The sequence below is a fragment of the Sporomusa sp. GT1 genome, assembly GCF_014634905.1.
Lineage (GTDB): Bacteria > Bacillota > Negativicutes > Sporomusales > Sporomusaceae > Sporomusa > Sporomusa sphaeroides.
On the sequence record NZ_BMBX01000006.1, the window covers coordinates 1 to 115,343 of the forward strand.

At 45.8% G+C, this 115,343-nt stretch carries 94 protein-coding genes, 2 tRNA genes and 1 pseudogene (1 of these 97 running past the window's edge); 19 read left to right on the forward strand and 78 right to left on the reverse strand.

The genetic code is table 11. The annotated features are described in order from the left end of the window. From GT1_RS09560 to GT1_RS09585, 6 genes and pseudogenes are all read right to left on the reverse strand, one after another. Window positions 1-1,052, reverse strand: a 1,052-nt coding sequence (locus GT1_RS09560; RefSeq protein WP_188398517.1) for a glycine/sarcosine/betaine reductase component B subunit, incomplete at its 3' end; no start/stop codon positions are given. A gap of 29 nt (window positions 1,053-1,081) precedes the next feature. Then, a complete protein-coding gene (locus GT1_RS09565) occupies window positions 1,082-1,450 on the reverse strand; it encodes a GrdX family protein (RefSeq protein ID WP_188398518.1) in 369 nt (122 codons plus the stop codon). A gap of 582 nt (window positions 1,451-2,032) precedes the next feature. Continuing rightward, entirely contained in the window at window positions 2,033-2,830 is a 798-nt protein-coding gene (locus tag GT1_RS09570; protein ID WP_075753598.1) for a methyltetrahydrofolate cobalamin methyltransferase, read from the reverse strand. A 108-nt stretch (window positions 2,831-2,938) separates the two neighbouring features. Next, window positions 2,939-3,586: a B12-binding domain-containing protein gene (locus GT1_RS09575; RefSeq protein ID WP_075753596.1), complete on the reverse strand. Its 648-nt coding sequence runs from the start codon at window positions 3,584-3,586 to the stop codon at window positions 2,939-2,941. 72 nt (window positions 3,587-3,658) lie between these two features. Further along, window positions 3,659-5,104, reverse strand: a pseudogene (locus GT1_RS09580) (trimethylamine methyltransferase family protein); the annotation flags it as partial. A gap of 36 nt (window positions 5,105-5,140) precedes the next feature. Next, the gene (locus tag GT1_RS09585; protein WP_188398520.1) at window positions 5,141-6,061 is read right to left on the reverse strand and encodes a tetrahydromethanopterin S-methyltransferase subunit H; all 921 of its coding nucleotides are present in this window, start codon (window positions 6,059-6,061) and stop codon (window positions 5,141-5,143) included. Window positions 6,062-6,501: 440 nt separating this feature from the next. Between GT1_RS09585 and GT1_RS09590 the strand changes: the two genes are divergently transcribed. The 4 genes from GT1_RS09590 to GT1_RS09605 all read left to right on the forward strand — a co-directional run bounded on the left by GT1_RS09590 (window position 6,502) and on the right by GT1_RS09605 (window position 12,587). Continuing rightward, entirely contained in the window at window positions 6,502-7,962 is a 1,461-nt protein-coding gene (locus tag GT1_RS09590; protein WP_188398521.1) for a sigma-54-dependent Fis family transcriptional regulator, read from the forward strand. Window positions 7,963-8,212: 250 nt separating this feature from the next. Beyond that, the gene (locus GT1_RS09595) at window positions 8,213-8,893 is read left to right on the forward strand and encodes a DUF1638 domain-containing protein (protein ID WP_223226147.1); all 681 of its coding nucleotides are present in this window, start codon (window positions 8,213-8,215) and stop codon (window positions 8,891-8,893) included. Window positions 8,894-9,072: 179 nt separating this feature from the next. Continuing rightward, window positions 9,073-10,878, forward strand: coding sequence for a sigma-54-dependent Fis family transcriptional regulator (locus GT1_RS09600; protein ID WP_075753586.1), 1,806 nt, complete (start codon window positions 9,073-9,075; stop codon window positions 10,876-10,878). Between the two features lie 218 nt (window positions 10,879-11,096). Then, on the forward strand, window positions 11,097-12,587 hold the full coding sequence (locus GT1_RS09605; protein WP_075753584.1) for a BCCT family transporter: 1,491 nt from the start codon (window positions 11,097-11,099) through the stop codon (window positions 12,585-12,587). 68 nt (window positions 12,588-12,655) lie between these two features. On the opposite strand, the gene GT1_RS09610 is transcribed toward GT1_RS09605, so the two are convergent. From GT1_RS09610 to GT1_RS09640, 7 genes are all read right to left on the reverse strand, one after another. Then, complete coding sequence (locus GT1_RS09610) at window positions 12,656-14,167, reverse strand: methylenetetrahydrofolate reductase C-terminal domain-containing protein (RefSeq protein ID WP_188398522.1); 1,512 nt, start codon at window positions 14,165-14,167, stop codon at window positions 12,656-12,658. A gap of 303 nt (window positions 14,168-14,470) precedes the next feature. After that, window positions 14,471-14,677, reverse strand: a complete 207-nt coding sequence (locus tag GT1_RS09615; RefSeq protein ID WP_075753580.1) for a sulfurtransferase TusA family protein — start codon at window positions 14,675-14,677, stop codon at window positions 14,471-14,473. Between the two features lie 4 nt (window positions 14,678-14,681). Next, window positions 14,682-15,752, reverse strand: coding sequence for a YedE family putative selenium transporter (yedE, locus tag GT1_RS09620; protein ID WP_188398523.1), 1,071 nt, complete (start codon window positions 15,750-15,752; stop codon window positions 14,682-14,684). Between the two features lie 53 nt (window positions 15,753-15,805). Next, window positions 15,806-16,669: a radical SAM protein gene (locus GT1_RS09625; protein ID WP_223226148.1), complete on the reverse strand. Its 864-nt coding sequence runs from the start codon at window positions 16,667-16,669 to the stop codon at window positions 15,806-15,808. Beyond that, window positions 16,629-17,438 carry a 4Fe-4S binding protein gene (locus tag GT1_RS09630; protein ID WP_223226149.1) on the reverse strand — a complete coding sequence of 270 codons (810 nt, stop codon included), beginning with the start codon at window positions 17,436-17,438 and terminating at the stop codon, window positions 16,629-16,631. Before GT1_RS09630 ends, GT1_RS09625 begins: the two co-directional genes overlap by 41 nt. Further along, window positions 17,431-18,294 carry a substrate-binding domain-containing protein gene (locus tag GT1_RS09635; protein ID WP_188398524.1) on the reverse strand — a complete coding sequence of 288 codons (864 nt, stop codon included), beginning with the start codon at window positions 18,292-18,294 and terminating at the stop codon, window positions 17,431-17,433. The genes GT1_RS09630 and GT1_RS09635 overlap by 8 nt, the downstream gene beginning before the upstream one ends. A 345-nt stretch (window positions 18,295-18,639) precedes the next feature. Further along, complete coding sequence (locus tag GT1_RS09640; protein ID WP_188398525.1) at window positions 18,640-19,305, reverse strand: corrinoid protein; 666 nt, start codon at window positions 19,303-19,305, stop codon at window positions 18,640-18,642. Between the two features lie 174 nt (window positions 19,306-19,479). Here GT1_RS09640 and GT1_RS09645 point away from each other — a divergent pair, with 174 nt between their 5' ends. Continuing rightward, window positions 19,480-20,550, forward strand: coding sequence for a uroporphyrinogen decarboxylase family protein (locus GT1_RS09645; protein ID WP_188398526.1), 1,071 nt, complete (start codon window positions 19,480-19,482; stop codon window positions 20,548-20,550). A gap of 103 nt (window positions 20,551-20,653) precedes the next feature. Here GT1_RS09645 and GT1_RS09650 read toward each other — a convergent pair whose 3' ends face one another. Together GT1_RS09650 and GT1_RS09655 are read right to left on the reverse strand one after the other, a co-directional pair. Beyond that, the gene (locus GT1_RS09650) at window positions 20,654-21,358 is read right to left on the reverse strand and encodes a DUF5714 domain-containing protein (RefSeq protein ID WP_188398527.1); all 705 of its coding nucleotides are present in this window, start codon (window positions 21,356-21,358) and stop codon (window positions 20,654-20,656) included. Window positions 21,359-21,425: 67 nt separating this feature from the next. Continuing rightward, entirely contained in the window at window positions 21,426-22,046 is a 621-nt protein-coding gene (locus tag GT1_RS09655) for a PHP domain-containing protein (RefSeq protein WP_188398528.1), read from the reverse strand. Window positions 22,047-22,232: 186 nt separating this feature from the next. Between GT1_RS09655 and GT1_RS09660 the strand changes: the two genes are divergently transcribed. Next, entirely contained in the window at window positions 22,233-23,021 is a 789-nt protein-coding gene (locus GT1_RS09660) for a hypothetical protein (protein WP_188398529.1), read from the forward strand. Beyond that, window positions 23,018-24,274 (forward strand): alkaline phosphatase family protein, encoded by a 1,257-nt coding sequence (locus tag GT1_RS09665; protein WP_188398530.1) that lies wholly within the window; start codon window positions 23,018-23,020, stop codon window positions 24,272-24,274. The genes GT1_RS09660 and GT1_RS09665 overlap by 4 nt, the downstream gene beginning before the upstream one ends. 82 nt (window positions 24,275-24,356) lie before the next feature. Here the strand turns inward: GT1_RS09665 and GT1_RS09670 are convergent, their stop codons facing one another. The 34 genes from GT1_RS09670 to GT1_RS09835 form a co-directional block, all read right to left on the reverse strand. After that, window positions 24,357-25,535, reverse strand: a complete 1,179-nt coding sequence (locus GT1_RS09670) for a MalY/PatB family protein (RefSeq protein ID WP_188398531.1) — start codon at window positions 25,533-25,535, stop codon at window positions 24,357-24,359. A 99-nt stretch (window positions 25,536-25,634) separates the two neighbouring features. Continuing rightward, on the reverse strand, window positions 25,635-26,393 hold the full coding sequence (locus GT1_RS09675) for an ABC transporter permease (protein ID WP_188398532.1): 759 nt from the start codon (window positions 26,391-26,393) through the stop codon (window positions 25,635-25,637). An 18-nt stretch (window positions 26,394-26,411) separates the two neighbouring features. Then, window positions 26,412-27,509 carry an ABC transporter substrate-binding protein gene (locus tag GT1_RS09680; RefSeq protein ID WP_188398533.1) on the reverse strand — a complete coding sequence of 366 codons (1,098 nt, stop codon included), beginning with the start codon at window positions 27,507-27,509 and terminating at the stop codon, window positions 26,412-26,414. 39 nt (window positions 27,510-27,548) lie between these two features. Next, window positions 27,549-28,343: an ABC transporter ATP-binding protein gene (locus GT1_RS09685; RefSeq protein WP_223226150.1), complete on the reverse strand. Its 795-nt coding sequence runs from the start codon at window positions 28,341-28,343 to the stop codon at window positions 27,549-27,551. A gap of 97 nt (window positions 28,344-28,440) precedes the next feature. Next, window positions 28,441-29,328, reverse strand: coding sequence for a hypothetical protein (locus tag GT1_RS09690; RefSeq protein WP_075753554.1), 888 nt, complete (start codon window positions 29,326-29,328; stop codon window positions 28,441-28,443). A 146-nt stretch (window positions 29,329-29,474) separates the two neighbouring features. After that, entirely contained in the window at window positions 29,475-30,119 is a 645-nt protein-coding gene (locus GT1_RS09695; protein WP_188398534.1) for a corrinoid protein, read from the reverse strand. Between the two features lie 31 nt (window positions 30,120-30,150). Next, window positions 30,151-31,230 (reverse strand): uroporphyrinogen decarboxylase family protein, encoded by a 1,080-nt coding sequence (locus tag GT1_RS09700; RefSeq protein WP_188398535.1) that lies wholly within the window; start codon window positions 31,228-31,230, stop codon window positions 30,151-30,153. Window positions 31,231-31,247: 17 nt separating this feature from the next. Beyond that, the gene (locus tag GT1_RS09705; protein ID WP_188398536.1) at window positions 31,248-32,006 is read right to left on the reverse strand and encodes an ABC transporter permease; all 759 of its coding nucleotides are present in this window, start codon (window positions 32,004-32,006) and stop codon (window positions 31,248-31,250) included. A gap of 178 nt (window positions 32,007-32,184) precedes the next feature. Continuing rightward, window positions 32,185-33,261, reverse strand: a complete 1,077-nt coding sequence (locus tag GT1_RS09710) for an ABC transporter substrate-binding protein (RefSeq protein ID WP_188398537.1) — start codon at window positions 33,259-33,261, stop codon at window positions 32,185-32,187. Beyond that, the gene (locus tag GT1_RS09715; protein WP_188398538.1) at window positions 33,261-34,115 is read right to left on the reverse strand and encodes an ABC transporter ATP-binding protein; all 855 of its coding nucleotides are present in this window, start codon (window positions 34,113-34,115) and stop codon (window positions 33,261-33,263) included. Before GT1_RS09715 ends, GT1_RS09710 begins: the two co-directional genes overlap by 1 nt. Before the next feature lie 317 nt (window positions 34,116-34,432). Next, the gene (locus GT1_RS09720) at window positions 34,433-35,437 is read right to left on the reverse strand and encodes an ABC transporter substrate-binding protein (protein WP_188398539.1); all 1,005 of its coding nucleotides are present in this window, start codon (window positions 35,435-35,437) and stop codon (window positions 34,433-34,435) included. A gap of 26 nt (window positions 35,438-35,463) precedes the next feature. After that, window positions 35,464-36,210, reverse strand: a complete 747-nt coding sequence (locus GT1_RS09725; RefSeq protein ID WP_188398540.1) for an ABC transporter ATP-binding protein — start codon at window positions 36,208-36,210, stop codon at window positions 35,464-35,466. Further along, a complete protein-coding gene (locus GT1_RS09730; RefSeq protein WP_223226151.1) occupies window positions 36,204-37,172 on the reverse strand; it encodes an ABC transporter permease in 969 nt (322 codons plus the stop codon). The genes GT1_RS09725 and GT1_RS09730 overlap by 7 nt, the downstream gene beginning before the upstream one ends. A gap of 327 nt (window positions 37,173-37,499) precedes the next feature. Then, window positions 37,500-38,276 carry an acyl-CoA dehydratase activase gene (locus GT1_RS09735; RefSeq protein WP_188398541.1) on the reverse strand — a complete coding sequence of 259 codons (777 nt, stop codon included), beginning with the start codon at window positions 38,274-38,276 and terminating at the stop codon, window positions 37,500-37,502. A gap of 3 nt (window positions 38,277-38,279) precedes the next feature. Next, a complete protein-coding gene (locus tag GT1_RS09740) occupies window positions 38,280-39,437 on the reverse strand; it encodes a double-cubane-cluster-containing anaerobic reductase (protein ID WP_188398542.1) in 1,158 nt (385 codons plus the stop codon). Window positions 39,438-39,478: 41 nt separating this feature from the next. Further along, window positions 39,479-40,321, reverse strand: a complete 843-nt coding sequence (phnE, locus tag GT1_RS09745; protein WP_255430424.1) for a phosphonate ABC transporter, permease protein PhnE — start codon at window positions 40,319-40,321, stop codon at window positions 39,479-39,481. Between the two features lie 16 nt (window positions 40,322-40,337). Then, complete coding sequence (locus GT1_RS09750) at window positions 40,338-41,105, reverse strand: phosphonate ABC transporter ATP-binding protein (protein ID WP_188398544.1); 768 nt, start codon at window positions 41,103-41,105, stop codon at window positions 40,338-40,340. Window positions 41,106-41,176: 71 nt separating this feature from the next. Beyond that, complete coding sequence (gene phnD, locus GT1_RS09755; RefSeq protein WP_075753530.1) at window positions 41,177-42,067, reverse strand: phosphate/phosphite/phosphonate ABC transporter substrate-binding protein; 891 nt, start codon at window positions 42,065-42,067, stop codon at window positions 41,177-41,179. A gap of 47 nt (window positions 42,068-42,114) precedes the next feature. Beyond that, window positions 42,115-45,165, reverse strand: a complete 3,051-nt coding sequence (locus GT1_RS09760; RefSeq protein WP_188398545.1) for a molybdopterin-dependent oxidoreductase — start codon at window positions 45,163-45,165, stop codon at window positions 42,115-42,117. A gap of 9 nt (window positions 45,166-45,174) precedes the next feature. After that, window positions 45,175-45,825 (reverse strand): 4Fe-4S dicluster domain-containing protein, encoded by a 651-nt coding sequence (locus tag GT1_RS09765; protein WP_188398546.1) that lies wholly within the window; start codon window positions 45,823-45,825, stop codon window positions 45,175-45,177. Between the two features lie 15 nt (window positions 45,826-45,840). Further along, window positions 45,841-46,077, reverse strand: a complete 237-nt coding sequence (locus GT1_RS09770) for a DUF3343 domain-containing protein (RefSeq protein WP_075753524.1) — start codon at window positions 46,075-46,077, stop codon at window positions 45,841-45,843. Then, the gene (locus GT1_RS09775; protein ID WP_223226152.1) at window positions 46,078-47,226 is read right to left on the reverse strand and encodes an aminotransferase class V-fold PLP-dependent enzyme; all 1,149 of its coding nucleotides are present in this window, start codon (window positions 47,224-47,226) and stop codon (window positions 46,078-46,080) included. It lies immediately after the preceding gene. Further along, a complete protein-coding gene (gene yedF, locus GT1_RS09780) occupies window positions 47,226-47,816 on the reverse strand; it encodes a sulfurtransferase-like selenium metabolism protein YedF (RefSeq protein WP_188398547.1) in 591 nt (196 codons plus the stop codon). Before yedF ends, GT1_RS09775 begins: the two co-directional genes overlap by 1 nt. Window positions 47,817-48,389: 573 nt before the next feature. Continuing rightward, window positions 48,390-50,525, reverse strand: coding sequence for an acetyl-CoA decarbonylase/synthase complex subunit alpha/beta (gene acsB, locus GT1_RS09785; RefSeq protein ID WP_188398548.1), 2,136 nt, complete (start codon window positions 50,523-50,525; stop codon window positions 48,390-48,392). Between the two features lie 153 nt (window positions 50,526-50,678). Continuing rightward, window positions 50,679-51,182, reverse strand: a complete 504-nt coding sequence (locus GT1_RS09790; protein WP_075753518.1) for a DUF6803 family protein — start codon at window positions 51,180-51,182, stop codon at window positions 50,679-50,681. Window positions 51,183-51,288: 106 nt separating this feature from the next. Continuing rightward, window positions 51,289-53,016, reverse strand: coding sequence for a sulfate adenylyltransferase subunit 1 (locus GT1_RS09795; protein ID WP_188398549.1), 1,728 nt, complete (start codon window positions 53,014-53,016; stop codon window positions 51,289-51,291). 36 nt (window positions 53,017-53,052) lie between these two features. Then, the gene (gene cysD / locus GT1_RS09800; protein WP_075753514.1) at window positions 53,053-53,853 is read right to left on the reverse strand and encodes a sulfate adenylyltransferase subunit CysD; all 801 of its coding nucleotides are present in this window, start codon (window positions 53,851-53,853) and stop codon (window positions 53,053-53,055) included. 15 nt (window positions 53,854-53,868) lie between these two features. Beyond that, entirely contained in the window at window positions 53,869-54,183 is a 315-nt protein-coding gene (locus GT1_RS09805) for a ferredoxin family protein (protein WP_075753512.1), read from the reverse strand. Beyond that, a complete protein-coding gene (locus GT1_RS09810) occupies window positions 54,167-55,852 on the reverse strand; it encodes an adenylyl-sulfate reductase subunit alpha (protein ID WP_188398623.1) in 1,686 nt (561 codons plus the stop codon). The genes GT1_RS09805 and GT1_RS09810 overlap by 17 nt, the downstream gene beginning before the upstream one ends. A gap of 68 nt (window positions 55,853-55,920) precedes the next feature. Then, entirely contained in the window at window positions 55,921-56,994 is a 1,074-nt protein-coding gene (locus GT1_RS09815) for a sulfate/molybdate ABC transporter ATP-binding protein (protein WP_075753510.1), read from the reverse strand. 21 nt (window positions 56,995-57,015) lie between these two features. Further along, window positions 57,016-57,894: a sulfate ABC transporter permease subunit CysW gene (cysW, locus tag GT1_RS09820; RefSeq protein ID WP_188398550.1), complete on the reverse strand. Its 879-nt coding sequence runs from the start codon at window positions 57,892-57,894 to the stop codon at window positions 57,016-57,018. Between the two features lie 24 nt (window positions 57,895-57,918). After that, entirely contained in the window at window positions 57,919-58,758 is an 840-nt protein-coding gene (gene cysT, locus GT1_RS09825; protein ID WP_075753508.1) for a sulfate ABC transporter permease subunit CysT, read from the reverse strand. A 17-nt stretch (window positions 58,759-58,775) separates the two neighbouring features. Further along, complete coding sequence (locus GT1_RS09830; RefSeq protein WP_223226154.1) at window positions 58,776-59,819, reverse strand: sulfate ABC transporter substrate-binding protein; 1,044 nt, start codon at window positions 59,817-59,819, stop codon at window positions 58,776-58,778. Between the two features lie 210 nt (window positions 59,820-60,029). Then, window positions 60,030-60,218, reverse strand: coding sequence for a hypothetical protein (locus GT1_RS09835; RefSeq protein WP_075753504.1), 189 nt, complete (start codon window positions 60,216-60,218; stop codon window positions 60,030-60,032). Between the two features lie 194 nt (window positions 60,219-60,412). Here GT1_RS09835 and GT1_RS09840 point away from each other — a divergent pair, with 194 nt between their 5' ends. From GT1_RS09840 to ygiD, 3 genes are all read left to right on the forward strand, one after another. Continuing rightward, entirely contained in the window at window positions 60,413-60,628 is a 216-nt protein-coding gene (locus GT1_RS09840; protein ID WP_075753502.1) for a hypothetical protein, read from the forward strand. 173 nt (window positions 60,629-60,801) lie between these two features. Continuing rightward, window positions 60,802-61,683 (forward strand): DMT family transporter, encoded by an 882-nt coding sequence (locus GT1_RS09845; RefSeq protein WP_188398551.1) that lies wholly within the window; start codon window positions 60,802-60,804, stop codon window positions 61,681-61,683. Between the two features lie 290 nt (window positions 61,684-61,973). Next, window positions 61,974-62,750 carry a 4,5-DOPA dioxygenase extradiol gene (ygiD, locus tag GT1_RS09850; RefSeq protein ID WP_188398552.1) on the forward strand — a complete coding sequence of 259 codons (777 nt, stop codon included), beginning with the start codon at window positions 61,974-61,976 and terminating at the stop codon, window positions 62,748-62,750. Window positions 62,751-62,964: 214 nt separating this feature from the next. Here the strand turns inward: ygiD and glyA are convergent, their stop codons facing one another. Next, window positions 62,965-64,221, reverse strand: coding sequence for a serine hydroxymethyltransferase (gene glyA, locus GT1_RS09855; RefSeq protein WP_188398553.1), 1,257 nt, complete (start codon window positions 64,219-64,221; stop codon window positions 62,965-62,967). Window positions 64,222-64,621: 400 nt separating this feature from the next. Between glyA and GT1_RS09860 the strand changes: the two genes are divergently transcribed. The 8 genes from GT1_RS09860 to GT1_RS09895 all read left to right on the forward strand — a co-directional run bounded on the left by GT1_RS09860 (window position 64,622) and on the right by GT1_RS09895 (window position 74,315). After that, on the forward strand, window positions 64,622-66,463 hold the full coding sequence (locus tag GT1_RS09860) for a sigma-54-dependent Fis family transcriptional regulator (RefSeq protein WP_188398554.1): 1,842 nt from the start codon (window positions 64,622-64,624) through the stop codon (window positions 66,461-66,463). 481 nt (window positions 66,464-66,944) lie between these two features. Further along, complete coding sequence (gene alr / locus GT1_RS09865) at window positions 66,945-68,075, forward strand: alanine racemase (protein ID WP_223226155.1); 1,131 nt, start codon at window positions 66,945-66,947, stop codon at window positions 68,073-68,075. A gap of 85 nt (window positions 68,076-68,160) precedes the next feature. Continuing rightward, a complete protein-coding gene (gene ald / locus GT1_RS09870; protein ID WP_188398555.1) occupies window positions 68,161-69,276 on the forward strand; it encodes an alanine dehydrogenase in 1,116 nt (371 codons plus the stop codon). Between the two features lie 545 nt (window positions 69,277-69,821). Then, complete coding sequence (locus tag GT1_RS09875; protein WP_223226156.1) at window positions 69,822-70,628, forward strand: DUF3100 domain-containing protein; 807 nt, start codon at window positions 69,822-69,824, stop codon at window positions 70,626-70,628. Continuing rightward, window positions 70,625-71,071 (forward strand): hypothetical protein, encoded by a 447-nt coding sequence (locus GT1_RS09880; protein WP_188398556.1) that lies wholly within the window; start codon window positions 70,625-70,627, stop codon window positions 71,069-71,071. Before GT1_RS09875 ends, GT1_RS09880 begins: the two co-directional genes overlap by 4 nt. Before the next feature lie 63 nt (window positions 71,072-71,134). Further along, window positions 71,135-72,316, forward strand: a complete 1,182-nt coding sequence (locus tag GT1_RS09885) for a M20 family metallopeptidase (RefSeq protein ID WP_188398557.1) — start codon at window positions 71,135-71,137, stop codon at window positions 72,314-72,316. A 110-nt stretch (window positions 72,317-72,426) separates the two neighbouring features. Beyond that, window positions 72,427-73,269 (forward strand): methyl-accepting chemotaxis protein, encoded by an 843-nt coding sequence (locus GT1_RS22650; RefSeq protein WP_188398558.1) that lies wholly within the window; start codon window positions 72,427-72,429, stop codon window positions 73,267-73,269. A gap of 89 nt (window positions 73,270-73,358) precedes the next feature. Continuing rightward, window positions 73,359-74,315 (forward strand): alpha/beta fold hydrolase, encoded by a 957-nt coding sequence (locus tag GT1_RS09895; RefSeq protein ID WP_188398559.1) that lies wholly within the window; start codon window positions 73,359-73,361, stop codon window positions 74,313-74,315. A 408-nt stretch (window positions 74,316-74,723) separates the two neighbouring features. Here GT1_RS09895 and GT1_RS09900 read toward each other — a convergent pair whose 3' ends face one another. The 20 genes from GT1_RS09900 to GT1_RS09995 form a co-directional block, all read right to left on the reverse strand. Then, a complete protein-coding gene (locus tag GT1_RS09900; protein ID WP_223226157.1) occupies window positions 74,724-75,149 on the reverse strand; it encodes a CBS domain-containing protein in 426 nt (141 codons plus the stop codon). 43 nt (window positions 75,150-75,192) lie between these two features. Beyond that, complete coding sequence (kdpC, locus tag GT1_RS09905) at window positions 75,193-75,783, reverse strand: potassium-transporting ATPase subunit KdpC (RefSeq protein ID WP_188398561.1); 591 nt, start codon at window positions 75,781-75,783, stop codon at window positions 75,193-75,195. A gap of 59 nt (window positions 75,784-75,842) precedes the next feature. Continuing rightward, window positions 75,843-77,882, reverse strand: coding sequence for a potassium-transporting ATPase subunit KdpB (gene kdpB / locus GT1_RS09910; RefSeq protein ID WP_376742003.1), 2,040 nt, complete (start codon window positions 77,880-77,882; stop codon window positions 75,843-75,845). A 9-nt stretch (window positions 77,883-77,891) separates the two neighbouring features. Continuing rightward, window positions 77,892-79,598, reverse strand: a complete 1,707-nt coding sequence (gene kdpA / locus GT1_RS09915) for a potassium-transporting ATPase subunit KdpA (RefSeq protein ID WP_188398563.1) — start codon at window positions 79,596-79,598, stop codon at window positions 77,892-77,894. A gap of 1 nt (window position 79,599) precedes the next feature. Continuing rightward, window positions 79,600-79,686: a K(+)-transporting ATPase subunit F gene (gene kdpF, locus GT1_RS22740; RefSeq protein WP_188398627.1), complete on the reverse strand. Its 87-nt coding sequence runs from the start codon at window positions 79,684-79,686 to the stop codon at window positions 79,600-79,602. Window positions 79,687-79,870: 184 nt separating this feature from the next. Continuing rightward, window positions 79,871-80,560, reverse strand: coding sequence for a response regulator (locus tag GT1_RS09925; protein ID WP_075753485.1), 690 nt, complete (start codon window positions 80,558-80,560; stop codon window positions 79,871-79,873). Continuing rightward, window positions 80,526-83,285 (reverse strand): sensor histidine kinase KdpD, encoded by a 2,760-nt coding sequence (locus GT1_RS09930; RefSeq protein WP_188398564.1) that lies wholly within the window; start codon window positions 83,283-83,285, stop codon window positions 80,526-80,528. Before GT1_RS09930 ends, GT1_RS09925 begins: the two co-directional genes overlap by 35 nt. A gap of 515 nt (window positions 83,286-83,800) precedes the next feature. After that, complete coding sequence (locus GT1_RS09935; RefSeq protein WP_308507631.1) at window positions 83,801-84,364, reverse strand: lytic transglycosylase domain-containing protein; 564 nt, start codon at window positions 84,362-84,364, stop codon at window positions 83,801-83,803. Between the two features lie 377 nt (window positions 84,365-84,741). Continuing rightward, window positions 84,742-84,817 (reverse strand) — tRNA-Lys (locus tag GT1_RS09940). Between the two features lie 6 nt (window positions 84,818-84,823). Further along, window positions 84,824-84,899 (reverse strand) — tRNA-Gln (locus GT1_RS09945). A gap of 460 nt (window positions 84,900-85,359) precedes the next feature. After that, the gene (gene larE / locus GT1_RS09950; RefSeq protein ID WP_188398565.1) at window positions 85,360-86,184 is read right to left on the reverse strand and encodes an ATP-dependent sacrificial sulfur transferase LarE; all 825 of its coding nucleotides are present in this window, start codon (window positions 86,182-86,184) and stop codon (window positions 85,360-85,362) included. 26 nt (window positions 86,185-86,210) lie between these two features. Then, window positions 86,211-86,987 (reverse strand): ABC transporter ATP-binding protein, encoded by a 777-nt coding sequence (locus GT1_RS09955; protein ID WP_223226158.1) that lies wholly within the window; start codon window positions 86,985-86,987, stop codon window positions 86,211-86,213. A 16-nt stretch (window positions 86,988-87,003) separates the two neighbouring features. Continuing rightward, on the reverse strand, window positions 87,004-87,765 hold the full coding sequence (locus GT1_RS09960) for an ABC transporter permease (protein WP_188398566.1): 762 nt from the start codon (window positions 87,763-87,765) through the stop codon (window positions 87,004-87,006). A gap of 7 nt (window positions 87,766-87,772) precedes the next feature. Continuing rightward, window positions 87,773-88,777, reverse strand: a complete 1,005-nt coding sequence (locus tag GT1_RS09965) for an ABC transporter substrate-binding protein (RefSeq protein WP_188398567.1) — start codon at window positions 88,775-88,777, stop codon at window positions 87,773-87,775. 62 nt (window positions 88,778-88,839) lie between these two features. Beyond that, window positions 88,840-90,771 carry an anaerobic carbon-monoxide dehydrogenase catalytic subunit gene (cooS, locus tag GT1_RS09970; protein ID WP_188398568.1) on the reverse strand — a complete coding sequence of 644 codons (1,932 nt, stop codon included), beginning with the start codon at window positions 90,769-90,771 and terminating at the stop codon, window positions 88,840-88,842. A 254-nt stretch (window positions 90,772-91,025) separates the two neighbouring features. Further along, window positions 91,026-92,327: an ankyrin repeat domain-containing protein gene (locus GT1_RS09975; RefSeq protein WP_188398569.1), complete on the reverse strand. Its 1,302-nt coding sequence runs from the start codon at window positions 92,325-92,327 to the stop codon at window positions 91,026-91,028. 173 nt (window positions 92,328-92,500) lie between these two features. After that, a complete protein-coding gene (locus tag GT1_RS09980) occupies window positions 92,501-93,103 on the reverse strand; it encodes a hypothetical protein (protein ID WP_188398570.1) in 603 nt (200 codons plus the stop codon). Between the two features lie 280 nt (window positions 93,104-93,383). Further along, window positions 93,384-96,524, reverse strand: coding sequence for an efflux RND transporter permease subunit (locus tag GT1_RS09985; protein WP_188398571.1), 3,141 nt, complete (start codon window positions 96,522-96,524; stop codon window positions 93,384-93,386). Between the two features lie 17 nt (window positions 96,525-96,541). Then, window positions 96,542-97,696, reverse strand: a complete 1,155-nt coding sequence (locus GT1_RS09990) for an efflux RND transporter periplasmic adaptor subunit (protein WP_188398572.1) — start codon at window positions 97,694-97,696, stop codon at window positions 96,542-96,544. A gap of 120 nt (window positions 97,697-97,816) precedes the next feature. Further along, window positions 97,817-98,020 carry a hypothetical protein gene (locus GT1_RS09995; RefSeq protein ID WP_075753463.1) on the reverse strand — a complete coding sequence of 68 codons (204 nt, stop codon included), beginning with the start codon at window positions 98,018-98,020 and terminating at the stop codon, window positions 97,817-97,819. A gap of 161 nt (window positions 98,021-98,181) precedes the next feature. Here GT1_RS09995 and GT1_RS10000 point away from each other — a divergent pair, with 161 nt between their 5' ends. After that, a complete protein-coding gene (locus tag GT1_RS10000) occupies window positions 98,182-99,027 on the forward strand; it encodes a MerR family transcriptional regulator (protein WP_223226159.1) in 846 nt (281 codons plus the stop codon). Window positions 99,028-99,442: 415 nt separating this feature from the next. Here the strand turns inward: GT1_RS10000 and aroF are convergent, their stop codons facing one another. From aroF to GT1_RS10040, 8 genes are all read right to left on the reverse strand, one after another. Beyond that, the gene (aroF, locus tag GT1_RS10005; protein WP_188398631.1) at window positions 99,443-100,399 is read right to left on the reverse strand and encodes a 3-deoxy-7-phosphoheptulonate synthase; all 957 of its coding nucleotides are present in this window, start codon (window positions 100,397-100,399) and stop codon (window positions 99,443-99,445) included. Window positions 100,400-100,441: 42 nt separating this feature from the next. Continuing rightward, the gene (locus tag GT1_RS10010; RefSeq protein WP_188398573.1) at window positions 100,442-101,887 is read right to left on the reverse strand and encodes a salicylate synthase; all 1,446 of its coding nucleotides are present in this window, start codon (window positions 101,885-101,887) and stop codon (window positions 100,442-100,444) included. Window positions 101,888-101,969: 82 nt separating this feature from the next. After that, a complete protein-coding gene (locus tag GT1_RS10015; protein WP_188398574.1) occupies window positions 101,970-102,758 on the reverse strand; it encodes an energy-coupling factor transporter transmembrane protein EcfT in 789 nt (262 codons plus the stop codon). A gap of 49 nt (window positions 102,759-102,807) precedes the next feature. Then, the gene (locus GT1_RS10020; protein WP_188398575.1) at window positions 102,808-103,410 is read right to left on the reverse strand and encodes an MptD family putative ECF transporter S component; all 603 of its coding nucleotides are present in this window, start codon (window positions 103,408-103,410) and stop codon (window positions 102,808-102,810) included. A gap of 25 nt (window positions 103,411-103,435) precedes the next feature. Then, window positions 103,436-104,503: a Gfo/Idh/MocA family oxidoreductase gene (locus GT1_RS10025; protein ID WP_188398576.1), complete on the reverse strand. Its 1,068-nt coding sequence runs from the start codon at window positions 104,501-104,503 to the stop codon at window positions 103,436-103,438. 34 nt (window positions 104,504-104,537) lie between these two features. Continuing rightward, window positions 104,538-106,484: a condensation domain-containing protein gene (locus GT1_RS10030; RefSeq protein WP_188398577.1), complete on the reverse strand. Its 1,947-nt coding sequence runs from the start codon at window positions 106,482-106,484 to the stop codon at window positions 104,538-104,540. Beyond that, entirely contained in the window at window positions 106,481-114,271 is a 7,791-nt protein-coding gene (locus GT1_RS10035) for a non-ribosomal peptide synthetase (RefSeq protein WP_188398578.1), read from the reverse strand. The genes GT1_RS10030 and GT1_RS10035 overlap by 4 nt, the downstream gene beginning before the upstream one ends. A gap of 26 nt (window positions 114,272-114,297) precedes the next feature. After that, on the reverse strand, window positions 114,298-115,343 hold the 3' portion of the coding sequence (locus GT1_RS10040; protein WP_188398579.1) for a (2,3-dihydroxybenzoyl)adenylate synthase. It continues 562 nt past the right edge of the window; the window shows 1,046 of its 1,608 coding nt (coding positions 563-1,608); its start codon lies beyond the right edge, outside the window; it ends in the stop codon at window positions 114,298-114,300.

The following is a 115,343-nucleotide window of genomic DNA, read 5'->3' on the forward strand; positions in this document are numbered from 1 at the left end:
AAAGGTTGTGACATACCGTCTCTGCCTGCACATTCATCAGTGATTAAAACGGTTTTAATACCGGATTTCTCACACTTCTTACAAATCATTAAGAGGTCGGAGTCAGGATTGCCATAGCCTTCTTCTGATACAATCACGGCATCGGCACCCAGCATGGTTGCCAGTTTTACCGTATAATCGGAGGCACGCACCTTCCCGGCCAGGGTCGTGTGTTCAGGTACCATAATGACTCCTAAGAAATTAATTTCCTTGCCATGCTGGGCATACAGGTCATAGATCACGGAATTATTTTGGTGCTGGTATGTCGTAATCTTATCGCAAGCAGCAACACAGTTGCCGCTGACTACCGCGCCATCCAATTCCTCATTGGGATGAAGCAGGGTCGGCAGGATATTGGCCTGGTTGACACCATAAATATAGGTGTCGTGTAAGAGTCCCTGGGTAATATTCATTTGCGCGTAAACCACCCTGGGCAAATTAGGATATTTGGCGGTTTCTGCAAAAATACTGCCAAGTTCGAAGGTAAGTATCTCATCCGGGGTTACATTCCCGGCCAGGCCCACAAACTCTGCTGCCCTAAGCCCGGCAACCCTGACGGTTTCTTCATGAATATGAGGCTGCAGGCCTTCTGCCACCTGAATATCCACTGTTAAATTATAGGTTTTGGAAAAGGGCGTCCACCTGGCCCCCTCGCCCCACATATCAATGACACCTTCCTGAAAACCAACAATATCACCCACGGTTACAATTGCGGCACCATATAAAACATGGGTTCTGCCGTCGCCGCACTGCGCCTGCTTGGCCGTAATCCCCGGAAAGCCGTTAATACCGCCTTGCACCTTTACCCTAGGCTCAATTACGTCTTTTACCGGGATGATTCTTACTTTTTCACCTGGCTTGGCTACATCAAGCCTGATATCTTTAATTCTTTCGTCTTGCTTCAGAAAGGCGATCAATCCCTCTTTATCGACGCATAACACTCCGTCTTTTACAGAAGTCTCACTGCCTAACTGAATGTCCTTAATATGAATCCGGCCAATTTCCAACTTCAAAACATTCACCCCCTATTGTTTTTCCAAAGTCACCAAAGGTTGGGCGACTCATCTAACGCCGCTTCCAAAAGTATCAGATCCATCATTTTGTAATCTTCATCATGCGCAGAGTCAGGTTTGCGAAATTCCATATGCCGCTGGTATTTACTAATGCTGTCCTCAATAATTACGGCAGAGACATCATCCACCCTTGCCAGCTTCTTCCCTAAGATTACAGAACGAAACGGCGAAAACAACATCCGTAAGCTGGCAGCCAGCGGGTGGCTGATTAGTTCATAGCCTTCGTGGACTAAATCCCGTACCTTAATCAAAGTCTCCGCTGCGGAGCCTTCCACAAATACCATATTAGCTTTGCTTGCCGTTACTGCGGGATTGTTAGTGACGATCAGGTAGTTCATTACAGGCACTCCCTCTTTCAGTAAATTTTAACGCCCGCTGCCGGAGGAGTTTTACCGGGAATTACTATTTAAACATATTTAATGCAATTACTGTGCCAAGACCATTTAGGGCAGGTATAACACTGTTTTGTCTTAAAATTATGAATTTTTCGTCTTGTTTTCGGACAAATTTTTCCAGTCCAAAGACTGGAACCTTCCTTTCAGCCTGCTACCATTGCTATATTCAGCCTGTCTTATTTTAGGACGAATTAGGAAAGCTGCTGGTTTTTGCTGCGCCTTTGCCCTCGCGCTTCAACTGAAAAAGCACCCAATTTGCTTGCTCTTTCAAAGTAAAGATAACTGTCTCATTTTTGGATATCACTATAAAACATGCTCGCCTGACCCCGATTAACTCCTCCACATTGCCTAACTCCGTCCCGCAAGTAATCACAAAGGGGTACGTTTTTAGCGTCTCTTCCATGTTTTCCCGCAGCAGGCCATCCCCTTTCCCCAATGTCCCTATTTTCAGTGCCAGTGACTTACTTCGCCCCCGGATATGATAGTAGCTACCTGCTCTTTTTGCAGGTAGCTACTATCATACTTTTAGCCTTCTAATTTACCTGCCCGGTAGGCGGTTAAATAATTGGCACAATAACTATCGCGTCCGGCAATGGTCTCAGCGGCGATTATATTGGCCATCATCTGCTTGTCTAAAGGATTTATGATTAAGCCGTCTAAGCCCCGGTCAATCGCCATTACGGCAAACGACTGGTTCAAGAGCTTCCTCAGGGGCAAACCATAAGAAATATTCGACAAGCCGCACATGGTGTGAACCCCTTTATAAGTTGTCATAATCCTTGCAACGGCTTCTAAAAATTCAATGCCAAATTCATCTTTCGTAGACACCGGCTGTACCAGCGGGTCAACATAAATATTGTCAAGAGGGATATTGTTTTTTACTAAACTATTGATAAGCTTATCTGCTACAGCAAGCCTGGCATCTGACGATTCAGGCATCCCTTCATCACTCATGCACAAAGCCACTATCTTGTGCTTGGTGCCGGCAATCAATGGTAAAATGCCGTCATAGCGCTCTTTCTCCAAAGAGATGGAGTTTATCATGGCGACTCCTTTATGGGCGGCCAGTGCTATTTCAATAGCTTTTGGATCCGGGCTGTCGATACAGCAGGGAGCGTCTGCAGCCTCTTGTACAATTTCCACAAGCCATTTTAAATACTCGGCTTCTTTATGCACAAAAATTCCGGCATTAACATCAATATAATTGGCGCCTGCTTCAAACTGATCTACAGCTACTTTTTTAATCGCCGCCGCGTCTTGGGCTTCAATTGCGGCTTTAATAGGTTTACGGCTCGCATTGATCAATTCTCCAACTATGAACATTTTCAATCACTCCTTTATAATATTGACACATACCATTTAATTGCAAGAATTATGCCAGCAAAAAAATGACCTGCCAATTATTTGTATTGACAGGTCATTTTTATGGTATTAGCCGGCAATAAGCTTATCACACAAAGTTACAGCTTCGTCGGCAGTCTCCGCCCAGGCATCGGCACCAATCTCATCAGCAAATGCCTGGCTGGTCGGGCCGCCGCCAATCATGACAGTATATTTTTCACGGACATTCTGGGACCGGAGATAATCAACAATCGCCTTTTGCGCGGCCATAGTAGTGGTTAGGAGAGCCCCGGCGGCGATCATGTCGGCGCCTACTTCCTCAGCTTTGGCCAGGAAACTTTCTGCCGGCTGGTCAATACCGATATCATACACTTTATACCCGGCAGCCGTCATCATGGCGCCAACGATGTTTTTGCCGATATCGTGAATATCGCCGGCGACTTGACCAAGAACAATTTTTCCTTTGGCTTCGCCGCCGGTGGCACCCGATTCGGCAACAACAGGTTCCAGCATGTCAAGCCCGGCTTTAAGGGCATCTGCTCCCATCATGACATCAGGCAAAAAGGCTTCCCCGGCTTTCCACCTTATGCCAAGTTCTTCAATTCCCTTGATCAGACCGTTTTGAATGGCTGCCACCGGATCAAGCTTGTCATCAATAACTTTCTGTACATTTTCAGCTACCATCTCTTCATCACCATCAAGAATAGCCTGCCTTAAATTTTCAAAAATTTCACTCATAATAATATCCCATTCCTTTCGCTGTGCTCATGGCACAAATTAAAGTTTCTATTTTTGTAAATTAAACTTACATCAGCTTTGCAAATACTCGGCTGTCTTTTTCTTCATGAACTCATTAAGCGCCTGGCTAATCTGGCTGTCAAGCGCCGGTGCCTGGTATTCGTCCAGCATGGTTTTCCATTTGCGCTCCGCCCGCTTGTTGGTGTCAAGCCCTTCTCTCGCCCAGCCGTCATAAGACAGCCGGTCGCTGAGCTGGGTGCGTCTAAGCTCTTTAGCGTGGTTTTGTTTGGTATGTTTTTGGGTAAGGAAATGTCCTCCCGGGCCGACTTTGGCAATAACATCAAAGGCAAACTTGTCCTCGGTAAACTCGATGCCTTTCAAATACCTGAGAACCATACCGGCAATTTCGCTGTCGATGATGAATTTTTCATAAGACATGGCCATAAAATACTGCAATATCCCGGCTGTGTGCAGAACGAAATTAATCCCTGTCGTACTGGCAGCCATCAGTGTCATCATTGACTCGTAACCGGCCTGGGCATCAACAATTTTAGCATCACTCAAACCGCCGCCACCCCGACTGGGAACCCTGTAGCATCTTGCCATCTGGGCGCTGGCTGAAGTAAACAGCGCTCCTTCAGGGTTACCGATAGAAAGTGAACCTGTCTGCATATCGGTGATAGCTGAAGTCGAGCCGTAAACGACAGGCGTACCCGGGTTAATGCTCTGGGCCAAGGTGATGCCTGCCAATACTTCGGCATTCTGCAAAGCCAGTGAACCCGCCATAGTTGCCGGTCCTGTTGACCCGGCCATGACCAACGAAGCAATTACCACTGCCTGGCCTGCTTCCGCATAGGCAAACAAAGCACCCAGCATGCGGTCATCATATTTTAACGGGGTAACTGAATTCACAAGGCATATTAACGCCGGCTTTTCTTTAATTACCTCTCTGCCGCCAAATAACAGGGCTGCCATCTCGATACTGTCACTGGCCTTGTCATAACCGGAAGCACTTCCCATAAAGCATTTATCAGAATGAATTATGGAACTGTACACCATCTTCAAATGTCTGATTTCATCAGGAATTTCGGTAGGCTCGGCGGCATTGCCGCCAGTCATGTGCATAGCAGGACTCATATGGGCCAGCTTTACGAAATTGTCAAAATCATCCAGGCAAGAACTGCGCTTTGTGCCGTCAGCCTCGTGGATAAACGGCGCACCGTAGCCGGGCATATAAATGATATGTTCGCCGCCAACCACCAGGTTATTTTCGGGGTTGCGCGCATGCAGAGTAAACTCGGCTGGGGCTTTTGCCACCTGCTCTTCGACAAATTGCCGGCGGAAATATACCCGCTGCCCTTCTACCCGTTGCCCTTTAGCCTGCAAAGCATCAAGCGCGGGCTGGTATTCAAACACTACCCCAACCTCACTTAAGATTCTCATACTCTGCTCATGTACCTGATTTACCTGTTCAGGTGTCAATACATTAAATTTTGGTAACATGGTAAGCACCTCTTTATATTTTTTATAAAACCTGCCGGGTTCCCTATTGGGTTAGAATAATTTTAATAACGGATGCTCTGCAGTGCCTAGCTTGGTGCCGGCAACCTTGGTCGCATAACCCATCATTGCATCAGTTGTGGCAATGCCGCGATATACCCACGGAGCATTCATAATTGGGCCATAAAGCAGGAAATCGGCCCCCTGGGTTATCGGATAGGTAAATACTGCAGTGCCTGCCGCTTCAAAATAAGGCGAACCTTTGGACCGCATTTTTTTCCACAGGTATAACGCATTTGAGGGAGCGCAGCCGCCAGGATATCCCATCTGTTCTTTTACATCATAGATGGCCTTGGTGGTCCAGCTGTTGCTGGCGACATCAAGCACACCGGGATCAACCAGAAACTGTTCAATACCGGCGCGTTTAGCGGCGGCAATCAAGCCCTCGTGTTTGTCGTCCCCCTGCAGCAGCTTTAGCCGGCTGCTAGGCTTAAGATGCTTTTTGCTAAAAGCCAGGATTACGGCAGTCTTTATCCCGAATTCCTTAATAACGCTAAGCTCGTCCTCGGTGTAGTTTTCTTCGATGGAATTGTAAATAAGGCGGTTAATAATGGCCGGGTCTTTACCTAACAACTTTAATGCCCCTGTCCGGATTTCCGGACTTACGCTGTCAAGCAGCAACGGGGATGCGGTATGTTTGAGAATGAACTCCACATGGCGGGCCAGGGCCTCGGGAGTATCTCCCAGCACATCGATTATCCGGGGATTGCCGGTCTCGGCACTTAGTTCGGCTTCCTGGTCAAGTAACGCTTTGGCTGCGGCTTCATCAAAGATACCTTTGGCTGAGTCCTGAACAATTTTGTGACCCCGGTAAAAAATACTGCCAATAAGCACGGTGGGAAATTCGCCCGGTTGTCCTCCAATCTTCACCCCATTGATGTCATACACCTGTTGTTCTGCGGTAAACTTGAACAATTGCCTCACGCTCCTAAATAATTTGTAGTATACTTAAATAATCGGTTGACTTAATGTGATGGCTAGCTAAACCTCGAACTGCTGTGTCTAGATAATATCCGGCAAAAAAATCCACCGAAAAACTCTAGACTAGCCATACACCTGTTAGTAATGCAATTACCATGCCAAAATGGCGATTATAGTGAAATGTTTTCTTGAAAATATGAGACCCTTGAGAAAAGTCATAATATTTTCGCAGAACTGTGTTTTCTGGTTAATTCTGAATTTTTTATCTAGTGAAAAAATTTTTGTCATTTATTTTGCCAAAAAAGTATGGCGAAAGGGATATATCAACAGTTAGACACTAAGTGAAAAATTTTTTTTCATTGAAAAAATTTTAAACTGCATGTAATGTGGTATATATCCCATATATATCCTGCAGAGCAAAAGGGAGGCACGATATGACCGATAATGCGAAAAAAAGTCTGGAAGAGCTGCGTAGGGAAAACCGCTTATTGCATGAAATTATTGACGCGATATCGGAAGGAGTTTATGCCGCAGACAAAGATGGTACGATCCTGATTTATAACCGTGCTTTTGAGAGGATTGAGGCTACTGAGCGCCAGAGTATGTTAGGCAGAAAAGATACGGAGGTATATTCATTACCGCCGATGTCAAACCTCCAGCGCCGGGCCGTGCTGCAAAGCAAAGCTCCATTATTGGGGCAATGTATGACATATCAGTTATATACCGGAAAAAAAGTTGATATTGTTTACAACTCCTATCCCTTTTTGGAAAATGGGGAAATTACGGCAATTTACTCGATTAACCGGGATCTCCCGTCCATAAACGAATTATTAATAAGTGTTGTGAATAGCTTTGACCGCAGCAAATCTAAAAACCGGTTAAACGGTACTAGTTTTACGCTTGACGACATCATTGGTGTCAGTCAAAGCATCAGGCAGTCGGTCAAACAAGCCAGAAAAATAGCACCAACTCCATCAACGGTGATGATTTATGGGGAAACCGGTACAGGCAAAGAACTTTTCGCCCAGGGCATCCATAATGCAAGCAGCTATAGCGCACGTCCCTTTGTTGCCGTCAACTGCGCTGCTATACCTGAAACCCTGATGGAAAGCCTGCTTCTGGGAACAGTAAAGGGAGCCTTCACCGGTGCTATTGATACGCCGGGCCTGTTTGAACAGGCTGAGAACGGTACATTGTTTCTGGATGAAATCAATTCATTAAGCCTGCCGCTGCAGGCCAAGCTGCTCAGATTATTACAGGATAAGAGGGTGCGGCGCCTCGGCGATAAAAAAGAACGTAAGATCAACTGCCGGATAATCAGCGCAACTAACCAAAGTCTCTATGAAATGGCAAGCAAAGGCTCGTTCCGTGAAGATCTGCTTTACCGTTTAACACCGGTAATCCTGCACATTACTCCCCTGCGGGAGCGCCCGGAAGATATACCGGTTCTAGCCTTTGAGTTCATTTCCCGCTTTAATAAGCAGTTGAATTTACATATTAAGACACTGAGCCCGGAGTTGTTAGAGTTATTTTCCCAGTACAACTGGCCGGGCAATATCCGCGAACTAGAGCACGCCATCGAAAGCGCTATGAGCATTGTTGAAAATACGGCTGCAGAATTAATGGTTGAAGATTTGCCTTCCTTTTTGCTTAAACGAATGTTTGGAAATTTTGCAAGCAATGTAAATAATTCCACAGAAGTTGAAAGAACAGCGGCTATACAGCTAACAGAGTACTTGCGCCAGTGTGAAACCGATTTGATCAAAGGGATTCTAAGGTTTAACAATGGCAATGTGAGTGACAGTGCCAAGCAACTGGGCATATCCAGACAAGACCTGCATTACCGGCTGCGCAAGCTGGGAATTAAGTCGGCCACATATAAGCCAAGCCTATAAAGAAAACACGACTTTCACTAAGCCGCTTTTAACTCTTTTCACCTTTCTCCTGAGGCTGCAGGCAGAAGCCGGGAGTTTTAAGCGGCTCAGTCATCAGTTAGCCTTTTTATGCAGTTTTTCCCGTTACAACATTTGGCACGATATTTGCATTATTATAATGTGCATTATGCAAAAAATTTGAAACAGGGATGCTCGCTTCCGCCGGTTGAGAACAGGCTGTAGCTGTATAAAAACTCATTAGGAGGTAACTATGATGCAAACGGTAATTTTGGCTTGCCAAACCATGAAAGACGAGTTGGAACTTGTCATGCGGGAGTCGGGAATAGAATATCCGGTAGTATATTTGGAATCAGGCCTGCACAACTCTCCGGAAATGCTGCGCGGGAAAGTTCAAGAGTGTATCGACGCACTGGCGGCCGATATCATTCTTATGTTGTTCGGCTGCTGCGGCAACGGCCTGGTAGGAATAAAATCCGCCAAAGCCACACTTGTAATCCCCCGGATTGACGACTGCATTACCATGCTGCTTGGCTCCACAGAAACCCGCCGAAGCATTCCCGGCGAAACGAGTACCTACTTTTTAACCAAAGGCTGGCTAGACCCTGAGGGCAATATAATGTGGTCTTATACAGAATGGGTCGAGCGTTACGGCGAGCAAAAGGCCCTGCGGTTAGTCAAAAAAATGCTGAATCATTATACCCGGTTTATGATCATCGATACCGGTGCTTATAATCTGGAAGATATACTGCCCAAGATTAAAGACTCCTGTGAAAAATTCGCTATGCGCTATGACATTATGCCGGGTTCGCTGCGATTAATACACCTGCTGCTGACAGGCCCCTGGTCCTCGGAATTTATCGTCCTCAAGCCTGGGCAACAAACCTGCCTAAGCCATTTTTACCCAACATTGGCCCCAACTGCTGCTGATTAGCTGCAGGACTCCTCCGGTCACCGGCAACAACGACTATGCCGGGAGGACATCGCTATTTACATGTATTTGAAATTTTACCGCGAAATGGCTTATACCGGGCAGGAAAAATCTTATGAGATGTTGAAGATTGGAAGCGGGCTGCGTCTATTAATATGGATCTCCGGAATAAAGGAGGTAATATGTTGAAGAAGTATGGCTCAGACATAATTGATCTTAAATCGATTCAGGATTATATCCAACGGGTAGCCGATGCCTTTGCGGCCGTACTTGATTATGAGGTTGCTGTTGTAGGAGAGTACCTGGAGGTCTTAGCAGGGACGGGAAAGTATAAAGATCAAATTGGAACCGTCTATGGTTCAGGCACCATCAATTATCAATTACGCCGCACGCAGAAGAGTTTTTTATTATATGACCCCCTGAAATGCAGGCTATGCCAGAATTGTAGTCTTCGGAAGAACTGCAAGGTATTGGCAGGCTTGTTATACCCGATTAAACTTGGCACTAAATTTGCCGGTTCAATCTCCTTATACGCCTTCGATGACACGCAAAAAGAGAATTTGTTAAAGGACTCTGCCAAGCTTGAAACATTTTTACAGCATTTAGTAGAGCTAATTTCTGGAAAACTCAATGAACGGGCATTATATAAGCAATCAAAGAAAACGGTTGAACAATTCGATACCTTGATTAATTCTATCCGGGAAGGAATTGTGGCGGTCGATTATCATGGAAAAATAACGCATGTCAATCGCTCTGCCACCGATCTTCTTATGGTACCGGCTAATCTGCTCAATGGCTATATGATTGAAGAGGTTTTTGCAGGAATATCTATGGGCAGGCTCCTAAAAATGACTAAGCCCTATATTGAACAAGATATATTTTATAAATATGGCCAGCAAACCTTGCATTTCATGAGTACCATTACGGAAGTAAAGTATGGAGAAGCTATTAACGGCTTTGTTTTTTCCTTTCGCTCCATCGGGGAAATGCGTAAGCTGGCCGGACGTTTTATCCATGCGGAACGCAAGTATACCTTTGACGGCATTCTTGGCCAAAGTGAGGAAATCTCCAGTATTAAAAAGAAAATGTGCAGAGTCGCGGCAACCGATTCAACGGTTCTGATCACCGGTGAAAGCGGCACCGGCAAGGAGCTTTTTGCCCGTGCGATTCATCATGAAAGTTTACGCAAGAAAGGGCCTTTTATTGCTGTAAATTGCGGGGCTATTCCTGAGAACTTACTGGAAAGCGAGTTGTTTGGCTATGAGGAAGGGGCTTTTACCGGGGCACGGCGCAGCGGCAAACCAGGCAAATTTGAATTAGCCAATGGTGGAACCATATTCCTTGATGAGATCGGTGATATGCCCTTGCACTTACAAGTCAAACTCTTGCGGGTATTGCAAGAATATACGATTGAACGGGTAGGCGGGACTAAGCCGCTAGTTATCGATGCCCGGATCATTGCCGCTACCAACAGGAATCTGGAAGAAATGATACAAACTAATCAATTCCGCAGTGATCTATATTATCGTTTGAGTGTTATACCTTTCCGCATTCCTCCTTTGCGAGAAAGAATGGAGGATTTGGAGCTGCTTATTCATTGTTTTATTCAAAAATACAATTTGATTTTGGGGAAAAGAATTAAAGGCTATACCAAGGATGCTCTGGCAAGAATGTTTGAATACTCCTGGCCGGGTAATGTGCGGGAGTTGGAAAATGCCATCGAATATTCTGCTAATGTTTGCCCAGATTCCTTGATTAATGCAAACTATCTTCCGGATCGAATTATTAAGCATATTACAGCCTTACAACCGTCCCAGCCCCAGGAAAGTGTACAATCTATCGCAGATTTAGAGAAAAAGGCAATAGTAGAGGCATTAAAAAGATATGGTACAAGCAATCATGCCAAAGAAAATATTGCGAAATATTTAGGTATGAGCCGTTCAACGCTTTATCGGAAAATTAAAGAGATGGGTATAAATATACAGTAGAATTCACCATTTTTTACGAAAACCGCGTTAGCGGTTTTTTTTATTGGCACAGTTCTTGCTACTTATTATTTCCATATCGGTAAAGGAGGGATTGATAGTGCCTATAATACGCAAATGTCACTTTATGTGGATTGCATCGAAAAAAGAGCTGTGGTGGTGAAACAGGGCAAAAGGTGTTTGAGGTATAGTGCACGTTTTAGGAAGGGAAGAGATAATTTGTGGAAAACGAACAAGGATCAAAAAGCAATATTGTTTTGTACGTTTCAGCCGCTATAGCCTTACTGTTTATAGCATTTAGCATATTCATGACCGAGCAAATGGGGAAAGCGGCTAATGCCGTATTAAGCTTTTTAACTACCAATTTTGGCTGGTTATATCTATTGTCAGTAGGAATCTTTATATTGACCTGCCTTGGTGTTGCTTTCAGCCGTTTTGGCAAAATCAAGCTGGGGCAGGATGACGAGAAACCGGAATTTACCGATTTTCAGTGGTTTACTATGCTTTTTGGCGGCGGCATGGGTATCAGCCTGATCTTTTGGTCGATTGCAGAACCCATGGTGCACTATATGTCCCCGCCTGTCGGTCAGGGAGGAACCCCGGAGGCCATGCTCCTGGCCATGCAGTTAGTATTTAATGATTTTGGTCTCCATGTCTGGTTTATTTATACCATTTGCGGTTTGGCGCTGGCCTATTTCCAATTTCGGAAAGGCCTGCCATGCTTAATCAGTTCGGCTTTTTACCCGCTCTTAGGTGAACGCATTCACGGGCCTATCGGCAAATCCATTGATATTCTGGCAGTATTTGCCACCATATTTGGCGTGGCTACCAGCTTAGGCCTGGGTTCCAGCCAGATTGCCGCCGGTTTGCAGTATGTTTGGGGAATTCCGGCAACACCGGCGATGACGGCTGTCGTCATCGCAATCATGACGGTAATTTTCACGTTAGCCACTGTCTCCGGCTTGCATAAGGCTATGCAGATGGTTGCCGACATCAAGATCTGGCTGTCGATTGCTTCCATGGTATTTATCTTCCTGTTCGGCGGTGCGGTTTTCCAATTGAATTTGTTTACCCATACACTGGGTATGTATATGCAAAACTTTGTCGGCCAGACGCTGTGGATGGCCAACATTGAGTGGACTACCGCGTGGCCGATCTTCTACCGGGCCTGGTATATTGCCTGGGCGGCCTTTGTCGGCCAGTATATTGCCCGGATCTCCAGAGGTCGTACTATTCGCGAATTCATTTTGACCGCAACCTTTCTCCCTGTCGGTTTTAGCTTTGTATGGCTGGCAATATACGGCGGGGCAGCTTTCCAGCTGGATGTATTATCAGGTGGTGCCATTCAGGCAGCTGTTAAAAACGATTATACAACAGCCCTGTACGTAACACTTCAACAACTGCCGTTTTATATGATTACCGCCCCCTTGGCAATGCTCCTGATTATAGCCTCCTTTGCCGGCTCCGCCAACTCGGCTACCTTTGTACTGAGCATGCTGACCTCAGGCGGGGACATGAACCCCAGTAAAAAACTGCGTGGGTTCTGGGGCATTGCCCAGGGTTCTGTCACGATCATGCTGATTCTGGTCGGTGGCACTGCGGCCATCAAGACCCTGCAGACAGCCTCCATCGCCGCGGCTTTTCCGTTCATGCTGATTATGCTGGCTATGTGTTACAGCATATATAAAGCGCTTTCTGAGGAAAAGGTGTAAGGCCAACACGGTGTAAAAGGACAAAGCCAACCACATTTTTAGTGGTCGGCTTTGTCCTTTTTGGGTTATTACTCTTTATTAGTATTGTAATCCCTGTCGTTGAAATAATTTAGCCAGGAGGATGTCCGGTGCAGATCCCAATTGCAGGGCGGCATGTATTTATCCTTCATCCGTTCTTCTTTACCGTGCCCTTTAAAGCCTTCATACATTGTTACATAAATGCACTTTTGCTTGCCGGGATAGACCTCACACCAGCCGTCGCGGCTGCCGCCACAGGCTCCATTACGCTGCTGCTTGGGACATTGAGACATTGGGCAGATAAACCCCAGCTCATGCATGGCGCAATCGCCACAGAACCGGCATTGGTTCGTCATTGTTTTGGTAGTGTATTCGGCTATGGTAAACGGTTGTTTCAGCCAGGATTTATCGATATATTTCGCAATAGCTTTGTTCATGGGATACAGGGGCGCCTTATGATCAAACGCCGTCTCATGCACCATATCCATCAGCTTCAGTCTTAGCGAGGAATTGCTCGAACCTGTCCGGGTGCGGTCAACAGGCTGACAGGTGTTCAGCTGGGTTGACTCATCCTGTTCAAAGAAATAGAAGCCGCCGTCCTGAGGATGATTAAATTCAGTCCTCGCGATATCCTGCCAGTCAGCGCTTAATTCCTCACCTTTTTCCATAATATACTGTATATCGGCATAACCCATACCATGGCCGCCGATATTGACGCCATCATATTGTAAGCCCTTTAATACCGCATATTGCTTGGCGGCCCGCAGCAATTGCAGCTCTTTTTTATTGCTTTGCGTAGCTTCTTCCTCCAGCCTGGCCACCAGGGAATCGGTCACCACACAGCCGGGAATCAAATTTTTATTCATCATCTTGGCTACCGGCAGTGACAGTACAAAGATATTGCCGATTAACGGCACCGCCAGGTTGTGCATGTCGACATATTTTTTCAGTTCATCAAATTTTCTGGCATCATAGCCCAATTGAGTGATAATAAACTTTGCGCCATTGGCGATTTTTTTATGAAGTTTATAATATTGTGCCATGGTTTCGGCTTCTGTTGATTTGAAGGGGGAAACAACAGCTCCGGCAAAAAAATGAGTAGGCGGCAGCTTGGTATAGGCACCGGCATTCATTTTAGTAATCATCCGGAGTGCATGCACCGCATCAAAATCGAAAACCGGTTTAGCATTGCCGGCATACCCCTGGATGGGATAGTCGCCGGTCATCACCAACAAATTTTCAATATCAGCCCTGTCCAGGGCATACAGTTCACTTTCCAGGGCATTTCTGTTTTTATCTTTAGTAGTATAATGGACAATTGGCTCAATCCCCAGCCGCTTGGCTTCCACAGCCATAGCATAGGCCGCAATGGCTGACTTTCCCCCAGGGTTGTCCGTAATAGTGACGGCATTAATCCTGGCGTCTTTAGCCGCCAGCTCAGCCATTTTCACAAGATGCTCCTGCGCCTTTTCCCGCGCGCCGCGCCCTGGAACCAATTCCCAGGTTACCGATAGTTGCGCCGAATCAGCCAACGCTTCACGTAAAGAAGGTTTAGTTGTCATACTTGTCCCTCCGTCATATTTATCTTGCCTCTCGTCAAATGTCAACTACGCACAGGTACTGATTGTTTTTTGAGGTAAGTATATATATTTTAACGTATTAATCATAACATTTTCATAAAGTTCACAATACTATTATTACAAAATAATTACAAATATAAAAGCGGCAGGGCAATTTTTGCGCTTTTTTCTATCTAAATTTTGAGGGGCGTGTCGCAAAGCAATACGTCTTTTCGCGTAAAAAAGAGAAAAATCGACTGGAGAAGGGAAAAGAAAACTCCAGCCGATTTATGTATGAACAAGCTGTTATTTACGGATTATCAGGGTATACTCGCCGCCATTGCTGGTGCATTCCACCTGATAATTTTTGGACTTAGCAAATTTAATAAGGTTCTCTTTAGCAGCAGGTTCGTCGACAATGGCGGTCACCGCCGCCACTTCCGCCAACGCTTTTTGCGTCTCCATCAGCGGCATCGGGCAGCTCAGGCCCCTGAGGTCCAGCTTCTTTTCCATATTATCATCCCTCCACAGTTGTAGTCAGTTTTTCTCTAAAGGCAAAACCGATACCGGCAGTGATGATGATTCCGACCACTACCGCAAGCTGTCCGTTCAAAGCCACGCCTGCCGCACTGCCGGCAATGTTGAAGCTGTGAGCAATACCGGCTCCGGCCAGCATGCCCAGCACGCAAACAAAAGCATCAGTATTGCCTTCACCGGCCATAATAAGCTGTCTTAAAGGGCAGCCGCCGGCCAAAACAGCCGCCAGACCGGTGAGGAACAAGCCAAAGAAGTTCCACAAGTGCATGGTATGCGCAAGCGGCTGACCGGTATAACCCAGCTTGAAAAAGCCGAAATAGTGGTTGCCGGCAAGAGCGGCGAGAAAAATAACAAGGTATATCTTGAGCAGATAGGTATCCCGGACTAAAATATAGTCGCGAATACCGCCGCTCAGGCACATCCGGGACCGCCACGCCAGCGCACCGGCTATTAACCCTGCTATCAGACTGACGATAACCGGGGCATGGAGCGAGCCGGGTCCACTAACACTAAATTTCAAGAATGCCGCATGGGTAGCCACACTTACTAACAGAACAATTGCCACTACAGCCGCCAGATAACCGGTGGAGCTTTTCCCGCCGGTATAAGCGTGGGCCCGGCCCAGGTTATACCCATTCTTCAGAAAAACAATCCCGGCGACAACGCCGGCAGCAAAGCCGGCCAGACCTGTCAGGCCGTTCAGGTCGCCCCCGGCCAGCCGCAGGATACCCCGCAGCGGACAACCCAAAAATACCAGCGCTCCGATCATCATCGTCGCGCCGAGAACAAACCGGATCGCCGGGTTTGAACCGCCGCGCGGCCGGAACTCACCGCGGATTTTTGCCATACTGAAAGAAGCCAGAACAAATCCTAAAATTTCCGGCCTGACGTATTGTAATACCGCTGCCTGGTGAATCCCCAGCGCTCCGGCAATATCCCGCAAATGACAGGCGGCACAAAAGCCATAATTGCCTGGATTGCCTGCTTTCACCAGTAGGACTGCCCCCAGCCCAAACACAATTCCGGTCGCAATAATGAGCATCCAATACATAATAACCCTCCTAAAAAATAATATTTAAATATTTATAAGAATGCAAGAAGCTATCAAAAAGAAGCGCACCCTGCCGCGTCATCAGCGCCAAGCAGACCTGCCGCATCTGCCCGGCAGCGGCGGCAATGATAAATCTGCGGCAGATAAGAGGATACCGATTTTCGTATGCAGGCCATTTCCGCTTCTGTGGGAGCCGCAAGCCCTGCAAAAGGAGTATCGTGGACAGGAATCAGGGGTATGCAGTTCATCTTGTCTGCTCCCCAGGCGGACACCTTGGCAGCAATGGAAGAAATATGACCGGTATTAATACCGGGAAGCACCACCGAATTTATCTTGACCATCAGACCTCTTTGCTTCAGGCCAATAATGCCCTCTTCCTGCCGGCCGAGAAGAATTTGGGCGGCTTCAAGGCCCTGATAGGTCCGGTGATTCACAGTAACTGAACCATATATCTGCTGACCGATATAAGGATCAACAGCATTGACCGTTACGGTGACATGGGTTACCCCGGCGGCAACCAGTTCGTCAATATGGCCGGGCAGATTCAGCCCATTGGTAGATACACAGATTAACAGTTCGGGATGAGCGGCATGAACAGCGCGCAGCGTTTCCAGGGTTCGGTCCGGGTCGCAAAGCGGGTCTCCCGGACCGGCAATTCCTACCACGGAGATATCTGTTCTTTGCTGCAGAAAGCTGTTCAAAACTATCAGCGCTTCCACCGGTTTAAGAACATGCCGGGTCACTCCCGGGCGGCTTTCGTTAACGCAAGCATAAAGTCGGTTGCAAAAGTTGCACTGAATGTTGCAATCAGGCGCTACCGGCAGATGAATCCGCCCCCAGCGAGCACTGGCCTTTCCGTGAAAACAAGGGTGCTGATCAAAAGACCTTCGTTCGCGCATCGGGCGCATGTTGTTCATTCGAATTTCCTCTTTTTCCAAATTTTATAGCATCAACAGGGCAAGACTGCAGACAATCGCCGCAATTGGTACAGTTTGTTTCATCAGGCCGGGTTCCCATCTCGCACACCCGTAGACAGGCGTCGCAGTCATTACAGGCACTGGTTTTGAAAACACGGAAAATGGCCATACCTTTGAACAACTCAAGTAAACCGCCGGTGGGACAAACAAAGCGGCACCACAGGTTGGCTACCAGCAAGCCTGCCGCTGCCAGCCCTAAAATAATAAAAGTGCGAACCAGCCAGGCAAAGGAAGCATGCTCAAAAGAAAGCCGGACTGAATCTAAAACATCGCCGCCTGTCCGGATCGGTACCATCATCCGGGGATTATCCATCCCAAACCAGATAATTGCTACCGCCGCCAGAGCAATGGCCATCCCTGCCGGGGCAAACCGCACAAACCGGTTGCGCTTGCGCAGCTTTAGCAGCGAAAACTTGCCGATAAGCTGATTGACAAACCCGCCGGGGCAGAGCCAGCCGCAGAAAGCCCGTCCGGCAAGCAAAACCGATACCGGCAAGAGCAGCCAAAAGCCCCAAAAATAACTAGTAATCCTGCCCCAGCAGGTAATGACCGGGCAGGTCTCGCAACTCACAAAGGGAATCAGATACGGACAGCGGAAAACACCATAATAGGCCCATTGCCCCAACACCGCCAGCATCGCCAGCTGAACTCCTGTCCGAAGCTTCGTTAAGGCAATTCCCGCTGATTGTGTCATTGTTTGATTAGACATCTTTTACCCCCAGCTTTTCAATAAGTGTCCGGCCTTTTTCAGAACTGGCGGGAATGAAGCCATGACGCCCGAAAATCGCCTGGGCCTCGTCGGAACAGATAAAATTCACGTAATCATCGGCCAAAACACGGTCCTTGGCATACTTCATCACCCCAATGGTAAAGGTCAGCGGACCAGGTGGAAAAAGCGCTTCCGGAATGGAGATCACTTCCACTTTTCCGGCAAACGCGGTGTGAGTGGTAAGACGGCGTTCCACAATCGAGGCCGCTGCTTCACCTTTTATGATTGACGGCATCATTTTAATGACACAGCTTTCCTTTTCAATCATATTCTTAAGAACGGCCTGGTCAATATTTGCTTTTTTGAGTATTCCCATGACGGCATCTCCGCCCGGCGGCGAGGCGCCAAGCGGCAAAATAACCTTGACTCCCGGCTTGGCAAGATCCTGAACCGATTGGATTCCCGCCGGATTTCCCCGCGGCGTAACCAGGACATATTCGGTAAAACACAGGGGCTTGAAATAAAGCATTTTATTGTCAGACCTCAGCGTCTTAGCCAGTTGCAGCACCCGCCCGGCAAAAATTTCCGTTACCGCTCCGCCGATGAGCGATTTGCCCAGGGCGGCAGCGAAGGCCCCCGTATAATTAATCTTGATACCGTTTCGCTGCTCATACAGACTATTGGCTTCCCCGAAGGCTTCAGCCAGCCCGCCACAGGACCATACCTGCAGCGAATCAGCCTGGAACTTCCCGGCTTTCATTATACCAGGCACCGCAGTGGCGGCGGCGGCAGCAAAAGAGGCAATGCCCACCTTGAGAAAGCTTCTTCGATTTATTCCCTCTTTTTTATCAACCATAATTTACTCCTTTTATTTTAATAGCAACCGATTATCTAACTTCATCCAGCATCGCGAGAATCTCTGAATATAACTGCCCGTATTTAGGTATTGCCCGGTCTCTCGGTCTGGGCATATCCACCTGGATTGTCTCCCAGACGCTTGGACATCACGATAATGATACCCCGGAAAACTCAAGTCCCAGTGCCACGTTATCAGCCATGCATCAACGCCTATTTTATCTACTAAAATAAGCTTTTCGTGTGTTATCCTAACATAGATAATTAAAATGCACTAATTGTGTTTTTCAATAAATAAACTCAATATCTATTGATAATTTCTATAATACTTAAATACTTAATTTTTTTAGCCTGCTTGGCGATTTCCCTCAGTTTCTCTGCGGTTCTTTAACTGCCGGACAGCCGCATTGGCATCTGACGCATACAGGTCAGCCCTGATTTCATTGGCAAAAGCCGGGGAAATGGGACCACCGCCGATAATCACGGTAACTTTATCACGAATACCGCGTTTCTCCAGGTCTGCGACGACGGTGCGCATCCCCTCCATGGTCGTACTCATCAGCGTAGCCATAGCCACAATGGTGGCGTCTACTTCCTCCGCCTTATCGGCAAAAGCCTGCAAGGGAACATTGCGGCCCAAATCATACACTTCAAAACCGGCAGTCTCCAGCATGATTTTGACCAGATTTTTACCAATATCATGCGTATCCCCTTCTACAACACCAATTACTACTTTTTCAGCGTCTTGGTTATAATTCTGGGGTAAGCAAGGCTTAAGAATATCCAGGCCGGCTATCATGGCGTCCGAACAAAGCAGCACCTCAGGAATAAAATATTCCTGTTCTTCATACTTTTCGCCAACAATACCCATCCCCTTGACCAAGCCTGCCGTAATTGCCTCATAGGCGTCAATACCGGCGGCAATTGCCGCTTTTGCCGCTTCCTGCGCCCCGTCTTCGTCCATTTCGACGACGGCATTGGCTAAATTGTCCAAAATATTCTGTTTACTCACAACTGCACTCTCCCTGAAAAAATTTATTAAAATTATATATTTTTTCTATTTCATTAAATTAAACTCCTGCTTTTTTAGCAGGAGTTTAATTTATTATAGATAATTGTTTATACATATATTTAATAATTCTTTAACCACTTACCTGGGTGATTAAAGAAGCGGGAGGATATATTCATGAAAACTACCTGGAAGGATCAAATGACCCCCAAAGAACGGATGAAAGCCTTCGCGGCAGGCGAGTCTATTGACCGGATACCCTGTATGCCCTTGGTCACCGATCAAGTCTATAGCCTGGCCGGCGGCCCCATGTCCCAATATTATCATTCGGCAAAACTCATGGCCCAGGCTCAGATTCATGCCTTCGAAACCTACGAGACCGACTCTGTTGGCTCCGGCCCAGGGCTGTTTGGAATAGCCGAGGCCATAGGCACCAAGTTAGCATTTCCCGAAAATGGCATTCCCTTTGTTGCAACTCCGGTGCTTGACAATTATCAAGACCTCGACAAAATGGAGTTAATCGATCCCTACCGCTCAGGACGGTTACCGCTCATCCTGGAAGCCCTCAAAATCGTCCAGGATGCCGTAAAAGAACGCGCCGCCGTAGGCTGCTCGGTCGGCGGCCCCCTTACTTCGGCAGCAGCCGTTCGCGGTACTGACAAATTTCTCCGGGATATCTGCCGCAATCCTGCTCAGGTACACCGTTTATTGCAATATGTGACTGACAACACCTTGCTGTTCATTGACGCGCTGTGCGATATGGGCATTAAACCAAGCATCGCCGAACCGACAGCCTCCGGCACATTGATTAGCGCTAAACATTTCCGGGAATTTGCCAAACCCTACCTGAAGCAATACTCTGACCGGATTAGCAAACGGTGGGGCAGCGGCCCTTTTCTCCATATTTGCGGTGATACCATACCAATCCTGGCAGACATGGTTGACACCGGGGCTACCGTACTTAGTTTAGATAACCAGGTGGACCTGGCGGAAGCCAAAAACAAAGCAGGACATAAAGCCTGCCTGGCGGGAAATGTAAAACCTTATACTCTGTGGAAGGGAACCCCCCAGCAAGTAATCACAGAGGTGAAAGACTGCCTGAACAAAGCCTGCGACAGTCCCAAAGGATTTATCTTATCCAGCGGCTGCGGTCTCTCGATAGGCACACCGGCACAAAATGTACTTGCTATGATGGACGCTGCCAGACAATACGGCAAATGGCCGATTGATCCCGAGCGGCTGGTTTAAAACTAACCTGCTAAAGAGAGATAACCCCGCAGCAAATGCCGCCAGGGTTATCTTTTTTATTTTCTGTGTCAGCTTGTGACGGTAACCGATTTGCGGAAATTTTTCACTCTCCGGCATAAAAAGAACACCGGGTTTGCAAACACTCATTATTTTGGCTGAAAAATTCGCAGGTAATAGCTTGTTTAACCGGCAGGGCTATGTTAAAGACATTATGAAGAAAGTCTGCTGCAGCAAGTATGGCTAAAAAGGAATCACGCTTGCAGCATCTGGGACCGCTAAAACCGGCAATAGACTGCAGTGCGCAGGCTGTGGCCAAATTGCTTTGGCTCCATGTAGTTTGAGCAAGCGGAGTTGACCCGGTTATCAGACTTACAAATATGCCGACTCCCACCCCGGCGCCGCAAGCCCCGTAAAAGCCGCAAAATCCTCCTAAGACATTGCGGGCCCGCTTTTCAGCTTCGGCAAGCTTAGCCGCCTTTTCTGACGGTTTTTGTTTATGGTTATAATAGGCGGCGAGTAAAACCGCCGGTACTAAAAAATGATGTTCGGGGCCATGCATTTTTATCTGAGGACTATGCATCAAATGTATGGCCATCGCCACAGGATCTGTTGCTTCTGCCGTTAGACAATAGGTTTTGATCAGCTCATTTGCGGACGAACTATGACAATTATCACAAATAAAATGCCCGGCAGGACAGCTGATATTTGCGGTAAAAGCTTGCCGGCAATAATTACAAATATGTTCGGCTGCAGTTTCTCGATATGATAAAGCCGCGCCACAGATTAGACAGTCCTTGCTAATATCCATACAAATCCCCCGATTGCATTAATCTGTTCCATGGGTTTAAATAAAGGCAGGGCATAAAGCCGTAAGCTTACGGTAAAACAAAACCTCCTGCCTTATTCATTACAGGATAATAATTAGCATGATTTATTGCTTCAACGAAATCCCTGTGATCTCTGATAGTATCTTCAAAGAAAGTGGCAAACCTGCCTACTCTGTCCTGTTTGTGAGCATCACTGCTGCCAATTACCGGCAGGTTAAGCTCCCTTGCCAGCCTATAAGACTCTAGGTTATGATCATCAAGTGTACTGCCGTTAAACGCCTCTACTGCCGATAAAAGCCCTGACAGTCTTCTGATGTTATTGCCTAATCCCCGATTATTGTTTCTAAATGGATGAGCTGCTATTGTTGCACCATTATTTCTTCTCACCAGAGTCAGCAGTTCCTCTGCACTGGTTTTTTCATTAGGCAGGTCCTGTAAACCAAAGACTAATATGTCCCCTTCATGGGTTAAAATTTCACTGCCTACTATGACAAGAACACCCTCTATCATCGCTGAATCGCCGATATCATTTCTAAGCTTATTATTATCATGATTTGTCATACAAATCGCATCAAGTCCTATTTCCTTAGCACGTTTTACGGCTTCAGGCAACGTCATATGACTATCACAGGAATATTTACTATCATGTAAATGACAGTCAATCAGCATACAATCACTCCCATCATAAATACTTTATATCATATTTTCCTGCTATTGTTACATGTATTAATATATTTTATAGTATAAGTATATGTTAATAGTAAATTTCCATAAAGTCCGACCTTATATATTTCTTCTGCATGCACCTATGGTATATTTTACATATTATTAATTTGCTGAAAGGAAATCAAAACTATGAAGCTTGTCGAAATATATAAAGCGATACTCACGTTTCCCCCAGATACTGTAATTGGTGAATTTGCAGGAAGAGACAGCGTAGCTGCCATCCTCAAGGCACTGGAGGATGACACTATCAGCCATATCCTGCCGATAGCTACTTTTGCCCCCACCGAATATGGCGATTTTCGAATATTAGAGTCAAACTTTAATAGGATGAGAAATAGAGTTCAGGAGATATATGGTGATAAGAAAAGTATATTCCCACTCGTTTATTATAATAATTTCGACATGTGGAGTGTAATCAACGGCAGGCTCACAGATTATTTACTGAAAAAATTCGGCTTTTATACTCCCTGTATCGGCTGCCATGCTTATTTTCACCTTGTCAGAATTCCTATTGCCTTAAAATTAGGGAAAAGGATAATTGCCGGTGAAAGAGAAAGTCATGACGGCAGGATAAAAATAAATCAATCGGCAGAAGCGCTTAATTCCTATAAAAAAACAGCTTCCTACTTTAATGTGGATTTACTTATGCCAATAAGGAACTGGGATAATGGAGATGATGTTGAACAGCTCATAGGCTGGGACTGGGAGGAAGGAGAGGCACATCAGACTTGTGCTTACAGCGGAAATTACTCCGCTCTAGACGGTACGGTACTATATGAAAAGGAAAAGATTACTACCTATCTAAATGATTTTTTATTCCCTGTATGTATTATCCTGGGGAACCTGCTTGTACATAACCCTGATGCCTCTAAAAAACAGATGCTGGATGAATTGAAGAGACGAGGTTGCTTGCTGTGAAAACTGTGCTTTTATTATTAGACGGTTTGGGAGATCGGCCCCACAAGGAATTGAACGGAAAAACACCGCTTGAGTATGCTAATACACCTAATTTTGACAGATTAGCAAACGCGGGCGAAACCGGCATAATGATTCCCTGGAAGCAAGGTACCCCCCTTGGTACAGAGGTAGCTCATTTTATCCTATTTGGTTACGATATGAAGGAGTTTCCCGGCAGGGGAATAATAAATGCATTATCCCGGGATGTGCCGATAGAAAAGAATTCCGTCTATCTATGCACCACTTGGTCCTGGGTGGAAGAAAATCATGGGTTATCCATCAGACAGCGATGGACAGAAGGCTTGTCTCCGGCTGAAATAAACGAGCTGCGTAACGCCCTCCCGCAAACGATAAACGGAATACGCTTTGAATGGGAACAATCTTATGACTGTCACGGAGTATTAAGGATTACAGGCGATACTATCAGCAGCCGGATTTCAGATAGCGACCCCTTCTATGATGACAGCTATGTAATGAAGGTCGAGCCGTATGAATCAGATACTATTGCTTCCATACGTACTGCTGATGCTGTTAATATCTATTTAAAAACCGTCTATGAAAGCCTCAGATCATCCCCTGTAAATGTAAAAAGAAAGCAAGACGGGAAGCCTCTGGCGAACTTCCTGCTTACTAAATGGGCAGGAGAAAAGCCTGATATACCTTCTTTTGAAGAAAAGCATGGCATGAAGTCCTGCATAGTTGGAAACGGTTTGTTGATGTATGGCATTGCCCAATTGCACGGGATGGATTTTATCAGATACAAGGACTTTAAAGACGGAGTCAAGTTAGCTTTAGACAATGAATATGACTTTGTTCATCTTCATACCAAAAAAACCGATGAAGCTGCTCACACTAAAATCCCGATGAATAAGGTAAAGGTAATTGAGGAAATTGACTCTGCGGTTGAAGACTTGGTAAACAGTGCCCTGCATGAGAAAATACTGCTTATCGTGACCGGTGATCACACCACTCCCAGCTCAGGCAGTCTTATTCATTCAGGTGAACCGGTTCCGATAATGTTTATCGGGAAAAATGTGCGGGTAGATGATGTAACTGCCTTTGGTGAAAGGAGCTGCACAAAAGGCTCCATTAGAATGTACGGGTCTGATTTAATGCAGATGATACTGAACTTGACTGACCGGGCACAATTCTATAATTTCAGAGCAGGTTCAAAGCGTCTTAATCATATCCCGAAGAGCATTAATAAGTTTTAAGCAGACAGGCCGCACCCATTGCCGGGTGCGGCCTGTCTGCTTACAGAAGGTGGCACTAAAATTTTCTTCATGTAATTCTCACTTACCCGCAATATGTATTGATCGCCTGCTCGATCCGTTTGAGTCCGTCTTCAAGCGTTGCCCTGGGGCAGGCAATATTTATCCGGGTAAACCCTTCGCCGCCGGGGCCAAACCAATTTCCTCCGTCTAAAGCAACTTTGGCCTGCGTGAGCAGAAATTGATTTAACTGCTCATCATTCATGCCTAGGCCGCGGCAGTCCAGCCAGACAAGATATGTCCCTTCCGGCTTCATCACTTTGATCTGCTTAATCCTGGTTTCACAATAGTCTACTAAGAACTCCATGTTGCCCTGCAGATAATCCAGAAGTTCCTCAAGCCACACACTTCCATACTTGTATGCGCTCTCAGTTGCCAAAGTGCCAAAAACATTGGGCCGTATCAGATGGACTTTTTTCATTTGTGCCGCAAATACTTCACCGAGTTTCGGATTTGGCACAATTACATTTGCCGTTTGTAATCCGGCAAGGTTAAACGTCTTACTGGGCGCAGTACATACAAGGGTATTCTGGGCGAAATCCTCCGAAATACTTGCGAATGGGATGTGGGTATGACCCCTAAATATCAAGTCGGCATGAATCTCGTCTGAGACGACCAGCACCTTATGCTCCAGGCATATCTGGCCAAGCTTCGTAAGTTCCTCTCTGGTCCAGACAGCACCGCCCGGGTTGTGGGGATGGCACAGAAGAAGAAGTTTTACGTTCGGATCCAGCTTCCTTTTTAGGTCGTCAAAATCCATTGTGTATCTGCCGTTTTCCATCTTTAGCGGGTTATAAACAACCTGGCGCCCGTTATTTTGGGTTGTGTTCATAAACGGATAATAAACAGGCGGCTGGACAACAACTTTATCGCCGGGCGAAGAAAATGCCTGGATAATAAAACTTATTGCCGGAACAACGCCTGGGGCAAAATAAATCCATTCCTTGCGAACTGACCAGTTGAACCTTTTGAGCATCCATTCGCTGACAGCCGCGAAATATGAATCAGGGCGCTCCGTGTAACCCAGGATTCCATGATCAATTCTTTGTCTGATTGCTTCAAGAACAGGCGCCGGAGCCATAAAATCCATATCCGCAACCCACATAGGCAGAACATCATCAACCCCAAAGGTTGACCTGACATTGTCCCATTTGAGGGAAGCAGTTTTGTAACGGTCGATTATACAGTCAAATTGCGTTTCCATGATAAATCACCTTTAACAAGTTTTCTGTGTGTTATCCTGACACAGATAATTAAAATACAATAATTGTGTGTTTCCCTAACCGAGATGGCGGCTCTGTTATCAAATCGTCCACTTAAGTATATACTTTTTCATCATTTCAAAAAGCTGCATCACAATAACCAGTATAATTACCATGAAGATAAACCCTACCCAGGTATGATCGTACAGGCCAAATTCCGAATACTTTTTCACAAAGAATCCCATGCCATACTGAGTGCCGTACATCTCTACATATACCAGCATCAAAAAAGTACCGCGCAGTGAACTGACGAAGCCTGCTAAAATAGAGGGACTGGCCGCCGGCAGAATAACTTTTGTCATCAATTTGATTCCACTGAGCTCTAGCGTGGCCGCTTTGTCCAGATAACGCTTATCAATGGTCATTATACCGGTTATTGTAGCAAAAAGGGTCGTCCAGACAGTGCCATAGGAAATCAGGAATATGGATGCTACCGTGAAATTGGGAGCTAACAACAGCGCGAAGGGAGACAGCAGGATTGACGGTATCACACTGAATGCGTAAATGATCGGATAAAGCGCATCTCTGAGCCATTCGGTTAACCCCAGGATTGTACCCAGGATGAGCGCAATGGCCAGGGATATTAGAATAGATGGAATCATCAGCTTGAAGGATGACACCATGTTGAGCAGCATAACCCCCTGATTGTTGGAAAAGGCAGCCCAAATCGCCTCCACCTCGGGAAATAGATACGGATTTGCCCGCCCGCTTTTTGTCGCATACACATACAGCAAAATTAATGCCACATATATGCAGACAGTAAGCCAGTATTTTTTAAAAAAATTCTTGAACCTGTCCATAGTACTCCTTATGGCTGATTAGGAGTTATTTTCCTGGTAAAAAGCCTGCAGCTTTTTATAGAATTCGGGGTCTTCACTTCCATATTGTGCGGTTACTTCATCCAAAGCAGCTTTGTACAGATCTGTATTGATATGGTCAGCAATGTTTATGTCCTTGGCTTTTTTGTTTAGGAAACCGGTCTTATCCAGAATCCCCCATGCACGGATAACCGAATTTTTGAGGGGATCCGGGCTCACTACATAGTTATCATTAAGCATATAGGCAGCCACATACTCATTAGAGGTTTTAATGTTTTCGGCCTGCAGGGTGATAGCCTCATTCTTATTAGCCTCATAATAGCGCTGGGCGCGAATCAAAGCCTTCATTATACCCTTGACGGTATTGGGATTGTTCTTTACAAACGATGTTGGGGCAACCAGACGGCAGCAGGAATAGTTTTTCATAACATCGCCCTGCCAGGCCACAATATCAATTTCTTTCATATTTTTCACAGCATAATTCTGGCCGGTACCCATGAGGGCATAATCCACCTCGCCACGCACCACAGCGGCCAAAGCATCATTATAATTGGTATAGGTAACCCATTCCACAGCCTTGAGAGGATCATTATACCCCAAATCCATAACAGCGCCGGTAAATGCGAAATAGGAGGGATTGCAGGCAAACTTCTTGCCTATCAGGTCTTGAACACCGTTCCATGTAGTACCCTTGCGTGCAACAATAGGCATACTGCCATCCACCATATGTCCGCCGAATATGGTCAAATCTACGCCGGAAGCAATCTGCTGCAAGGGGTTGCTGGTGCCGGCATTGGAAGCAACATCTGCCTTGCCGGTAGCCAAGAGTGCCATAGCATCAGCATTGGCAGTGGCAGGAACCATTTCAAGGGTTATACCCTCATCCTTGAAGTATCCCTTCTTTTCCGCAATGGTAACCATTACGTTGCCGCTGGTGCCATAGTTCCACCTGACCACACTGGTTTCAGGTGCTGCTTTCGCTGCGTCAGTAGATTTGGGAGTGCTGGCAGGGGTAGAATTGCTGCTGTTTCCACCGCAACCCGCCATGGTAATCATAACCGTCAGTGCCAAAATCGATAAACCAATTCTTACTTTCATGTGTACTCTCCTTTTAAATTATTTGAGTAATAATACCGCTTAAGAAATGCGGGATACCACATCCTTATTGATTTGGAAGATCAACGTATTGCGCAGTTCCAGAAGCTCCGGATTATCAAACTGGGTTTCCCGGGTGGGTCGCTGGTCTGCCGGAATGGAGCATTCGTAGATTATGTTGCTGGGAGACTGTCCGAAAACAATGATTCGGTTAGCCAGGAGCAGTGCCTCATCTACATCGTGGGTAACGAAAAACACAGTCTTTTGGGGATTCTCCTGAGACCACAGCTTCAGCACCAAATCCTGCAGCCGCGCACGGGTCACTGCATCTAACGCTCCAAATGGCTCGTCCATTAACAAGATCGGAGGATCAATACCGAACGCCTGGGCAATGGCACATCGCTGTTTCATACCGCCGGACAGCTCTTTAGGCAGCTTACGATATACCGACTCATCCAGACCTACTGCATGTAATGTGTCAAGCGCCAACTGTTTCAGTTTCTTTTTGTCTTGCTGAGGAAAGCGCTGTTTTAAAGCCAGCATGATATTTTCTCCAGCTGTCATCCACGGAAATAGTCCATAGTCCTGAAAAACCATGCCTTTATCCAGACTGGCCCCGCTTACCGGCCGATCATCTAAAAGGATTGTTCCTGCAGTGGCAGTCTCCAAGCCGGCCAGAAGACGCAGGAAGGTACTTTTTCCACAGCCGGACTGCCCCAGCAACGCCACAAAGGTCCCGGCTTGCACATCGATGCTGATGTCTTTCAGAATTAATCTGTTATCGTTTTTATAGGCAAAAGAAAGCCCTTCAATTTTCACATCATGTATCGCACTCACCTCCCTTATGCATGTATATTCAAAATTAACAGACCATTCAACGCGACAGAAGTTCTTTCCATCCACAACACCACATTTTCAATATCAATCCCGTACATCATATATTTCTTTTCATCCTAGCCTGCATGGCCCGGCTGCCTGCACTGCAAAATGCCATACACCGTCCGCAGATGGTAGCGCCATAGCTGTCGACATCATGTTCACTGGCCCGCAGCCGCGCATCCCTTTTTTTCCATAAGGCGTTAAACTTTTCCTCAGCAGTCATCGGCACTGTTTTTTCTACATCAACATTGGGATTAAAAGGGGCATTCGGCCACGCCTTGGTCGTCAAGCCTCTGGCAACCCAGTAACAGCGGTCGCCGTCGACAACACCATAGGTCAATGGCCGTCCGCCTATGGTTTTCGTCCATTCTGTCTTTTGAATCGCACCTGCCGGGCAATTTTTGATACAGTCAAAGCACTTGGTGCATACCGAACCGGCAAAGGGCGGGTCAGTAATTAAAGCGGCATCGGTAAGAATGACTGTCAACCGCTGCCTTGAGCCAAACTCTGGCGTAAGAAAAAGTCCGCTCCAGCCAATTTCACCCAATCCTGCCGCAACGGCCGCATGCCGGAAGGAAAATGGTCCATAAAACTTTTTCTGCTCCCAATAATGGCTGCCCTTACCCGGTATCGGCAGAGCTTCATAGCCGCCCTTTTCCATATACCGGGTTACACGGTAAGTGAGAGCGTCTAATTCTTTATTCAGGTGGGTAAACCCGAAAATGCTGTAGGAATAATTGGTAACCTCCCTTTTCTGGGCCTCTATGGAACCGTCCGGAATGTGAAGTGCCATGACAATGATGGTTTTTACATTTGGCATAAGATCTTGCGGACGGTGGGGCGGAGTAAAGTACTCATCCAGATCAGCTGCTTTGGCGATCCCCACCAGATCAGCTCCCTGGGCTAAAGCGAACTCCTTTAGTTCCTGAGTAAATTGCTGCATGAATTTCACCTCCTTTAGCTTATATTCTCTATGCATAAACATGATTTTCAATTTTGTAAATTAAAACGCCGTTCCAATCTCCTGAGCATAATGAAGCATTAGGATATTCTTTTGTAAATCAGTAAGTGCTCACAACACATTTGTTGTTATCCGACTAATCTATCTGCCAGTTTCACGGCTTCCACGGCATTTACAGCATATCCGTCAGCACCTATCTTCTCGGCAAAAGCCGCTGAAATAGGGCCGCCGCCGACAATAACCTTTACACCTTCACGCAGGCCTGCTTGCTGCAGTAATTCAATGACTTTTTTCATATTACCGGTGCTGGTGGACATCAAGGTTGCAAGGGCAACCACACTTGCTCCCGTGTTTTTAACACACTCAATAAAAGCTGCAGCCGGAACATCACGGCCTAAGTCGATAATTTCATACCCGGCTGTTTCCAGCATAATTTTCACGATATTCTTCCCAATATCATGGGTGTCACCTTCGACAACGCCGATGACTACCTTGGCCTTTTTCTGAAACTCATGTTTACCCAGATGCGGGCTTAAAACATCCAAACCGTTATACATGGCATCAGAACAAATCAGCAGCTCAGGTATAAAATATTCTTCATTCTCGTATAAATCGGCAGCCTTATTCATTCCCTCCACCAAGCCATGCAAAATGCCTTCGGCGGCGGGATAACCGGCCTTTATATAGGCTTGTGCTGTTGGAATGATTTTTTCATCTTCCATTTCCACTACGCATGCCGCTAATAATTTTAATAATTCTTCCTTGCCTGTCATCGCAATCTAGTCCCTTCTTAAGCCAATTTGCCTATTGCTTACAGCCTTGAATCATTTCTATAACACGCTCAGGGCAAACAGGATAACCAACCTCGCGTACAGTATCCATCATCATTTGGATATTTTCCAATGGGGTTTCCACAGGCAGGCTGCACCCTGACATAACCACATAACCCTTAGGAGAATCATAAGCATCCAAAATCCCCTCCAGGGTTTTAAGGCGGACATCTTGCGGCGTTCCTGAGTACATAATCCCGCCGGGATCTACATTACCCATAATTTTGGTTTGGGAGCCAATGGCAAGCTTACACTCCTGTAAGCTTGCTACATTATCAATACTCATCCCGCCAATCCCAAGGTCTGCAACATCTTTCCAGATTTTTTTGGTCTGTCCGCAAATATGAATGACAGGGTTAGGCCCATAGCTTTTGATGAATTCTACGAGCTCTTTAAGATATGGCAGCGAAAACTCCCGAAAAACCTTGGGACTGACTACCGTACAAGACGACATGGGCTCTGATATGGTGGGATTCAAACCAATATCCAGTGCCGCTTGAGCATAAGCTTTACAGGTTTCAAGAGAAACCCGGCACAGCTTATGTACTGCTTGTGGATTTTTGTGGATAAGCTTCAGTGTTTCATTGGTACTGAACAGAAAAAATGCATTAGTAAATGCGCCGACAATACCGGCAGAGCAGGGTACTTCATCCTTGGCCAGCTCCTTTAAATATTTCATTGCTTCCAGTTGCACCGGCAGCCGTCCGTCCTTATAGGGATCAGCAGGACGAAGCTTATCAATATCCTGTACGCTGATAATTGCCGGTTTTAACAAATCAGCCGTATCATCCTCGGGATAGGAAACGGTTGCTCCCATTGCTTCCGCCCAGGGGAATAAATCAGTAAAAATCCGCAAGCTGTCGCCGCCGAACTTATGATATGCCGCCATTTGCGCCTGGGCAATAGCTTTAGGATTATGCTTAAACTCGGAAATTTTACAACCGTAAATCCTGGCAGTACCATTGGCAAGATTGGGGTTACAGGGCAATCTGTCTGCCAGAGAGCCCTTGGCGATAGCAGCCGCTCTTTGCGCCGGCGTCATTTGATCTTGCATGTCAATTCAATCCTTTATCAGTTATTGATCGTCCAATGTAAAATCCGGTGTTTGATTGTATCAAAGATGTACATAATTAAAACCAAAACCGCTGATGTAAACAAAAAACCGAGCATTACCACATCAAATTTTGCAAAGTCGGAATAGTATTGGACAAAATGAGCCATACCGGATCTTGCGCCAAACATTTCGGCAACAGCCAGCATCATAAACGATAAGGTTAATGCTATGGAACAGCCCACTAAAATACTGGGAGATGCTGCCGGCAGAATTATCGAAAAAAGCTTCTCGGCTTTAGACATTTCCAAGATTGCCGCGGTTTCCAAATACCGTTTGTCAATACTCATAACAGCACCAATGGTTGTCCCAAAAATAACCCAAAAGGCAGCAAGCCAAATCAAGAAGATGGAAGCTGCCTGGAAAGTCGGCAGTAAATTGATAGCATATGGCGTTAAGAGCGGTACCGGAATAGCGCTGAAGGCATAGATATAAGGTGTCACGTTTTTGCGCAGACCGCTTTTTAAGCCAATAATTGTGCCAAGTGTAATAGCAGTGATAACCGCCAAAACATAAGCGGTAACCAGCAAGAATAAAGAGCTTAACAAACCGGTCATCAGTTGGTCAATATATTGTGGAAATAGCTTTATGACTTTAAAGATACTGGGAAAAAGAAACGCGGATAAAACGCCTAGCACATCGGTCAGCAAGATATAGCCAAGCAACAAACACATACCTATGGCAATAATGCCGCCATACTCTTTTGCGAATTTAGCCATCAGTTAAAATACCCTCTTTTCCAACATGGCAGACCCGCTGCCATGTTATAATATCTTCACCCAAACAATGAACTCGTTTCAGCAAGCTGAAACAGCAGAGGTTCAGGCGGGGACTCTGCCCCACCTGAACTAACACCGCCTATAGAGGCGGGAATCTTAATTTGCCGTTCAATAGTAACTATGAGTTATTCTGATTGAATTGAACAAGCTTATCTTTGAAGAACTGGCTATTCGGATAGTCCTTAATCAAAGATTCTAACGCTTTTTTGTAAATGCTGGTATTGATATGCTCTGCAATTGGAATATTGTTTTCTTTGATATAACCGAATTTGATCATCCTGTCCCACATTTTGATTACACTGTTTTTAAACGGATCAGAGTCATATTTCATATGCTCGCTTTTAACAAAGCTTGTTACAGTGGGTTTATCAAGATCAAGTTTTTTTACAACCAAATCAACTACTTCATCCTTGTTGCCCTGCATGGCTTCTTCAGCCCGCAAATATGCGCGCAGCATACGATACAGCGCTTCTTGATTTTTTTCGTCCTTTATCCAGGCGCTGGTAGCAAGCATACGGCAGCAGGAATGGTTCGGCCAATATTCATCAGGCCACATCTTGACATCCAAGCCCAAGTCGGCAGCTTGCAATTGATGACCGGTTGCGGTACCGCCAAAGTCAACCTCGCCGGCTGCTATAGCCTGCAAGACCTCTTGATTTTTCTTATATTCAACAAAGGTTACATCATTAAGAAGGCCGGCCTCAGATAATATGCCTCTTATCACGGTATCAGCCGTTCCGCCACGGGTGATACCGATTTTTTTGCCGCGAAAGCTCTCTAGGTTTTTCCATTCCGTTTCACGTTTACCATAGATCGGTGTTTCACCGATAATCATATAGCCGCCGAAAATGGTGAAGTCTTGCCCATTGGCAATTTGAATTAAGGGACCGCCTGTGCCATATGTAGATAATACATCAACCTTGCCGCCGGACAGAGCGGTCAAAGCATCGGTCACGTTGTTGATATATACCATATTGACATCAATGCCTTCTTCCTGTAAGAAGCCGCGCGCCTCAGCCATATACTGGAAAACCTGCCCGGAATTGTTTTGGGCAGCAACGGAAATTTTTAAAACATCTTTGTTTGCTTTACCCTTGGTATCGGCAGTACCACTGGCAGGGGCATTTGTGCCGCATCCCACAAGGGCAAGCATCATAATCAAACAGAGTATAATTACCGGTAAGATTTTTTTCATTATATAGCCTTCTTTCTGTTAAAAATTGTTGTTTTATCTGAGCTCTTATCAGCAGCCTTTTGCTGCTTCAAGCGGAGTGCTTTTTCATTTATTTCATCATAAATGATTTGGGTAAGACGGTTGCGCAAATCCAATACCGCCGGATCGGTAAACAGAGTTTCCCGAGTAGGCTTTGTTGCTTCAGTAAATGAATGGGTATAAATAATTTTGCTGGGAGCTTGTCCTAAAACCAGAATGTCTGTCGCTAATAGTAATGCCTCATCAACACTGTGAGTTACAAAAAAAATAGTTTTACGCTTTTCCTTGCCGTTTTGCCACAGCTCTAGAACGGTGTCCTGCAGCAAGGCTTTAGTGACGGCATCCAAAGCCCCAAAAGGCTCATCCATCAAAAGCAGCGGAGCATCAATTGCAAAAGCACGGGCGGTTGCAAAGCGCTGCTTTTGCCCCCCGGAAAGGTTCATTGGGTATTTGTCAAACAGCTCCTCGTCCAAGCCCAGATTGCGCGTCCATTCCAAAGCTACCTCTTTAAGCTTAGGCTTGTCCCAGGTCTTATATTTCTGCTTTAATGCAATGCAGATGTTATCACCTGCTGTCATCCAGGGGAATAAGCCATAATCCTGGAACACCATAGTTCTGTCCAGGCTTGGCCCGTCAACAGGCTTGCCGCCAACCATCAGTTGTCCCGGATTTGACTTTTCCAGTCCTGCAATCAATCGCAACAGCGTACTTTTGCCGCAGCCAGACTGCCCCAAAAGACAAACAAAATCACCGGCTTTGGCATTATAGTTCAAGCCACTTAAAACCAACTCTTCACCATAGCCAAATTGTAAATTGTCCATTGATACTTCTAACATTTTGACCTCCACTTCGTCCCGTTGCTTCCAACTTTCGCAAAAGTTTAAATATAAACCAATCTTTACAGAGCGAATTTGGCAAAACTTTCTTGGTGTCATCCTAACATAGATAATTAGAATACACTAATTGCATTTTTCAATTATAAAATTCGACATCAATCGATAAATGCTATAAATACGTGAAAAAGATAACCCTGCAGCCAATGCTGTCAGGGTTATCTTTTTTCACTTAATTTCTCAGATATTTTCCTTAATGTAAAAATATAAACAATATCCGTAGAATTCAGCAATTATCACAATGCCTGCTCAAGATTACATTATTTATCAAATTCCAGATATACTTTCTTAATAACTTGCTCTAAATCCAAGTCCTTGCTGATTATTTTTAACCTTTGCAAATCTTCAAGGTTATTTTTGAACGATTGTTTCCCCTCCGGAACTGAAGGTATAAACTTGTAGGTTTTTAATATACCTGCATTAAACTCTGGATTGCCTAAGGCGACTATTTTTTTATCTACTTGCATTTTTGCAACTTCTTCCGGATGGTTTTGTACATATTCGCCTGCTTTTTTTATAACACCCACATATTTTTTGGCTATTTCCGGATGCTGTTTAACAAAGTCGGGTCTTAATACCAGTACGCAGCAATACTCATTCTTATATTCAGGATCTACAGCAGTATCCAATATTAATTTCGCACCTTCATCTGCTACAAATAAACTGGCTGCCGGGTCACTCATGCCGATAACATCCACTTGACCATTTTTAAGAGCTATGGGCAGTTCCGGCTGATTATAAACCACAAACTCCACTTCCATATTCTCAGGCGAAGCACCTATGCCTGCTGCCAATAACGCTCTTTGTGCAATTATCGCTTGCGAGCTTGCCAGTCCCGGCACACCAATTTTTTTGCCTTTGAGATCCTTGACACTATTGATCGGTGAATCCTTCTTGGTGATTAATTTCAGGCAGCCTGTATGTATGCCCATAGCGATATTTACATCTAAGCCATTATTAATTTGCTGGATCATGGCAGGCAGCATCTCAGAAAATGCATCTGCTTTGCCTGCTACCATCAGGTCAACCGTATTAGTCTCAATTTTGGTAATCTCATACTTGATTCCTGCTTCTTCAAACATTCCTTTGTCAAGAGCAACATGCAACGGCGCATTGCACAAGCCTCCGGAAACAGGTATTTTCACAACATAGTCATCTTTTTTAGCAGCAGCTGTTTCCTTAGCCGTATTACTGCAGCCTGCAAGCGTGGCAGCAATCATCATTAAAACTAAACATAAAGCCACATAACCCTTACTCTTTTTCACAATTAACCCCTCCGCCTGTTTCTTTACTATCCATTAATTACCCCTAATATTTTCCCTCTCAGCTTTAAAAATTTATTTGAATCACGCACCCTGGGATAGGGTAAGTTAATGTCAATTATTTCATCTATTTTTGCCGGTCTTGGTGTCATTACCACAACCCGGTTACTCATATATATAGCCTCTTCCACATCATGGGTGACCATGATCATGGTTGTTTTTCTTTCCTGCCATATTTTGATAATCTCATCCTGCATAGTAACCCTTGTCAGTGCGTCAAGTGCGCCTAGCGGCTCATCTAAGAGCAGAACCTTCGGATGATTGATCAGCGCCCTGGCCAGTGCCGCTCTTTGCGCCATCCCCCCTGATAGATGATGGGGATACACTTTTTCAAAACCTTTAAGCCCGACCATGTTGATAAATTCATTTACCTCGTGCTTTTTTTCTTTATATACATTCCTGGCCTTTAGTCCAAAGGCCACATTATCATAAATATTACTCCAGGGAAAAAGCTTGGGGTTTTGAAAAACCAAGCCTCTATCGCAGCCTGGTTCTGTAATTTCCTCTTCGTCCAGGGTTATGATTCCCTCTGTTGCCCGGTCAAGGCCTGTTATCAGTCTTAATAAAGTAGACTTTCCACACCCTGACGGCCCTACCAGGGATATAAATTCACCGGCATTAATGCTAAGGTCTAAGCCGTTAATGGCAACAACATTTTCTCCATCCGGACCTTTGAAGATTTTTTGGGCATTTTTTATCTCTATTTTTCCTACCACTTGATAACTCCTTGCTGCCAGATAAGAAGCTTATCCCTGGTTTTAAACAAAAGTGTCACCACCAGAAAACAGGTTATGCCGATAACGATGAGCCCTGCATATACATTAGCATAGGACATGGTTTCACGCTGCCAGTTTATATACCAGCCTATACCAAATTTGACCCCCACCATCTCAGCGGTCATAAGTGTTAAAAACGCTGAGGTTATGCCGTTAAAAAATCCGATAAACATCGAAGGAAGCGCTCCTGGCACCGCTATTTTCAAAACCTTATATACCGGACTAGCCCCCAGCGTGCTTGAAACCTCAAAATAGGCATTTTCTATGTTAGCAATGCCTGAGCTGGTAAGCACTGCTGTCGGGAACCAGACACTAAGACCAATAATAAATGCACTTGCACTGAAAGATGTCGAGAAAACAACTAAAGCTATCGGAATCCATACAATCGCCGGGATGGGCCCGATTAATTTTATAAAAGGATTAATCCAGTAGCTGGCGCGTTTACTGCACCCTACAGCGATTCCTGTCAAAACTCCGGTTATTCCGCCCCCTAACACGCCTAACCCCAGCAGCCCGAGGGAATGAGCCAAGCACTTTAGCATAAATAATCCATGGGTATAAAATACATGGATTATTTTATCTGGATAAGGAAAATACACGCCGGGAATCAACATGAATTTTAAAGTAATTACATTATAGATATTGATAAGTAAAATCATGCCGGCGATGAAAGCTGATTTATAGGCATAGGCAACTCTTACTCGCTCGCTATACAGGGACATGATTGCAAATACAGCACATACTGCCGATAATCCGGCTAACGAATAGGTAAAATAAGAAAAATCCTTTGCCAGTATATCGCTGTGCTTTGGTAAAAAAATGTGTAAGGCAAGTGCAAGTAAGGAAGAAACAAGCGGCAATAGCACTCGTTTGTCAAAAATTACTTTTCTTATAGATTCCACTGCGGAAAACCCCTTAAAAATTTATCGTTTGCCACTAGGTGCCTACTAGGACAGCAGGCGAATTTCCTGAGTGTTATCCTAACATAGATACTTAAAATGCACTAATCGTGTTTTTCAATTGGTAAATCCAACCACTATTGATATGTTCTATAATGCAGCATAAAAATGCAGGAGAAGCTGTTTACGGAAATACTTGAAAATATAAACTCAAGGCAGTAACAAGGGGCGCTCCGCCCCTGTTACTGCCCTGAACCTGCTTACAACTACTCTATTGAAATAATTAATAGGCCTTGTCAGGATTGTTACATTCTCTGCGCGGCCGACAGCCTATTTTCTTACTCTTTTTCGCCAATACGTCCTTGCCGCGCCAATCGCGCCGGCAAAGCGGGATAACCCGGCAGCAGCCACCGGATGGCCAAGCTGCTTGGCCAGCGCCAACCGCAGCCCCTCTATATCTGCCAAACCGCCTGTCAGCAGTATGGGCGGCGCAGCGTCCACCCTGGCGGCTAACGCAGCCGTGCGGTCGGCCACTAATTGAACAATACCGCCAGCCACTTCTTCACGGCTTTTTCCCGCTGCCAGTTGGGAGACGATTTCCGAATCGGCAAACACAGCGCACATGCTGCTTAACGAACAGCTTTTGCCGGTAGTAAGCAAATCGGCAAATTCCGCCAGATCAATCCCCATCCGGTTTGCCGACATTTCCAGAAACCGGCCGGTACCTGCAGCACATTTGGTATTCATCTGGAAAGCCAGGACCTGTCCGGCTTCCACGGCAATTACCTTGGAATCCTGACCGCCAATATCAATAACGGTGCGCACACCAGGCAGCAGGTAGTCGGCTCCCAGGGCATGGCAGGTGATTTCGGTTACAGTCCGGTGGGCAAAGTCAATGCTTACCCGGCCATAGCCTGTTGCAATAATCTGTACATTTTCTTGTGCAAGCCCTGTCTGAGACAAGAGCTGTTCCAAAACCGCCCGGGCAGTGTCCCGCGGGCTCCAGCTGGTGGGCTTAACGCAGGAAGCAAGGATGGCGTCCTCCTGAAGGAGGACGCCTTTGCATGCGGCAGAACCGCAGTCAATACCGATTGATGCTTTGATCATTATCTATAACATCTCCACAAAGGCACCGGCCCGGGTGGACAGCTGGCCAATATCGGCAGTGCCGTAGTCGGTTTCCAGTTGCAGGTAGGGAATGCCCTTTTTCTGCATGAACTCCTTAACCGAATGCGCCTCCACTGCGTAGGGATGACAGGCCTGCAGCGTCATCTCCACCACGCCGTCGACCTGAAACTGTTCACAGAGACGTTCCAACAACTCAAACCGGTTCTTGTCAGGTGTCATAATCGCACAGCCAATCTGCAGATAATGATCGGCGATGCTGGTCATCGGATCGCCTGCCTCCGGGCATTGCCGATCCAACTGCTTGGCACCGGTACAGTTTTCATAAGCAACAACGACGGCACCGGCTTCTTCGATGACTTTAACCACCTTTTCGGTAACACCGCCCATAGGACAGCCGGTAATGAGAATCCGGGGCGCGGTGTCTGCAACCGGGCGTTCCCCTGCTGCATAGGCTGCCTTGATGCTGTCAATGGCGTTCTGGATTTCCGCAACCTTCTCGTCCCAGTCAAATTTAAACTGAGAACCGAAAAGGATTTGCAGTTGCCTGAGGCCGGTAATGGGCGGCGGCGTCATGGTGCTCAGCTCATACAGTTCCTTCAGCAGCCGGCGCTCGATATTCCGCCGGCGAATAGCATCCCGCAAATTATCATCGGTAATGGTAACGCCGAAATCCTTTTCCACCCGTTCCTTCAGCCGCACCAGTTCCGCCAGCCAGAGAGCCTTGGCTTCCGGGGTATCCTGCCGCCGGGGCAGCTCCAGAATATGAACATTCTTGATTTCAGCTAAAAGTTCATACATTTTCACTTTACCATCACAGGTAGTCTCGCCCACCACCAAATCAGAAAAATACATGTACGGGCATTTGTCGGTGATGGCAAAGCCGTAGCTGGACTTAATCAGCGGACACAGGTTGCTGGGTAATACTTTCTCCGCCTCGGGAATGGTCTCGTCACTGGTGGAACACAGACCCACACTGACAAGGCCGGCAGCCATAAAAATCTCCAGCGGGGTATAGGTACAGAACTGGCCCACCACCCCTTTGCCACTATCCTTAATTTTCTTCATGGCGAGAAATCCATTCTGTCTTGCCTCGGCAAAGCTTTCAAATATTTGTGGTAACTCGGTCTTCCTCTCGATCATGTACATATCTCTCCCTTCGTTAATATAAAGCTACACGCATTTCACTCAGACAGTATCCGACAGGATTGCTTAACCTTCCCGGGATCGCCGAGGATATGGGTTCGTAAGTACTGGCCAATCATTTCTACGGCGACTACCAGTAGAAATATTGCCATGATGAGTGTTGAAACCTCCTGGTACATGAACAGCTTCATACTGATCATTAATTGTGTACCGATTCCGCCGGCACCAACAAAACCAAGCACCGTTGCCGAACGCATATTGCATTCCCAACGAAACAAAGTATAGGATAAAAATACCGGGAGGGTAACCGGTAAGCGGACATAAGCCAGTGTCTGCAATTCAGACGCACCGGTAGCCCGCGTCATTTCGACAAGGCGCAGGTCTACCGATTCAAAAATTTCAGCATATAATTTACCTAAAATACCGATACTGTGCGCCGTCAAAGCCAATACCCCCGGAAAAGGCCCCAGACCAACGGCAACAACGAACAAAAGCGCCCACATAAGTTCCGGAACACCACGAAACAGCGCTAATATTGCGCGGGCGGCATGATAACAAAACCAGCGCAGCAGCCATAGCGGCGTGCCAATGACCGTACGGGAATATTCTTCACCCCGCGGCCGCATGGCTGCCAACGCCATAGGAAAAGCCAGCACTATGGCCAGCGCGGTTGCAACTATGGAAATCTCCACGGTTTCAATGAGCAGCTTGCCGATGGCTGTCAGAAACGCAGCATCGGTTTCCGGCGGCCATAGGCCTGCGGCAAAGCGGCTCATTGCCTTGATATTGGATGGCTCGGCAAATGCGGTAGGCGAGAATTTTGTATCAAGCCCGCTTTGGATTATGGCAGCCATTAATACAAATGCCAATATAAAATTCATCCAATGCTTGCGCTGCTCATTCATCACATCCGGCTCCTATCCTTTTTCCATCACCAATAAGCAGGCTATAGGCCTCTGTCGCTTCAAACCCACCCGGCGGCCCGTCATATACGATACGGCCCTGCTGCAGGGTAATCAGCCGCGAACAGTAGCTTACCGCACTTGACACCTGGTGCAGGTTTAGGATTACGGTCTTCCCCTGCTGCTGCATTGTGCGAAATTGTTCCATAATGAGAGTGGCAGTAGCCGGATCTACAGAAGCAATCGGTTCATCTGCCAGTACTAGCGCCGCGTCACTGAATACCGCTCTGGCGATAGCCACCCGCTGCTGCTGGCCGCCGGACAGTTCCTGGCAGGGTGAGTACATTTTTTCGGCAATCCCCAGCTCGGCTAATAGCTCCATTATGGTCCGGCGGTCTTGATCTGCCAGCCAGAATAGACTGCGAGCCGAATTAAGCAGCGACCGCCGCCCCAATTGGCCCAGCATAACATTCCGGGCAACATCAAGACTGGGAACCACATTAAAGTTCTGATAAACAGTAGCGATACGCCGTCGCATATCCAGCAAATCCTTGCGTCTGGCAGCGGCCAGGTTACACCCAAGCACTTCCAGCCTGCCGCCGGTAGGAAAAATAGAACCGGCCAGGAGCCGCATCAATGTTGTTTTACCGGCACCGCTATGGCCTAAAACACCGACAAATTCTCCCGGTCGAATGGAAAAGCTCACCATTTTCAGTCCCTGGCCGCTGGCATATAATTTCTGAAGACCTTGTGCTGCTATCACTTGTACTCCTCTTATTTCCGGAAAAACAGGGGCTGTGCCCCTGTTTTCTCACCCTGTTGTGTTAATAATAATTATTTTTTCGGATTTACCAAACCCAGCCTGTGGGCTTCCCGGTCGGCTTCCACATAGTTTTCCGCAGACACTTTGGCAAAAGCCTTGGCCCGCATAAGGTCAAGCAGTACGGGATCCTTCATGCCAAGGAACGCCTGAACGATTTTACCTTCAAGATCTTTATCCAGTGCATCCCGTACTACCCAGGGATAGCCCTCAACCAGGTGTTTTTCCAACACTTTAATTTTACTTCCGTCGACAGTGCCTTTAGCAATCAGCTTTGCCAGTATTCTGCCTTCAATACCGCCTGCATCCACGGTGCCATTTTGAACAGCCTGTGCCGTTGCGTCATGGCCACCGGAATACACTACATTTTTCAGATCATCCGGCACTTTAATGCCTGCTTTGTCCAACATAAATCGCGGATAAAGCGATCCGGAGGTGGAACTGATATCACCAAACGCAAAAACCTTGCCTTTAATGTCTTTTACTTCTTTTAGCTCGCTGTCGCTGGGAGCAATAATCAGGCTGTAATACTCGGTTGTACCGGTTTCCTGATCAACTTCTGTGACAATGGGATGGATCTTGGCTTTTTGCTTGGCCTGCACATACGTTAATCCGCCAAAGTACGCCAGATCCAGCTTGTCATTGGCCATAGCCTCAACCACGCCGGCATAATCGGTCGCCACAAACAATTCCACAGGCATATTCAGTGTTTCCTGAAGATATTTGCGGAAAGGTTCGTATTGCGCTTTAATTTTATCAGGAGCCTGATTAGGAATAACACCTACCCGCAGAGTTGCCGGCTTGGAGTTTTCATTTGCCGCAGGTTTAGCAACCTCACTCTTGCCGCAGCCTGCGGCCACTACCATCAAAAACATGCATAACATCAGGATAACTAACTTTCTCATTACTGCCACTCCTTATTTTTTGTTTTGATAATTGCTGCATCGAAGATCTAGTCTGCCGTCCGGCTAACTACTTCAATTTTGACTTTGGTACTGCTGAAGTCCGGAATACCACCGACAGCATCGGTAAGCGGGGTATTATTAAGCCTCCGGTCAAGACGGCTGATGTTGTTGGCGTTGATTCCCCTGCCGATTGTCATATCAGGCTTTAATTTTTTCTTATCGGCAACTGCGTTGCCTCCGAAAAATACCTGGTTGGCGTTGGTAACGCTAAGGGGAGCCGCTCCCATCATGGTATGTCCATAATGATGGGCAATAGCCAGACAGCCTGTCCGGACCAGCTTGGTGACCTTTATCTTACCGGTAATACCTTGAGTGTTACTGCGGGAAATGAGGCGAACCTTGTTCCCGGTTGACAATTTCTCCCGGGCGGCATCCCGCTCGTTCATAAGTATATAGTTCTCGGGAAAAATTTCCATGGCCCATTTATGCCAGACGGTGCGGGCCTGGGCATGTACGTTCATTTTATAAGTAACCATATTATAGCCATATTCAGCATCTTCTTCGGCCAGTACCTCTCCTGTCGGAGTGGTCGCCACAGTATAAGCGGCTACACCGCTGCAATATTCGCCTGTGAGCGAGTTGCGCTGCGTTGCCAGTTCCTCGTTATAAAGAGCGACTTTTTTCACACCAAAGCGATGGTTCTCACCGGCAAAAACATCTTCATAGGACTGCTGAAATACACCGCCGCGGGCAAGCAGATAGCAGCATTTTGCCCATTCCTCCGGTTTAAGCAGATGCCTATACCGGGCAGTTGGATAATTGGCCTCCACAAAGGCAATTTCATCCTGGCTGGCAGCAGGCACCTTGGCATTTGCCGCCAAATTGGCAATTCCCCGCAAATAGTAATCCTCGCCGCTATCCAGCCCATAGGCAGCCTGCGCGCCAGGCACTGTGCCGGCGCCAAAGCCCGGCAGACCGGCCGCCTTGGCCAGGTCAATCAAAAAGGCTTCCAGAGAGTAAGCCTGCCCGTCAGCGGTTTTGGCCGTCAACGGCTCAACCGTGGGAACCCGGACGGCAGTAAAGCGGAGAGCCGGGGCATGCGGGGTCAAAAAGCCATAATGCCCCTCAGGATAAGTTAGATCAGGTACGATGTAATCAGCATACAAATTGCTCTCATTGACGGTAACATCAATGGAAACATGCAGGGGAACTTTTTTATGGTCAGCCAGCGTTGCTTCATAACGGTTGCCGCCGGGTATGGAATACACCGGATTGAAGAAATAGGTAAACAGTATCTTGCAAGGATAGGGGTACTGTTCATCAATGCCGCTCATGGCCTCAACGCAGAGCCCGCCGACAGTAAAGGGAAACCAGGGACGTTTGGACGGATAGCCATGCCGCTTAAATTCTGTGGTTTTTTCATAAGCAGCCTTCTCACGCGAGATCATGACCCCGGCAGGCTTACGCTTACCCGGGAAATCCGTCAAATCATAAAGGCCCTTGTTCCAGGCAGCCGCTCCGCCACCGCCCTTCAAATAGCCGCCCTTGCGATCCACACTGCCCACAAGTGCGTTCAGTACCGCAACAGCATAGGCAGCATGAGTACCGCCCAGATAGTTGCCCACGCCGTGGTATTGGGTAACAGCGGCGCGCGTTCCATGGGAAGTAAATTCTTTGGCAATATCAATGATTTGGCTGACAGGAACTCCCGCTAAGCCAGCATACTCCTCCAGGCTATGAAGCTGCGCGGCTTCGGCAAGCAGGCGGAAGGAAGTCTTGACTTTGATGGATGCCCCCGCCGCAGTGACCACTTCACCGGCAAAGTCCAGGAGAGCAGTGCCCGCCTTGTCGAAAGGCACCAGTCTGTTGCCGTCAACCAGCACCATAAAAGCATTCGCCTGATCTTGCGGCACACCGGGGTCGATGTCGGCAGCCCGCAATAGTTTGCGGTGATTGGGATGGCTGGGGTCAGTTATGACCAAATGGGTTGCGTTGGAGTGACAGGCATAACCCTGCGCGGCGGCGGAATTGGCATTAGGTGAAAGCAAAAACCCGCGGTTATAGCGTTCATTTTCTATTATCCAGCGAATCATGCCCATCGCCAGCGCACCGTCCTGCCCGGGCTTAATCGCTATCCAATTTTTTGCATGAACAGAAGCATTGGTGGCCCGGGGATCGACAACTACGAAACTGAGCTCTCCTTCGGAGTTTCGTCTCGCAACCATTGCGCCATAGGTATTGACTCCCGGCTGAGTTGCTTCGTAGATATTCGCGCCTAACACCAGCATGAATTCAGCATTCAGCGGGTCGGCCTTAAACTCAACCTCTTTTTTTTCTGTCAGCGCCCAATTTCCCATGCGGAATCCAATACCGCAAATATCGGTATGGCCGATCCGGTTAATGGAACCAAAGGCGTCACGCACAAACCGGTCGGCAAATTCTTTGCGGCCGGTTTGGTCCCGGCCGGATAGGAAAATAAAACCGTTCCGGACAGAGCCTAATTCCGGCGCATCGGGATTGATCGGCTGATCACTGTCCAGCGAGGCCAGACCGGGGTACTCGGTCATATCGCCAAGCCTGGCAAACAGCTTCCCGCCTTTGGCAACCTCGTCAATCAACTGTTCCCATTCAATGGGTTCAAACTTGCCGGACCCTCTTTTGCCGGAGCGCTTTAACGGCTTCAGCAGCCGATAGGGATTGTAAAGATAGTTGGCGCCTTCCTCGGCTTTGCCGCAGATGGTTCCCGTCGCGGCCAGGGATTCAGCCACCGGGGTATTATAGTCAATCGGCTGAAACTGAGTGTTATATGGGTGATAGGGATTTCCGGCATGTTTGACAAGCTTGCCGTCTTGAACTATGGCGCGTACGCCGCAGCGGGCATTGCAGCCCAAACATACAGAGTGAACAATATTACGATTTTTACTTTTTACGGTTGGTGCGATTTTTTTGAACCGCCGCGGACTTAACACCCCGGTCGCCTCAGCCGCTCCGGCGCCTGCCAGCGGGATACCTGCGGCGGCAATGGCCGCTGCCGACAATTTTAAAAACTCCCGCCGCTTTACTTTTTCATGTATTAATTGAGTCCAGTCTTTTTCCATAGCTCCTCCTTATCGCAGCGGAATATATTTTGTATTTGTTTCAATTGACTGTTCCGCACGGGAAGAACTCAGCGCGGGATGCTGAAGATATTTTGCAAATTCACCGTTGGCCTGCCGGCTGTTACCGAAAATCCGGGCCCGTGCCGGACAAGCCTCGACACAGGCAGGCTGCAATTCTGTTTCCAGCCGGTCTGCACAATAATCGCATTTGTCCGATTTGCCGGCAAAACGCGGATCAGCAATCCGAGCATGGAAGGGACAGGCATTACCGCAGGCATTATTACAGGCCTTCACGCCCCGGCATAAAGTCCAGTCGGTCACCACGATGCCGTTGTCCAGCTTGCTGATGGCTTTATACGGGCAAGCGGTAAGACACCGCGGACTCTCACACTGGTTACAGCCCACAGGTTTGAATACCTGCCTGACAACTGCTCCTTTTTTTTCTTCCCGGATCAGAACCCGGGTCAGGAATTGGCTGGGCGCAATATCATTCTGGGCTTTGCAGGCTAGAACACAGGTCTGACAACCCATGCAGCGGTTCTGATCAACAATCATTTGATACCGGACTGTGCTTTCTTGTCCGGCCATTGCCTTGATTGGCAGCATAGCGGCAGTTACCGCCATAATGCCTTGCTTCAATAAGTTTCTGCGACTTTGCAATACTTACCCTCCTTGTTAATATAGCGGAAGAACCCGTTTCTCCTGATAGACAATACTGTTTTCAGCCATCACCCGGAGCAGCCTATCCTCCAGTTGCGGCTCTGCGCACCAAGCCAGGCCGCAGCCGCCACTGATTTCCCGGGGAATAGGTATTAAGCGTCCTTGCCCGGCTGCGCAGGCAGCCTCCATTGCCATCGCGGCAGTGGTGGTGGGAAAGGTAATCACTAATTTGGGCTGTTTCTTTCTCTCCATTTATCCCTGCTCCTCCTCTGCGGCAATCGCCGCAATCGCTCGAATTCCTCTTTGGATTTCTTCTTCCGTATTGAACGAGGAGAAGCTAAAACGCACCGCACCTTGGCTCCGGGTTCCTAACGCCAAATGCGCCAGCGGAGCGCAATGGGCACCGCTCCGTACACAAATATCGTAAAGAGTTGCCAGACGGTCCCCTACCTCGCCTGAATCCAGGGAACCGATATTCAGCGTCACAAGGGGCGCGTGTGGCCTGGCCGGATCTCCGTAAATGCGAACCCCGGGAATTGCGGCAATCCCCTGGCGAAAGAGAGTTGCCAGCTCCAGTTCCCTGTCACGGATAGTATCCATACCTGTTGCCTGAATGTACTCAACGCCGGCCAGCAAGCCGGCGATGCCATGGGCGTTGGCCGTACCGGCTTCCAGGGCCTCTGGCAGATCTGCCGGATGGGTTTCACTATAGCTGTGAAGTCCGCTGCCGCCTACCTTAAGCGGCAATATATCAAGCCCTTGCCGGATGCAAAGCCCGCCGGTCCCCTGCGGTCCCAACAGTCCTTTGTGACCGGTAAAGCAGAGAACATCAATTCCCAATTTGTCTATGTCAAGGGGAAATACACCGGCGGTTTGCGCTGCATCCACAATCAGCAGCAGGCCGTTTTCCCGGCAGAAATCGGCCAGGAACGCCAAATCGGTAAGCGTACCGGTCAGGTTGGAGGCGTGGGTACAGACTACCGCTTTGCTATTGGGACGCAGCAAGCGGCGAAACCCGTCGTAATCCAGATTCCCTTGTTGGTCAATGTCAACAATCGATAACCCCATCCCCTGGGAGCGGAGCTTATATAACGGCCGCAGCACAGAATTATGCTCCAGGGCAGTGGTAATAACATGGTCTTCCCGGGTCAGCAAACCGGCAATGGCAATATTCAGACTGTCTGTCGCATTGGCGGTAAAAACCGTCCGGTCGGCAGCAGACCCCAATAACCCGGCTACTGCTTTGCGCGCCTGAAACAGGCAGCGGGAGGCCGCCAGGGCAGCAGGATGCCCGCCCCTTCCGGCCCCGCCAAAGGTATTTATAGCTGCCAGCACCGCCTGTCCCACCGCCGGCGGCTTGGGCAGGCTGGTTGCTGCATTGTCAAAATAAATCATAGACATCAGGGGCGCAGGATGCGTCCGGCCTCACGCATCTCTTCCACAATACGGTACATATTGGTTACTTCCCCTACGCCGAGCTGCTTTGCAATCCCCAAGTGATTGAGACAGGTGCCGCAGGTCAGGACGGCAGCCCCGGCCTTTTCCAGCGCAAGCAAATCCTCCAGGGAGCTTGAGCCCTGCACTGCCAGCTTTGCACCCGTGTTATAGAGCAGGATGGTATCAGGCAGGGTATCCAACTGGGTGAGAGCAAAAATAAAGCCTTTCATGAGGATACGCCCCAGCTCGTCGTCGCCGTTTCCCATAGTATCGGCAGACAGGACGACAACTGTTTTACCGGCCACTGCCGCACTGCGGGCGGCAGAACCATCCGGCTGGGCTGCTGTTTTTATCAGCGAAATATGAAAAATACCCTCTTGCTGCACTACGTCAAATTGACAGCCTGTTGCCTCAGCTAACCGGCGGATATTTTGGACAGCTATCTCATTATCCACCAGCACCACCAGTTGGCCGCTCTCGATGGCATCAAGACCTTTTTTGGTTTTGATAACAGGTAGTGGACAGGCATCCCCGATTGCATTAATCTGTCGCATTGCTTATCTCCTTTTTCTTTTGCTTCAAATTATAATTTAGCTGCTGCTGCCTGCAGGCAGAGAACCAACAGCCATTTTTTTCACAGCTTGGCTGCTATTTATTGATGAAAGATGAGTTTTTACTGTGTTATCCTAACACAGATAAGTAAAATGCTCTAATCGTGTTTTTCAATCACCAAACCCAATACCTATTGATAATTTCTATAATCATAATACATACCTGTGTGAAACACTTTCTCTAACACCCCGGCTGCCGCCTTTGGTCTTCTTGCACTGCTTTATTGAAATAATCTATAAAAATCGACACTCTCATTTCATTCATTGTAAAATAGTCTCTCCCCCCACCCGGATATGCAGGCAGGCCTGTGGTATCTGGACCGGCAGTGGCTGCGGCAAGCCTAATCGCGCCTGCACTATCGATACTTATAAAAAAAATTAATCTAACTAATCTATTTTTTCTATTTCAATAATCAAACTCCTGCTAAAATAAAGTTTAAATTATTGGTAAATAGCTCCAAAAAAAGATAACCCTGGCAACAATGCCCCAGGGTTATCTCTTTATTTGCTATACTGTTACATCAGCGGGTCCATTTTTAAGGCCGGGTGCTGCCGCTCTTCCAGGAAAGGCAATATCTCCTCTTCGGTTATGCCCACCGTCTCGTCGGCAATTTTATCAACAAAGTCGGCTCCCAAGCCGAGTTGAACAGCCCGTTCGGCCAGTTCGTCTTTTAAATACTCTTTTAATTCTTTCGGCATCCAGACAATCCTGCCCAAACCACCGTCTGCCGGAATAAACTTAGAGCTTACAACATAACGGCGGCCAATCCCCATAAAACCGGGTGTCTGCACCCCGCCGCCGCAAGTGCCGGCCAGGGTGGAGAAGGACATACCGCAAGGCGTATCGCCGGAGTGTTCACGGGTAGTAATCATAACGCCGTTGGTCAGCGGCAATACCGCCATGATAGCCTCAAAGCAGCCGCAGGAAGTCATCGGTTTGTCCATCAAGGTATACAGATTGACCTCTTCCAAAGTGCGGTTGGACGAAGTATAGAGGAAATCGTTCAAATTCTTCCACATACCCTTTGCTTCGTCAAGACACTCGCCTTTGGTGATCGGCTGATTAGGTCCGGTCGGTGTAATTTCATTGGAGGCTTTCGCATCAAGCCAGCTTACTGCGCCGCACAAGCCAACCCGTTCCGGCGAAACAATACAGACATGGTTAGGTGCAAAGGACTGGCACAAGGTACAAGAGTAAAAGGTATCGACCGATTCGTCGGTAAGACCTTTCAACCTGGCATCACGTGCCTGGTATTTTTCGCGGGCAATCTTAATTTTTTCATCAATAACCTGGGCATCGGTAATAAGTGTTACCTGCACCCTGTCGACAATGGCCGGATAGTCGGATTTGAACTTGGCAATTAAGAGTTCGCCGAAATGGCGGATCTTAAATCCGGCCTCTTTGGCTCCTTTGCTAATTCTGAGCCAGCACAAGTCACGCTGGGCAACATGCCATAACCCTTCGCCATAATTAATAAAGTAATGGATACGGCGCTCCAGCACGCCTTCAAAGTCTTCCTGCATTTTACGTCCATAAATATCAACGATAATCCCCAGCGGGAATACACTACCTTCAGGCATTTCATCAATTTCCGGTCCGACAACTTCAATTTTTCCATCTTCCACATGGTCGGCGTCAGCCATGCGAACAAGCTCAAAGCCGGGTGAGCGACCGCCGCCAAACTCCACCCAGGCTTCTTTCTTACGGATGGTTTCACCCTCAAATGCCGGCCCGACAGTAATCGGAACCGGGATATCCACAATTTTAAGTTTTATGTTGCGAAGCTCCAAAGCCAGTTTGACAATTTTATCATAATCAGGCTGAGGTTCTAAGAGTCCCGGGATTTGCAGTTCCGGCGGCAGTGCCTGGTCGGTAACAATGGGGAAACCCATAAACAGCGCGCCGGCGCCAATTGCCACAGTAACGGCATCCAGCTCGCCCAAGGCAATAACAAAAGCGGGAACACGGCTCTTTTGATATTCCAGCATCCGCTCACGCTCACCTTTGGGAACACCGCCAAAGGCCAAACCGGCACGGGCAGCAAAGTTAACGGCATGCACAATCTGCGTAAATTTTCCTAACGGAAGCGTCAGATAATCCAAACCAACTTTGATATTTTCCGCAATACATTGTTCAATGATATCATTAACCAGCATAACCAGAATGCCTTTAGACTGCAGGTCCTTTACCAGCGCGGCACCCGCTTTGGCATCTTTGGCCTTGCCGGTAATGACGGCAACACCGGGAATAGTGCCATCCACCAGCGGCACGCCGCATTTACGCAAAATACGGTCAGGCAAAAAGCCGGTATATGGGGCTTCATCCGGTTGATCATTGCCAACATAACGCAAAGCCTCGATAATTTCACCGGCATACAGGGTGGCTTCCCCGGATAGTAAGGCATTGCCCAATTCCGGTTCCGGCCGCAGGTTATTTGCTTTAATCCTCTGTAAAACAGGAACAATCTCACCTAATGTTGTTATGTCTTCGCCGCTTAAGGCGGTAACAATCGGCAGCTTATATGCCGTATCAGGATACTTCACCGGTGCTTCTGCACCATGTTTTTCAATGGCTTCCGTAAGGAGTTTTTCCGCAAGACCTACAGCTGTTGATGCTCCCTGATAAGCCAATTCACAAATTTGTTTAGACATTAGCAAGCCTCCTTCAGGAGTATGTTATTCTTTTTACATACTTACTATTCTAGCTGCCTCTATCTAATCCTGCAAAAATTAGAAATTAGTAGAAAAATCTGCCTACCCATTGAAAGCCAAGGGCTGACAAGGTACTAGGCAGATTCCTATTTTTTAATGGTTATGCATATTATGCTGCATGGGCGGCGCTCCGTCAGGATTCCAGCCCATAACAGTCGGATCGACCATACCAAATATCATGGCAATATGAGCAACTACCAAAAATACTGTAAGCAAGATAAAGTGCAGTTTCAGTTTTTCGCTCTCGGTTTTGCCCTTGAAAATAACGCCAAGCTCTAAGAGCGCAATCCCCATAAGCGGAACAACACCGCTCAGATACGCGCCAACTGCCAGGATATCGGCCGGACCACGCCAGGGCATTCCCGGCACTGCCGTAATCATCAGGTTAAGAAAAATTCCCAGGAAATAGAAGCCAAGCACAATCCCAATGTACTTATTGATGGTGCGCAGCACACCGCCGGCCTTACCCCGATTGAATACCACAAAAAATTCAGTAGCTACCAGCGCTTCGGCCAGCGCAACGGGAATCACCATATAGATAATGAGATTCCAGGGCTGATTCACAGCCAACAGTTCCATATAATGAGTCATATTCATAAGTTCATTCTCCTCCTCCCGCAACCGGGTTGTTAACTACGCTAATTGTAGCAGGAGATTGTGAAGAACTTGTGAAGGCCCTCTGGAAAACGCATGATTTTTTAGGTTAAATCTGATAATCTGCACCTGCTTCACCAACTGCCGCTACAACCGGAATACCCCGGTACCTGGTAAATTCAAGCCACTTAGTAGTAAAGCTTGACGCCGCCTTCGTCTGCCAGCTAACTATGGTCTCAAGCTCGCTGTAAAACTGAATAAAATCTGCCTCAGTTGCCAGCTTAAGGCCGGCTCCTTTAGCGTCAATTACCGGCACACCACTATAGGTGTACTCAACCAGGGGTATAACTCCTGCTATTCTGGCTTTCCTCACTTTGGCGGCTACTTTTGTCTGAATATCGATTATGTCGAAATCGGCAGGATATTCATAGGTTTTTCCGGTTATCGCAACTACATCACCGGCAGCAAAGGTATGCGGCCTGGCATCAAACCTTCTTACAGCACCTTCGGCAAGTACATAGACATAGTCGTCAAAACAATTTACCACCAGTTCCAATCCGTTTGCCGCAAATTTGCTCACAGTCTGCCACTGGGTCACAAGGCCTGAGACAATCCCGCCGCCACTTACATCATAGCCGTCAACAATAACGAATCGGCCTGTCAATTGATTGTTCTTAAATTCATCAAAACAGAGCTGCTTTTTGGTCCTGATAATGACTTCGGCTACGTCATTGGTTTTAACTTGTCCGGCATCTTCTATTGTCGCCAGCGTAGTGGCATCAATGACCTTGACGATCGAGTATATCTCACACTCCAGTTCCTGGGTCGCCAGTTTGAGCTTATAGTCTGCTGCTTTTACCAAAGGCTTCTTCCCCATCCAAAAGATGTTGGCTTTGAAGGTGTCGGAAACCAGCGGTGCCTGGTCAGGATGAACAATAAATTCGCCCCGCTGGTTAAAAAACTCATCTTCAACCGTTATGCCCACCGACATTCCGGCATAGACGCTGTCAGTTTTATCCTTGTCAGTCCAGTACTCGATTGTCTTAACTTTTGTCAGCTTATTAGCGGGCGATAGTAAAACTTCATCACCGACATGCAGCGTCCCTGATTCGATCCGCCCGGCAATAATGCGCCGGTTATCAAATTTATAGACATCCTGAATGGGGAACCGTAGCGCTTTTGTCTCCAGCCCTTTGTCTTTTTCAAACAAGTCAATTGCCGTAAGGATCGGCTCGCCTTTATACCAGGGCATTTTTTCTGAACGGGTAATCATATTCTCGCCAAAAAAAGCTGAAATCGGGATGTATTTTAAAGGAAACACGTGGAGATTGTGCAAAAACTCGTTTATTTCCTGCTTAATCTCATTAAATTTGGCTTCTGAATAATCAATTAAATCCATCTTATTAATAAGTACATAGGCTTTTTGTATCCCCAGCAATGACAATATATAGCCATGCCGTTTGGATTGTTCCTGAATCCCTTCATTAGCATCGATAATTAAAAGCGCAGCCTCGGCACTGGCAGCTCCGGAAATCATGTTTTTTAGAAACTCCTTATGTCCGGGGGCATCAATAATTACATAATCTCTTTTTTCGGTACGAAATTGCAGTTGGGTAGTGTCGATGGTAATGCCTTGCTTCTGCTCTTCCTCAAAAGCATCCAGCAGATAAGCATATTCAAAGGGCTTACCCTTTTCTTTGGCAATTCGCTTTACCCGGTCAATGGCACCTTCGGGCAAAGATTTGGTGTCATACAGCAGCCTGCCAATCACTGTGGATTTGCCATGATCGACATGCCCGACAACAACTATATTAAGTACTTCTCTCTCAATGTCCATGTAGCGGCCTCCCCGTCTCCCGATGTATTCTGCTTATTACATATATCCATCTTTGCGTAGTTTTTGCATGGCGTAGGAATCCTCCTGATCCTGGGCGCGCCCGGCTCGTTCACCTTGTTTGGTGTTTTTAAGCTCCTCGATAATTTCCGCAACCGTAGTTGCATTAGAGTCAATCTGCCCGGTGCAGGGAGCACAGCCAAGACTGCGGTATCTTTTGCCGTTTTTGGCAAAATAGAGATCCACAAGCGGGATCTTCTCTCTGGCGATATATGACCAGATATCAATTTCATTCCAATGCAAAATCGGATGTACCCGGATGTGATTCCCTTTGGGGAAATCGGTTTTAAATTGGTTCCAGAGTTCAGGCGGCTGGTTGGTGTAATCCCACTCCGAATCTTTATTTCTTTCACTGAAAACCCGTTCTTTGGAGCGTGAGCCTTCTTCATCACGGCGTATCCCCAATATCAGCCCTTCAAACTCATATTTGGTGACCACTTGCTGCAGTCCGTCGGTTTTTAAGGCCCTGCAGCACACCAGACGTCCTTTATCCGGTCCCATCCCTGCCTGCAAAGCCTCTTCATTGCTGTGAACAATTAGTTCAATATTGTATTGTTTGGCTATTTGGTCTCTGAACTCAATCATCTCAGGGATTTTATAGGCAGTATCGACATGGATGAACGGGAACGGACAATGTCCGAAAAAAGCTTTTTTGGCCAGCCACAATAAAACAGTGGAGTCTTTACCAATTGACCATAGCATACCTAGCTTACCGAACTTCTTATATGCCTCTCTCAGTATGAATATACTTTGCGCTTCCAAACGATCTAAATGATCCATAATAGCGACTCCTCCTTAGTATGCATTGGCTTGTTTCTTATCTACAGTGATGGTTTTTTCCCGGCCGTTTGGTTCTGTGACAATCCAGTGCAGCAGATTTCCCTCCTGCCGGGTGTGGAGCAGGCTGCCCCGCCCCCCCATGTCGGCCCCGAGATAGTAGGTAATGGCATTGCAGCTGCATTCTTTGAGACAGGAAGTACATCCCCAACAATCTTTAGGCTCCCTGATATCTGTCCGACCAGAGTCTGTCGCCCGGAGCAAACTCCCGGGACATACCTCCCGGCATTTGCCACACCCGCTGCACTTATGGCTGTCAATCCTGATGCTCATAAATTTCACCCCTCTTTACCAAGTCTCTGAACACAAGCCTGATCTCGCCGTTACTTAGTCTGGAATTAACATATTTCAACCAGTTATTATCATTTTTTTCCGGATAGTCGGCATTTTCCTGAAAGGCATGCCAGCGGGTCTCCTGCCTGGCTTCCAGATGCCGGATAAGGACCTTGCAGACAAACAGCCTGTCAATAACCTCCTGGATGCTTAGCAGCTGGTACATGTCGCTGGCTCTTAACTGGCCGCACATTTCCAGCAGCTCTTCAATGCGCTGTTTGGCCACCTGTAGTTTCTGGTAATTAAAGATGTAGCCTGATGAAATGCCTCCTGCATAATCATCCATGGTTTTCTGCATGGCTTCTTCGATGCTTTCGGCAGTATGAAGTGCCGGCTCTGCCTGCAGCAGTTGTTGCAATGCCGAAATTTTATTGTCTATTTCGTTTTGTCCGGGCCACCGGTTATGTTTATCCCGGATATATTCTAAGCTTGCCAAAGCAGCAATTTCGCCCTCGGCAAAACAGCCTGTCACATACTTTTGCGGGCAGCCGCCGGCTACGTCGCCGGCTGCGTAGAGTCCGTTAATGGTGGTTGCCCGTTTGGTGTCCACCCAGTACCCGCTGGCCGTATGTCCACCCACAATGTAAGGCTCGGTTCCCTCAATCTCTACATTTTCTGAAGCAGGTCCCTGCCGCTCAAGCCATCGCAGCGTCTGGGACGGAGCCATATTCAGATAGGCTTTATATAATTCGTCCTCCTGTTTCGGAGAAATGGCTTTCGTTTGCAAAAAGCAGGGCCCTCTGCCGTTTCTGTTTTCCATGACGGTAGAATACAGGCGGTTGGCAGTGCTCATATTGCCATATTGCTGTTCATATTCTTCCCCTTGGCTGTTTACCTGCGGTGCGCCAACACCCTGGGCAATCGTGCCGGTGGGGGCGATGGTGTCCTTACACCGCAAAGCAATAAAACGCATTTCAAAGGTGGTCATTTCCGCACCTGCCCTGATTCCCATGGCATAACCTGCGCCGGTATTAAATGGACTGTACCACATTTTATGCCGGGAAAAACCGGGATTATTAGGCCGATAAAGCCCGGCGGCTCCGCCGGTGGCACAGATTACAGCCTTTGCCGAGATAACGTAAAAAGTGGGAGAATCCAGGGAAAACCCGTACGCGCCTGCTACTGCGCCATCCTTGATAATGTAATCAACAATATTAATCCGGTTTACTACGGTAACGCGCGGACTGTTCAGCACGGCTTCCGCCAGCAGCGGTTTTATATTCTCACCATTGATTTTGATATTTCTGGTTCCCCGGGCAGCATACTCGCCGTGCTCATCTTTTTGTATCACCAGCCCAAGACCTTCCATTTTACGGGTGACTTGATTAAACCGCTCTGCCGCCGTATAGACAAGATCTTCTCTGACCACACCGGCAGCATCATTTTTGACATAATTAAGGTAGTTTTCCGGTGTTTGACCTTTGACAATATAAGCGTTCAGGGCATTAACACCGGCTGCCAGACAACCGCTGCGCTTGATATTGGCCTTTTCGGCAATAATGACTTTTGCCGCAGCCTTCCCGGCAATAGTTATGGCAGCAAAACAGCCTGCCGTCCCGCCGCCAATAATGAGAATATCTGTTTCCAGGCGTTTTTCCGCTACATTCATACCTTCACACTGCTTTCCCATTCGCTGAATTCATCTCCCCCAAATCAATGCCGGAAGAACGGTTGACATTAGATAACATAATCTTCAGGGATAAATATTCGAAGATCTTTAGGTTTGACAAATACTTGCTCACCTAACTTTATATTGAGTTCCCGGAATCGTTCTTTACTTAATTCTACTTCCACGAAATCGCCGGTATCTTCCCTTTTTAATTCCAGATGGACAGTCGGCCCTACGGCCCGAATATACAGAATACGTGCCGGAATAAACTCCTGCCCCTTGCCTTCCCGTTCCACTTCAATGTTATAAGGACGCACAAAGCTTACGGCCTGTGTATCCAGCGTATCAATATGATCAGGTGCTGCCAGTTCAATTGAGCCAAGACTGATCCGGCCTCGATGAATGCGCCCGCGGAATAAATTTACGTTTCCTAAAAAGTCGTATACAAACGGACTGTTCGGGTGTTCATACACTTCCTCAGGTGTCCCCAGTTGTTCAATCCGGCCATTGTTAAGGATTACGATGCGGTCTGCTACATCCAGCGCCTCTTCCTGATCATGGGTAACAAACACACTGGTAACATGAAGCTCGTCATGCAATTGTCTAAGCCAGCGCCGTAATTCTTTCCGCACTTTGGCATCCAAAGCGCCAAACGGTTCATCTAAAAGCAGCACCTGCGGTTCAACGGCAAGCGCTCTGGCCAGTGCCACCCGCTGCCGCTGCCCGCCGGACAACTGGGTTGGGTAACGGTGAGCCATACCCTCGAGCTTAACCAGACTCAATAGTTTTTGTACCTTTGCCTGAATCTCGGTTTTTGCAGGACGCAATTTGCTTGGGCGGACATGTAAGCCAAAAGCAATATTATCAAAAACAGTCATATGGCGGAATAATGCATAATGCTGAAAAACAAACCCTACCTGCCGTTGTTGGACATTTCTTTGGGCGGTATCTTCACCATTGAAGAGGATTGAACCCTGATCGGCCAGCTCTAAACCGGCGATGATTCGCAGCAATGTCGTTTTGCCTGAACCGGACGGCCCTAAAAGGGCCACAAGTTCGCCTGTTGGAATTGTCAGATTGATATCTTTCAAGGCTGTAAACGAACCAAACTGCTTATGTATATTAATGATCTCAATACTCATTACTTTACCTCCCCGTACACACTACTCAGCTAACTCCTGGCTTTGCTGCTGCACTTTCCATTCGGCAATGTTTTTTACAACTAAGGTTATGATGGCCAGCAGCGTCATCAGGGAAGCCACGGCAAATGCCGCAACAAACTGGTATTCATTATATAAAATTTCAACATGCAGCGGCATGGTGTTGGTAAGGCCGCGAATATGTCCTGAAACAACCGATACCGCACCGAATTCACCCACTGCCCTGGCACTTGTAAGAATAACGCCGTAAATCAGCCCCCATTTGATATTGGGTAAGGTAACATGCCAAAAAGTTTTCCAGCCGTTCGCGCCTAAAGTTAATGCCGCCTCTTCCTCGGCTGTTCCCTGAGCCTGCATCAGTGGTATTAGTTCGCGGGCAATAAAAGGGAAAGTAACAAAAACTGTGGCCAAAACAATCCCCGGCACAGCAAAAATAATCTTGATATCGTGGGCAGCCAGCCACGGGCCGAAGATACCCGGTTTGCCAAACAAGAATACAAAAATCAGTCCGGCAATAACCGGCGAAACAGCAAACGGCAGGTCAATCAGTGTGATCAGAAAGTTTCTGCCTCTGAACTCAAATTTGGCTATTGCCCAGGCCGCCGTCAGCCCAAACAGTGTATTAAGCGGTACAGCAATGCTTACTGTCAGCAGCGTAAGCTTAATAGCAGCCAACGCATCCGGTTCTGTAATGGCTTTAACATACAATGCCAAGCCTTGTTCAAATGCTTTTACAAATACGGCAATGACAGGAACAATCAGCATTAACCCCAGAAATGCGAGGGCAAGTGCAATAAGCAGCCAGCGAACCAATGGCAGTTCGGTTGTTGATCCGGGAGTTTGCCGTATAGTTTTTGACCGCAGTGCTATATTACTGGCCATTAGGTATCGCGCCTCCTTCGATAATCAACCATGCCGCCTCCCCTGCCACCACTGCAAAAGGTTAATTACGAACAGCAGGATAAATGAAACAAACAGCATAACCGCCGCTATGGCACTGGCACCGCTGTAGTCATATTGCTCAAGCTTAGTCATAATCAGCAGCGGCGTAATCTCGGTTTTCATCGGCATATTGCCTGAGATAAACACAACTGACCCATATTCCCCCAAAGCCCGGGCAAACGCCAGCGCAAACCCGGTCAAGAGGGCTGGGAATATCTCCGGCAAGATAATCCTGGTAAAAGTTTGCAGGCGACCAGCCCCCAAGCTGGCCGCCGCTTCTTCTACTTCTTTGTCTAATGTTTGCAGGACAGGTTGAACCATGCGCACCACAAACGGTAATCCAATAAAGGTAAGGGCTATGACAACCCCCAGAGGCGAGTAGGCGCCTTTGATGCCAAGTAAGGCCAAATGGCTGCCAATCCAGCCGTTTGGAGCATACAGCGTGGTTAATGTAATACCGGCAACAGCGGTAGGAAGAGCAAATGGCAGGTCAACAAGTCCATCGATAATTCGTTTGCCGGGAAACGAATAGCGTACCAATACCCAGGCTACCAATAAGCCAAATATGGCGTTTATGGAGGCGGCAATCAGGGATGCGCCAAAGCTGAGTTTATAGGATGCCACCAGTCTCGGAGCTGTGACTATTTCCCAAAACTCTGCCCACCCTATTCCAGCTGCCGTAAGAATAATGGTAGATAGCGGAATCAATACTAGGAGCCCAATATATAACATGGTAAAGCCCATAGTGAGTCCAAAACCCGGCAGTATGCTATGTTTCGTTATTGTAAGGGATTTAAGACTCATGATTATTCCCCACTTCGTTATTGTTTGGCTTTTGGTTCATAAATTTGATCAAAAATGCCGCCATCTTTAAAGTGCTTGTTATGAGCCTCTGTCCAGCCACCAAGGTCAGCTATCGTAAACAGGCTGAGCTTAGGGAACTGGTTAGCATATTTAGCAGCAACAGCCTCTGCCCGCGGCCGGTAGTAATGCTTGGCAGCAAGCTCCTGCCCCTGGTCGGTATAGAGATATTGGAGATACGCCTCAGCTATCTGCCGGGTTCCCTTTTTATCGACTACTTTATCGACCACTGCGACAGGCGGTTCAGCCAGAATACTTAAGGAAGGGGCTATAATTTCGAATTTGTCTTTACCTAATTCCTTTTCTGCCAGTAAGGCTTCATTTTCCCAGGCCAGCAGGACATCACCTATGCCGCGTTCCACAAAAGTGGTGGTTGAGCCCCGGGCCCCGGTATCAAGCACCGGTACATTCTGATATAGTTTGGTTAAAAATTCTTTGGCCTTAGTTTCATCATTATTATTTTGCTTCAATGAGTATCCCCAGGCTGCCAGATGGTTCCAGCGGGCTCCGCCAGAGGTTTTCGGGTTGGGAGTAATAACGGCTATCCCTGGTTTAACTAAATCATCCCAGTCTTTGATATTCTTGGGATTCCCCTTGCGCACCAAAAAGACAATGGTGGATGTGTAAGGAGTAGAGTTCTGTGCCAGGCGTTTCTGCCAATCGGCTGAAATAATTCCGGTTTGCGCTACCGCATCGATGTCTGGAGCTAAAGCTAACGTCACAACATCGGCTTCAATACCTTCACGCACCGCACGCGCCTGAGCGCCCGAACCACCATGAGACTGCTGAATGGTAACAGTTTGGCCGGTTTTGGCTTTCCATTGGCTGGCGAAGGATTCATTAAAATCCTTGTATAATTCGCGGGTTGGGTCATAAGAAACGTTGAGCAGCGTAACCGGCTGAGCAGCCGGCTTCCCTTTATCGGCTGCGGCCTCTTGCTTGCCGCAGCCTGCCAGGCTGGCTACCATAAGCGACAAAGCAGCAATGAGAAGATAGATTTTCACAGATTTTGGCCTTGGTTTTGCACCTAATTGAAACATGACAATCTCCCCTTATAAATTATTATTTCAGCCCAGTAGTCTGGACATATAACCGCGGAAAATAAAAATGGCTAACTACTTGTTAGTAGTTAGCCTCCAGTTTTCTGGTGAGCCGTTCATATTTAATTTTTTCATCATTATAGCTGGTGCAGCCTGTATAGTCAAGAACTTTTTTCAAAGTCTGTGAGTTGGCCTGTCAGAAAGCCAGGGAGCGGTGCGAACAATACTGTTATGCCTTTTCAGCATCAGGCCGCAAAGCAGCTCCAGTTCTTGCATAAGCTCCTCCCCCGCAATCCCTTCCTGGGGTAATCGTAACGCATCACAAATTTTCCTGATTCGATCGCAGATTTCATCTTCGGTCATTCTTCCGCCTCCTCGCTAGTTTGTGGGAAAATTAATCCAGCTGTGCAGGAAATATCTTCCCTGATCACTAACTTAAGAGTAATACGGAGCTGTGACAAAACTATGACAAAACTCAGAAAACCAATAAGACCAGTGAGCCGTCTATGTGAAAGCATAAAGAATAGAGGGAATTTTTTTGAAGGCGAGGTGGTACTGTGGAAAGAGTCGAACCTATCCAGCCGATAAGACGGGTGTTACCTATCCGGAAAGCCCTGCCCGATTATTTTGACTTGGAAATGCAGCATCAAAGCAGGCAAAAACGGCAGGTAAAAACAAAAAAGTCCCTGAAAAACAACTCCAAGCCGGAATCTAACCAGCAGCAGCCTGCCAATGAAGCCGGAATCGGCCATCGCGTCGATTATAAAGCTTAGGTACTAGCTAGTTATTGACAACTGGCAAAACAGACTTTATACTAATCCTGAAACGGAATACTAAAACTGATTCAGTATGTGGATTTTTCTAGAGAACTTCTCTATTTTCGCCACACAAATGCCTTATTGGCTATTTGTGTGGCTTTTTTGCATACAAAAAAGGAGGCTTTGTTATGAAATTATGGCATTATGCTCTCATTGTTTTCCTGGGAGGCTGCTGTTATGGGATATTATCGACCTTTGTTAAGCTGGCCTATGCTACAGGATTCACCGTGAATACAGTAACCGGGGGACAGTATTTTTTCGGAACAGTGCTGGCGTGGCTGGTTTTTTTATTTACGAAAAAGCAAAAGTTAACAGGCAAGCAAACGGTAAAGCTGCTGTTATCAGGAATTCCCTCCGGCTTAACAGGCATATTTTATTTCCAGTCTCTGCAAACCCTGGATGCTTCGCTGGCTATTATTTTTTTGTTTCAATTTGTGTGGATCGGTACATTGTTTGAGTGGGTGTTGCAGAAAAAACGGCCAGCACCCATAAAGCTCATTTCCATTGCAATCCTGCTGATTGGTTCTGTTTTAGCTGCCAATATTCTGTTTCAGGAACGCACGGCTCTCTCCTGGCAGGGCACCCTGTGGGGCATGTTGGCCGCATTAACCTTTGCCGCGTTTATTTTCCTGAGCGGCTCTGTTGAAAAGGAAACTCCCCCGATGTTAAAAAGCGCGCTGCTTGCAACAGGGGCTGCCATAACTGTCTTTATCGTATTTCCCCCAACATTTTTGTTTGATGTTACGGTGTTAACAGACTTGATTCCTTATGGATTGTTACTTGGCGTGTTTGGGGTTGTTCTGCCGCCGCTGTTGTTCTCCATTGGCATGCCCCATGTTGGCTCAGGACTCGGTACCATCCTGACGGCCTCTGAACTGCCTGTGGCCGTTATGATGTCCTCGCTCGTGCTGGCAGAGCAGGTAAGTTGGCCGCAGTGGCTGGGAGTTGCCATCATATTAGGAGGAATTGCCAGCAGCAATCTCCGCCGCGCGAATGCAAAGCAGAGTTAAAATCACCAGGTAGAGAAAGCTCCAGGTGCTTTATTGCCAAGTCGCAATAGACAAGATAATTTATAGAGAATATAATGAAAATATCAATAATTGCAGGATGATGATAATATTATTAAAGACTATCCAGCTACCTAATTATTTCTTGTTTCGTTCATAGTTTTATTGACATGATTACTTATGGGCTGCACGAAATCATTAAAAAAAATATTAGCTCTGAGCTGAATCTGAAGTACCGGAAGAGCAAACAATTACTTGGCAAATAAAACCATTTTCTGGAAAGGAGGTATATTATGACAAATATAACCAAGTTTCCCTTGCTGTTTGTCGGGCATGGATCGCCGCTAAATGCGATTGAAGACAATAAATATACAAAAGGCTGGCAGGAAATCGCCGGTAAAATACCGAGACCATCAGCAATTTTGTCAGTCTCCGCCCATTGGTATACGCAAGGCAGTAAAGTTAATGACGCGGAAAAGCCAAGAACCGTATATGATATGTACGGCTTTCCTGACGAATTGTATAAAGTTTCGTATAATGTTCCGGGTGCACCGGAACTGGCTAAGATTACGAAACAATTAATCCAAGGTAAAGTTGAGTTTGACAATAGCTGGGGAATTGACCATGGTACTTGGTCAGTACTTTGTAAAATGTATCCGGAGGCGGATATTCCCGTTTATCAGCTAAGCATAGACGGCAATGCAAGTGCGGAAGTTCATTTTCAGATTGGCCGGAACTTACGGAATCTGAGAGAAAAAGGGGTATTACTCTTCGCCAGCGGCAATGTTGTGCATAATCTTTCTAAAGTGGACTGGAAAATGGACGGCGGGTACTCCTGGGCAGTCGAATTCGATGGATATATCAGGGATAAAATACTTGCCAGAGAATATCAGGACGTAATTAATTATACATCTGCCGGTAAATCAGCCGAACTGGCGTTTTATTACCCCGATCACTTTTACCCGTTGCTTTATGTGTTGGGTGCGTCGGAAGCCACGGGCAGAATCTCCATTTACAACGAGTCCTGTACTTTGGGAAGTTTATCAATGACCAGTTATCTATTTGAATAATTGCAATTAAGCAGGTATCTCCCCCCTCACTTTTTGTTATACACATTTCGAAGTTATCATCCATAATGCTTTCAAAGTGATTATCAAAATTAATACTTTATTATTATTTTTAATAAACCCAGATATTGAAAAAAGCTAGGGAGATGATTATCTATATCATCTCCCTAGCTTTCACAATAAACTCATTGCATTAAAGTCGTTTTGGAAAGACCAATTAGTCTTCAAAGGATCCCACCGGATAAAGAGGAAACTTTGCAATCAATTCCTCCGCCTTTATTTTGCAGGCTTCAAGATTCGCAAGGTTTTCTGGAGCTTTAGCTACCTGATTCATAATAGCTGCAATCTCAATGACTTCAGGTTCCTTCAAACCGCGCTGCGAAATTGAGGTCAGACCTATACGTACGCCACTGGTAACAAACGGACTCTCCGGGTCGAAGGGAATCATATTTTTATTGACAGTTATGCCAACTTTCTCAAGCGCATTCTGAAATATCTTTCCTGTGGCCCCTTTAGGCCGGAGATCCACAAGGACAATATGATTATCCGTGCCGCCACTCACGATGCGAAATCCATATGATATTAATTCTTCTGCCAATTTTTTTGCATTAATAACAACCTGCTCCATAATTTTACGAAACTCGGGTGTAGCAACATATCTCAAAGAAAATGTCTTTGCAGCAACCGTGTTGAGATGAATAGATCCCACCGCACCAGGAAAAACGCCTTTATCTAATTTTTTGGCATGTTCTGCTTTGCATAATACAATACCACTTCTTGGACCACAAAAAGTTTTCGTTGTAGATGAGGTAACAAAGTCGGCGTAAGGAACTGGGCTGGGAATGACACCTGCTGCTACCAGACCGGCAATGTGCGCCATATCTACCATGAAATAAGCGCCTGCCTTTTTTGCTATTTTACTCATCCGCTCATAATCAATTAACCGCGGATAAGAGCTTCCACCCGCAATAATCAGTTTAGGTTTATTTTCTGCAGCAATACTTTCGACCCCATCATAATCAATCTGTTCCGTTTTTGGATCCACTCCGTAAAATATATAATTATAAACCTTTGACAGGAAATTTACAGGGCTGCCGTGAGTTAGATGCCCTCCCTGATCAAGCCTCATGCTTAAAACAGTATCACCTGGATTCAGGATGGCAGAATATACACTATAGTTAGCGGTGGAACCAGAATAGACTTGAAGATTTGCATGTTCAGCACCAAAAATTTTTTTTGCGCGCTCGATTCCTAAATTTTCAATACGATCAGCTACTTGTGAGCCGGCTTGAAAGCGCGCTCCCGGATAACCTTCCGTAGTCTTATTAGTAAAAATACAACCACTTAATTCAAGCACTTCTAGGGGCGCTGTACTTTCCGAAGCAATCATTTCGATATTGTGTTCCTGGCGGCTCAATTCATCAGCAATAATGGAATATACTTCCGGATCAGAAACACGGGTAGCTTTTAACATAGTAACACTCCTCTTAGAAATTATTATTCATACACCGCAACATATTTGCAATTTTTATGCCAAAAGATAATATTGCATTGCTAAACCCCGTTTTTAATTAAAAAACGGGGTTTAGCAATGCAAGTAGCTATTTTTTTCTGTAAAGCCTATCAAAATTTTTATTAAACATAATAATCACTCTATTGATTTTGATATAACAATAATTTATATTAATATTAAATAAAATCAAAAATATGATTATCTGATCCCCATTACATAAAGGCAACACAGAATTATCACTTTTGATAAAAGATCAAAAGTGATAATATATTAAACATTCGAGTTGTTAGAATTATCTTAATAGTATAAATATTCAGAGTGTGTTATCTAATTGGCGTATGATAAAAAGGAGGGGTTACCGTTGTCCAAACTCGCAAACATTCGGGACTCTGTTCAACAAACGACTACCGCCATAGCAGCGGCGATTGGTGTGGAAGTGGCGATCATTGATTCGGATTCTACACTGGTTGTGTCCAGCAAGGGCTATATAGACGCCAAAGTCAGAGATTTTGAAATTTACAAACCCCACAAGCCCTTCATCGACGCAGTTATGAGAGAAAAGGTAATTATATGTAAGAGCCCGGGGCATTTCATTTATTGTACTGGCTGCCGCCTGGAAGAGAAATGTCCGGAAACGGCTGAAGTCCTCTGCGCTATAGAAATGGACGAAAAAATCATCGGCGTTATTAGCATGGTGGCTTTGGACGAAGAACAGCGTTACCGTTTGTTGGGAAAAATTGAAACCCTGCTGGAGTTTATTCACGAAATGGCACAAATGCTGGTCAGTAAAATCCGTGAGAAGGAATTTATTGAATGGATGAAAGAAGTCAACGGCTTGATTGAAACCACACTGAATTCTATAAATGACGGGATTATCACTTTTGACTGTCATGGTATCATCACCCACGTCAACGGAGTGGCGTGTCACTTATTAAAAATGGACAAGAACGATTTAGTCGGCAAGCATATTGAAAAAATAGTAACAGGTAAAAACATAGTGACATTTATCCGGGAAGGTAATACGATCCAGCATCAAGAGTATATTTTCCCGGGAGCGGTACCCATTCACTGCTTAATCTCCCTAAAACCCATTAACAATGGAAAAACCATTACCGGGGCTGTGTTTAGCCTGAGCGATATCCGCGATATACGGACGGTGGTGAATACACTGGCAGGAATGCAAGGTAATGCCACTTTTGAAGCGATCATAGGCGACAGTGACGAGATTGCTGAAGTGAAACAACAGGCGTTGACAGTGGCCAAAAATGATTCCAGCGTCCTCATCCAGGGTGAAAGCGGCACAGGAAAAGAAGTTTTTGCCCGGGCAATTCATTCTGCCAGTTCGAGAGGCAAAGGTTCCTTTGTAGCCGTCAATTGTGCCGCTATTCCGGAAATGCTTCTGGAAAGCGAGCTGTTTGGCTATGAACAGGGAGCATTTACAGGTGCCAAGAAAGGAGGAAAACCCGGGAAATTTGAACTAGCCGAAGGCGGCACAATTTTCCTTGATGAAATTGGTGATATGCCGATCCACCTGCAAGTAAAACTGTTGCGAGTATTACAGGAAAGAAGCGTAGAAAGACTTGGCGGAACAACCTCCATTCCGTTAAACGTCAGAATAATTGCCGCTACCAATCAGGATCTGGAAACCAGAGTCCGGGCAAATGAATTTCGAAGAGACTTGTTTTATCGTTTAAACGTAATCCCGCTATTTATCCCGCCCCTCAGAGAAAGAAAAAAGGACATAGTTACATTAAGCAAGTATTTCCTTTTGAATTATAATCAAAAACTCAATAAAGAAATTGCCGGGTTTTTGCCTGATACCCTTGAAATACTAAGCAATTACTCCTGGCCGGGAAATGTAAGAGAGCTGGAAAACGCAATTGAATATGCCGTAAATATCGAAAATGGTGTGTACATTAAACCAGCTAGTTTGCCCAAACGGCTTTTAAGACCAACGCATCCCAAGAGTACATTGCGCGAGAGATTAAGAGAATACGAGATCTCCGAAATAAGAAATGCATTAAATAGCTATGGTTGGGGTACCAACGGAAAGAAAAAGGCAGCTCAGGAACTGGGAATCAGTGTGCCGTCATTATACCGTAAATTAATGGAAATAGAAAAAGAAAATGGTTTAGATATTAAAATTAACAGCGGCGTGGAATGCCAGGAAAACCGCTTCCAGGATACTGTTATCAAATTATAAAAAGCAACATGAATGAATATTCTTAGAGAACTGTCTCAAATTTGTTGTTGAAACCTATGAGCGGCAGTTCTTTTCTATGTTGCTGAACAAGATATTTATTATTAAATTCAATAATGAATATCTTGTATGTAATAAAATATGTTTTATATTCTTATACTTCTGAAGAAGTATAAGAATATATACATTATTGTCGAAGAAAAATTTATTAAAATTAATAATATACCCTTCTATGCTTACATAGAGAAATTACAAAACCGTCCAGGATTGTACCGTAGATTTCAGCATAGTAATATACAGAAATAGTTGGCATCAAACTTGCATCTGCGTATACAGTATATAGCTCGAGTCTATAGATAAAAAAACATAGCAAGGAGTGAATACCTATGGCAGATACGTAAACAGAAAGTCCTGTTAGGAAACTTTATAACTAATAATTACGTAATTATGCTGCAGTGCCGCGCAAGAGATCTGGAGGATAAAAATGAATTTAGACGGAAAACCAATGCGTCCGGTATGGGCTGAGGTAGATATAACGGCTATTAAACACAATGTATTAGAAATTAAAAGGCTGTTGAGACCGACTGTTAAGTTCTGCGCGGTGGTGAAAGCAGATGGCTACGGCCACGGTGCCGTGGCCGTAGCCAAAGCAACTTTGGCCGCCGGCGCAGACTATCTGGCTGTAGCTATTCTAAACGAAGCTTTGGAATTGAGAACCGCCGGCATCACCGGGCCGATTCTCATTCTGGGCTTTACACCCTCCAATCAGGCTGCGTTAGTGGTTGAGCATGACATTACGCAAACCGTTTATTCTCTGAAGATAGCCCAGGCCTTATCGTCAGCAGCAGCAGCGGCAGGAAAAATCGCAAAAGTTCATGTAAAGATCGACACCGGCATGGGGCGTATAGGTATCCGGCCCGGTGACGCAGCTCTCTTTACCTCGGCGGTAAAGGCCTTGCCAGGAATTGAAATAGAGGGTGTTTTCTCGCATTTTGCTACTGCCGACAGTTCAGATAAAACCTATTCCCGGGAACAGATAGTACAATTCCGGTATGCTTTAGCAGCCATCGAAATGCAAGGACTTCATATACCGATCCGCCATATGGCTAACAGTGCGGCAACATTGGAAATGCCGGAAGCTCATCTGGATATGGTACGTCCGGGCATTATTCTCTACGGCTTATGGCCATCGGTTGAAGTAACACATCCCATTAATGTAAGACCGGCAATGGCACTAAAATGTAAAGTAGCTCATGTGAAAGAAGTCTCTGCTGGAACCAGCATCAGTTATAGCCGGACTTATATAACGCCACAGCCGGGAAAAATAGCTACTTTGCCTATTGGCTATGCCGATGGGTGGTCTAGGTTACTTTCCGGGAAGACAGATATTCTCATACGAGAACAACGGGCGCCACTCGTAGGGAGAATTTGTATGGATCAGTGTATGGCCGATGTCAGCGACATTCCCGGTGTAGAGACGGGAGATACCGCTGTTTTGTTTACCAATACGATACTAACAGCCGATGAAGTGGCCGCTAAACTAGGTACAAATAGCTATGAAGTTGTTTCTACCGTTGGCAGGCGCGTACCCAGATTGTACCGTGATAATGAGTAAAAAATTCACAAAATAACTAGCTATTTAAAAGAACGCGCTGAAGGATTGCTTTAAATGTCATTGTTAAAATGAAGGAGGAAAATATATGATTATTGGTGTAGCTAAAGAAATCAAAAACAATGAAAACCGCGTGGCCTTAACCCCGGCAGGTACAGAAGCCCTGCGCAAAGCCGGACATGCAGTACTGATAGAACAAAATGCCGGAGCCGGCAGCGGTTTTGCCGATGGAAGCTACGAACAAGCAGGAGCGCAAATCATCGCCGACAAAAAAGCCCTGTTTGACCAAGCGGAAATGATCATGAAAGTTAAAGAACCGCTGGCGCCGGAATATGATCTGTTCCATGAGGGACAAATTCTCTTTACCTATCTCCATCTGGCTCCCGAACCGGAATTGACAAGGGCTCTGCTTGATAAAAAAGTAATTGGCATTGCTTACGAAACCATTGAACGTAATCGCACGCTCCCCCTTCTCACTCCCATGAGCGAAGTAGCTGGTCGTATGGCAGTACAGGTAGGCGCCCGTTGCCTGGAAAAACCTCACGGCGGTAAAGGTATTCTGCTTGGTGGTGTGCCTGGTGTTGAATCAGCCCAGGTGGTTATCATCGGTGGTGGCGTAGTTGGTACCAACGCAGCAAAAATGGCTGTAGGTATGGGCGCGCGCGTTGCGATTCTGGACAAATCTCTTGAGCGCCTGGCCTATCTTGATGATATTTTCGGCGGCCGTGTGACTACAATTATGTCCAACAGTTACAATATTGCCTCCTGGGTAAAAAAAGCAGATCTTTTGATTGGTGCTGTTCTTCTTCCCGGCGCAAAAGCTCCTAAACTGGTTACTGAGGACATGGTTAAGACGATGGGCGCCGGCTCTGTAATCGTCGATGTTGCTATTGATCAGGGCGGCTCTGTAGAAACCATCGACCGTGTTACTACCCATAGTGAGCCTACCTACGTCAAACATAATGTTGTCCATTATTCAGTTGCTAATATGCCTGGTGCTGTAGCTCACACCTCTACCTTGGCACTAACTAATGTTACCCTTGAATATGCTTTGCAAGTCGCCGGCAAAGGCTGGAAACAGGCTTTGATCGACGATAGCGGCTTGGCAAAAGGATTAAATGTATTCGACGGCAAGGTAACTTTCCCTGGTGTTGCCGAAGCGCATCGACTTCCGTATACGTCGGTCGCAGACATATTGGCATAGGATTCACTATTGACCTTCAACCAGAGGGATGCTTCTCATAGGTTAACCTATGAGAAGCATCCTTTCTGATTTTAATAAATAACCCCCTGCCGGATCTTCTGCGCTACCTACTATCATGATGTCCCCAAAGAACACTTTAAAGACAATCAAAAGTAATAATTTATTTTTATTTTTGATAAAAGCAGAGACCATTGAAAATAGCCGTTAAAAAATGTTAAACGGTATAAGTGTTTATCAAATATAATAAATAGTATGTTAATATGACATTTTTTTCTTTTCTTAATAATTAATTAATTTAAGGTAAATTTACCTCACAGGAGCTACTATTTATAGGTCATGATCGAAATGCCATTCAAATCGATGGTATTTTCTTTGCTGATAATAGTTATATTATTCTGTAACTGATACACTTTGGCATGGTACTTGCTTAAATAGTAAAGCAAAACCTGATCTATAAGTAAACCAGGTGATGCTTCTAACTAAAAAGGAGGGGTAAAAATCTTAATAAGCACTTGTTATTTATGATGGTAAAGGAGGCAAAAGAGTTGTTGATTAAAAATTGGAGAATTCACGTTTTCGCTTTTTTTATTGTTGCATTTAGTGAATTTATCGGTATGGTAAAAATATCGGTAGGTCCGGGAGTCTTATTATTCCTGCCGCTGCTGTATGCTATGGTTTTTGGCGGAATTATCAGTTGGCCGCGTCTTAAGCTGATCAAACTGGACGAGATGAACGCCGCCTCAAAAGTCTTAGGAGTGATTGCTCTACTTTTAGTAACTAAGCTTGGGGTAATCATTGGTCCGCAGGTAGCGAAAGTAGCTCAATCCGGCTTAGCTTTATCCATGCAGGAATTAGGTCATTTTTTCGGAACAGTAATATTTGGGTTACCGGTAGCTATTATGTTAGGCTTGGGACGGGAAGCCGTAGGCGCTACCTTTTCTATTGACCGGGAGCCGAACATAGCCATTATCAGTGAAAAGTACGGTTTGGACTCGCCCGAAGGACGCGGCGTTATGGCTGTGTATATATGCGGCACGGTTTTTGGAGCCGTTTGGTTAGGTCTTTTAGCCGGCTATCTTGCGGCTACAAAATTTTTCCACCCCTACGCGCTGGCAATGGGTGCAGGTGTTGGCTCAGGCAGTATGTTGGCCGCAGCGTCCGGTGCCATTAAGGCCGTATTCCCTGAGTATGGTAATGAGATCTTAATGTATGCCGGAGCAAGCAATCTATTGACAACGGTTATTGGGATATATTTCTGTTTATTTGTATCTTTGCCAACAACCAATTATCTCTATAAAATACTGACACCCATTCTGGGACCGAAAAAGAATCGGGAGGTGACAATGAAATGAAATGGTCGGAAACGATTCTGATGTTCATTGTTACCGGTATTATAACGGTAGTTGGTAATACCGTCGGCTACAAGCATCCATTGGGAGTTGCTATGGTCGGGTACTTATTTTTAATAGCAATTACCCTGCTGGGTATGGCTCTGGCCCGGTACTTGCCATTTAAGATGCCGATGGTATTTTGGATTTCAGTCCTGGCTGTGCTGTCTACATCACCAATTTCACCTTTTGCTAAAACAATCCTTGAGTATACCAATAAGATGGAGTTTTTGGCATTGGCAACCCCGATACTGGCCTATGCCGGTCTTGCCGTGGGCAAGGATTTAGACATATTTAAGAAAATGTCCTGGCGGATTATTGTTGTCGCATTACTTGTTTACACCGGTACATTTGTGTGCGCTACTATTATCGCTCAATTTATGCTCCGGGTTGAAGGTTTAATTTAACAACGACCTTTCACAATAAATCCTCATAATAGTAAAGACTTTCCAAAAAGTTGAGGTGTAAACATGAAGACTATTATTGACCGGGCAACCGAGTTATCACAACGTATTATTGATATCAGACGGGAATTGCACCGTTACCCTGAGATTAGTTTTAAAGAGTACCGTACAACCGAATTTATAACTAAGCTCCTTGTGCAAGCGGGCATTGAAATTGTGCCCTGGGGAGGTGACACAGGTGTTGTCGGCTTGCTCAAAGGGACTAAACCCGGCCCGGTAGTTGCACTGCGGGCGGATATTGACGCTTTACCGGTAGAGGAAGAAAATGAATGCTCTTACCGCTCACTGCATCCGGGAGTAATGCACGCCTGCGGTCATGATTCACACACAGCGAGCTTACTGGGTGCAGCCTTGATTTTGGCCGAGCTTAGAGAGAGCCTGGCAGGAACTGTTAAGTTTATTTTCCAGCCGGCAGAAGAAATCAATGCCGGAGCTAAAGCCATGATAGAACAGGGTGTGTTGAGTAACCCTGCCGTTGATGTAATCTTTGGCTTACATAACACTCCCTCTATTCCTGCAGGCCAGGTGGGCTGCAAGGAAGGCCCGCTGATGGCCGCTGTGGATACCACCTTTTTGACGATAAAAGGTATCGGTGGACATGGGGCAATTCCCCATAAAACAAGAGATCCGATTATGGCGGCAGCGGCCGTAATCCAGGGATTGCAGACAATTGTCAGTCGTCAGGTCGACCCTTTGTCTTCTGCTGTTATCTCTTTTGGTACGATCCAAGGCGGCCATGCTAACAATGTCATTCCGGAAAAGGTAGAACTCACCGGCACTGTCCGGACTTTTGACCCTGCTCTGCGCGCCGAAATGCCCGACAAGATGTGTAAGGTAATCAACGGTATTGCTCAAGCTATGGATACAGAAGCAGACTTTGTGTACCGCAAAGATTTACCCGCCGTATTCAACCCGCCGGAACTGACCAAATGGTGCCGGGAAGTCCTGGAGCAGGTGTTTGGCGATGGAGTGATTGTGCCGACACCGGGCATGGGTGGAGAAGACTTTGCAATATTCCAGGAAAAAGTGCCGGGTGTGTTCTTGTGGCTGGGGGTAGGCAATACAGCAAAGGGTATTGTTCATCAATGGCATAATCCCCGTTTTGATATTGACGAGGAAGCATTAAAATATGGTGCAGCGGCGTTAGCTCAGTTAGCACATACTTACCTGGAAAATAAAAAAATTTAATAAGCAAACCAGAACATGAATCTAATCAGGAATATAAGAAATAGACAAAAAGCAGGAAGCAGCTTTTTGTCTATTTTTCTAAAAAGGCCATATGGAAATGAGGATGGATCATGAGTATTAGTCTGACCGAGGAACAAGGAAAAGCATTATTAATCCTGCAAGATATTATATCTGCACTATGGGGCGAAGAAGTCTTGCTATTTCAGGCAGGAGAAGACTGCCGGGTAATGAGCCTGGTGGTTCCCGAATCATTTAGAGCGAAGGGTTACCGCTTAAATGTAGGCGATATGCTGCCAGACGGTTCAAGTGGCAAAAAGTGCATTGAATCCGGAAAAATCATAGAAGCATTAGTACCGAAGGAAGTTGTCGGTTTCCCATTGCGAACAATAACCGTGCCAATAATGAAAGAAGGAAAAGTAATTGGTTGTGCGGGTGTAGGTCATAATCGTGAAAAGCAAATGGTACTTAATGAAGTCGCCGAAAACCTTTCAGCAAGTTCTGAGGAAATTTCTGCCTCCACACATCAAATTCATGATCATTCAAATGAGATTGAACGCGCCACAGCTTTATTTATGCAATCATTTACAACCTTACTGACAAAAATAGAGGAAATAGATCAGATGAATGAAATTATTCGGAATATCGCGTCACAATCCAATTTGCTTGCTTTAAACGCTGCTATTGAATCCGCTCGCGCCGGCGAAAGCGGGAGAGGATTTTCGGTGGTTTCTGAGGAAGTAAGAAAACTGGCCAATAAAAGTGCCGAAACAGTCAAGAAAATCAATGCCGCATTGCTAAGTGTGCGGGAAGGTGTAAAGGATGTGAATGAAAAGGTAAATACAACTAATTCTCTACTGGCTATTCAAAAGCAAGCTACTCAGGAGATAAACGGGGCAATGCGCGGTGTTGCCGAAACAGCAATGACCTTAAATGAACTGAGTAGAAATATCTAATAAAAAGCTTTTTCCTTTTTAAATATGTGACTTATATTCATTTTGTTGATGACTGTCTGTTGATTTATTCCTAAGAAGGTGGAATGATTATGACTGATCACGTTAAGTTTTTTACAACAAATAAAGTACCCGCAGATTATTCTAATCATATTACGGAAATAACATTAGCCTATGAAACGTACGGAAAATTAAACCATACTAACGATAATGCCATATTAATAATCCATGGCTTTTCGTCAGATTCCCATGTTGCCTCACATAATATTAATGATGTACCGGGATGGTGGGAATGGGCAGTTGGCCCGGACAAGCCTCTGGATACAAATAAATATTATATTGTTTGCGCTAATAATTTCGGCAGCTGCTTTGGCAGTACCGGACCGGTCACTCCCCCGCCTTCCATTGCCGACATCGTGTTTTGTCAGCAAAAGCTGCAAGAGGAGTTGGGAATTGATAAATGGTACGCTGTCATTGGCGGATCGCTTGGCGGTATGGCCGTCCTGGAGTGGATTGCCTTGTATCCGGAGAATATTCAGCGGGCTGTATGCCTTAATGCCGGAGCTAAATTATCATTTATGGGGCAAGGGCTTACCGATATTCAACAAGAACTAATCCGGTCAGTACCTGACAAAGGATTTAATCTGGCACGACGCTTGGCCAACCTATCTTATGTAGGAGAAGAATTTTTTACTGAACAGCAACTAGAAAATCCGGACTGGCGACTTAACGACTTTTTAGAAGAAGAGTCCGCTATGTTTGTTGAGCGGTTTAATTGTAATAGTTATCTAAGTTTCTTGCAGGCTATGCGTAGTTATGATTTAACTCTTCGGAACTCACCTCTTGCTAAATGCTTGTCTAAGCCTCGAATACTTTTGGTTGGTTGCCTGGAAGATATTCTATTTCCTATCTGGGTCATTAAAGAAACAGAATTGCGGCTTAGCAAGTTCGTAAAAACAAACAAAGTAATTGTGAACTCTAAATTTGGGCATGATGCTTTTTTAATGGATGAATTGCTTTACGGTAAAATTATAAGAAATTTTTTGTGAATTAGATATTAAGAATTGCTTGCTGTTTATCGGGCATGGATCGCCGCTAAATACGGTTGGAGACAATAAATATATAAAAGGCTTCCGAATCCTCGGAAGCCTTGATCTCTTTGGTGACCCACGTAGGAATCGAACCTGCAACCTACTGATTAAGAATCAATTTTGAGCGCCATTTTTCGTTTTCAAAACACCATGAATGCTTGATAGAACTTTTTTTCGCTTTGTAGTTGTACGGTTGGTAGTACAACTACGATTAATTGAAGGCAACCTGCTGTAAGATTGGCAAGGAGTGCCCCGGTCTGCCTCCCCATGCCCAGCTTAAAATGCCTTCCGGCAGGATACGACTTTAAGCGCAGCGATGGCTGAACGGAAGCGGATGAGGAGAGATGATTGAACTGTTACTGAAAATCAAGGCGTATTGGGTCCCAGTGCATTGTGATAATACTTAATTACATCTTTACGCGTTATAATCCCCATAAATTTTTCCCGGTCATCAACTACCGGAACAAAATTTTGATCCATAACGCGCAGAAGTAATTCATCCATGGTAGTATCAATCTTAATCGCAGGATTCCAGCTGCTTCGAATTATATTCAAAATCGAATACTCTTCCTGTAATTTCATGGTATACACACCACTATCCACTAGATGCCATAAGAAATCGCCTTCACTGACGGTTCCGATATAAGTTCCATCCTTTGATATAACAGGTATGGCCGTATAGCCATGAAACCTCATTTTTTCCAGTCCTTGCCGCAAGGAACAGTGATCGTAAAGAAATGCAACCATGGCTTTCGGTGTTAATAAGAAGAGAATGTTTTTTCCTTTATCCACGTAAACACTACACTCCATTTATTCTCTATCATTTCGATTAATTTTAACGAGAATGGGATACTTTCCAGGCATCAAGTGCCAAATTCAATTCCAGCACATTGACACGGGGTTCGCCCAAAATGCCCCATTGCCTTCCTTCCACATGCTGCTTCACCAGTTGTCGCACCACATCAGGACTTAGCCCACGCTCCCTGGCAACCCGCTGCGCCTGAGCATAAGCAGCAGCAGGTGTGATGTGGGGATCAAGGCCGCTCCCCGAGGCCAGCACTAAGTCAGAAGGTACCGCAGTCCCTGCAGGCAAGTCGTTTTCTTCCCGTACTTTTTGCACATTATCCTTCACCGTATCCGCCAGTTTCTGATTGGTTGGCCCCAGGTTGGAACCGGAGGAACTGGCCCCGTCATAGCCATCCTTGCCGGCCGCCGATGGCCGGCTATGGAAATAGCCGGGACTGGTAAAAATTTGACCAATTAATCTGGAACCGATCGGTACTCCGTCACGAACGATCATCGACCCGTTAGCTTGATCAGGAAAAACTACCTGTGACAAGCCCGTCATCACCAGAGGATAAACAAAACCGGTTATCATGGTTAGCGCGACAAAGAGGACTGCCGCACTGATAATTTGTCGAAACATTTTTGTTCACCACCCTTTCCTTTCATTCTGGAACCATTCTCTTTACCTTGCCGTCATTGCTAAACCAGTCCAAGTGCTACAATAATCAAGTCGATCAGCTTAATCCCAATAAAGGGAGCCAAGATTCCTCCTACACCATAAATCAGCAGGTTACGTCTGAGCAGGATTTCGGCTCCTACCGGCCGGTATTGTACTCCCCGCAAAGCCAGTGGGATCAAGGCGATGATAACTAAGGCGTTAAAGGTAACGGCACTTAGAATTGCACTTTCCGGAGTAGACAGGGCCATGACATTGAAGACGTTTAGCACCGGAAACGCTCCTGTAAACATAGCCGGAATGATCGCAAAATATTTGGCGATATCATTGGCCACACTGAATGTGGTCAGGGAGCCACGGGTAATTAAAAGCTGCTTGCCGATTTCCACCACTTCAATCAGCTTGGTGGGATTACTATCAAGATCAACCATATTGCCAGCTTCTTTGGCGGCCTGCGTGCCGCTGTTCATGGCTACTCCCACATCAGCCTGGGCCAATGCCGGTGCATCGTTGGTGCCGTCACCGGTCATGGCAACCAACATCCCCTGTTCTTGATACTGGCGTATTAACCGTAATTTATCTTCCGGCGTTGCTTCAGCCAGGAAATCATCCACTCCGGCCTCGGCAGCAATCGCCGCAGCTGTCAGCGGATTATCACCGGTAATCATGATGGTTTTGATCCCCATCTGCCTGAGATCGCGAAATCGTTCCTTAATACCGCCTTTCACGATATCTTTCAGGTGAATGGCACCAAGCACGTGTGCGCCTTCCGCCACGACAAGAGGTGTCCCACCGCTCTTGGCAATTGTCTCACAAGCTTTTTCAATCGCATCAGGGAATGCTCCCTCCTGCCCTTGCGTATATTTTTTGATGGCATCCACCGCACCTTTGCGGATTTCCCGGCCAGTTACGTTCACGCCGCTCATCCGGGTCTGCGCCGTGAAGGGAACAAACTCGGCTTCCATCGCCGTTAAGTTCCGTTCCCGCAGATTGTACTTCTCTTTAGCCAAGATAACGATGCTCCGGCCTTCCGGTGTCTCATCAGCCAACGAGGCCAGTTGCGCCGCATCGGCCAGTTGTTCCGGACTAATGCCGGGAGCCGGGATAAACTCAGTCGCCATCCGGTTACCAAGCGTAATGGTGCCGGTTTTATCCAGCAGCAGTGCATCCACATCACCTGCAGCCTCTACAGCCCGACCGGACATGGCCAGCACATTCCGTTTTAGCAGCCGGTCCATACCAGCAATGCCAATGGCCGAAAGCAACCCACCAATGGTTGTGGGAATCAAGCAGACCAGCAAGGCAATTAAAACTGCCACCGGTATATTAATCTCGGAATATATGCCAAAGGGTGCCAGCGTAGCTACGGCAAACAGAAAGATAATGGTCAAGCCAATCAGCAAAATCGTCAGGGCAATCTCGTTAGGTGTTTTTTGCCGTTTCGCCCCTTCTACCAGGGAAATCATCCTATCAAGAAAAGTTTCGCCGGGATTGGCCATAATCTGGATTTTAATCCAGTCAGACAACACCCGGGTTCCGCCAGTGACCGAAGATTTATCGCCGCCTGATTCGCGGATGACCGGCGCTGATTCTCCAGTTACAGCACTTTCATCGACCGATGCCATCCCTTCGATGATTTCTCCGTCGCCGGGAATGAAATCCCCGGCTTCCACAAGCACAAAATCCCCCTTACGCAGCTCGACAGCATCTACCAAGATCGTCTCGCTGCCGTTGACTTTCTTGGCCTTCGTCCGGCTGCGGCTGCTGCGCAAGGCATTAGCCTGCGCCTTTCCCCGTCCTTCGGCAACCGCTTCGGCAAAGTTAGCAAACAAAACCGTAAACCATAACCACAGTGTGATTTGCAAGGTAAAGAAGGTCGACTGACTGTCTCCCTGCATAAAATCGCGTACAGTAAACCAGGTGGTGATAATCGCCCCGATATACACGATCAGCATGACCGGATTCCGCATTTGTGTGCGCGGGCTTAACTTGCGAAAGGCATCGCGCACTGCAGTTCCTAAGATTTCTTTATTAAAACTGCCTCGAGTAGTATTCATTCCCATTCGCTCCTTTTAAAACATAGTCCCTTGCAGCATCAGCAGCTGTTCGACGATCGGTCCCAACGTCAGCATTGGTAAAAAGGTTAATCCACCAATGATCAGGACAATACCAGCTAAGAGCATCACAAACAGCCAGCCGGTTGTCGAGAATGTGCCGGAACCGGGAGGGGAAACCTTCTTTTCCGCCATGCCGCCGGCAATCGCCAAAATAGGTAGAATGACACCAAAACGGCCAATCAGCATTCCCACTGCCAGCATTACATTATAAAAGGGGGTGTTCGCACTTAAACCGCCAAAGGCACTGCCGTTATTACCTACGGCAGAAGCGAACGCATACATGACCTCACTCAGGCCATGCGGCCCGGGATTAAAAACAGAGGATGTGCCGGGTCCTGTGACTGCAGCAATAGCACTGCTGGTCAGGATTGTAACCGAGGGGAATAATATCCCCAGTGTTGCCATTTTGGTCTCCCGGGCTTCAATTTTTTTCCCGAGATATTCCGGCGTTCTGCCAACCATCAGCCCTACAATAAATACCGTCAAAATAACAAGCAGCATCATCCCGTAAAACCCGGCGCCAACCCCGCCGATAATGACTTCTCCCATCTGCATCTGCAATAAAGGAAAGAGGCCGCCCAGCGGTGTAAAGCTGTCATGCATAGCATTCACCGCACCGCAGGAAGCCGCTGTCGTAACCGTAGCGAACAAGGCCGAACCGGCGATACCAAACCGTACTTCCTTGCCTTCCATAGCTGTGGGACTGTCCACACCCCAGCCGGCCAAGTTCGGATTTCCATGCAACTCACTGAGGTAAGTCCCTGTCAGCATCAGAACAAACAACAACGCCATTGTCGCCAATACAGCGTATCCCTGCCGCCGGTCCCGGGCCATCCGTCCGAAAGCCAGCACCAGCGCTGTGGGAATGAGAAAAATACTGACCGCTTGCAGAAAGCTAGTCAACGGTGTAGGGTTTTCAAAGGGATGGGCCGAGTTGGCGTTAAAGAAACCACCGCCGTTAGTTCCTAACATTTTAATGGCTTCCTGAGAAGCCACCGGCCCCATTGCCAGAATTTGTTCCGCGCCCTCCAGCGTTTGTACTGTCAGGTAAACGGATAAATTCTGTATCGCCCCTTGCTGCACCAACAGTAAGGTAAACACAATCGCTAAAGGTAACAACACGCGTAGTGTGCCCCGCACCAGATCGACCCAGAAATTGCCGATAGTCGAAACCGACTTACGGGTTAATCCCCGGATCAAGGCCATTGCTACTGCCAATCCCACGGCTGCTGAAACAAAGTTCTGCACAGTTAGCGCCGTCATTTGGGTGAAATAGCTCATGGTCGATTCCCCGCCGTAGGACTGCCAGTTCGTATTGGTCATAAAGCTGACCGCTGTATTGAACGCCAAATGCCAGGGAGAGACGCCGCTGAGATCGGCTGGATTCCAAATGAGTGCACCTTGCAGAATTTGAATGAGAAAAACGACAGTTGCACCTAACACGTTAAATAGCAGTAGTGCTCCGGCATACTGTCGCCAATTCATCTCCTGTTCCGGCTTGATCCCTGCCAATCGGTAGAGCAGCCGCTCCAACGGCTGAAGCACTGGATCAAGGAATGTCTTTTCTATCGTAAACACTTTAGCCATATACTTGCTCAAAGGCCAAGCCAGCAGCAGTACCACAATGAGAAACAGCCCAAACATTATCATATCTGTCATCATGTTAAAAATCCTCCGGTTTCCATAAAGCGTAAAGTAAGTACACCAGTAACAAGACAGCCCCAATTCCTGCCAACCATAAGTCAGCCATAGTTTCCCTCCTACCGCCTTTGAACTTCAAATTTATTGTACCTCCGGTGGAGATAAAGATGCTGATAAAAGATTAGCTTAAGGCATAAAAAATATGTAAAGATTTCGCTCCCTCTGCCCTTTACGGCAAAAAAGAAACAGACCGCTTGTCATAAGCAGTCTGTTTCTTTTTAAATGACAGGCGTCTAACGCCCCATCAGCCGATAGCCAACGCCCGATTCGGTGACAATATAACGGGGCTGAGCCGGGTCCTGCTCAATCTTGCGTCGCAGCTGGCCAATGTAGATGCGAATATAGTGGGTATCCTCCCCGCAAGCATTGCCCCACCCCGCCTTTAACAATTGCTTGTGCGTCAACACCCGCCCAGCATGGAGCATCATGAATTTGATCAATTCATACTCCGTTGGCGTCAGTTTGATCTCCCGTTCATCCACAGTGACCCGTCGTTGCAGCAGATCGACAGCCAAACCACCGCAGCGCCGGATCGGTTCGTTGTCACTGCTTCCTACCCGGCGCAGGCAGACCCGTATACGTGCCATAAGCTCACCTATCCCGAATGGCTTGGTAATATAGTCATCTGCACCGGCGTCCAGCGCAGCAATCTTTTCCTCTTCCTGCTCACGGGCTGTCAAAATAATCATGGGTACCGCTGACCACTCGCGAATCTGCTGAATAACCTGTTTGCCGTCCATATCCGGCAATCCCAGGTCCACAATGACCAGATCAGGTTTAAAGGCCGCCGCCTGCTGAATGCCTTCCAGCCCATTTGCCGTCTCGCATAATTGATAACCATGCGCAAGCAGAGAAACATGGAGTAATTTTCGCATTTGCGGCTCATCATCAACCACCAAAATTCGGAGTCCCTTTTCTGTCATCCCACTCACTCTCCTTAATCACACTCCGACTACCATTAGCAGGTACAGGTACAGCAAAAACAAAAATTGCTCCTCCACCCGGGTTATTCTTAGCCCAAATTCGCCCCTGATGAGCTTCTATGATACTTTTGCAAATGGATAAACCCAAGCCTGTGCCGGCAACCTGTACGGCCTGCTGCGATGCCCGGTAAAATTTATCAAATATTTTAGCTAAATCCTGCAGGGAAATGCCACAGCCATTATCTTCTACGGAAACAAAAATTTCCGACCCGCTTTGCTCAGCGGCAATGGTGAGTTCTGTGCCAGGAGGCGAGTATTTAATGGCGTTATCCAGTAAATTCACTACAACATGCTCCAGTAAGACGCAATCGGCCCGAAGCAGCGGCAAATCAGGAGCGATCCGGGTCCTGAGGATATGATTGTGCGTTGTTTCACCCATGCGGCGAATTGCTGTGCCCACAATATCTTCTACATCACACCAGTCTATCTTTAATTGCAGCATCCCGCTTTCCAGCCGAGCAGTGTTCAGTAAATTTGCCACTACGCGCTCCATGCGGGTAGCACTACTTTTCACCGTTTCCAGCAGTTCCTGGCGGATTTCAGCGCTATATTGCGTCGAGCTATCCAGTAAAGTGGCAATAGCCGCGCTAATTTCAGCCAGCGGCGTCCTTAGTTCGTGAGAGACTGAATTAAATAATGCCGTGCGCAACTGATCAGACTCTTTTAATAATGCCGCCTGCCGGGCAGCCTCCGTTAGCTTACCCCGTTCCACGGCAATGGCTGCCAAGCCTGCCCAGGCATAAATTAGCTGCCGCTCTTCCTGCGTCATTTTCTGCTGCCCCAATTCGATACCAAATACCCCTACCGTCCGTCGGTCAACGGTCAGCGGCACGAATAAAAATTCAGCACCAGGCAGCGTCTCCGTAGATCGTCCTGCTACCTGCCCATTAACCCAAACCCAATTCGCCACTGCATGTTCTGCGGCAGGCAATTCCGCTTGGCTTCCTCTGCCCTCCGGTATATTAGCCTCATATTGTGCTTCTACCTTCAAACTTCCCTGTTCTTCCGGCAAGAGCAGTACCGTATTTCGTCCAAGCGCTACACCTGTGTGTCTGACAAAGGTCCAGGCAATCTGGTTTACATCAATAATCGCCGCAATCTGGCTGCTAAAATCATATAAGGTACGGACACTGGTTTCCCGCTGCCTTGTCAGACGCACTTCTTTTTTTAGCATTTCCGTCCGACCGCCAACTACAAAGGAAATGACCAGGAAAATAGTAAAACTCCATAAATAGCGAATATCACTCACATTAAATGTTAACAGAGGCGGAGTAAATAAAAAGTCAAACGCCAGGACACTGGCCAGCGCTGTAATATAGGACGGCCAACGGCCCCAGCGGACAGCGGTAAATAAAATCGGCAATAAATACAACAGGGCAATATTGACCTGCTCTAATTGTTCTCTGCCCACCCAGCTAATAGCCGTAACCACTGATGTCATCACCAGCCCTCCGGCAATCGGCAACCAGGCGATTGCCGGCACGTCATTCCGGGCGGTGCTGATAGCAGAATGCGTTTCCGCCTCTGCTTTACTTTGAATGACATACACGTTAATGCCCTCACTCTTTCGGAGCAGCTTGTCCACCAGTGACCCATGCCAAAATTCCCGCAGACGGCTATGGCGCGGTTTGCCGATCACAACAGCCGTTACATTTTCGTTACGGGCAACGTTCATCATTTCCTCAACAATGTCGTTGCCAGCCACCGTAACAATTTTGCCACCCAATTCCTCTGCCAGGTTCAAATTGCGCCACACCCGGTCCCGTTCCTTTTCCCCCATGGGAAAGCGGCGGGATGGGGTGTCGACATAGACAGCCAGAAAATCCGCCCGTAATCCTTTTGCCAAACGCTGAGCAGCCCGGATAAGCTGGGCCGAAAAAGGGCTGGCACTGACACAAACCATTACCCGGCCGGCTGCCGGCCATGGCCCGTCAATATGATTTTTCCGCATGTATTCTGCCATATCCTGATCGACCCGGGAGGCGGTAAAACGCAGGGCAAGCTCCCGCAAGGCATTAATATTTCCCGGACGGAAAAAACTTTTTAACGCCTGCTGCGCCTGACCGGAAATATAGACCTTGCCGTCCTTTAAACGTTTAATCAGATCTTCCGGCGGTATATCAATCAACTGGATATTGTCGGCCTGCTCCACAAACGAGTCCGGGACTGTTTCCCGGACAATGATACCAGTAATCTGGGCAACCACATCGTTGAGACTTTCGATATGTTGAATATTCAGCGTTGTATAAACATCGATTCCGGCATTTAATAACTCCTCTACATCCTGAAAGCGCCGGACGTGCCGGGAGCCCTTCACGTTGGTATGTGCTAGTTCATCCACCAATACCAGTTCCGGCTTTTGCTCCAGAATCGCGTCAATCCCCATTTCCGTCAGCTTCTTGCCCCGGTATTCTAATATGGTAGGAGCAATGCGTGGTAAGCCTATCACTAATTTCTCCGTCTCTGCCCGGCCATGCGTTTCCACCCAGCCAATTGCCACCCGCACACCTTCTGCCAACCGGTCATGCGCGGCTTCCAGCATGGTATATGTTTTACCAACCCCGGCGGCCGCTCCCAAAAAAATCGTTAACTTCCCCTGATGCTCTTTATGAATTCGTTGCAGCAACTCTTCAGGGTCAGGCCGGCGTTCCTCCTCTTTTTTCATGCGCTATATCAACTCCTTATTAAGCAAACGTTTATCTTATTCTAAGTATTGAGGCAATGGGTCCACACTAGTAAGAAACAGCATCCGATTTTAAAAAGTAATGTCAAGTTTTTATTACGCCTACAACTATTGTTTCCTGCTTGAATACCATTTCACCTACACGTCTCCAACAAATCATTTTAGCAAGCATTTATCTGTACTACGAATCATAAAACCATATTTTATAAGAAGTACCGTGCCTTCAGCGGACACGGTACTCTAACCCATCTATTTCTGCAAGTGAAAGGAAAACGTAGCAACTCTTCCAGCGGCAAATGCAACTGTTCCGCCATATCTAAATAATGCCTCTTTATTTTTTTAAGGATAATCATCATGGCAGCTGCAGCCATTAGCAAAAGCGCGCAGCACCAACGCCATTATCATCCAATCCAACTCCTGGCGGACCAGTGATTACCGCCTGCTATGCTTCCTGTATTTTACGAATAAGTTGCCGTGACTAAGCTGAGACGTGGGTCTTATCGATTGTATAATTCCTGATATCTCTTCTTATTCCAAAGCACTTCACGGATAAACTCTCTGGTTTCCGGAAACGGAATTTGCTCTATATCACGAAATTCCATAGTCCACCCATGTTGTTCCATCCATTCTTTTACGTTACCTCTACCAGCATTATAAGCAGCTAACATCAGTACTTCATTCCCATGAAATTCATGCTTTAGTGATGCTAGATACCACGTACCGAACCGAATATTAACTTCCGGCGATGCTAAATCCTGCAGCTGAAAACCAGGATCTTCGCTCTGCACGGCAATCCACTGTGCGGTTTCAGGCATTAACTGCATTAAGCCTACTGCCCCTACAGGCGACTTGGCTTCTAACACAAACTTACTTTCTGCCTTGATGACTCCGGTTACCAGCCACGGGTCCAGCTCATGTTTTGCGGCATATTGACATACGAGTTCATTATAGAGAAAAGGATAGGCATATTTTTTTTGAAACCAATCGCTAGTATATATACAACTTGCCCCGACTACAAGAAACACCCCGACTACCAGGACTTTCATCCAGGTATAATTCACTATAGGATCACTCCGTTGTTAAGATTTCTAAATAGGATCTACAAAGCAACCAGTCTGAATAACGCTACTATTTTACCCTTAAATGCTGTAAAGATGTCGTTAAGAAATAGCTCATTCATGTAAAAAAAATGTAAAGATTTTGCTCAAATCCAAATTCACGGTAATTAAAAAGCATCATCTCCTGTTTGTGAACAAACAGGAGATGATGCTTTGAATATTAATAATCCAGCCCAAAAACTTCGTTGACTATACCCATTGCCATACCTGCGCCAATAAAACCAAAACAGGCTAAACACGTCTGCTTACATTTTCCCTGTGGTTTGGCGCAGTTACTATAAACAAAAGACTTCCGAATCCTCGGAAGCCTTGATTTCTTCTGGTGACCCACGTAGGAATCGAACCTACAACCTACTGATTAAGAGTCAGTTGCTCTGCCAGTTGAGCTAGTGAGTCATGTTATGGCTGGGGCGCTAGGACTCGAACCTAGGAATGCGGGAGTCAGAGTCCCGTGCCTTACCAACTTGGCGACGCCCCAAAAACTTTAGTTCATGTTTTTTGTCACAAAAACTATTATATATATTTTCTATTGTTTTGTCAAATTTATTCTATACCGTATGGTATGCTGGAATTTCCTTATCTACCGCTTTTACATTAGAGTTTACAATCCACTTCCCGCAGTGCTTACAGCGAACTGTCGCTTCAGGTAATGCCCAAGCCAGTATTCTTCCGCATGTTTCACACGTAAAAGCAACTAATAACGGCTGCGTTTGATTATTCGTAGTGACACCCCTTTCTTTATTTATTACCTCTTATTTCCATAAAAGTTTTTATATTCCTGCAAACCATGTAAAATAAATTCATTCCTGGAATCAGCAAGCAGGCTTTCGGGAACAAAACCTTTACCTAAAACAGTTGCCAACAGGAATAATTATGCAACAAGCACGGAATTTCCGCTGCAGGAAATCCCGTGCTTGTTACTTGTTTGCCCCTGGCTTTTACAGGTTGCCATTAATATCTAAAACAGCATTCATACTACCGGTACGATATCCGGCCAAATCCAGTGTAACATAAGTAAACCCTAATTTCCGGAGCTCTTTAGTAATCAGAGCTGCTGTATCTGCTTGAGCCAATACCGGGATATCTGCCTGAGCTACCTCAATACGGGCCAGATTATCATGGTGTCTAACCCTGATCTGACCCTGGCAAAATTGCTTAACAAACCCCTCGGCAAGCTCAATTTGCTTCAGCCTCCCGGCTGTAACCGGCAAGCCGTAAGCTACCCGCGAAGACAGACAGGCTGCGCTGGGTTTGTTCCAGGTAGGCACACCCCACTCCTTAGATAGGGTGCGTATTTCCGCCTTAGTCAGTCCGGCTTCCAGCAAGGGGCTGCGAACTCCTGTCAACTCGTCAATAGCCCTCATACCCGGACGGTAATCCGACTTATCATCCGCATTCGAGCCTTCCAGTACCCAAGCTATCTGCTCAGCATCTGCCCATTGTCTTAGCGCGTCAAAGCGTTCTTTTTTGCAGAAATAGCAGCGATCCGGCGTATTGGCGACAAACTCTTCGCTGGCAAGTTCGCTGATGTGTAAAAGGACATGCCTGATACCAATTTTTTTCGCAATGGCAATGGCCTCCTGCCGTTCCGACTCAGGCAGCGTTTCTGAATAGGCAGTAACAGCGACAGCCTGATCACCTAACGCCCGCTGGGCCGCTGCCGCCAAAAAACTGCTGTCAACCCCTCCGGAGAAAGCCACTGCTACCGCTCCCATTTCCTTCAATAATTGTGTCAGCTTTTCTAATTTCTCAGTGATTTGCATGCTAGCTCCTCCTGCATCTTGATGTCTTAAATAACATAATCCTGATTGATGTCCTGGACCAGTTCGAATTCCTGAAAAACTTTCTGCCGGTAAGTGATCAGACCGGCATCCCCCCGATCACAGGGTCTTGGCAACTGTATATCAATCATCTGTTTGATCCGTCCGGGGTTAGGTGACATAATAGCAACTCGCTGCGCCAAATACACCGCCTCGTCAATATCATGGGTAACAAATATTATCGTCGGCTGCTTTTCCTGCCAAATTCTTAGTACTTCATCTTGCAGCCGATAGCGGGTAAACGCATCTAAGGCAGCAAAAGGCTCATCCATAAACAGAATGTCAGGTTCGACTGCCAACGCTCTGGCAATAGCTACGCGCTGCTTCATCCCGCCCGAAAGCTGTCTGGGAAAACTTCCGGCAAATTCGGTCAAGCCCACCAGTTCCAAGTACGCCTCCGCCCTTTCCCGGGCGGCTGCGCCCTTTATCCCCTTGGCCTCAAGACCAAAGATAACATTACCCAATACATTCCGCCAGGGAAACAGGCCATAGTCCTGAAATATGGTGATATGTTTGGGATTTGGGCAGGTGGCAGGCAATCCGTCAATGGTTAGTGTTCCGCCTGTCGGCTGTTCAAATCCGGCCATCAAATTCATCAGTGTTGTCTTGCCGCAGCCGCTTGGGCCGAGCAGGCACAGAAACTCGCCAGACTCAATCTGTAGATTGATATCCACAAGAACATCAAGCTGTTTGCCCTTAACTCCCGGAAAACTTTTGTATATATTGTTTATTTCTATTTTTGCCAAATTACCACCTCATAGTTTAACCCATTCCCCATTTACGGTTAATTCCTTTTTCCGCCCAGCCCATCACCGTGTTTACGGCAAGCCCCAGCAGGCCGACAACCAGCATGCCGCCCATAATCCAGTCTGTCCGCAAGAAGTTGCGGGAATCTATAATTAAATAGCCAAGACCGGATTGCGCTCCCAGCATTTCGCCGGCCACCAAATGAATCCAGGCTATGCCTATCGCAAGATTAAGGCCAATCATAATGTACGGAAAGGCGGCCGGAATAACGATTTTGGCAAACAGCATGCCTTTGCCTACACCAAAGTTTTGCGCAACTTTCAAGTAAACGGGATCGATTTTTCTAACAGCACTAATTGTGGATAATAATATAGGGAAAAAGGCCGACAGGAAAATGATAAATATCGCCGGAGCGTTCCCCACACCAAACCACAGCACCGCCAGCGGAAACCAGGCAATCGGCGAAATGGGCCGCAATATCTGGAGCAGCGGTCCCACTGCCGCCAGCGAATAGGTATGCCATCCCAGGATCAGCCCTAAGGGAACAGCGGCAATGAGCGCCAGGCTGTAGGAGATGGCAAAACGGACAAGGCTTACTTCAATGTGCTCCCACAATAAACCGGTTGCCGCCAATTCGCTTAAACCAGCAAGCACCGCAGACGGTCCCGGCAGCTGCTCGGGAGTATAAAACCCGGCTGCCGCCTGCCACACTCCCAGAAAGGCGATAATCGCCAGCCAGGGTAAAATAATCTTAGTTGTTAACTGTTTTTTCTGCATAACCGGCTTACACCCCAAAGGCTTTTTTGGCAAACCGGTCATCAATATATTGAGCCAGGTCAATCTTATCTTTAGTAATCCCAAATTGGAGGAGATATTCCTGTGTTGCGGCAAAATCCCTGATATCAGGCACAAGATTATTAAAAGTGATCCTGCCTTTAGGATTTGTCAGTACATGTTCCACGACTTCCTGCTTTTGTCCCAGATATTTAAGTGACAATTTCGCTGCTTCTTGCGGATTGTTGTCAATAAAGGCAGCCGCTTTGGCCAAGCCTCCCACCAGTTCCTCAACAGCCTCGGGCTGCTTTTGCACTACTTCTTCCTGCATATTAAGCACGCAGCAGATATGATCATGCCAGATATCTTTGCTTAACACCAGTACTTTGCCTACCTTTTGCATCTCAGCCTGCCCGCCAAATGGTTCAGCTACAATGAACGCATCTATTTTGCCTGTTGAGAGTGCATTAACCATCTCCGGCGGCGACATATCTATAAACTTTACTTCAGAATTAGGATTAATGCCTTTTTCGGTCAGCACTTTGTGGATAAGTACATTATGGGTGGAAAACCGGCTGGGAATCGCAATAGTCTTGCCGCGCAAATCTTCAATTTTGTTAAGCTCCGGAATATTTTTAGCCGTCAGCACCGAGCCGTTGCGATGCCCTAAAAATACAGCCTTAACCGGCACGCCTTTTTGTTTTAAGCTCATACCGATCGGCGTCAGCGCAAACGCTCCTTGAATGGCATTGCCCTTAAGCGCCTCGGCTAATTCTGCCCAACCGGAAAATTTAACAGGTTCAAGCGTAAATTGCCGGAACTCCGTCTGGCCATGGGCAATCATGGTGAGATGGTCGGTGATGGGCAAATAGCCAATTTTTATTGTCGGTTTATTCTTGCCTTGATTGGAGGCTCTGCCTGTTTCGGTGGTGCTGCCACATCCGGCCAGGGTTAATCCGCCGACAAGGCCCACTGTCACAAATACACTTTTCTTAATAAACTCTCTTCGATTCATACTCTACCTCCTGCTCTATTTTGATTCGATAACTCCCTAACGTGATAAGCCGAGTCTCTCTATTACTTGCTGTTCCAACCTGCATGCTTTCTTCTTTGCTCAAAATCTGCGGCAATCCTCTTGCCTAAGGCCGTCGGCTCAGGTACAACCACCATGACAGAGCCCAGCAGTTCCTGCGTTCCATGAGCAAAGAAGCCGGCCACTTTATCAGAACCCAGTACAGGTGCCGGAATACAGTGATAGGAATTAAGACCCATCAGCCTAAAGCTCAGCGCCGCGCCGACACCTTTTTCATTTGACCATTCAGGACTGGCAAAGGCAAACGGCATCTGTGTCAAAGGCTGACCGCATTTATCGGCCAATGCCCGGAATAGTCCGGATGCCCGTGCATTATCCAGACATTCTCCCGTATGCCACACCGGCGGCAGCTTTCTGGCTTCCAGCACTTCCTTAAGGCCGGGACCTGCCTTCGTTAGCGCTTTTTGCGTACAATAGCCAAGTTTTAAGAGCGGGAAAGAGGCACAACCGTTAGTAAGAACAAGAATATCATTGGCAAGCAAGGTATCGGCTACCTGGACAACGGCTTGTTCATAAACAACCTTGGGGTTATTGCAGCCGACAAGGTTAACAATGCCCTTTATTTTGCCGGCTTTAATTAAGGCTGCCAGTTCATCCAGGCTGCCAAAAGCCTGGGTAATATTCTCCACCGAGAAACCAACCTCGGCCTCCAGGCTAACCTCCGGGATATATACATTGCCTTGCTGCCGTGCAGGATAATTGGTTATTGCCAGTTTGACAATGTCTTTGGCTTTGTCCAGTATCTGCTCCATATTGGCATGATGGTGATCAAAAGCAATATGGATGGCACCAGGCAGACGGCAGGAATCACTGGTAGTGATCACCTTGGTGTGGAAGCAGGCGGCCACATCCATAATGCCTGGGAAAATATCCTGCAAATCGGCTACCCAGGCATCCAGTGCCCCTGTTCCCATAATCAACTCAGCTCCCAGCGCGTTGCTTAAGGGATGAACCTCGCCATAGCGATATAACGAAGACAAGCCTGAACAGCAAATACCATACAAACGAATGCCTGCAGCTCCTTGCGCCTTGGCTAACTCGATAAGTTCCGGCTCCCTGCTGGCCTGTACTAACGCCGAAGGCATAACCGGTGAATGTCCATGCAGCGCAATATTGACATATTCGGCTTTAATAGCAGCAAAATTAGTTTCGATATAACTGCGTTTGGGCGGCCCATACAGACAGTCGGCAGCAATCGACGATCCCAGTACACTGTTCCAGGAGAATGCCAAGCCGCAGCGCAAGAGCTGTTTCATGAGATTTTCCCAGTCGCCGTCGGTCCCTGTGCCGGTACGGTGCAGGGCTTCAAAGACTTCATGATAGGAACCCAGGGGGATAATATCAAGCTCCGACCAGGTTGCCACCCGTTCGGGAGGTGCCATGGCAGCAATTGTCCGGTGTGCGGCCGGCACGGCACGGGACATATCTTCCAGCAGCAGGTCGGCAAGCTGCTCAGCCAATTGCGCCACCGTTTTATCTTCCTGATAAATGCCAAAGGCTTTAGCGGTAGTCACAATTTTTTCCTGTCCTAAGAGCGGTAAGGACAATTCACCACAGGCCGCCTTTTTAAGAGTCAGCAGTACTTCCCGCCCCCGTGAACCATGAGAAGCTACCCCGGCGGCCACCCAGCGCAGAATATTACGGGCAACGATGACATGGGCGTCGGCGCCACAGACGCCTTTGGGGCTTTTCTCAGTAATCTTACATGGCCCCATATTACAAATCCGGCAGCAGGTTCCAGCCAACCCGAAAGCACAATGTGGTTTTTGCGCATCAAAGCGGTCAAAGGCAGTAGCGATTCCGGCTTCATCCAGGTGGGTAAGCATCTGTCTGACACCGGGATCAGGTGTTTGTTTAATCACTTGCTCTTTAGACGGAAAGGTTTTCCGGTGCTCATTAATGGCTTCAAAGTTCATGGTTGCCTCCTATAAGGTGTGATAAAGCAGACGGTTAGCTTCAGGTGGGAGCTTCGCCCCATCGGAAGGTTAGTCTCAGGCTTAGAAACGGTGCGGGCATTTCAGGAAAAAAAATAAAAGGCCAAAGAATCACCCGTATTAGGGCAATTCCCAAGCCTTTAGTCTGTCTAATCAGCTGAGGTATATATAATCTATATAGTAGTATAAAACGAGAATAGCATAGCAGTTCGTCTATTGTCAACAAGTAATTATCGTTAAAATATAAAAATGCTCTTGATTTTCATATTGTCAGGCAGCGTATTAGTGTCGCCGCCGTTTAGCCAGGCAACGGGCATATTGTCGGTACTGAAATCAAGTTCATAGCGAATCTTGCTATCCCGCGCAATGGCGTACAATGTATCGGTATACTGGATCGAGCCGAGGGTGCCGGTTTGCCGCAATTCTCCCAAGGTGGTTCCTACCCCGATACCCTGAGTGGTCTTGTAACGATCATCAAAAACACGAATGGCTGTGATAACTTTATCCTCGGTTTGTTTGTTAAGAGCAAAATAAACGGTTAGTGCCGGTACTTTTTCCTGCCCGTCATAGGCCCTTAATACCGGATAAGCCCGTCCGGCAAAAAACTCTTCTCCCGCGCTGACGGCCTGCTTGCCAAACTGCTGGTAGAGATGGTCAACCGATGTCCCCACACCAATGGCTCCGGCATAACCGGTAGCTAATGTGAATTGACCTGCCGGCTGGCTGACGGTGGCAGACGGCCTGTTAAAAGCAGGAGGTTGAGTATGTTTCGGAATTGTTCTGACGACCTGCTGCTTGGTTTCATTGTCACCAGGCATTTTTTCATTTGCTTTGGGAACCGAGTCCACCTTCTCTAAGGCGTCTTTGAGTTCAGTAATACCGGCAGCTACCAGCGCAGTAAGCACGCGGCGGTCATTCCTGGCCCTGGCCATATTGACAACATTATCGCCGTTACTGTCATTGACAGTGACATTAGCGCCATTTTGCAGCAGAGCAGTTACCACTTTGGCATGACTGTTCCAAACTGCTTTCATCAGCGCGGTCTGGCCATCCTTGTCACGCACATTTATATCCGCGCCTTTATCCAGCAATTGCCGCACCACCGCGGTCTGGCCATAAGCCGCCGCTGCGTGCAATGGTGTAAATCCGTCATTTTTCCGGTAAGCGTCGGGAGACATACCGGCCTCAATAAACAAAGCCGTAACCTCTTTATTGCCTCTGCCGGCATACTTGACAAAATTATCGGCAGTAAAACTTATGCTCATACGGGCAAGGCGGTTTTCTGGCAATTGGGCAGCTTCCAGCTTGACCTGGCTGTCTACAATGCCATAATAGGCCCCTAACCCAACAATAGCAGGCAAAAGAATTAAGGCAAAATACACAAGGTGCTTAGGCTCAATTCGCTTAGCCACCTCATCCAGTGTTGTCTTAGCGCTTGCATAAGCTCCGGAGAAATCAGGTTTTGCAACTGCCGGCGGCTTTATCGTTTTTAGTTGTCCTATGAATGCTTTTATTTTAGCTGTGAAGTTTGCCCACATAATCTAATAACACTCCGTAGGTAAAATTAACTAACACCAGTACTATATTCGTCGAAAAAGGTCATTTTCCCTTTTATTAGCTAATTAATGAGGAAAAACTTAATGATTTGTTAATAAAAGGAGGAGAGCTACTTTATCAAAACCAGGAGAAGAAGAGCAGCAGCAGCACTTCTTCAAACCATTATATTGACACGCTTACTCTTTTTCTTGTGAACTGCCTGTTTCCTTTCGGCGTTTTCCTCAATTTGTGCTTTGGCTTCCGCATTTTTCCGGCGCACAGCCACTTCCGCCGCAGCAATCCCGTATTGCACCGATTCCCGGAGGTCACGGTCAACCTCAGAAATATAGGTTTTATCCTCCTGGCTGCCGCCACTAAAGGCACCGATACAAGCTTGTCCCGGATGACCGGCCTTACCGGCAGCAGACAAGAGCTTACTCAGGCTTCTATTTACTAACAGACGCTCATGCTTGGCCAGCGCCCGTTCCCTGGCCCGCTCCTTTTTAGCAATAGCAGCCTCCCGCTCCAGTCTTTTCTCCTCCAGCTTTTTAGATATTTCATCATACAGTTTCTGGGCAATCTCTTGATCGACGGCAACCAATTCTCGGAGCTGTTGTTTTATATTTCCCGGCTGCTGCCGGTCACCGTCTTTGTTACCGGTATCGCTCTGCTGCAGTTTCTGGAGAAGATTCGCACGCTGCTCCCGTAAAGCCGCCATATTATTTTTTGGCATAAAGGTAGCCAGCAAACTGTTTAAGCCGGCTTGATCGATAGCCATATTTCCCACTCCATCCGTACTTCTTACTACTTATTATATCGACAATTTACTGAGAAAATTAAGTAGTACTGCCAATATCCTACTCCGCTCCGTATAACACAAACCTCCGAAGCTCATTTTCGAGCTTCGGAGGTTTACTCAGCTATTTCACACTGATGCTTCAAGCTGAGCCTGCCACATGGCGTAATACTTGCCACGCTGCTGCAGCAATTCTTGATGAGTGCCCTGTTCGGCAATTTTCCCTTGGGCAAGAACCAGAATCTGATCGGCGTTTTGGATTTTATTGTGCTGAGTGAATCTTTCCTTTCTTCCAGCCCAGTTTCGCCACAATCCATTCCACAACCACAAACAATACGGGAATAAGGAAAATACCGAGAGCGGTGGCAACCGTCATGCCGCCGACTACCGCAGTTCCCATCGCCTGTCTGGCCCCCGCTCCGGCTCCGCTGGCAACAGCCAGTGGCAGGCAGCCGATAATAAAGGCAAATGAAGTCATTAGTATCGGCCGGAGACGTAAAGCGGCAGCTTCAACAGCAGCGGCGACCGGATCCATTCCTTTATCCACCCTGACTTTGGCAAACTCAACAATGAGAATTGCATTTTTAGCGGCTAAACCGATCAGCATGATTACCCCGATCTGCATATAAACACTGTTTTGCAGATTCATCACATACTGGGATAATAACGCTCCAAAAATACCGGTTGGCACCGAAAGCATGACGGCATACGGAACACTCCAGCTCTCATACAGCGCCGCCAGGCACAAAAAGACAAAGATCAACGCCAGCGCCAGAATCTGCATGGTTGTGCTGCCGGCCTTCTTTTCTTCCCGGCTTTGTCCCGACCACTCAACGTTGTAGCCGGACGGCAGTATTTCCTTAGCCAGTCTTTCCATGGCCGCAATGGCCTGCCCGGAGCTGTAGCCTTCCGCCACCGAGCCGTTAATTTGAATGCTGCGGGCACCGTTGAAGCGCGATATATTTGATGTTCCTGTCGTTAACTTGGGTTTTAGCAGTGTATCCAGCGGAACCATTGATCCGTTTGAGGAACGTACATAGATAAATCGGGTCATATCCGCATCACCGCGAAATACCCGGTCAGCCTGCATAACAACTTTGTAGGTCCGTCCAAACATGTTGAAGTCGTTTACCTGATAACCGCCAAAGTTTACCTGTAAAGCCGTAAAAACATCGTCTAAGGCAATCCCCAGATTTTTTACTTTTTTCCGGTCAATTTCAAATTCGTATCCGGGAGAATCGCTTTTGTAGGTGGAGTATACCGCAGTCACTTCCGGCTGCTGATTGGCAGCCTGCACAAACTTTTTCGTAATATCATCCAATTCTTCTTTGCTGTGTCCGGTCAGATCCTGAAGCACCATGGTAAATCCGCCGACCATACCCAGCCCCGGCAATGCAGGTATGTTAAAAGCCATAACAGAAGCTTCAGGATACTGCCCTGATTTTTGCATAACGTCACCAATCAGGGCATCAATCTGCGTGGCCGGATCTTTCCGTTTATCCCACGGATCAAGACTTGCAAAGATTGTAGCAGCGTTGGACTTAGCCGCATTAGACAGAATATCAAAACCGCCAATTCCCATCATCAGATTGATTCCCGGCTGTTGGCCGGTTTCCGCCAACAGCCGGTCAATGACTTCCTGCGTCCGGTTCAAGCTTGCACCTTCCGGCAAGTTGACGGAAATCGCAAAATAGCCCTGGTCTTCATCCGGGATAAAGGTTGTCGGCACGATCTTATACAGATACGCCGTTCCCACCAGGATTACCATCAAAAAAATACAACAATACTTTGCCTTTTTGATTAACAATTTCACCGTTTCACTGTAAGCGTTTGTCGTCCGGTCAAACCAGTCGTTAAACCGGGTAAAAAATTTGTTCAGCAAACCGCCTTGCGTCTGTTCTTCATGGGGCTTCAACAGCATAGCACACAAAGCCGGAGTCAGGGATAAGGCGACAACGGCCGACAGCGCCATTGACACGGCAATCGTCAGGGCGAACTGACGGTAAAGAACGCCGACCATACCGCCGATAAAGGCAACCGGAATAAATACAGCCGCAAGCACAAAGGCAATGGCAATGACCGGCCCCGATACCTCCTCCATCGCTTTTCTCGTGGCTTCCACCGGCGTCATTTTGCTGTGGCGGATATGGTGCTCAACTGCTTCAATAACAACAATCGCATCGTCGACCACCAGGCCGATCGCCAGCACCATGGCAAACAGCGTCAGCGTATTAATGGAAAAGCCAAGCATAATAAAAGCGCCGAAGGTCCCGATCAGCGATACCGGAACCGCCAGCAGTGGAATCAGCGTCGCCCGCCAGCTTTGCAGAAAAATAAATACAATGATCATGACCAGGACCAGCGCTTCGGTAAACGTTTTGATTACTTCCGTTATCGACGCTGAAATATAGTCCGTATTATCGAAAACATTGGTATAGTGCATATCGGGCGGAAAAGATTCAGCAGCAGCAGCCACCGCTTTTTTCACGCCCGCAATGGTATTCATTGCATTGGCGTCATTGGTCAGCTGAATGCCGATGGCAACCGCATTTTTCCCGTCCTGCTTACTGCTGTAATTCATTTCCTTGCCGCCATTTTCAACCCGGGCAATATCTTTAAGATAAATAAAGGAACCATTAGGCTGCGCCTTTACAATGATATTCTCAAAATCGGCAATACTGGACAACCGGCCCTGCACCTTGCCGGTATACTGAAACTCCTGCCTGTCCGGCACCGGCATGCCGCCAATCGTTCCGGCCGGCGCCTGCACATTCTGCTCTTTAATAGCCGCAGCCACGTCAGTCACCGTTAATCCCAATTCCGCCAGACGGTCGGGATTAATCCATATCCTCCGGGAGAATTCCGTCCCAAAAACGGTAACATCTCCCACACCGTTCACCCGTTTAAGCATATCCAGCAGATACACTTTTACATAATTGGTTAAAAACATACTGTCATAGGTGCCCTTGGGCGAATAAAAGCTGAGTAGCATCGCCATATCCGAGGAAGCTTTCTTGGTTGTGATACCATATGCGGTTACCTCAGACGGTAAAGTCGCATTGGCCTGCGCCACACTGTTTTGCACCTTAACGGCGGCAATATCACCGTCCACCCCCAAATCAAAGACGACCTCCAGACTATAAGCGCCTGAATCATCGGCATTTGAACTCATATAGTTCATGCCCTGTACACCATTCACTTGTTCCTCGATTACCTGGGCTACCGTTTGATTGACAACTTCAGCATTCGCTCCGATATAGGCCGCCGATACAGATACCGTCGGCGGCTGGATCTGCGGATACTGGGCGATGGGAAGCTGAAATCCGGCAATTGTCCCCGCTAATACAATCATAATGGAGAGAACAATGGCAAAAACCGGATGGTCTATGAAAAATTTAGCCACAATGAATCAGCCTCCTGTCAGTTAAACGACAACCCCAATTCTTCCGGAGCAACAACAGTCACAGCAAGCGCTGCTCCTTCCTGTGCTTTCGTCAGTCCTTCTACAATCACTACGTCGTTGTTGGTTAAGCCTTCTTTAATCAGCCAAAAGCTGCCTACTTTTTCTCCGAGAATCACAGACCGTACCTCGGCCTGGTTTTCCGCATTGACCACCATAACCAGCGATTTATCCAAAACCTGCTGTACAGCCCGCTGTGGGACCAAAACCGCATCCTTAATCAGCGCGCCGTCAATTTTAACTCTGGTAAACATTCCGGGGATCAGAATTCCGTCCGGATTGGCAATAGACGCTTTTACCGTCAGAGTGCCGCTATTATTGGCCAGTCCTCTATCGACCTGTGTAACTTTGCCTCTGAGCGGATATACGCTTCCGTTGCTTAAGGTAATCATCACATCCTCGCCCCAGCCGGCAAGATTTTGTTGTGAAGCCTGACGCAGGTCAAGGTATTCATTCTCACTAATGTTAAATTGCACAAATACCGAATCAAGAGCACCCACCGACACTAGTGTGGTATTCCCTGCCTGAGCATAGGTTCCAACACTGACATCATTTACATCAAGACGTCCGTCCACCGGCGAAACAACCAATGTACTGTTTAAATCATCCTGCGCCTTTCTGACTAATGCGTGATAGGAAGCCACCAGCGCCTCATTCTGACGTTCGGTCGCTTTCTGCGTGGTCAGCCGCTGCTCTGGAATCGCGCTGGCATTCAGCAGGCTTTGATAGCGTTCCGTATCGGTCCGCGAATTTTCCCAGTTAGCCACGGCTTGCGCCAACTGTGCTTCAGCGGAAAGAAGCGTACTTTCATATTGAATAGGATCAATACGGAATAACGGCTGCCCCCGTTTTACGATATCGCCGCCGGAAACCATCTTTTCCACAATATTGCCTGATACACGGGCCTGTACCCGCACCTCATTTTTTCCTTGTATCTGGCCTGCATATTCATTCGCCCGCGTTATGTCCTGCTGGATAACCTTAACAGCCTTAACCGGCACTGCTCCCTTTTGCGGTACCGCCGTCTGCTTACCGCCACACCCTGCAATGAGCAGGATAATCGCCATAACACTCAGTCCCGCATAATAGTTCTTCATTATTTTTGCAAAAAACAATGCTTACAGCCTCCTCCAAAAATATTGCAATATTGCTTGCTGCTCCGCCAATTTATCTCAAGCATGTTTGCTTAACTTAAATTGAATCGGCTAAAAATTAAATCAAGTCTCCGTCCCCGGTTATTTATTGGGAATTCTTCGAATTGATGGTTTTTCGTAAACGCATACATGAATTGATTGTGCATCTCTAACCAACTCAATCCTTCCGAGCTCCCTGCATTCCCAGTTCCAGGACTGAATAACGTCAAGTGCAAGCGCATTAATTTTTTCCCGTGGCAGGGCCGGATCAGCCGCTACCGGAACACCGTGAATGATAATATTCATATTATGTAAAACCCCTTTTCGCTCCTGCTAAAATGGTCTAAAGCATAACTGTTTCAATCAAAAATTAATTCAAGGCAGCGTTTCCTTAATTTGACTATTTCCAGGTACTAAATTATAATAATCTATACAGTAACTGTATAGTCAAGAGGAGAAATCGAATTATGGCCGACTTAAGTGAAATGAATGATTTTTTGCAAAAACAGTTTACTACAGGGCAGTTTGCCGCTATGTACGGCATTAACAAACGCACCCTGATGTACTATGACAGCATTGATTTATTTAAGCCGGCTGTGGTAAAAGCGAACGGCTACCGCTATTATACCTTTCAGCAAACCGACGTCTTTGAAACCATCCAGATTTTACGTAAGCTTCGTGTGCCATTGGAAGAAATCAAAACGCAATTGGCAAGCTACACTTCACAAAACCTACTGAAATTGCTCCACAACCAAAGCAACATGCTTGAGCTGGAAATCGCCGAATTAATGTGGCTGCAAAGAGTTGTACAGAATAAAATCGGCAACATGAAAACCAGCCTGCAGATTGATTTTGATAAAATTGAAATTGTTGAAGCAAATGCGCAGGCGCTGCTGGTCAGCAAATCCCTTTCCGAGATGCCGCTTGAAAAGGGAATAAAAACCATGTTGAACTTTATGCAGGAATGCTATCATACTCAAAGCTACAGCGGCTATCCCTACGGTTTTATGATGGACGCCGAAAAGCTGCAGCAGGGAAATTTTAATCATTTTACCAACTGCTTTTACCCTGTTGACGAAAAAACACCCCCATCGATGAAACAGGACTATAAGCCGGCAGGTCATTACCTTGTGGGCTATTATAAGGGCTATTGGCCGCAGATAAACCAGGCTTTTCAAAAATTTGTGGACTATGCCGATAAGCATAAGCTTATCTTTGTCGGGCACACCTATGTGGAAAGTCTCCTGGATGATACGGCGGCCACCGAAAATCCCGGGTACTGTGAAACCCGGATTTCAATACAACTGAAATAACGATATCTTTTGGCGGCGGCGGAAAATTCTGCTGCCGCCAAGTTTGTCCGGGCAAACCCGGCTTTTCATTTCACCTTACAAGGATAAAATTAGGAGCTTTTCTTTCATGGACAACGAACCGCTCCTATCGATGATAACAGTATATGTATGTTCCACAGAAAACCGGTGAGCTTAAATCACGACCGAGCCAATCCCATTATCGAACATCGGAGTTTTTCAGTGGCTTCCATGTATATCTGTGTATTTTTTTCAATCTTTTTCCGGATGTTTTCATAAGTTGTTTATTTCTCCTCTATTTCAATTCATGACAACAATAGTACTGGCAAGGCCTTCCATATATAAATCCAAAAACGCTACTGACCCGCAGATCAATAGCGTTTTTACTATTCATAAATATGTCACTCTACCGCTAGCTTTATTTTTCTCTATACAGGATCGATTTGCCGCTGATTGCGGCAATAGACCCGACCTCTGTCATGAGCAGAGAAAAGTTTTCCGGTGTCAGGGATTGTTTGCCATCGCACAAGGCTACATCCGGATTCGGATGTACTTCAATAATCAACCCGTCGGCACCGGCCGCAACTGCCGCGCAGGCCATAGGTCTGACCATTTTCCAGCGTCCTGTGCCATGACTGGGGTCGACAATAACCGGTAAATGACTTAATCTTTTTACGGCAACGACAGCCCCCAAATCCAGCGTATTACGGGTATATGTCTCAAAAGTTCGGATGCCGCGTTCACAAAGAATAACATTATGGTTGCCTTCGCACATAATGTATTCCGCCGCATCCAGCCATTCACTGATGGTAGCCGCCATGCCGCGTTTAAGCAGCACAGGTTTATCGGTTTTACCGACGGCTCTGAGCAAATTGGAATTTTGCATATTTCTTGTGCCGATTTGCAGTACATCAGCATATTGACTGATCATGCCAACCGCAGCAGCATCCATAACTTCCGTCACAACCTTGAGGCCGGTTTGCTCTCTGGCCTTAGCCAGCATTTGTAATCCTCTTTCTTCCAAACCTTGAAAAGAGTAGGGTGAGCTACGCGGTTTGTAAGCACCGCCCCGCAAGAACTGTGCACCGACTCTTTTAACCGCCTTGGCGGCTTCCAACAATTGCTCCTGGCTTTCAACTGCACAGGGACCAGCCATGATGCCCAAATGCTTCCCACCGATCTTGACTCCCTGCACATCAACTACGGTGTCTTCTTGTCTGAATTCCCGGCTAACCAGCTTGCAGCTATTTGATTTTTTGACTTCAGGAAAACCATCGACTGCTATGCCGCCGACAACAGACTTCTTTTGGTCGTTCACACTGTTAACCGGTGCTGCTTCTTCCTGGAACAAGGGATATTGCAGGCCAACTTCCATCAAATTTTTAGCCACAATGACCAACCCTCCTTTGCCGAACCATCACTCTCTCCTGTGTATTGCCCCTACGGCCATCGCCGTATACTGCTCTACGGCCGGCGACACCAGTTGTCTGGAGAAACTGCCTAACTTTTCACACGTCTCTTCCAGTTCTCTGGAAGGTGTGGACATAGCAACGATACCGGCGCCCACATGGAGCCACGCGCTCTTATCTTTCTGAAAAACAGTCCGCAAAACAAGGGCGGCGTCCATTGTGCCATCACTGTCAAAGGTCATTACGCAGCCGCTATAGAGATTTCTGGGATGGGACTCCAGTCTGCCAATGGCTTCAATAGCCTCTTTTTTGGGAATGCCGGAAGCTGTTACCGCAGGGAAAAGGGCGTTGAAGGCATGCCATGAATTGTAACCAGATTTAAGTTTCCCTTTTAATCGGGAAGCAATATGCTGGACAGTCCCTCTATTTGCAACCGACATAAAATCACTCACGGCAATAGTCTCAGTGTCACAAACACTTCCCAGTTCTTCAAAGGCCAATTTTACGGAAACCGCATGCTCGGCAATCTCTTTCGGGTCATGCAGCAGTTCTTCTCTGAGCGTTTTTTCCTCTGCCTCGCTGCAGCCCTTTGCGCGTGTCCCCGCAAGCGGCTGGGTGCTTACCCAGCCTTGGCTGTCCACTTCAACAACCGTTTCCGGACTGAACCCTGCTGCCGTCAAACCATCCATACTTAGCAGAAATGATCTTGCGGGCGAGTTGACTTTTCTTCCCGCGATATAACTGGCAACCAAATCAAGTTCCCGGTCAAGCGGGATTTTTCTGGACAAAATTACTTTTTGATACTTGCACTCCCCAATTTCCTGCACGGCATCCGCTACAATACGCAGATAATTCTCAGAGTTAGTGGTATTTATTCCCGATACTTCCAGCTTGCTCCCGTCTGTTCTTTTTGCCAGGCTGCTGCTTTCTGTTCCCGCTAACGTTCTCACTAGTCTGCTAAGCTCTGCCAGCTTGTCCTCTTTTAAGGCTCTTAACTGGATTGAGCCTTTCGTAAAGCGCAATTCGACTTCAGGAATAAATAATTGCAAAAGGCATTCATCTTCCGTGAGAAGCGGCATTTTGTGATTATAACGGGCCAATCCGAAATTGGCTCTTCCATAGGCACGCCAGTTTTTTAGCCTAACTGACTGAAGGGCCGTGTCAATGGTTTCACTTAGTCTGCCATTTTTGAATTGCAGTGTTTTATCTCCGGTTTTTAGTGTCGTATATGCAGAATCAACGGATAAAACAGCATGAATTCCCATCCCTAAAGACAACTCTCCCTTGTTTTCATACAGGAGATAGTTTATAAACAAACCAGACTCCGCAATTTGGCTTGCTGCCAAATGAGCATCTCCCGCAAAATTGATTGTTTTTTCTATGTAGGCAGTCGGGTTGTCGGGTTGTCCATATTGTATTTCAACCTGGGCACCCCATTCCTTATTTACTTTCATTGTTATCTTCCTCCCCGAATAATCTTATTTTTTAATACTCTTGGTTCACATGCTCACAGGTTACCTTGCTTTATTTCTAAATTTAAAGAAAGAATAGAAAATCAACAATTTGTCGATCAAACTGATACAAAAAAGCCGTAAATAAGATAAAAAGAACAACAAATACTATTTCCGGAAATGAAATATATACTTTTCTCAAAGAAGTTCTCTTATTTTCTCCATCAATCCCTCTAGTCAGAGCTGCTGTTGCCAATTCATCAGATATTTTGACACTTCTGAGCAGGAGAGGAATCATAATGTATTCTGTTGTCTTAACAGGCTGCAGTATAGCCCTTTTAAAAGACAAATCAATGTTGCGCATTTTCATAGTATCCCGGATATAACCTAACTCTTCTGTTACAGTAGGTAAAAATCTAAATAAGACAGCCAATGATAAAATAATTGATTTAGGAATTTTTATTTGCTCCAAAGCTACTATTAACTCATTGACTTTTACTGTAGAAAAAAGCCAATAACTAAGCATAACCAGTGGAATAAACTTTAACATAGTGTAAGTAATAGCACTTAACAAAATTGTTAGAGATTCTATACTAATTAAATTAATAACATAATTAAATACCACAATAATAATATAAGCCAAAATAAATTTAATACTTTTTTTAACCAAGCCAGAAAATAAAAATATAACAAAAACCACTAACAAAGAAATTAAAATAGTTAACTCCTTTGCTGTACAAAAAAGCATTGTGCTAAAAGCCAATGTAATAATAATTTTCATTCTGGGATCTATATCTCTAAGACTATTTTTTTTATCGATCCTAATCAATTTATCCGTATTAGCAAAACCAACAGAACTTGCTTTTGATGACATTTCTAGATGCACCTTGTTCACCTCATCAGTTTCTTTTTCTTCTATAAAATCAAGAAATAACGCCAGCTTTCACAAAATGTTTTTTCAACATCTTTTTGCCCAAAATAGCTCCCAGCAATGCTCCCAGTGCTGATGCAACTAATACTCCCAATAATATTGGACCATTTAATATTTCTGTAAAAGCATTAACATAGCTGGCATTATAACCACTGGCAACAGAGTCCGTGCGCCAGGATTCTGTAAAAAAGACAATGGGAGCAAAAGATCCAAGCGCATAACCGCAGATTAAAACAGCATAACTTATGGTAACTCTGTGTAAATCTTTATATGATCCCCAAACAATTAATTCTCCCAAAAGTGTTGCTAAAATAATAGCTACAACAAATGTCCAAGAGCCACTTAAAAGAAATAATATAACTGCCTGTAAAACACCACTAACAAGAAGTGTCCCCTTTTTAGCAACCTTTATCATTAAAAGCATAAAAACAACCCCTAATGGTATTGCTGCTATTGCCGGAGCAAAAATACCAGTTACAGGAAATATGCCAACAACTACAGTAAGCAATATAAAAAGCACTGTAAACACTGCATTAAGAACACCTAAAGTAATAAAATCTTTTACCTGCATTTTACTGCTTGATTGTATATTCATTTTTACCTCTCTTTTTAAAAAATTATCATGTTATGAAATCGGTTAAACCTAAAGGCTTAGGATTTTGTCCAGTAATATTTTGGGCAGGTCCTAAAAGTTTCGCAATATCCTGCCAAACCTGACATGCAGTTAATTGATACTGAGCGTAAGCCTGATCTTTTTTCTTAGCTAGAATTTTATCTCTAAACCTACACAATAAATTACCAACACCATCTGTCCAAACTTCTGAGAAAAGCTGCTGATAAGTTGCATTTTTATCTGGTGAAACTAACTCGCTGACTTTCAAATTAAAAAAAGACCCAGAGCCACTTAGAGCCATAACACCGTCAGAAGTGCGTTCAACATGCATCTTGGGATTCCATAAAACAAGTCCATGAGTATCTGTCAACTGTAAATTACCACTATTTGTACCGATAGTAATTCTATGCATTACATGCATATGATTATCTGGATCATTAGGATTAATCTGATTTTGAACTCTTAAAAAAAGGGGAATCCCTCTGATTTGTCCACCAAAATTACAAAACTGACCTTCCTGAGGAGGACTTAATAATTGAAATGACCATGGTCTAAAGCTGCCCAAAGCTTTACCTAAGATATCTATCATTGGATAAAGCATTTGCAAACTGCAAGCAGCATCAATATATATTGGTTCACTTTTAGCCAATATCTGATTAGCAGCCTTAATAAAATTACGCGGCGACTCTACATCAGCATAAAAGCCATCGACTTCATAATAACAATTTGAATAACGGGCAGTGCGTAAACACTCACCTAATTCGCTTTGATGAACCGGAAATTCTTGAATAACATTGATGCCTTTAACCAACAATTTATTGGCTATATCAGTTCCTGCACCGCCTGCAATTGCTGATCTAATAATGACACAAGCTATATCTACTTTATCTTTGTCTATATCATCAATATTATTAATTAAAGGAATATCATACTCTGCTGCACATTTTGCTGCTTGAGCACTACCTCTGGCTACAATACCAACTAATTGAAATTTATCTGGCATAGACTTAATACCTTGCATAAAAACCCTGCCAAAAGTAGTTCCACAAACAACGACCTTTAACACTTCTCCCATTTATATGTTTACCTTTCTCTCAGAAATTTTAAAATTAACCTGACCTATTTCGCAAAGTAGGCTTCAGATAATCAACCAAAATACTGTCTTGTGGTAATGGATATTGAGCCATACGTCTATGTTCTGTTAGAAAATGACGTATTTTCCTCTTTTTAAGCACAGAATCTTCTATATTGCTAAGAGAAAGAGGCTCTTCAACCGGTAAGTAAGTATAACCGGCTAGCAATATCCCAAGCATTGCTGCCGCTTGCCAAACCCCTTTTTCTAAACAAACTGCCACAACATCCCCTTGTTGACAACCTTTTTTCAGAAGAGCTTGTTGTACCAAAGCTATATAGCTTGAAAGTTCTTGATAAGAAACCTGTTGCTCTCTGTTAAACAAAGCAACGGTATCAGGAGATTGCCAAGATACTTTTTGGATACTTTCCAGTAAAAACTGAGGTGGCAGAAACGACTTCTTTGATAAATGAACTGGCTTGTGCTCAAACCAGCAGCTTTCAGCTTCTGCCATTTTTGTAAGCAGCTTTTTCAACACTGCAAAAACTTCATTAATCATTCCATTAGGAAATATGCCAGATCTCACATCCCAATTAAGATGTAAAGCACCATTATGTTCAGCAACCTGACAATCAACCCATACTTGAGGTGTTTGCGTGATTCCATATGTTAACTTAGCATTAGTCATATATTCGCCATGAATAGTGTCATCATCATCTGCTCCAATAGTACTTGTATAAACTACCGGAATTATCACATTTTTATTGCGCCGGCGATTCATTTCTCTAAGCACTTCCACACCAGAAAACAAATTATGTTGAAGATCACTCCACAACTGGTGCTGTAAACTTGCAGCTCTTTCTACAAAAGTACTTTTGCCTTCTGTGTTTACCTCTAAAACATTAACAGCAGTAAAATCGCCGACAATATTAAGTTCACGATCAGCCTCCGGGCGATTTAGTACAGTAATATTAATACAAAAATTAGACTCATCTGACCACAAACCAATAACTTCACTAAAAGCAGCCAATACTGCACCCGAAGGAGTTATTTTGTTGTATTTAGCCTGTTGACTCAAGGTAGACCACAGTGGTTTTTCTAATACAAAGTAATGGCGCTCAAAAGTCACTTCAGCACCACCATGTAATTCTTTGAACACAGGAAGCCGGGGAGCCTCAGGCAATTGATCTATTCGCTTCAGCCAATATTGTCTGTCTCGATCTTTTTGGACCTTTTTAAACTTACGATTTTCATCAGATTTTTCAAAAAGAATAATATCGCGATAAGTTACTTCCGGTTCTGCCAAAGGCTGCTCAGGATGATAATAATAATGATCCAGTTCTTTTAAAATTACACTGATACTGACAAAATCGGCAATCAACATATCAAGAGAAATATGCAAAATACTCTTATTGTTAGTTGTTGTCAAGAACATTTCATATAAAGGCCATTTATCAGGTAAATATTGCTTATCAGCCAAAAGACGGCGGACTTGTTCTATTGCCGCTTGCATAGCCCCCTCATCCATACCTCTGAGATCTTGAAAGTTCAAAAGCGGCAATACTACAGCTTGCAAAACCTGCTGATATCCTTTAGTAGAAACAATTGCTCTTAACATATCATGCCGACTAATCACCTTATGCCAAGCGTCTTCTAATCTCTTATGGTCCATAACAGGCATAGTTAATTCTACATAAGCATGACAACCCACTCCTCCTAATTCGTAATCATTGTTTCGCCCTACTAAATAAGCCGCTTGTATATCAGTTAGCGGAAACGGTTCATAACGATTAACACCATCATGGATAATAACAGGCTCTTGTTTTTTTAAATGTTCAATCAGAGATTGTTTGCAAGAACGTAATTCTTTTATATGTTCTTGAGTTAAGGTGCCGGCAGGAGCCCGAAATCGTAATTGATCAACATCTACCCAAAGTTGTACTCCCAAAGCTTCATATTTTTGTACAATGTCGTCAACTATCACAATACCCCCTCCTCTAATCTTTGATCATCAATCCAATCCTTTTGACCTCTTAATTTCCTAATCTCCCCAGCCAAAGCAGCAATAGTAGTCTTAGTAAACAAAGTTTGTAAAGGAATTTCTCGGGGAGCAATCCTTTTCTTATGAAGCTGACCTAAAATTCTCACTGCTTTGATACTATCTCCACCTGATAAAAAGAAATCAGCATTACGTGATAACCTTTTGACCCCAAGTACCTCTGACCAGACAGCCGCCAACTGGCTCTCTAAACCCGCTTGCGGCGGTTCAGCCAAAGATGCTTGTTCGCTTTTGTATTGTTCAATTTTTTCTCCGACCTTTTCTCTATCAACTTTACCATTCACACTCAAAGGCATTTTTTCTAAAACCACTATTTTGTTTGGAACCATATAACCAGGCAGCCTTTGGGTCAAAAACGCATTAACTTTATTAATGCTTTCTGGTTTATCTGCTTTTAATACAACCCCCGCAGCCAGTGACCCCACTTCTTTTTCCACAATAACTACTGCATTTTGTACATAGGGAGCTTCTAAAAGAGCAGCTTCAATTTCACCTAATTCGATACGATGCCCTCTTATTTTCACCTGAAAATCTTCTCTACCCAGAAATTCAATATTACCATCAGGCAAATATCTGCCAAGGTCGCCGGTTTTATAAAGAAGCTCACCGGTATTAGGGTTAACAATAAAACTGGTTTGCGTCTTTTCCTGGTCCTGCCAATACCCTTTGGCAATACCGATACCACCAATATATAACTGACCAGTTACTAAAACAGGACAATCTCCCAACCACTCATTTAAAACATAAAAGCGTTGATTATCCATAGGCTTACCGTAAGGAATGCTCTTCCAATCAGCTTTTACTTCATTAATTGGATAGCAGATAGACCAAATAGCAGCCTCTGTTGCCCCACCCAAACTGATTACCTCTGCGTTCCTAAAGCATGCCTTACTATCTCTTGGCAAATTAAGCGGAATCCAGTCACCACTTAATAAAACCAGGCGTAAGGACTGAGGCATCATTTGATCTGCTACTTCTTCCAATAACATTTGCATTAGAGCAGGTACAGTGTTCCAAATAGTAATTTCTTCTTTTTTCAACAAATCTGACCAGTAAGACGGCTCCCTATTTTTAGCTGCATCTGGCATCACAATTGAACCGCCTGCTGCCAAAATTCCAAAAATATCATAGACAGATAAATCAAAATTCAGGTTGGAAAGTGCTAATACCTTATCATTGGCCCCAACATTAAAACGTCTATTAACATCTAAAATAGTATTAACTACACTGCGATGCGTCAGCATTACTCCTTTAGGCTTTCCTGTTGAACCAGATGTATATATCACATAAGCCAAGTCATCTGGTCTGCTTTGATCTTTTGCTGCAGCTACATATTCAAATACCATATGATCAATAGCTACACATTCTGATCCCCAATCTAATTTTTCCACTAGCCAAGACTGAGTAAGAATTATATCGACTTTTCCATCAATAAGCAGCTGTTCGCGTCTTTTAGCAGGATTATCCGGATCAATAGGCAAATAAGCAGCACCTGCTTTTACAATTCCAAGTACAGCCGCAACCTGTTCCCAGCCTTTATCCATACACACTGCGACCAAAGTATTTGGTTGTACCCTTCTCTCCGTAAGCAAAGCAGCTACTCTATCAACCTGCCAAGCTAATTGTTCATAAGTTAAGGTACGATCTGAAGCAATCACTGCAGGATGATTCGGTGTTTTGGTAACATTTTTATTAAATAAACTATACAGAGTTTCTTCAGTAACAGGCACTTCTGTACTATTAGCTTCCTGTATTTCGGAGAGTCCAGGAACAGCAATCAAGCTATATACTTTCTGGCGCCAAACTTCCGGAGCATTAGCTAAACGTTGCAAAAGACCATGATAGGCTGCAAACATATCTTCTAACATGCCTTGGGGGAATAATCCTTCTACCGCATCCCAAATTAACAATAAACCATCTTTTTCTTCAACTACTTGATGATCAAGCCAAATTTGAGGAGTCTGAGTAATATTGTAAACAAGTTTACCTAACCATTTTTCCTCATTACCCGAGGTATCCCATCGCTCAACCCCTAAAGCACTTGTAAATACTACCGGCATTACATTATGCTGAGTGCCATTTATTTTAGCTAACTGACGTTGTACTTCTACTCCGCCTAAATAAGGATGATCCAAATCACGCCATAACTGTTCTTGTAAATAGCGGCCTCTTTCTAAAAATGTTTTACCTTGCCGCTGGTCCACTGCCAGCAAGGTCAAAGATGTGAAATCACCAACAATATCATTTACTTGCGGATGAAGAGGCAATCTATTAAATTGAGTTAAATTTATAGTAAATTGAGCTTGTTTGCTCCAGGTAGCTAAAACTTCGGCATAAGCTGTCAATAAAATGCTGGAAGGTGTTAAGCCAGCAGCAGCCGCTTGCTGCTTAATTTGTTGCCATTCTTTACTATCCAATCTACCATCCAAACGACAAAAACGCTGCTTTTTAATTGACTCAGGATTTTGCGCAAGCGGAAGTTGCGGAGCTGCCGGCAACCCAACTAAACGTTCTTGCCAATATTCTTGGTCTTTTACATACAAATCTGTTTTTTTCAGTTCAGCTAAAGCTAACACATAATCTCTAAATGAGCACTCCAAAGTAGGCAAGGGCGCTGCCGGCTCCCGATAAAGCCTTGCCCATTCCCGCATGAGATAAAACATGCTCCAGCCATCAAAAATAACATTGTCAAAACTAACATGCAAACGCACTTTATTATCATCAAAACGAGAAGCTCTTACCTCAAATAAAGGCCAGGTATCTGTAGCAATAATTTGATGAGACATCTCATCTCTAACTTGCGCTAAAGCCTTCTCCACTTTTGACGGTGGTTCATTTCTTATATCTAATACTCTAATTTGATAAGGAGGCACTGCTTTTAAAATCTGTTGATGCTCACCATCTGGCAACATAACTACCCGCATCATACTATGCTGGTCAATCAAGCGCTGCCAAGCCCTATTGACTCTGCTAATATCCAGGCCATCTGCTTCCACCTCAAAATAACAATGAGTCGAAACATTCCCCAAAGCATATAAGCCACTGCGACCAAATAAGTATGCTTGCTGTATATCTGTCAAGGGAAATACTTCATATAAATTCTTAGGCTCGGGAACGATCTGAGGTAATTGACCAGATACAGCATAGTCCTCTTGCTTATCTACTAAATGCTGAACATGTTTAGCCAATTGACCAACAGTCGGATTTGCAAAGATATCTCCCAAAGCCAATTCCAGCTTCAACTGACTGCGCACCACTCCACTAATTCTAGTTGCAAGCAGTGAATCGCCGCCTAACTCAAAATAATTGTCATCTAACCCAATCTTTTCAACACCAATTACCTGTTGCCAGATAGCGGCCACGGATTGTTCCATTGAAGTTTGCGGTTCAGCCAAAACTTTTTCAGATTTTCCTTGCGGTATTTGATTAGGTACAGGCAGAGCCTTTCGATCTATCTTACCGTTTGCAGTGAGAGGCAATGAATCTAAAACCATTAAGGTGTTTGGCACCATATATTCAGGCAGTTTCTGACCTAAAAACTCTTTTACATCTTCTACTTTAATTTGTTTCATTTTTGGGAAGCCCTGAGCAATAATAACATGCTGTGCCTCACCGCCAGGGAAAGCTGCTATTTGTTCAAAACCCTTTAACGCTAATAACTGCTGCCATTTTTCAGCAGTAAACAGCGGTGCTGACATCTCTTTTCTCTCATCTTCAAAATGGCTAAAACCATCTTCCAGAAAAGCAGTAGTTATATGTCTTATCCTACTATCTCTCGTAACTTCTTGGAGCAATAAAATACCATTTGGAGCCAACAATGCACTAATATTATCAAGCCCCAAATTAACATTTTTAACTTGATGCAGAGAATCTGAACAAATAATCAAATCATAATCATGATTGATAAAACATTGCGCTAATAAACTTTTATTCATATCAAGCAATTCATAGTGAACTTCATATCCATGTAATCTAGCTTTAGCTTCATGCAAAAAGAAAGGCGAAGAATCAGTAATTGTATATATCATCTGTTCGCTATCTATTGAAGCTAATAAAGCTGCTGTAAAATTACTGGATCTGGCACCAACTTCTAAGACCTTAACTGGTTTTGCTGTACCTTGGCTGCTCAAAATTATTTTAATAAGCGCTTGAGCAACAAGATTTCTTTCTCTAAAACCAGGTAAAGTCTCCAATAAATTATTGGGAGCTAATTGTAAATCTTCATTAAAGAAAACATCTAATGGATTCATTTGTCCGCGTAATAAAGGAACCAGATAATTTTGCAATCTTTCTAAATAACCATAAATACCTTGGCTATAACCAATATTTGCAATAGGAAAACTTTTATTAAATTCTAGTTTTTCGTTATTGCTAAATACTTCTTTTTCGCTTTTTATTAACATTTTCTCTGCTACTAACAGATCAAACCAGGTTTTAATTAGTGCATGATAATTTTTCGAAAGTTGATAATGCTCTAAAAATGAATCAACAGTATAACTCTCATGCGGTTTTTGGAATGCCCCTAATTCCTTCAAAGTATAACAAATATAATAAACGCTCAATAAATCAATATATTGGGGAATATTCAAGAAGTCGGCCATTTTTATCGCTGAATTTTGCGCTAAACTTTCTGTTGTACCTCGCTTAACTAACTTATCCCACAAAGCAGCGGCCTCTTCCTGATTCATTGCATATTCTTGAAGAGATGCAGGTACTACTGTTTGATCTAAAACCACGTAACCAACTAATTGCTTGCTGCCTCTGGCGTCACCATAGGCAATTACTAGTGCATCACTAACAGCTGGGTGATGAGTTAAAGCAGCTTCAATTTCACCTAACTCAATTCGATGACCTCTTACTTTTACTTGGAAATCTTTACGTCCCAAAAATTCGATTGTACCGTCAAACCAAAAACGTCCCATATCACCGGTTCTGTACCAAGTTGAACCTTGGTGGCTAACAAAGCGGTCTTTTGTAATCGCAGGGTCACCCCGGTAACCCTGCCCTACACCGGCACCACCGATCCATAATTCCCCTGGTACCCAGGCAGGACAATCCCGCCCGTTATCATCAACAACCCGGTAACTCTGATTTGTCAATGGCTGACCATAAGGAATAGAAGACCAATTGGCAGGTAATGGCAACTTAACTTCATAGAAATTAGACCAAATAGAAGCCTCAGTTGCCCCACCCAAAGCAATAAACTGGCAATTTTCTGTTTGGTTTTGTAACCGCTCAGGCAAATCTAAACCTATCCAATCCCCTGAAATAAGAACAAGACGAAGGCTAAGCTTTTGTTTATCCTCAACTGCCGATTTAGCAGCAATCAAAAGCATATCCAATAAAACGGGAACTGAGTTCCATAAGGTAACTCCATATCTATGAATCGCCTCTAACCAGCAAGCAGCTTCCCGTCTGGTTGTTTCATTTAACAGCACCAAAGAACCGCCTGCACTGAGTAAGCCAAAGACATCATAAACAGATAAGTCAAAATCCAAGCCTGAAACAGCCAACATACAATCCTTATCACTAACATTAAAACGTGTGTTAATATCAATAATTGTATTCCAAGCTGCCTGATGACTTATTTCAACACCTTTGGGCTCTCCCGTAGATCCGGAAGTAAAAATAACATAAGCAATATCGGTAGCAGATACCTCGGCTATGTTTGTTGCAGGAGCAACTGCATCGGCATCAGTAATCCGGTGAACAGTCACTGCTTCAGGCCAGTTTTCTTTTACACCATCAGCATGAGTGATTACGTGAGAAACATTAGCCTTCTTCAACATGTAATTACGTCTTGCGGCAGGTTGAGCGATACTGCACGGCATATAACATGCTCCAGCGGCTAAAATACCCATCACGGTAATAATTTGTTCTACACCTCTTGGTAAAACAACCGCAACAGTTTCACCCTTCTGCAGACCGGTTTGTTGTAATAATGCTGTAACTTTTAACGCCTTTTCAGCAATTTCCGCATAGGAAAAACATATTCCCGAATCACTTTCAATAGTGGCAATTTCATCAGGCTGTTGTTTTGCTAAAGCAAAAAACGATGAATGCAGACAATTGGCGGCTGCATCAGCGATTGGTACAGCTCTTTCTGCTAAAGCTAGCTGTGGCACTGCTTCCCAGTCATTGTCAGTTTTCGCTAACCACTCTACCAACTGACCCAAAGCAGCAAACATTTCCGCAATCATTCCTTCAGGAAATAATTCATCTACTGCATCCCAGGCCAGTAACAGCCCACCATCAAATTCATACAGTTGGAAATCCAACCAAACCTGAGGTGTTTGGGAAATCATATAAGCCAAAGTACCGAGAACACTTTTACATTCATCTTGAACCAATGGCGCACTTAAATTATAAGCAAAAACCACTGGTGCAAAATTACGTCTTTCTTGGTAAAACCGCACAAGATCACGCTGAACTTGAACGCCGGAATAAGCCGTGTGTGCAGCATCCTGATGAAATCTCTGCTGTACAGCCTGAACATGGTCTAAGAAAGTTTGTTCTTTTTCACAATCTACCGGTAACAACAGCAAATTTGTAAAATCAGCAACTACATCTTCCAAACCGGCTTCTCCTGTTTGTCGATCAAACAGAGGAATGTTGATAAAGAATTTAGAATTCGAACTCCAGCGTTCTAAAATTTGCGCATATGCAGTTAAAAACATCATAGCAGGGGTTACTTTATTTACTGCACAACGTTTTTGCAAAGTTTCCCAAGCATTTTTACTGACAACTTGCGTTCTTCTTGTAAAAACAGCCCCTTGAACTGTTTCTGGTTTCACTTTTAAAGGAAGCTCCGGCGCCCCAGGTAACTCAGACAACTGACTTTGCCAATACCTTTTTGCTTTTTCTTTTTCTGCAGAACGAAGCTGCTCCTGCTTGCGCAAATAACTGGCAAAACTCCAATTAGCAGGAGCAGGCAATGCATTATCACCAGCATAAGCATTGGCTAAATCTCTTAAAACTATATGTAAACTTTGTACATCAGCAACAAGCAAGTCAATATCAAAGTACAGTCTGGTTTTGCCTTCAGGCAATAAACAAAGTTCTAAACCAGCTACTTGACCTTTTTCTATAGCCAGACGCCGATGAGATAGTCTATCCCTGATTCCAGATAACGCTAACGAGCAATCTTCTTGAAAATATAGACTAAAGTCATGAACCGTTACTTGCGAATTAAATGGTTTATCCTGTATTTCTTGTCTGCCATCTTCCAAAAATCTTGCTCTAAGCATGGAGTGATGATTCAATACTCTGTCCCAGGCCGTTTGCAAACGCTCAGGATCAATATGTTCACCATCTAACTCCAAATAAGCATGGCAACTTATCCCGCCTAGTGCTTCGCCGTCTTTACGTCCTACCCAATAAGCATACTGAACATCAGTTAACTCAAAGGGGCCTTGCAGCATACTATCAGCTTCAACAAACTCACCGGCTGGCACTGCCTCTTGGTTAACGTCCAGATTTAGCAAAGACAACCATTCTGCCAAAGTAGGCACTGCCATAAATTTAGCAAAAGTGACCTTTTGACCTTGTTTGCGCAGCTTATTAACAATACGCATAATCTTCAATGAATCTAGTCCTAATTCAATTAGGTTTTGATCCTCAGCAAAATCTATTTGATCAGATAACATAGACTGAATTTCTATTTTTAAATCCTCATAAGTTAAGGAGGAATTATCTGATGGCGTTTTTTTCATAAAGTTCTCCTCTATACCACTTATCGCTACTCACCTATAGCCATTTTAATCAGCTTATTTTTATCTAATTTACCAACACTGCTTAGCGGCCAAGAATCTATAAATTCTAATTGATCCGGCATCTTATAGCGAGCCAAACCTCGCTCTTTAAGAAAAGCATGAATCTCTTGCAAACTAATCTTTTTGTTATCTGTAATCAAATAAGCACAACTCCGATGACCAAGAGTTTCATCCGGCAGCGGCACTAAGGCAGCATCTTTAACTTCCGGGTGCTTGCATAAATAGTATTCTATCTCAGCAGGCATGATTTTCTCCCCTGCGCGATTAATCTGCTCTTTGATGCGTCCATCAATGTGAAGATTGCCTTCAGCAGTTATTCTCACTCTATCGCCAGAACAATAATAACCTTCAGAGTTAAAAGCTATTGTATTTTGTTCAGGCAACCGATAATAACCGCGAATAGTCAATGGGCCTCTGAAGATAAGTTCCCCAAACTCCCCTTGAGGTACCTCATTACCATTTTCATCAACAATTTTGATATCCTCCGCTTCGGCAACAGATTTGCCTTGACATGAATAAATAATTTCATCCGGATCATCAAGTCCTGTATAACAAAGCAGCCCTTCTGCAATTCCTAAAACTTGCTGTATTTTACAACCAATTTTTGCAGAAACTTTTTTTAAAACATCAACATTACAAGATGTCCCACCTACTTGTAATACTTCCAAACTGCTTAGATCACTAAAATCATCCCATTCCAGTACTTCTTCCCATACTTTCAGTAATGCGGGAACCAAAGAAGTAATTGTTACCTTTTCTTGTTCTATCAACGGAAAGACTTCATCACAACTGGTAGTTTTACTCAAGACTACTTTGCCGCCAACTGAAAAAGTACCAAAAACACCGGGACTGCAAAGAGCAAAATTATGGGCTACAGGCAAAACAGCTAAATAAACTGTTTTTTCACTCATCCCGGAACGTTTAGCTGAAGCTTTAGCATTATAAATATAATCAGTGTGAGTTCTGGGTATTAATTTCGGAACACCAGTAGTACCACCAGATAAAATTAAAA

Excerpts from the sequence above, each read along its gene's own strand:
- GT1_RS09625 (WP_223226148.1), bottom strand. The coding sequence starts at position 16,669 with ATGAACAACATGCGCCCGATGCGCGAACGAAGGTCTTTTGATCAGCAC.
- GT1_RS09760 (WP_188398545.1), bottom strand. The coding sequence starts at position 45,165 with ATGGAAAAAGACTGGACTCAATTAATACATGAAAAAGTAAAGCGGCGG.
- kdpF (WP_188398627.1), bottom strand. The coding sequence starts at position 79,686 with ATGGCTGACTTATGGTTGGCAGGAATTGGGGCTGTCTTGTTACTGGTG.
- GT1_RS09645 (WP_188398526.1), top strand. The coding sequence starts at position 19,480 with ATGAAAACTACCTGGAAGGATCAAATGACCCCCAAAGAACGGATGAAA.
- GT1_RS09805 (WP_075753512.1), bottom strand. The coding sequence starts at position 54,183 with ATGAGCATCAGGATTGACAGCCATAAGTGCAGCGGGTGTGGCAAATGC.
- GT1_RS09590 (WP_188398521.1), top strand. The coding sequence starts at position 6,502 with ATGACCGATAATGCGAAAAAAAGTCTGGAAGAGCTGCGTAGGGAAAAC.
- aroF (WP_188398631.1), bottom strand. The coding sequence starts at position 100,399 with ATGGAAGTTGGCCTGCAATATCCCTTGTTCCAGGAAGAAGCAGCACCG.
- GT1_RS09715 (WP_188398538.1), bottom strand. The coding sequence starts at position 34,115 with ATGTTAGAAGTATCAATGGACAATTTACAATTTGGCTATGGTGAAGAG.
- GT1_RS10010 (WP_188398573.1), bottom strand. The coding sequence starts at position 101,887 with ATGAAAGTAAATAAGGAATGGGGTGCCCAGGTTGAAATACAATATGGA.
- GT1_RS22650 (WP_188398558.1), top strand. The coding sequence starts at position 72,427 with ATGAGTATTAGTCTGACCGAGGAACAAGGAAAAGCATTATTAATCCTG.
- GT1_RS10035 (WP_188398578.1), bottom strand. The coding sequence starts at position 114,271 with ATGAAAAAAACGCCATCAGATAATTCCTCCTTAACTTATGAGGATTTA.
- GT1_RS09610 (WP_188398522.1), bottom strand. The coding sequence starts at position 14,167 with ATGACAACTAAACCTTCTTTACGTGAAGCGTTGGCTGATTCGGCGCAA.
- GT1_RS09810 (WP_188398623.1), bottom strand. The coding sequence starts at position 55,852 with ATGAATGTAGCGGAAAAACGCCTGGAAACAGATATTCTCATTATTGGC.
- GT1_RS10015 (WP_188398574.1), bottom strand. The coding sequence starts at position 102,758 with ATGTCATCAAAAGCAAGTTCTGTTGGTTTTGCTAATACGGATAAATTG.
- cooS (WP_188398568.1), bottom strand. The coding sequence starts at position 90,771 with ATGAACTTTGAAGCCATTAATGAGCACCGGAAAACCTTTCCGTCTAAA.
- cysD (WP_075753514.1), bottom strand. The coding sequence starts at position 53,853 with ATGGATCATTTAGATCGTTTGGAAGCGCAAAGTATATTCATACTGAGA.
- GT1_RS09565 (WP_188398518.1), bottom strand. The coding sequence starts at position 1,450 with ATGAACTACCTGATCGTCACTAACAATCCCGCAGTAACGGCAAGCAAA.
- yedE (WP_188398523.1), bottom strand. The coding sequence starts at position 15,752 with ATGTATTGGATGCTCATTATTGCGACCGGAATTGTGTTTGGGCTGGGG.
- GT1_RS09740 (WP_188398542.1), bottom strand. The coding sequence starts at position 39,437 with ATGATCGAGAGGAAGACCGAGTTACCACAAATATTTGAAAGCTTTGCC.
- glyA (WP_188398553.1), bottom strand. The coding sequence starts at position 64,221 with ATGTTAAAAGCTACCCGTGTTTCTGATCCGGAAGTATATTCCATTATT.
- phnD (WP_075753530.1), bottom strand. The coding sequence starts at position 42,067 with ATGAGAAAGTTAGTTATCCTGATGTTATGCATGTTTTTGATGGTAGTG.
- GT1_RS09575 (WP_075753596.1), bottom strand. The coding sequence starts at position 3,586 with ATGAGTGAAATTTTTGAAAATTTAAGGCAGGCTATTCTTGATGGTGAT.
- kdpC (WP_188398561.1), bottom strand. The coding sequence starts at position 75,783 with ATGTTTCGACAAATTATCAGTGCGGCAGTCCTCTTTGTCGCGCTAACC.
- GT1_RS09700 (WP_188398535.1), bottom strand. The coding sequence starts at position 31,230 with ATGCAAGATCAAATGACGCCGGCGCAAAGAGCGGCTGCTATCGCCAAG.
- GT1_RS09600 (WP_075753586.1), top strand. The coding sequence starts at position 9,073 with ATGTTGAAGAAGTATGGCTCAGACATAATTGATCTTAAATCGATTCAG.
- GT1_RS09980 (WP_188398570.1), bottom strand. The coding sequence starts at position 93,103 with ATGGCTATCGATCAAGCCGGCTTAAACAGTTTGCTGGCTACCTTTATG.
- cysW (WP_188398550.1), bottom strand. The coding sequence starts at position 57,894 with ATGGCCAGTAATATAGCACTGCGGTCAAAAACTATACGGCAAACTCCC.
- GT1_RS09670 (WP_188398531.1), bottom strand. The coding sequence starts at position 25,535 with ATGGAAACGCAATTTGACTGTATAATCGACCGTTACAAAACTGCTTCC.
- GT1_RS10000 (WP_223226159.1), top strand. The coding sequence starts at position 98,182 with ATGGCCGACTTAAGTGAAATGAATGATTTTTTGCAAAAACAGTTTACT.
- GT1_RS09930 (WP_188398564.1), bottom strand. The coding sequence starts at position 83,285 with ATGAAAAAAGAGGAGGAACGCCGGCCTGACCCTGAAGAGTTGCTGCAA.
- ald (WP_188398555.1), top strand. The coding sequence starts at position 68,161 with ATGATTATTGGTGTAGCTAAAGAAATCAAAAACAATGAAAACCGCGTG.
- GT1_RS09795 (WP_188398549.1), bottom strand. The coding sequence starts at position 53,016 with ATGGACATTGAGAGAGAAGTACTTAATATAGTTGTTGTCGGGCATGTC.
- GT1_RS09705 (WP_188398536.1), bottom strand. The coding sequence starts at position 32,006 with ATGGCTAAATTCGCAAAAGAGTATGGCGGCATTATTGCCATAGGTATG.
- GT1_RS09650 (WP_188398527.1), bottom strand. The coding sequence starts at position 21,358 with ATGGATATTAGCAAGGACTGTCTAATCTGTGGCGCGGCTTTATCATAT.
- GT1_RS09775 (WP_223226152.1), bottom strand. The coding sequence starts at position 47,226 with ATGTCTATGATTTATTTTGACAATGCAGCAACCAGCCTGCCCAAGCCG.
- GT1_RS09835 (WP_075753504.1), bottom strand. The coding sequence starts at position 60,218 with ATGACCGAAGATGAAATCTGCGATCGAATCAGGAAAATTTGTGATGCG.
- GT1_RS09965 (WP_188398567.1), bottom strand. The coding sequence starts at position 88,777 with ATGAATCGAAGAGAGTTTATTAAGAAAAGTGTATTTGTGACAGTGGGC.
- GT1_RS09885 (WP_188398557.1), top strand. The coding sequence starts at position 71,135 with ATGAAGACTATTATTGACCGGGCAACCGAGTTATCACAACGTATTATT.
- GT1_RS09680 (WP_188398533.1), bottom strand. The coding sequence starts at position 27,509 with ATGAAAGTAAGAATTGGTTTATCGATTTTGGCACTGACGGTTATGATT.
- GT1_RS09695 (WP_188398534.1), bottom strand. The coding sequence starts at position 30,119 with ATGACAGGCAAGGAAGAATTATTAAAATTATTAGCGGCATGCGTAGTG.
- GT1_RS10025 (WP_188398576.1), bottom strand. The coding sequence starts at position 104,503 with ATGGGAGAAGTGTTAAAGGTCGTTGTTTGTGGAACTACTTTTGGCAGG.
- GT1_RS09635 (WP_188398524.1), bottom strand. The coding sequence starts at position 18,294 with ATGGTTGATAAAAAAGAGGGAATAAATCGAAGAAGCTTTCTCAAGGTG.
- GT1_RS09995 (WP_075753463.1), bottom strand. The coding sequence starts at position 98,020 with ATGAATATTATCATTCACGGTGTTCCGGTAGCGGCTGATCCGGCCCTG.
- larE (WP_188398565.1), bottom strand. The coding sequence starts at position 86,184 with ATGCAAATCACTGAGAAATTAGAAAAGCTGACACAATTATTGAAGGAA.
- GT1_RS09845 (WP_188398551.1), top strand. The coding sequence starts at position 60,802 with ATGAAATTATGGCATTATGCTCTCATTGTTTTCCTGGGAGGCTGCTGT.
- GT1_RS09595 (WP_223226147.1), top strand. The coding sequence starts at position 8,213 with ATGATGCAAACGGTAATTTTGGCTTGCCAAACCATGAAAGACGAGTTG.
- GT1_RS09655 (WP_188398528.1), bottom strand. The coding sequence starts at position 22,046 with ATGCTGATTGACTGTCATTTACATGATAGTAAATATTCCTGTGATAGT.
- ygiD (WP_188398552.1), top strand. The coding sequence starts at position 61,974 with ATGACAAATATAACCAAGTTTCCCTTGCTGTTTGTCGGGCATGGATCG.
- GT1_RS09690 (WP_075753554.1), bottom strand. The coding sequence starts at position 29,328 with ATGCAGCAATTTACTCAGGAACTAAAGGAGTTCGCTTTAGCCCAGGGA.
- GT1_RS09735 (WP_188398541.1), bottom strand. The coding sequence starts at position 38,276 with ATGATCAAAGCATCAATCGGTATTGACTGCGGTTCTGCCGCATGCAAA.
- GT1_RS09630 (WP_223226149.1), bottom strand. The coding sequence starts at position 17,438 with ATGTCTAATCAAACAATGACACAATCAGCGGGAATTGCCTTAACGAAG.
- GT1_RS09570 (WP_075753598.1), bottom strand. The coding sequence starts at position 2,830 with ATGTTCATAGTTGGAGAATTGATCAATGCGAGCCGTAAACCTATTAAA.
- GT1_RS09615 (WP_075753580.1), bottom strand. The coding sequence starts at position 14,677 with ATGGAAAAGAAGCTGGACCTCAGGGGCCTGAGCTGCCCGATGCCGCTG.
- cysT (WP_075753508.1), bottom strand. The coding sequence starts at position 58,758 with ATGAGTCTTAAATCCCTTACAATAACGAAACATAGCATACTGCCGGGT.
- GT1_RS09895 (WP_188398559.1), top strand. The coding sequence starts at position 73,359 with ATGACTGATCACGTTAAGTTTTTTACAACAAATAAAGTACCCGCAGAT.
- GT1_RS09815 (WP_075753510.1), bottom strand. The coding sequence starts at position 56,994 with ATGAGTATTGAGATCATTAATATACATAAGCAGTTTGGTTCGTTTACA.
- GT1_RS09710 (WP_188398537.1), bottom strand. The coding sequence starts at position 33,261 with ATGAAAAAAATCTTACCGGTAATTATACTCTGTTTGATTATGATGCTT.
- GT1_RS09975 (WP_188398569.1), bottom strand. The coding sequence starts at position 92,327 with ATGTGGGCAAACTTCACAGCTAAAATAAAAGCATTCATAGGACAACTA.
- phnE (WP_255430424.1), bottom strand. The coding sequence starts at position 40,321 with ATGAATTTTATATTGGCATTTGTATTAATGGCTGCCATAATCCAAAGC.
- kdpA (WP_188398563.1), bottom strand. The coding sequence starts at position 79,598 with ATGATGACAGATATGATAATGTTTGGGCTGTTTCTCATTGTGGTACTG.
- yedF (WP_188398547.1), bottom strand. The coding sequence starts at position 47,816 with ATGCGACAGATTAATGCAATCGGGGATGCCTGTCCACTACCTGTTATC.
- GT1_RS09880 (WP_188398556.1), top strand. The coding sequence starts at position 70,625 with ATGAAATGGTCGGAAACGATTCTGATGTTCATTGTTACCGGTATTATA.
- GT1_RS09790 (WP_075753518.1), bottom strand. The coding sequence starts at position 51,182 with ATGAATATGACTCATTATATGGAACTGTTGGCTGTGAATCAGCCCTGG.
- GT1_RS09770 (WP_075753524.1), bottom strand. The coding sequence starts at position 46,077 with ATGGAGAGAAAGAAACAGCCCAAATTAGTGATTACCTTTCCCACCACC.
- GT1_RS10020 (WP_188398575.1), bottom strand. The coding sequence starts at position 103,410 with ATGAATATACAATCAAGCAGTAAAATGCAGGTAAAAGATTTTATTACT.
- kdpB (WP_376742003.1), bottom strand. The coding sequence starts at position 77,882 with ATGGGAATGAATACTACTCGAGGCAGTTTTAATAAAGAAATCTTAGGA.
- GT1_RS09925 (WP_075753485.1), bottom strand. The coding sequence starts at position 80,560 with ATGACAGAAAAGGGACTCCGAATTTTGGTGGTTGATGATGAGCCGCAA.
- alr (WP_223226155.1), top strand. The coding sequence starts at position 66,945 with ATGAATTTAGACGGAAAACCAATGCGTCCGGTATGGGCTGAGGTAGAT.
- GT1_RS09960 (WP_188398566.1), bottom strand. The coding sequence starts at position 87,765 with ATGCAGAAAAAACAGTTAACAACTAAGATTATTTTACCCTGGCTGGCG.
- acsB (WP_188398548.1), bottom strand. The coding sequence starts at position 50,525 with ATGTCTAAACAAATTTGTGAATTGGCTTATCAGGGAGCATCAACAGCT.
- GT1_RS09675 (WP_188398532.1), bottom strand. The coding sequence starts at position 26,393 with ATGGACAGGTTCAAGAATTTTTTTAAAAAATACTGGCTTACTGTCTGC.
- GT1_RS09660 (WP_188398529.1), top strand. The coding sequence starts at position 22,233 with ATGAAGCTTGTCGAAATATATAAAGCGATACTCACGTTTCCCCCAGAT.